Consider the following 115,343-nt stretch of genomic DNA (forward strand, 5'->3'; position numbering starts at 1 on the left):
TTGACTACGGTAAGCATGGGCGTGCCCTCCCAGCCGACGCGCCAACGTCGGCCTACTCAGTGACCTTCGAATCGATCACTCGGGAGGGTACGCCCCCGAGCCGATCCACAGGTTCTGAGCATTGCTCTGTCGGTGGGCTCGGACCTGAATGTACGAAGGGCGTAGGCAAGACGCACAAGATCAAAGCATGAAGTATGGCCCCACTCTCAGCAAGGGCATGTACGGGCACCGAAATCTGGCGAGGCAGCGCCACACCCGCACTTGTCAGAGGAAACGGCCGGACGTTCGCACACTATGCGCTCGATCCGCACCCTTTGGTCTGCGGCTGGTCCAGGAGAACCCGGCGTGGTTACTGGCCCGCGCACAAGCGCCACGCTCGGCAATAACATCAGGGCTCTCAGCACCCTGTTGCCGGTCGTCGAGCCACGGTTGGCCTGAACTCGCTTCATCCACCGCTCCAGGCTGTTACCGGTGAGCCGCATCATCATCTGGGCGAAGGCGCGGACGTGCTCGCGGAGCGCGGCCAGGGCCCGGGCAGGCCGCGGTCAACGTGCGCAGGTGCTGGTGTTCGTCGGTGTCGAGGGTCTCGGGATCGCTCGCGCGGGCGAAGCGGCGGACAGTGTTGCGGGCCAAGTTCAGCTGGCGGGCGATCGCGCGCGGGTCGCGACCTTGCGCGAGCAACTCGTGGACCAGGGTGTGCCGGTGGCGGGTCCGCTCGGCCAGACGCCCGGACCGCCGCTCCGGACGGGCTGCCGGGCTCCGGTTCGCCCAGGAAGACGCAGGGGTCAGGAGCGCTGTCGAAGCGCACCGTCTCATGTCGGAGGGTCATCTCGCCGACCTCGGGGTGACGCAGGTGGACGAACTCCTGGTTTCTGGCGCGTACGTCGTGGCGAGCCCACAGCCGGCCGAAGTCCTCGCTTTCCGTGGACAGCTCTTCGACCATCTCCATCAGGAAAGGGTCACCGCCGAGCGATCCCGCCTCGGCGTGCAGATGGGCCACATCAGACATGGCCTCCTGCTCCCACCTCGGGTAACGCGCCTCGGGGTTGAGGAAGGTGAGGCGGACGAGGTTATCGTGGTGCGGAAGCCACTCGAAGAGAGCGGTGGTCACCTGGTTCATGGCAAGGATGTCCAGCCGGCGGTTCACCACGAAGGCCGGAACGTGCGACGGCGGCCGACCGGCGGCAACCGACCCGTTCGGGAGTCGTGACGTGACGGTGGGCGCGGAAGCGGTACGGCCCGCCGCTGCTGGGCCACGGAGCATGACCGGTCGGCCATCCGTGGGCCGGATGAGGACACGCCGCGGAGAAGACCAATCTCGTTGCGCGCGGTGCCTGATCGGACACGGGTGAGTCGCACGGCGTTCTCCGGAGCACCGGCTGGCCGTCAGTGGGGACTACCGACGGGACGGGTTACGCGATCAAAGGCGAGACCTTCCAGGACACCGTGGTGCGAGAAGCCTGCGGGTGGAGGTGGTCTATGAGGCCGAACTCATCGGCGACACCACCAAGATCGACCCATTCGCAGCCACAGCATGGCCTTCTCCGCCCTTGGCACCGGCTATTTCGACAGCTCCGCATCGCGTGTAGGACCGCTGGCCCGTTCAGGAGTGGCGGCCAGAAGATGATCGCTGATGATTTGATGCCTGAACTGGTAGTACGGGCCGGATCGGCGCAAAATGCCAAGGTCGTAGGCGTACTCCAGAAAGGGCATGAGGCGCAGAGGGGCGCGGCCACGAAAGGCGAACCACAGGCGGGCGGACGCGAAGCGGGCGGATGCGCTGGACGCCTGGGACATCAGGCCAAGGCCGCCACCGGCCGCCAGGGCGCTGACGAAGGCACCAAGCATGGCCTGCTGCCAGGTTGGGAGGCCGAGGCCCCACGCCTGATGGGTCTGGAGTGCCTCCTTCAGGCTGTGGGACAACCTGGTGCCCAGGAACGCGCCGTCGATCCCGCCCACGAGGGCTCCCGCCAGCGCTCCGAGCCCCCAACTGTAGGCCGTCGCCTTCCGGTCGTTGTTGAGAAAACCCTCTGGGGTGCCGGCTTCCTTGGGAATGGCCTCCTCGTGCAGTGAACGGGCTATACCGAAGGTCAGTCCGAAGATGAGAGCGTGGGCCACGACGTACGACATGCCGTCGAACAAGAGGGCGCTGTCGATTCCGCCCATGACGGCGCCGACCAAGCCGAAACCGATACTGCGATAGAGCGCGCGCCGGGGATTCTTCTTGTCGCGGATGCTCGGGGCCGACTGACGTGGGGCGTCGGGGCCGAGGAGAGTAAGCACGAGTCCGGCCGTTGATCCTACGGCGAACCCGAGCGCGAGCCCGACCTGGAGCAGACCGAACAGCCCGAACAAGATCGCACCCAGGACCGCAGAGCCCACACCCCCGCCGATGACGCGAACGATCGGGAAGAAGGCGCGCGTGCGGACAGCGCGGTGCATCTCCCACCACGCCAGATCACCGGAGCCCGAGTTGCGGAGGTACTCGCTGAGGAATCGCAGCGTGGTCTGCGCGACGGCCGGTCTCCACGTAGACGGGTCCGCCCCTGGACCGGTCAGCACGGCGGGGATGAACGCGCTGACCAGGTGGCGCTCGATGCGGAGGCGGCTACCGTCGGCGAGTAGGTCGGCAGGTAGCGGGTGGTTGTTCCGGTACTGCGTGAGAGTCAGAAAAAGCATGAGCGGGGTGCTGAGCGCGGCGGCCACCTCTCCGTCGGGACGGGTGGTCAGCTCGGCGAGAAGCGGTGCGAGGGCCTCGCCTCCGTCGCGGTCGATCAGGTAGCGGGCGGCCGCGTTGGCGTCCAGCGGCTGCAGCGTGGTGACCAACGCCCCATCTATGAGGCGTGCCAGGTCCGGGGTGAACTGCCCGATCCGGCTGGTGATGACGAACGAACGGCTCCACAGGTCGGAGTTCAGGGTCGCCAGGACGGGCGCCCGGCGCTCTTCCGCGAGTTCGTCGAGGCCATCGAAGATCGGAAGCAGCAGGCCACGCTCGAACAGCTCGATCACCGTCGGCGACGGCCCGCCTCGGGAGCCGTTCCCGCCGTCGTCGAGAAAGCCGTAGTCCAGCAGAAGACGGCGGTTGATCCACGCGTGCAGGGTCTCCTCCGGCAACCACGAGGAAAGCGGTAGCGTGACCGGCACCGGCACCGCTGCCGCCGGCTCGGTCATCACGAGTGTGAGAAGCAGCGCGAAGCCGGTTTTCCCCGATCCTGGTTCTCCCGTGACCACCAGTCGTTTGGGCACGCGGCTGCGTGTGAAGCCGGTAATGAGCTCGCCGGAGTCACCCGCGGCGGGTAGCTCGACGGCCAGGCCACCGGCGGCCCGGAGACCGGTCGCCCGCCAGCGGATCACCATGGGCTGGCCTTCCCAGATGCCGCGCGTGGCCGATTCACGGGTCGCCTGCGCACGCACTTTGACGCGTAGCTTCTCGGCACGTTCGGCTGCGCTCCCCCGGGCCGGGCTGGGAGTACGCAGAGAGACCAGCAGCGCGATGGCCGAAACGGCAGCTGAGACCAGTGCCACGGCGGGCTCGACGTCCTTGCCGAGCAGCAGAGCGACGGCGCCCACAACGACGCCGGCGGCGAGCAGGAGCCATAAAAGGGTGATGATCAATCGGCGCACCGGGGACCCGATTCGTGGGGAGAAAGGTTGATGACCCCGTTTCCGCGCCGGGCGAAGACCAGCAGCGGCGTCCGGGCCGATGACCTGCGTGCCGGGCGCCTCGGGTGAGGCAACCGGGAGAGGTAGGCCCAGGCCAGCATGGCGTATAGCGCGCCGGTGTAGGGCCGGCTACCCGGCCGGCTGTACAGGTCGTGCAGTGCCGCACGGGTGGTGCGAAGACGGCGGCGCACGTCCGGAAGGCGTGACCCTCCCCGGGTCGCGGGGGTCGTGATTCCGGCGGCGCGGTCGATGTCGCGGTCGAAGTAGTCGTCGAGCACCTGCAGGGTCACACCGAGATCCTTGAGGACGTCCTGTTCGCGGGCAGTCATATACGGATGCACCAACGCGTGCAGGAGCAGATTGGCCGTAGCGCCCTTTCCACGGGTGATCTCCCAAAGCAGGCCCTCGCGGATAGCGGGGTCCTTCTGTTGGTGAGACGACTTCTGGTAGCCGTGCAGCGCTCTGAGCGTCACGTGCGGCAGAGCGTCCTCGGGCAGGTCGAGGCGTAGAGCCAGTGATTGGTGAAGCTCGTGGAGCAGGACATCGAACTCGGTCAGGGGAGTGAAGGGGCCTCCGCTGAAGAGCGCATCGAGTCCGCCATCGAGGTCGGGCCGGTCGGAATGGTCCATGAGGTCGTCGTAGAGCCGCGCGATGGCGCCGCCGAGGACGAAGAGATCGGGGCGGCCCGGTTTCCTGACCATCATGGCGTACATCGACAGGAGAAAACCGACCTTGAGCGACGTGGCCCGCAGCGCTTCGCGGACATGTTGTCGCTCGCCAGGGTTGACGGCCTTGTCCACGAGCGGCGCGACCACCTCATCGAAGGTCCGGGTGAAGACCTTCAGGTCGCGAAAAACGAACGTGATAACCGAAGTCAGCGCCAGAAAGAGAGCGCCCAACTTCAGTCCATGTCACAAAGGGCGGGGGCCGCGCTTCCTGTCACCATGGCCAGCACGTCGCCCAGCTTAGGTCTCGAGCGTGGCGATCAGCCAGACGATGAACCGGAGCAATCGTCAAGACCTGTGGAGCACGAGTGTGCGAGCAGCTGCCGGTGAGGGCTGATCGTCTGGCGTTCGACGAGTTCGCCGTCGATGCACGTAGCCCCGGCGCGGACCAGGACGACGAGGTGGGTGCGTTGACCGACCTTGGCCACCGCCTTGCCGTGCTTGGCGCCGTAGGCGGCTTGGCCATCCGCCAGGCGTCACGCCTGGCGGCGCATCTCTGTGGAGATGACGCCGCCACACGTCATACGGCCGAGTCCGGCGAACGGGCCGCCTCGTGGAGTGCGGCCCCGCCCCTGCCGGCACGGTCAGTGGCGACCCCCGCCCGGGCCGGGCCGGTGCGGCGCGCCCGCGGCGAGTGCCAGGTCCTGCTGGAGCACGTAGTACTGCGACTTGGGCTGCAGGTTCCCGTCATACAGCAGGGCCGCGCCCTCCTGCGGGTCGTCGAACCATCCGGGGATCCAGGAGTAGGTGTCGCCGAACCCCCACGGGGTGAACGAGATGCACTCGCGCACCGCCAGGCATGCCTTCATGGCGCGGGACCAGTAGCTCTCCTGGGCGTAGGAGGCCAGCGGGTCGGTCGGGGTGTTCACGTTCGGCGCGGCCTCGGTGAACGTGCGGACGTCCACCTCGGTCTCGGCCACCTTAAGGCCGAGGTCCGCGAAGCGCTGCAGGTTGTTCTGCAGGTCCGGGAAGCCGTACTGGGTGTCCAGGTGGCCCTGGAAGCCGACGCCGTCGATGGGCACGCGCTGGGCCTTAAGAGTCTTGACGAAGTCGTACACCGCGTTGCTCTTCGGCCCGGTGAACTCGAGGTTGTAGTCGTTGTAGAACAGCAGGGCCTTGGGGTCGGCCTCGTGCGCCCACCGGAAGGCGTCGGCGATGTAGCCGAGGCCGCCCCACGCCTTGTACCAGACGGTCTCGCGGGGCTTCCCGTCGTCGTCGAACGCCTCGTTGACCACGTCCCACTGCCAGATGTCGCCCTTGAAGTGCTTCACCTGGTCCTGGATGTGCTTCTTGAGCAGGGCCTTCAGCTCGTCGTTCGACAGCGTGGTGGTGTAGCCGTCGGAGGAGAGCCAGGTGGGCAGCTGGCTGTGCCACACCAGTGTGTGCCCGCGGACCAGCTGCTTGTTCTTCTTCGCGAATTCGACCAGCCGGTCGGCGGCAGCCCAGTCGTACGTGCCGCGGGTGGGCTCCACCAGCTGCCACTTCATGACGTTCTCGGGAGTGACGCTGGAGAACTGTTCGGCGGTGATCCGCGTGTAGTCGGCGTTGCTGCCGAGTTCGTCCATGTTCACAGCGGTGCCGATACGCAGTCCGACCCGGTCGCCGAGGGCGCGCAGCGAGTCCGCGGCGGGCCGGTCCTGGGGCGGTGCGGGGACGGGTCCGGCCTGGGCCGGTGTGGCGGCGGGACCGGCTTCGGCCGAGGCCGAGCCGACGAGAGCCACCCCGCTCAGCAGGGCCACGCTCACGAGGCCGATGGCCAGTTTGGGACGATGCAAGGGAAACTCCTCGGGTTGGGGGAACCGGGGTGACCGGTGGTGCGATCAGGCACGTCCGAAAGTTTCTGTGACATTACGAAAGTAATGCGACCATAGAAACGCGCCTGTGGTACGTCAAGGGGTCAGAACCCGCTCGTAAGTTCACGGGAAGCTCGGCACCAGAGGCATTGGACGCGAGAGCCGCCTTCCTTACCACCCAAAATCAACCAACAGAGTTTCCGAAACTTTTCGACCATCGGAGCGGGCGATCACTGGAGGTGGCCTGCGACGGGACCACCGCATCGTCGTGCCGGGCCGGGTGACCGGTCTCGTTGGCCCGAGGCCCGCGTCCACCAGTGGGGACTGGCGCGGCACCCGGCGACGGTTTCGGTCAGGCCTCGGCCGAAGTCGGCGGTCGGCTCAAATCCGAGCGTTTGGCGGATCCCGCCGTCCTCCGGTGCGTGGCGGCCCCGGCTCTCGACACCCGCGCCGACCATCGCGTCACCTGGCGACCGCCCGTGGACACGCCACTGATGTATTCGGGAATCGTTTTCGACCAGTTTCTCGACGGCCGTCCGCGTGGTGCGAGCGCCGCATAGGCGGTGGAACGGCCGATCTTGGCCGCCCATCCCACTTCCCCAGGTCGGGATGTTGCAACGGCCGCTACGGTCTCCAAAGCCGTCCGGACGGGTGCCGGAAGACCGGCGGAGAACAGCGCCGCTGAGGTGGGTGACGAGAGAACTCCTCACCCATTCGATGCGGCATGTCCGTTCAGTCCGGGCGTGCCCGGCGGTCTCGCCCCTCCACCACTGGGCGCCCGAGCAGCTTGTCGATGCTACGGCGCTCGCGTTTGGTGGGACGTCCCGCGCCACGAGCCCGAACGGCCACCATCACGGCCTCCTCGCGCGGAGGGGGCGGAGGGCTCTTGTCTACGTAGCACTCGGCGGCCACGGCGCCGCCGACGCGCTTGGTGATGACGCGGGAGACGACCACGATGCGTTCGCGCCCCTCGTGCCGCAGACGGACCTCATCACCGACCCGGACGACGTGGGCGGGCTTGACCCGCACGCCGTTGACCCGGACGTGACCGCCCCGGCAGGCGTCGGACGCGACCGAACGAGTCCTGGTCAGCCGTACCGACCAGATCCAGACGTCCACCCGCGCGCTCACCTGCTCACCCGACACCCCGCCACTGTACTGAGAGCGGCGCTGCTGGCGGGCAAGCCCGACTGGCGAAGGGCCGGCGACGTGCCGACGACCTCAACACGGACGGCCGCGGGATGAGCGAGGGACCTCGTCATGACGTGCTTCCTTCGTTTTGACCCGGCCCAAGCTAGCGGTGTTCAGCGAAATCGCGCTGGATAGACGGGTCTTTCGCTAACGTCGAGCGAGTGTTCGCCGCCGCTCGTTCACCGGAGTCCGCCGATCGCCTGCGTGCCGACCTGGTCACCGCGCTGAAGGAGCGGGGCTCGATCCGCTCTCCCGAGGTCGCCGAGGCTGTCGCGAAGGTCCCCAGGGAAAGGTTCGCGCCCGAGGCACCGCTCGACGCCGCCTACTCCGTCTGGGATGTCGTCGTCACCAAACGCGACGCCGACGGCAAGGCGACCAGTTCCATCAGCGCGCCCTGGCTGCAAGCCGAGATGCTGGAGGGTGCCCGGCTGACCCGCGGGGCACGGGTCCTGGAGATCGGCTCTGGCGGCTACAACGCCGCGCTCATCGCCGAAATCGTCGGGCCAGACGCCGGTTCCGGGGCCTGGACCCCACGGTGTGCGGGTTCATCCCCATGCAGGGGGCCGGGGCGTACGAGGACCAGGAAGCCGTCCTCGCCGGCGGAGCGGTCAAGCTGACGACCGAAGACAGCCCCGGACTCGACGCCGACGCGCTCGGCCGGGCACTGGTCGAACCTCGCACCGAGCTGTGGACCGGCGTCGAGGTCGGCAGACGGGAGCCGTTCGACACCCTCAACCTCTGGCTGGCCACGGTCGAGGACAGGTTCGGCATGATCTGGCAGGACCCGGACCGCGACCGCGATCTCGTCCAGACCGCCCTGCGCTGGCACTGCCCGGCTCTCATCACCCGCGACAGCTTCGCCTACCTCACCCTGCGCGACGCCCAGCCACATGCGACCGCGGCGGAGCACAACGAGCTCGGGGTACACGGACACGGCCCCGACGGCGCGAAGCTTGCTCGCCGGCTCCGCGAGCAGATCGAGGTCTGGGATCGCGACTGGCGCCACCACCCCGGGCCGGCCTTCAGCCTCTACCCCGTCGGCGTCACGGTGCCGAACCCTACTGCTGGCCGGATATTCCGGAAGCGGCACACCCAACTGGTCATGGCCTGGGCGTTAGCCCCCGCATCCCGCACTATTCGCAGGAGTTGCACATCGGGCCGCAACGCCACGGATGAGGATCCGCTTGTTGAGAAGATGCTTCTGGCACGGGGCCCGTTAGACGAGCAGCAGGGTCTTCCCTACGGCGGTGCGATTCTCGATCGCGGCGTGCGCCTCGGCAGCGCGTTCCAACGGGAAGGTCTGCCCGATCACCGGCCGGACGAGCCCGGCGGCGGCCTTCGACATCATCTGCTCCGCCCACCGCGCCACGTTCGGCCCAAAATCGAAGAGCTGCTCGATGCCGATCACCTCCACCCCCTTGGATCGGGCTTCCGCAGAGTCGATGAGCGTGACCTCGCCGCTGGAGGCTCCGTGCACCGAGAACCGGCCACCGCGAGCTGTCACCTCGAATGCGGCCCGCCCTATCTGTCCGCCGACGCCGTCGAACACCACGTCCGGTCCCGCACCATCGGTCGCTTCGAGTACCCGCCTGGTCCAGGTCGGCTCCGAGTAGTCCACCACGGCATCGGCGCCCAGTTCCCGGAGCAGGTCGAGCTTGCGCGTTCCGCGGGCAGCTCCCACGACCCGAGCGCCGACCGAACGGGCGAGCTGCACCAGCAGGCTGCCGACGCCGCCGGCCGCCGCTTCGACCAGCACCCAATCACCGGGGCCGATGCCCGCTCTCTCGGTGAGGCCCTGCGCGGTGCTGCCGTCGCTGTGCAGGGCGATGGCCTCCGGCAGGCCCAGTCCGTCCGGCACCGGAAACAGTTCCTCGACCTTGGCTACGGCACGCTCGGCGAACCCGCCGGTCTCTCCAGTCCCGGCGATGACCCGGCGCCCAATCCAAGCCGGATCCACCCGCGCCCCGACCGAGCTCACACGACCGGCCACCAGACCGCCCGGCACGTATGGCAACGACGGCCTGGCATGCCACTTGTCGACGCCACGCCGGATCTGCGTCTCGACGAACGTCATGCCCGCGACCGCCACATCGACCACGACCTGGCCCGCCCCAGCCACCGGATCCGGCGCCTCACCGGGCACCAGCACCTCCGGATCCCCGAACCTCAGCGCCTGAACCACCCGCACACCGACCACCCCTAACCGTTCACTGACAGGGAATCCAAGCATGCAACCTCAACCACACTTGAGATCAAGGTGCAGCCCGACCAGGCAGCAGAGCAATCGTCAAGACCTGTGGATCAATAGTTCCTAAGAGGGCGTTTGATCCCATAGGTTCCGTTTGCTTCGGATTATGCGCCCCGCCAGGTGGGGGTGGATTCGTCGGTGAGTCGGCGGGCCATGAGGTCGATCATGGCGAGGTGGACCATGGCTTCGGAGCGGGTGGGCAGGGCTTCGTAGTCGCGGACCAGGCGGCGGTGGAGCATCAGCCAGCCGAAGGTGCGCTCTACCGTCCAGCGGCGTGGCAGAGGAGTGAATCCCCTGGTGGCGGGGTCTTTGCGGACGACTTCCAGGTCGATGCCGAGGGTGGCGCTGTGTTCGATGACGCTGGTGCTGTAGGCGCTGTCGGCCCAGGTCTTGGTGATCGTGGGGTGGGCGGCGGCGACCTGGGCGAGCAGGGTGCGGCCGGCGGCGCCGTCGGAGACGCTGGCTGCGGTGACCAGTACCGCGAGCAGCAGGCCGAGGGTGTCGGTGACGATGCTGCGCTTGCGTCCGACGATCTTCTTGCCCGCGTCGATGCCCTGGGTGGCGGCGGGGACGTTGGTCGAGGTCTTGACGCTCTGGGCGTCGATGACGCAGGCGGTCGGCTCGGGGTCACGGCCTTTGGCCGTGCTGACTAATCGTCGTAGCATGCCGCTGAGCTGGGTGAATACGCCGTCTTTCTGCCAGTGGGCGAAGTAGCTGTACACGGTGGCCCAGGGCGGGTAGTCGTGCGGGAGGTAGCGCCAGGGGATGCCGGTGCGGTCGACGTACAGGATGGCGTTGAAGATGGCGCGCAGGTCGTGCTGGGGAGGGCGACCGATGTCCAGGCCCCTGCCCCGGCGTTCGGCGTGCCAGGCGGTCAGTACGGGTTCGACTAGCTTCCAGCGGGCGTCGGACAGGTCGCTGGGGTACGGTCGCTGTTCGGTCGTGCCTTGGGCGTATCGCGTGAGATGACGACCGCCCAGACCTGTGCGGTGTCCGTCACCAGCAGGTAAGCCACAGACCGCCACATCTTGGGATGAGACAGGATTTTCTGCCACAGAACGGCCCCTGATCGCCCAGGTGATTGCCCCCGACGGCCAGCAGATCGCGTGAAACCCGCCAAAAGCGACATTCGATCAACCAGTCGAATCGGGAGAAACCTGGATTGAACAGGATCAAACGCTCTCTCAGACATTCCTGCGCCTCACTACTCCTGGATCAAGGCGTCGACCTGATCGTCATCAAAGAACTCCTCGGCCATGCTCACATCTCCATCACCGCCGACATCTACACCCACGTCAGGCTCCGCCTCCAACGCGACGCCATCGACCGCATAAATACCGCCCTCGACGACACCAACCCATAGCCGTCAGGAAGAAGACCGCACAGCGCGTAGCCGTCAACGTAGCCGTCAACCACGTCCCGAGATAACGATCAACCATAGATCAGATAAAGCTTCACCAAAACGAGAAGCTCGCGCGACGGCTATCTGATCCCGCTATAGAGAATGACCTCATCGCGCGCCGGACCCACCGATGGAATTCGCTTCCACCACCATTCGCGCCGACGATCCGGGCGGGCGTCGATCTTTTCGACCCGAAGAAGATCATCAGGCTCTGTATAAGAGATGAATTTATTATCAATCTCCGCGAGCACTGCTTCTACCCTTGCCCTTACGTGAGCATCCAGACCATCTAATCCTTCGCTAATGTGATCGCGAAGAATCAGGGCAGCGATCAGATCGTATGCACCCCATGCGGATCGGTCAGACTTAGGCAGAGACAAATCAGCCTCAAATTTATGCACGTGCGCCTGCCAAGAAAACAGCAGTTCAAGAAGGCTGATGCTTTGCTGGTCAGAGAGTTGAGCAACCACAGCTCCCATGGCGCGCAGATCATCAGGCGAAAGACGCTGAGAAATCCAGGAGTCTTCGGGAGAAGTCAAAACAACCCCTACCTTCCAAGCGATCCAGGAAAGTACGAAGTACTCTTCCATGGTAGATCATAATTGATGATGACCCTAACGCCATTGTGGTCGAACTGCGCGGCATTTTGCTCACCGATTCGAACTGGGCCGGCCTGACGCAAGGCGGTTTCGATCTGAGCCCTAGATGGGCGTCCCATGGCCGGATTCCCGTCACCCGTGTGCCCGTTCACGAATTCCACCATCTCGTCAAGCGTGTATTCCTGACCGTGGAAATCCTGCGCACCGAGCTCGTCACCGTTTCTTCCACCAATTGGCCTGCCACAGAATGGCCCACTGTTATGGACCAGGATCGGCGTACTGCCTGCGAGCACATAGTACGTGTGATAGTCGGCGATTGTGAGGTCGTAGACAGTTGGGTGTCCGGCGTGGGAGGTGATTGTGCGGATGTGGGTGGTTGTGCCGTTGGGACGACGGAGGGCGTTGGCGGTGGTGAGTTGGTCAGCGCGGAGCCACGTGTGGTGGGTAGCGTCCCAGAAGAGGTGATGTTCGGTGGCGGTGATGGTGGCGCCGGAGGCGGTGCGCCGGTGTTTGCCGCTGGTTTGCTGTTTGTTGCTGGTGTCGGTGTGGAGCGTGATTTGGATGAGGTTCGTGTAGTTGGTGCCGGATTTCGTTGCTTCGACGGTTTCGGGGGTGGTTGTGCCTGTTGTGGGGTCGGTGGCGAGGACGTGGTCTCCGGGGTGGATGTTTTCGATGGCTTTGTGGGAGTGGTCGGCCATCAGTACGGGAGTGCCGGCGGTGAAGCTGTTGGCGCAGCCTTCGGTTGCCGCGCCAGGACCGCCGATGAAGAACGCCCCTACGTTGGCGCTGGTATCTGCCCCTATGCTCCAGGCGGAGGAGCCTCCGGGGGGATGGTTGATAGCCGGGTCGGATGTGCTCAGGACTGGGGAGAGCGCTCCTCCGGTGGGGGTTTGCCACTGGCACCATTTCCCGTCCCAGCAGGCGATGTTCGGTGTGCCGTTGAACCCGGCGAAGAAGCCGCCGAAGTAGTCCACGGCCGGTGGCAGGGCGGGCGGTGGTGTGTAGGGCTTGGGCTGCGGTCCGTACCGGTTTTTCGCAGCCGCCTTCTTCGCTTCGGCTAACGCTTTTTCCTGGTCCTGCCGCTTCTTGACGTTCTGCTTACAGGTGGCGTTGCAGTAGCCGAATTCGTGACCCTGGACGGCAGGCGGATGATTGTCGTGTTGCTTGATGTGGCGGTGGTGTTTGGCGGCTTGTTTGTCTTCTTCCCATCCGGCTCGGCCGCCGTTTTGGCTGTACGCGTAGTCCTCGGGGATCATGCCGGTGGGGTCGGACATCCCGATGGGGTTGTCGGCGGCGTAGCTGTAGGGGTTGGCCAGTTGCGGGTCGCTCAGGACGAGCAGCGGGTCGGTGGAGACGAACCTGGCGATGGACGGGTCGTAGTAGCGGGCGCCGAGAGAGTCCAGGCCGGTGGAGTCGTCTTCGGTCTTGCCGAGGAAGCCGCGGTCGGTGAAGGGCAGCGCGTCGGTGCCGCGACGCTGACCATAGGGCAGGTACCGCTGGCGGCTGACCTGCCCGGTCGCGTCGTTGACGGCCAGTTGCTGTGACCCCTGCAGGGCGGAGGCGAGCCAGGTGAGCCCGCTCGGGGTTCGCATGGCGACGGTGGCGCCGCCGGCGTCGGTGTAGTAGCGGGTGGCCGTTACCGTGCCGCCGGACAGTTTCAGCTCCATCGAGCCGAGGTAGAGCACCGTCCCGGCCGGATCGCGGCGGATCAGGCGGTCGCCGTCGGCGTCGTAGACCATGGTGGTGCCGGCGCCGCCCACGGTGGCCTGTTCCAGTTGGCCGAGTTCATTCCACTGCAGGTCGCCGCTCGTGCCTCCGGCCTGCCGGGCGGTCAGCTGGCCCGCATCGTCGTAGGAGTAGGTGTCGGTGAGGGCGGGACGGGTGATCGAGGTGACCGCGTCCGGACGCGTCGCATTGCTCCCGGGGGCGGGATAGGTGTAGGTCGCGGTCTGCCCGTGATCGGACAGCGAGGTCAGGCTACCCACCGCGTCATAGGAGTAAGACTGGGCGTAAGGGGTGACACCCTGCTGATCGGCCGACCCCATGTCCGTTCCGCAGGCCGACGCAGTGGTCGTCCACGCCTGCGACAGCCGATGCAGACCGTCGTAGACGAAACACTCCGACTGCCCAGGACTGCTCCCACCCGCCGATACCGCGTCCAGGATCCCCGTGATCTCCCCGGAGATGTCATAGGAATACCAGTCATCCTGGCTCACCACGGGAGCAGCGGTATCAGCCCTGGTCGTCGTGGTGACATTGGTCAGATACCCCCTGGTGTCATCCCAGCCCAGCGTCCGCTTGATTGAGCCCGCGCCGCCGTAGGAACGCTGCGCCAGCTCGCCCGTTCCCCGGTAGCCTGTGGACCCGACGTAAACGAACCCCCCGCCGAGATCAGACGACATCGACTGAGGCAGGCCCAGATCGGTGTAGGCGAAGCTGAGCGTCTCCGCCGGAAAGCCACCCGCAGCCGGCATGCTCGTGCTGGCCACCGCACCGGAAACGGCGTAACCCGTAGTGAAGGTATAGGTGCCGGCCAGCGCCCCCTCCGCGGAGGGAATGGTCAGCATCGAACCGGTCGGGCGGTTCATCGCGTCATAGCCGGTCACCGTCTCGGTGTAGGCGTTGCCTCCGGAGAATCGGGTCGCCGAGGTCAGCTGCCCCTTGGCCACCGTGTCGTAGGCCCATTCAGCGAGCTTGGTGCCGGTCCCGGCCTCTCCGGACCACACGGCGGTCTTCCTGCCGAGGTCGTCGTAGGCGTAGGAGACCTTCTGGCCCTTGCCGTTAGTTGACCACTGGAGTCGGCCGGCGCTGTCGTACGCCTGCTGTGAATCACCCGCGTCAGGGTCATGGGAGGCGATGCGGCGGCCGAGCAGGTCGTAGGTGAAGGTGCGGACGTTGCCGTTGGCGTCGGTCTGCTTGACCAGCTGTCCCTTGGGGTCGTACTCGTAGGTCGTGTCGTAGTGCTGGGCGCTGCTGACCGTGAGGTACTGCCAGGACGCCCAGTCGGAGACGGTGGCGCCGGCGACGGCGCGGGCACGCCAGCGGATCTTCCATCCGTCGGTGAGGGAAGCGGGCGGGACGGTGACGGCGGCCGGGTCGCCGGAGGCGACGCCGTTGACCGAGGTCGTCCAGATGCTCCCGGTGCCGTGTGCGGTGTCGGCGGGATCGTGTTCGACCTGGAACTCCGCCCCGAGCCGGCCGCCTTGGTCCGAGCGCACGGTGGCGATCAGCGCCGGGGTCAGCGACGTGGTCGTGCCGCCGGACGACGGCTGAGCGCGCAGGGCGCCGAAGACGGGCACCTGGGAGCCGTCGGTGACCGTGAGTGGCTGCCATGCCGACCACGGCGACGTCCCGGCGGGAGTGACGGCCCTGACGCGCCAGCGCACCTGCCAGCCGTCGCCGAGCTTGCCGTCGGGGACGGCGGCAGCTGCCTGGGTGCCTGATGTGACGTTGTCGATTCCGGTGGTCCAGATCTGGCCGGTGCCGTGTGCGGTGTCGGCCGGGTCGTGCTCCAGCTCGAACTCCGCCCGCAGGTTGCCCCCGGCAGGGTCGGTGACCTGCGCGAGCAGTTGCGGCCTCAGCGAAGGCGTCACGGTGGTCCCGTCGATGACCTGAGAAGGGGTCACCTGCAGAGAGCCGACAGCCGGATCGGGAGCGATGTTCCCGGTGTCCACGGTCGCGTCCTGCCAGTCCGACCACGCCGAGGTGACCTGGGTGGCGGCGTTGACCGCACGAGCGCGCCAGCGGATACCCCAGCCACTGGTCAGCTTGCCCGAGGGCACGGTGACTGCCACCTGAGTGCCCGAGGCCATATCGTCGACCGCGCCGGCCCAGATCTGGCCGGTGCCGTGTGCGGTGTCGGCAGGATCGTGCTCGACTTCGAACTCCGCCCGCAGGGGGGCGCCGTAGGCGTCGGTCACCACGGCCAGAAGCTGCGGCGTCAGGGATGAGACCACCGTCTGCTGACCGGCCGTATGGGCAGGAGTGATCTGTAGCTGACCGACCGTCGCGGCCGGCAGAGTGACGGCCAACGACTGCCAGGCCGTCCAGGCCGACGTGTTGGATCCCGTACCGACCGAACGGGCCCGCCACTGCACCTTCCATCCGTCGGCCAGCTTGCCCGCCGGAACGGTCACTGTCGTCTGACTTCCGGAGGCGACATCGTCCACGCCGGTGGTCCAGATCGTTCCCGTGCCGTGCGCGGTGTCGGCCGGGTCGTGCTGGACCTCGAACTCGACCCGAGACGCGGCGCCGTCCACAGTGGTCGCCCTCGCCGCCAGGACAGGGGTGAGTGAGGAGGTGGTCTTCGCCCCGCCCACGTCCTGGGACGGGGTGACCTGCAACTGGTCCACCACCGGATCCGGCACCGTGATCGTCACGGTCTGCCAGGCAGACCACGCCGACGACGTCGCCGCTCCGGTGTTGGTCGCCCGCGCGTGCCAGCGGATGTGCCAGCCGTCGGACAGCTTGCCCGACGGGACCGTCGCGGTCGCGTCGGCGCCGGAGGCGACCGTGGCCGAGCTGCCGGTCCAGATTGACCCGCTGCCCTCGCCCGGATAGGCGGGGTCGTGTTCCACCTCGTAGTCGGCGCGCAGGCTGCCGCCCGCCGGGTCGGACACGCCGGCATGCAGAGTCGGCGTGAGAGACGACACATCCGTCCCCGACACCGGTGTGACCGACAGGGCTCCGACGGCGGGAGCGGAAGCGGAACCGCTGGTGCTGGTCACCGTGAGCTTCGGCGGGCTGTTGAACTGATCCGTCTCCTCCGAGGAGGCGAACACCCGGTAGTTGTTGGTGTTGGTTTCCGATGGCGACTGCAATGCCACGCCGTAGTTGGCCGCGCCGGCGGCCCAGTCGGCCACGATTCCCGTGACGGTCCAGTCCAGATACCCCGCCCCGGTGCCGCAGCCGTCTTGGAACGCCTTGGTCGTGGTGACCGCGTCCTCGGTGGTGTCGGTGGGCTTTCCTGCCCAAGTCAGCGTTGACGCGTCCCAGTTGCCGGTCAGTCGGCGCACCTGGATACCGGCCCCCACCGACGTGCCACACGTGGGCGCGTCGATGTTCATCACTTCGAGCTTGGCGCTGCTGATCGTCGCACCCGCCAGTGACGAGGTGCCGAAGCGCAGATACACGCGGGAGCTACCGCTGCCGACCTGGGTGCCCGCCAGCATGAAGGGACTGGCCGGGTCATCCGCGCCGAACACACTGGACAGGTCCACGTCCTGATTGAGTGGAAGGGTGGTCGTGGGGTCGACGCGGAGCGGGTAGACGGTGGACGGGTCGGACAGGAACGCGGGATCGGGCCGCAGCACCAGCACCTGCCGGCCTTTCTCCGTGACGACGCTGGTGTCGATCTTCCCGCGTCTGCCCGCGACCGGCACCCGGCCCTTGTCCGCCTCGGCGTCCAGCATCACTGGCGCAGGCGCGGATGCGGCGACCCTGCCCTTGGTGTCCTTCAGCGTCAGGCCGGTCTTGCTCGCCGTCGCGGACAGCCCGGTGGTGACCAGCGGCAGGCGGAATTCCACCGGCTTCGTCGGACGCTGCCGCATGATCACATCGTGGCGGAATCCTGTCGGTACAGCGGTTACCACCAGCTCGGTGCCGTTTCCCAACTCGTAGGTCGCGGTGTTGCCCTTTACACTGGGCCGGGGCAGAGCCGTTGGCCACTGCACCCCGAAGACCGTGCCGTCGCTTCTCGTCATTGTGGCGAACGCGCTCGTGCCACCGGTGGAGAAACGGACATCCGCAGCCGCCGCCTTCGGGTGCAGCACCCCGCCGTCCTCCACCAGCGTGGTGTCGATCGGCACCCAGGTGTCGCCCTGTTTCACCCGGACCGGTCCGGCGGTGAACTCCGTGGTGAATGTCTTCCCGTCCGGGTTGGCGAACATCACGCTGGACTCGGTCGTCGCCTCGTCGACCTGCACCCGCTTGCCCTGCTCCGCAGCGGTCTTGAGCGCCGCCTTCGCCGCCTTGGCCACCGCGGCATCTACGGCACCGCCGTCAGCCGCGGCACCGGTGGTCGTACTCTGGTCTGGGCCCGTGGCCTTGGCGGCAGCCGTGGACGCCGAAAGCGTGTTCCCCGGCGCCGCCGGCCCCGCGGCCCCCAGCAGGGACTGCGGGGAGACTCCCGAACCCAGCCACTCCTCGATCTTGATGACCTGATCGTCGATGTCGGAGTAGTACACGGTCTTGCCGCCAAGAGGTGGGATCACCTCGCGCTTGTCCGCCCCCAGGTAGTTGGTCGTCGTACGCCGCCGCTCGCTCGCCCCCGACATGTCCACCTGAGCGGTGGCCCGACCCAGACCGTCGTACACGGGTTTCGACCACCGCGGCAGCGTCGTCAGCACAGGGTTCAGCAGCCCCGACCCCGGTGCCGCGGAGTTGTACACCGGCGCCGAGGCGGCCGCGGTGAACCCGCGTGGATCATAGGTGGTCACCTGAACGACGCGACCTCCGGCGGGCGATGCCGCCTGTTGCTCGCGGACACGACCGAGCCCGTCGGAGTAGGAATACGTCGTCACCCACTTCGCCGTCGTGCCGTGACCCGACTGCAAATGGGATGTCGCCGTCCTCGGCGGACCGGTTACCTCCCCGTCCTGACCGGAGGGGATGATGTACGCGGCCTTGGCAGCCGGCGTTCCGCCAGACTTGGGCGCGACGGGCGTCCACGTCTGTAGTGTCCGGCCCAGGACGTCGTAGTCGATGTTGACTTCGTGCCCGTTGGCGTCGCGGACACCCACGGGCTGACCACCGTACGGCGAGGACCACGTGGTCGTGGTCTGGCTGAGAGGATTGGTGACCGACACGCCGCCCGAAGGCCAGCCGGCGGCCGGCGAATACGACGTGGTGGTGGTCTTCCCCGCGGGATCGGTCGAGGTGAGAGGCCGGCCGTACCCGTCGAACGTCGTCTTGGTGGTGGTGTACGTGGTGGAGGTGTCGTAGTCTCTCGACTCGGTGACGTTGCCGCGGGTGGGGAGATTGTTCGAGGTACTTGTGGCGCCGTCGTACAACGTGACCGAGCGGCTCAGCAGCCGACCGGCGGTGCAGTCGTCACCCGCGTGGGTCTCCTCTGAGTCGACGGCGTCGAGCATCCACGTGGCAGTGTTACGCGCGTAGGAGGTGGCGAGGCAGGTGTTGTCGGCGGACGTACTCCTGTCTCCGTAATCGTTCACCTTGGTCGGCAAGCCGTCGGAGTTGTACGCGCTCTTGACCTCGCTGTAGCGCCAACCGGAGGTCGTCTTCTCCCGGGTCACCTCGCGGACCTGCTTGACCATGTGGGGATTGACCGGGCCAGGGCCGGTGGCTGTGTCGGTGACCTCGTATTCGTAGCGGGTGGCGTCATTCTCGGTCAGTCCACCGGGCATCGGCAGGTCGGGCGGGCAGGGGCCCAGGTCCAGCCAGCCGCTCGACCCCGCCGATCCGGGCGCGCCGTTGCCCGTCTCGTAGATGACCTCCCAGTTGCGGTTCCCGTATGAGACATGGTCGCCTCGGATGTAGGTTCCGCCGGCCAACCACTGGCGGTACTCACAGGCATACTGGGCCGTCACCGTCGTGGCCTGCCACGTCTGCTCCTGCAGAGTCTGGCCCTCCATGGTCTTCGTGTCGCTGAACCGGCCGCCGTCGAAGTCGGTGACCGTGTCCCCTGCGATGCCGCGGAAGAACTTGGCCGAGGTGATGCTGTATGTGTCGGGGGTACTGCCGCTCCCTACGATCGTCCGCACCTCGCCGTATCCACGGAACTCGGTGTAGTCGTCCCGCGTCCTCCAGTTGTGCAGGACGAAGGGGTTGTCGGGTATCGCCCAGCGAGGACTGCCCACGTACTGGTATCGGGTGACCTTGTCGGGTGATCCGCTGACCAGGTCCATGTCGGTCACCCGCATGACCAGCAGCTTGCCGTACACCTCGCCGGTGTAATGAAGCTGGTCGTCGTCACCTATGTAGCTGCCTGTGGTGACGAAGTAGCAGTCGTACGGATCCTCGTCCCAGCCCGTGGTAGGCGGCGAGACCCACGGGGTCGGACACGGATTGGCCTGACCGTAGCTGACCTCCGTACGGCCGCCGATCCCGTTGTTGACCGCACCGATCCGGGGAAATTCGACCGGGAAACCGCCGTCCGTGGAGTTGTCGGCCGCGTATCCGTCGAAGGTCGTCGGCGGCAGCGTGATCGAAGCGCCACCACCCGCCATGCCGGTCCTCTGGATGGAGTTCAGCCACAGCATCGGGTATTCACCCAGGAAGTCCGACATCCACTGGTAGGACAGATCCCATTGGGAGACGTCCTCCCAACTGGACGCCCCGGCGTCCCCCGTCTGGGTTCGGATCGAGGTCAGCTTGACGCCGGTGTAGAACGTCGGTCCGGTGTTGAACCAGCACTCGGAAGGGTCCCTGTCGCACACGGGCGCGTCGTTCGGGTCTCCCTCCGCCTCCGCTCGCGGAGCGGTGTCGAACACGATCCGGTCCGTCGCCGTCGATCCGGGGACGTTCACGTTGGAGCCGTAGGTGACCGTCGCCAGGTTGCCGGCGCGGTCGTACTCGGGGTTGCAACTGTCGTCGTACGGCAGGGCGAGCGTGCAGTAGAAATCGTTCTCGACGTTGTAGGAGTAGTCGATCACGTTGCCCTTGGGGTCGATCTCCTCGTCCAGTTCCCAGCGCCAGGGCGCGACACACAGAGCCGTTACTGCGTCGTCGCTGCTCGACGTCGGGTACTTGTCGTGGCACGGCTCGCCGGCGTTGTCACCGATATAGGGCACCTGCCAGGAAGAGTCCCGGTGATAGCCGAACCGGTAGACGGTCCCGCTCTGCGTCGTGATGCGCCACCAGGGCTGACCGGCCTGACCCCCGGAGGAAATCTTCTCGATCTTCCAGCCGAAGTCGTCGACCGTCCGCCACGTTCCTGTCGAATCCTTCACGATGTCGGAGGACCGCCCGCCCACGGACAGTGTCAGCTTCGAGGCGGAGGGATCGGAATACGGAGACTCCCAGCATCGGTCGTCCCAGCCCCGCTGGTAGGGATTGCCGCCGCCGAGACCCTCGTTCGCGTACTCCTCGCATGACACGAACGACTGCTCGATGAATCCCGGATTGATGTCCCAACCCATGCCGGCCACACCGGACTGGTTGTTCGTCACCGCGGTCAGCGCGTCTACCGTGGCCGATGAATACTCCAGCGCGAGATCCGGCCCGGGACCAGACGGCGCCGGCGGCGCAATGATCGGATACCTGTAAGTGAAGGCACCACCCGACGCCCCCACCTGCCAACTGCCCGACGGGCTCAGACTCGAGGCGGAGAAGTCACCGACGGCGGAGCCCGCCGCGGTTGCGGCGGCCGAGGCGGCCACCATGTAGACGAAGCCCTCGGGCACCGTGGTCCCGCTGACCGCGGACGGCACCGCACCAGTAGCCGAAGGGGACGTCACCTCGACTTCCGCCGTCAAACGGTTGTTCTTCACGTCGTTTACGACAGGAAGCTGGGCTCGCTGCGCGGCCCTTTCCCTGGCACACCGCGGTGTGAGCGGAAGCGTGAGCGCACACGCGGGGAGCTTTAGACTCCCACCGCCAAATCCCGGCAAAACGGACAGCTTCCTGGGACGGCGAGGAAGTTCATTTGAACACAGCCACCAGGAGTACTCTCGTTGACCGTGGATCCGCTGGTCAGCTCCGGTATTGAGGGGCACCGGTCGGGAGCGGTCGGCACGTTCAGCTTCACGGTCAAACGACGGTCAGACAACAAAAAAGCCTGATCACTTGGAGAGTGATCAGGCCTCTGACCTGCTAGAACAGTGTCGGGACGGCGGGATTTGAACCCACGACCCCTTGACCCCCAGTCAAGTGCGCTGCCAAACTGCGCTACGTCCCGGTGCCAGGTCTCCCTGGCGACTCCCCAACCTTAGCGCAGTTTCCGGCCACGTGCGTACAGCAGGGACCTGCCGCGGCCTAGGCTTTGGATCATGGGTAGGAAGCCTCGCATCGACCACGAAGAGCTCGGCCGTCTCGTCGCCGAGGGGTGGTCGAACGCCCGGCTCGCCGAGCACTTCGGCGTGACGGAGTCTGGAGTGCTCCAGGCCAAGCGGGCGGCCGGTCTGTCCAAGCCCATGACCGACCACAGCGGCGCCCTGCCCTGGAAGATCAGGCGCGAACACAACCAGAGCGGGCCGGCCACCAACCTCCGCAACCTCTCGTCCGTCGCCCAGGGCAGGTCCGTACCCAAGGAGAAGGTGAACACGGCCCTGCGCTGGGCGTCCCGGCTGGTCGACAACGATCTCGACATCGCCTACGACCCCGAGCACGGCTTCCGGGAGGTCCCCGCCGGGGAACGGTCACACGTCGCGGCGATGCTCGCGGCGGCCCGTACGGCGATTGATGAGGAAGCCGGCGTAACCGGAAGCCCGCCGGAGGCCACTACCCAGATGTGAACCCCACAGACGGCGAGCTGGTCACTCGCGCCCGGTCCGGCGACGCGGCCGCGTTCCACGAGCTCGTACGCAGGCACCGGCCGATGGCCCGTCCCGGTCCTGGGACCTGCGCGGCAGCTTCCTCCACGACACGAGCGGGGCACACTGGCACGACTACGCGTGCGGAGCCGGGAGCGGCCGGGCCTGGCGGGCGGCACATCCGACCGCCGGCTCCCGGAGGGGAATGGGAGCCGGCGGAGATCGAGGCCGACGTGCCGGACGACGCGGTGTTCCTCCTGTTCGGGGCCACGCTGCGCGGTCCGGGGCCGGTCGAGATGCGGGATGTCAGGCTCGACGCGCTGTGACCGTCACATCGGGGGCCTATACGCCGTCGCGGTGCTGCGACGTGGTCTCCTCCGTGACCCGCACGTGGCGCTCGCCCGGGTGGACGACGGTGTGCGGCTCGGCCCCCGGGGTGTGGACGTGCGTCTCGGCCGCCGGGTCGACGGTGAACAGGGTGTCCGGCTCGACGGTCTCGACGGTTTCGACGACGTCCTCGGCGTGCGGGCGACGGGTGTAGAGCCCGGTGAGCAGCGCCCCCGCGACGCCGACGCCCATGAGGATCCAGCCGATCATCTGCAGGTCGATGCCCGGCACGTCCCATTTGACGGCGAAGGCCAGAACGGCGCCCACCGCCAGGAAGGCGAGGCTGGCTCCGAAGCCCATGGCGTACCTCCTCTGCTGGTAGGCCCGCCTCTACCCGGGAAATCGCCGATTACGCAAGGCGTGAAGGCCGCTTTCCCGGGCAGTGCGGAGCTACAACGCACACACCCTGGAGGCAGAGATGAGCACTGTTGCATGGGTGGCCGTCGTCATAATCGCGGTACTGGCGATCCTGGCTGTCGGTTTCCTCATGTCCCAGCAGAACCGGCGCCGCCGTCTGCGCGACCGCTTCGGCCCGGAGTACGACCGCACGGTGCGGGAGAGCGACAGCCGCAAGGAGGCCGAGCAGGAGTTGCTCGCCCGGGAGCAGCGGCACGCCCGGCTGGACATCCGGCCGCTGAACCGTGAGACGCGGGACTCGTACGCGCGGAAGTGGGCCGAAGTGCAGGAGCGCTTCGTCGACGCCCCCGGGTTCGCCGTGACGGAGGCTGACGCGCTGGTCACAGCCGTGATGACCGAACGCGGATATCCGACAGACGACTTCGAGCAGCGGCTGAACGACCTCTCGGTGGCGCACGCCGCCACCCTGGACCGTTACCGCGCCGCCCACGACATCAGCGGCCGCGCCGCCCGGCAGGAGGCGACCACCGAGGAGCTCCGCCAGGCCATGGTCCACTATCGCGCGCTGTTCCAGGAGCTTCTCGGCGCCGACAACTACCAGGACGACGGTACGGACAGTCACGACGTCAACAGCGGCCACCGCCGCGGCGACCTGACTGACAGCCCGGCGAACGGCCGCGACGCCGCTCGCCCCTATGTTCGGGAGGCCAGACGATGATCGAGTTCAACCAGCGGAACGGGCGGACCGAGCAGCCCACCCCCGAGAACCCCGAGCCCCTCGTGGAGGAGGCGCGCCGGGAGGAGGCCCTGGAGGCCGGCCGCACAGAAACCGAGACCCCTGACGGCACCACGAGCGCCGGCTACGCGGAGACGCTCGACGGCACGCGCGCGGCTGACGTCGACGCCGCCGACCGGGATGCGGACGAGCGGCACGACCCGCACCAGGGACCGGGACCCGTCTTCTCCCCCGCCGTCGCCCGAGAAGTGGACACCCGGGAAGAGGACGCCGACCCGGCGCCGGTGTCCGAGCCGGTTTCCGAGGCGCTGGACGCCGACCGGCGCTGGCACGAGATCAAGGCCGGGTTCGTCGACGACCCGCGACGGTCCGTGGAAAGGGCCGACGAGCTCGTGGACGAGGCCCTCTCGGCCGTCGCCACGCGCCGCCGGTCGCTGCTCGACCACTGGAAGGACGGCGGCACCGGGGACGCCACCGCGGACACGGAGGCGCTGCGGGTCGCGCTCCACGAGTATCACGCCCTGCTGGTTCAGCTGACCGGAAAGTGAGAGGCCCATGCTCGCCATCGTCGCCGCGATCGTCTTCGGGATCGCCTTCCTTCTCGACCTGCTGAACGCGAGCATCGGCATCGGCCTGACGGCGCTGCTCGCCCTGGGCCTGTGCCTGCTCGCGCTGCACCAGGGAGGCGTGGGCACGGCCGGGGCCGGCTCCTGGCGCGGCGGCTGGCGCCGGGCCCGGCGTTGACCCTGCCCGTCGTCCCCACCACGTCGACCTCCCACCGCCGGCACGGCCGGGGCCGTCCACACGGCGCCCGCCGTGCCGGCGCCGTCCCGGCCGGATCGGAACGGGGATCAGGTGCGGGCGGCGAGGGTGAACTCCTCGCGCGGATGCTGGATGGCGCCGAGCGAGATGATCTCCCTGGGGAAGAACAGCCCGAGCGTCCAGTCCATCAGGATGCGGGTCCGCTTGTTGATCGTGGGCATGCGGCTGAGGTGATAGGTGCGGTGCATGAACCAGGCCGGATAGCCGCGGATCTCGTGGCCGTAGATCTGCGCGACGCCCTGGTAGAGGCCGAGGCTCGCCACCGACCCCGCGTCCTTGTGCACGTACGGCCGGCACCGCCCGCCCCTGAGGGTGGCCACGATGTTGTCGGCCAGCCGCCGGGCCTGCCGTACGGCGTGCTGGGCGTTGGGCGGGCACATCTGGCCGGGACGGGTGAGGTCGGGCACGGCGGCCGAGTCGCCGGCGGCGAAGGCGAAGGCGGTGCCCCGCACGCGCAGGAACTCGTCGGCCCGCACCCGTCCCCGCTCGTCGACCGGCAGGTCACCGGCGCCGATGAGCGGGTTGGGCTTGACCCCCGCCGTCCAGACGAGGGTGTCGGCGTCGAACTCGTCGCCGTCGTCGAGGACGATGTGACCGTCCTCGGCGGACTTCAGCAGCGTGCGGGTGCGGATGTCGACCCCCCGGCGGCGCAGCTGGTCCACGGTCCAGCGGCCCATGTCGGGCCCGACCTCGGGCAGGATGCGGTCGGTCGCCTCGACGAGGATCCATCGCATGTCGCCGCGGCGCAGCCCCTCGAAGTAGCGGCAGGCGTCGCTCGCCATGTCCTCCAGCTCGGCCAGGGCCTCGACCCCGGCGTACCCGCCGCCGACGAAGACGAAGGTGAGCGCCCGCCTGCGGATCTCCTCGTCCGGTGTCGAGGCGGCGATGTCCATCCGTCCGAGGACGTGGTTGCGCAGGTGGATGGCCTCTTCGACGGTCTTGAAGCCGATGCCGTGCCGGGCGAGCCCGGGGATCGGCAGCAGCCGTGATATGGAGCCTGGGGCGATCACCACGTAGTCGTAGTCGAGCGTGAGGTCCGGCCCCTCGTGCGGGCTGAACTCGGCCGTGCGGTCCGCGAGCCGGACCGACGTGATCCGGCCGCTCAGGATCCGGCAGGACGGCAGCACCCGGCGGAGGGGCACGACGACGTGCCGCGGCTCGATGCTGCCGGCCGCGGCCTCGGGCAGGAAGGGCTGGTAGGTCATGTAGGAGTCGAGGTCGGCCACGGTGACGCGCGCCTCACCCTGGCGGAGCCTGCGCTGCAGGCGGAGGGCCGTGTACATGCCGACGTATCCGCCGCCGACGATCAGAATTCGTGGGACAGCCATGCGGGTCCCCTACCCGGCGCTACAGGAGGAAACGCATCGTCACGTTCGTCCCGTCCTGCCCGGTTGTCACCCGGATATCCGCGGCGAGCAGGCGGGCGACCCACAGCCCCATGCCGCTGGTCGCGTTGTGCGGCGGCGGCGTCACGCCGGGCTCGGTGTCCGGCCGCCAGTCACGGCCGTCGTCGTGCACCGTGACCACGAGCTGCCCCCCGTCCACGCGCATGCGCAGCCGGGCCTTGGTGGAGCCGTGGGTGACGGCGTTGGTCGCGACCTCGTTCAGCGCGACCAGGAAGTCGTCGAGCGCCCCCTCCGCCATCCCCCGGCGGCGTGCCTCGGCCGCGGCGAACTCCCGCACGTCGGGGAGGTCCGCCAGGGAGAAGGTCCGTTCCCTGATCCTCCCTGTGACGTGCGCCGGGGCACCGTCGTCGTTCACCCGGTACACGCCTCCCCCCCCGGATGCAATCCGGTCGAACCCGGCCGTGGCAGGGACGAAGATACCCTGGGACGCCGCCCGGTCGCAGGCGGCGTCCGAGGGCGTCCCCCCGGCCGTCATCCAGCGACGAGTTCCAGACGGAGCTGGTCGAGCGTCTTGCGGAGGATCCGCGAGACGTGCATCTGGGAGATCCCGAACTCCGCGGCGATCTCGGCCTGGGTCATGTTGCCGTAGAAGCGCAGCAGGAGGATCTTCTTCTCCCGCTCGGGGAGCAGGTCGACGAGAGGCTTGAGCGCCTCCCGGTCCACCAGGGTGTCGAGGCTGTCGTCCTCCTGGGGGATCACGTCGCCCAGCGCGGCGGCGTCGTCGTCCGCGCCGATCGGCGCGTCCAGGGAGAGGGTGCTGTACGCCGCGGAGGCGTCCATCGTGAGAAGCATGTCCTCTTCGGAGATGCCCATCTTCTCCGCCAGCTCGGCGACGGTGGGGAACCTGCCGAGCTCCTGGGTCATGTCGGCGACGTGCCGGTTCAGCTCGGCGCGCCGTTCCTGGTAGAGGCGCGGCACGCGGACGGCCCAGGTGCGGTCGCGGAAGTGGCGCTTGACCTCGCCGGTCATCGTGACCATGGCGTAGCCCCGGAAGCTGTGGCCGAGGCTGGGGTCGAAGCCGTTGATGGCCTTCATGAGGCCGACGTAGGCCGCCTGGAGGAGGTCCTCCAGCGGCTCGCCGCGGTTCAGGTACCGCCGGGCGATGTCCCTCGCCATCGAACGGTGCATCTCGACGATCTTCTCACGGAGGCGTTCCCGCCGCTCCTGGCTCAGCCCCTCCCGGGCCAGCTCGGCCAGAAGCTCCTCGGCGGTCGGATTGCTGACGGTCTCCACTCGGACCTCGGCAGCCATCTGCGTAGTCCCCTCGTATGGTTTACCGCGAGGGCGCCGACGCCGGGGATCACCGCGCAGAAGGCACGCCTCACTACAGAATCGAGACGAGGCCCTCTGCTGGACCTCTGGTGAAGTATATTGCCGCAAATTCGGGAGTATCACCACCCCTTGGGCGCCAGTAATGTTGCCGCAGAGGAGGCGCGAGGTGTCTAACAACGGGCTACTGTCCCTGTCTTCGACCATGGCGGGGGACATCGTGGTGATCCATGTGAACGGCGTCCTCGACGCCACCACCCGGGAGCAGTTCTCCGACTACCTGGACGCCGCGGCGGACGACCACGGTCCCCACATGGTCCTCGACCTGGGCGGGGTGACCTTCATGGACTCGCGGGCGCTGGGGCTGATCGTGCACCACTGGCAGCGGTCCACCACGGCGGGCGGCCACTTCGCCCTGGTGGCGGTGCAGTACCCCAACTCCAAGGTCATGTGGGTCACCGGTCTCTCGGAGCGGCTGCCCCTGTTCGACACGCTGGACGACGCCCTGGCCGCCTTCGCCGCCTGACACCCGTCCCGGCAACCCGTCCCGGCGATCCCCGCCCGGCGAGCCGGCCCTCAGGGGACCGCTCCTCCGTGCTTGCGCTGGTGCTCGGTGACCAGCAGCTTGGCCAGGTCGGCGACCTTGACCTGATGGTGCTGCGACACCCGCCGCAGTTCCTCGAACGCCTCCTCGGCCGAGCAGCCGCTCTTCGACATGATGATGCCCTTGGCCTGGTCGATCACCGACCGGCCCGCCAGCGCCTCCTGCATCTGGGCCGCGCCGGTGAGCACGTCGTCGAACTGCCAGATGTTGGCCAGCGCCACGGTCACCTGTTCGCGCAGCAGCGGCAGGAGCGCGCCGCCGTCCCCGGCGAGGGCGCCGGGACGCACGCCGTAGAGGCCGACGATCACGACCGCGCCGTCGGCCTTCACCGGCAGCACGAGCACGGAGCGGACGCCGTGCCGGACGGCGGTGGCGGCGTAGCGGGGCCAGCGGGGCTCGCGCATCACGTCGGCGACGGCGACCGGGCGGCCGGTCGACAGCGCCTCCCTGGACGGCCCTTCGCGCAGCTCGCGCTCCCGGTCGATGAGGGCGGTGAGCTCGCTGTGGGACGCGGCCAGCAGGACCCGCCCCTCCGTCCACAGCTCGGCGGTGCCGCCGGCGCAGCCGGGAACGCCGTGCGCGACCGCCTCGGTGATTCCTCGAAGGACGCTTTCGCACGACGCGCCCTCGGTCACCCGCCCGATGGCGGCCAGGTCACGCGCGAGGATGGACGTCGTCTCCATGGTAAAAAGACCATTCCCCTGGGTCGCGGGTTAATCCGGGCCGGATCGATTAGATCGGGCCTTTGGCGTAGCGTCTACATCGAGAGAGGGGGCAGCTTGCCCGACATCGCCGAGCTCGAGCGCGCACTGAACGGGCTCTCCGAGCGTATCGCCACTCTGCGGGACGATCCCGAGACGGGTGCCGCACTTCGCGAGCTGGACACCGCGGAGGAGCTGGTCCGGACGGCGCTGGCCGAGCTGTCCCGCCTCCGCAGGCGCCGGGACGGCGGCAGCCAGCGTGAGCAGAAGCTGCTGCGTCAGGTCTTCCGCGCCCTGCCCGTACCGGTGATCATCATGGACACCGGCGGCACGGTGCGCCGGATCAACAACGAGACCACGCGGCTGCTCGGCAGCCCCTCCGGCTACCTGATCGGGCGGCCGTTCCCGCTGCTGGTCGACGTCACCGGCCGCGCGGCGTTCCGTTCGCACTACGCCGCGGTGTTACGCGGCGAGGAGAGCGTGTCGTTCATGACGCGGCTCGCCCACCAGGGACGCGCCCACAACGTCCGGCTGGTGCTGAGCAGACTCCACATGCCGGGCGAACCGCAGGAGATGATCGCGGCCGTCGTGCTGCCCACCGAGGTGCGGCTCGCCGAGCCCTCGGGGCCCGCCGAGCCGTCCGGGCCGGAGAACGACCCGGAGGACAGCGCGATCATGGCCGCCGCCCGGCGGCACGAACTGCTGTCGCGGCTCACCCGGCTGCTGCTCGATGAGGAGAGCCTCCGCGAGCCGGTGGCGCTGCTGCGCACCGCCCGCCTGCTGGCCGCCGAGACGGCCGACTGGATCGTCGCCGACGTGATCAGAGACGGGGAGCCGCGGCGGTCCGCCGTCGTCGGGCCGAGCGACGAGCCGGTCGGCCGGCTCCAGCGGACCGTGGAGGAGACCTCACCCGTCCTGGCCCCGATCGTCGATCAGGTGCTGACCACGCAGAGCGGCATCGTCCACGAGATGCTGACCGACGAGTCGCTGCTCGGCGGCGACCTCCTGCAGCGGATGGGGGCGGGTTCGCTGCTGAGCGTGCCGATCAGGACCGACGACGAGGTCAGGGGCGTGCTCACGCTGGTGCGGCTGCGCGACCGCCCGCCGTTCGAGCTGTCCGACCTCGGCCTCCTTGAGGAGGCCGGGCTCCACCTGGGCCTGGCGATGCGGGCGCAGGACGGCTTCCAGCGGCGCGCTCAGGCGGCCGACGCGCTGCAGACCGGCGTGCTGCCGCGCACGCTGCCCGATGTGCCCGGCTTCGAACTCGGCGCGGTCTACCATCCCGGGTCGGGGCCGCGGGCCATCGGCGGCGAGTTCTACGACGTCTTCCCGGTGCGGAACGGCTGGGGCTTCGTGATCGGCAGCACGGCCGGCCGCGGCGAGGAGGCCGCGTCCGTCACCGCGATCGTGCGCAACGGCCTGCGGGTGCTGAGCGTGTGGGAGGACGACCCGGGCGAGGCCCTGCGCAAGGTCAACGACGCGCTGGTCGCCCAGCGCACCGGCCTGTTCGTGATGGCCGCCGCGGGCTTCGTCCGGGGCCGCAAGGTGCGGCTGGCGTCCGCCGGGCATCATCCCGCGGCGCTGGTGCAGGCAGGTGGCGGGGTGCGCTTCTCGGACGGCGGCGGTGTCCCGCTCGGCTTCGAGGAGGGCGCGGTCCCGGCCACCGAGGAGCTGACCCTGACGACGGGCGAGGCGCTGGTGCTCTACTCCGACGGCCTGGTCGGCTCCCAGAGCGCCGCCGGCGAGACCTACGGGGAGGGGCGCCTGACCGAGGTGCTCGCCCGGTGCGGGGGCCAGCCGCCGGCGGCCCTCGTGAAGGCGATCGAGGAGGACCACCAGGCGTTCTGCGGAACCCATCCCGTCGACGAGGTCACCGTCCTCACGCTGCGCAGATCTCGTTGAACGGGGATTTGCCCCTCGTACGCCCGAGTGGTGGACTTGACACTGTGCGTATCCAGCCGGGAGATCACCACGTCCTGGCGTTCTCCGACGAGGCCGACCTCGAGCCCGTGCTCGCTCCCTTCATCTCCGAGGGGCTCGCGGGCGCGGACAAGGTCGTCTACCTGACGGACGTCACCCATCCGGCGGTCGTCACCGGGCTGCTGCGCGGATGGGGCGTCCCCACCGGCGAGCACCTCGCCGCCGGCAGGCTCGACATCCGGCGGCTGGAGACGCGCGACCCGGAACAGGTGATCACGCAGCTCGCCGACGCGGCACGACTGGCCCTTGGCGAGGGCTATCGCGCGCTGCGCGTCACCGCGGAGATGAGCTGGGGACTGCACGAGGACGCCGACCGGCTCGCCGCGTTCGAGACCAGGGCGAGCGACCTGTTCGCGTCCGGCTCCGCGATGGCGATCTGCCAGTACGACAGGCGGCTGTTCGATCCGGCCGTTCTCGGGCAGATGCAGCGGATACACCACGAGCAGGACACCGACCTGGAGTACGAGGGGGCGCTGCTGCGGATCCGCCGCACCGGCGAGCCTCCCGGGGTCCGGGTGGAGGGCGAGGTGGACGCGAACACGCTGCACGAGCTGACGCGGTCGCTGCGCGCCGCCGCCGGGCGTACCGCCGGCGACGTCCACGCCGACCTCGCCGGCGTCTCCTTCATCGACCTGGCGGCACTGCGGGCCCTGATGGAGTCGGCCCGCACGATCGGCCGGGGGCGCTTCCTGGTGCTCGACGAGGTTCCCGAGCACGTACGGAACCTGATCGAGCTCATCGGCTGGGCCGGCACGCCCGGCCTGCGGCTGCGCGGGCGGGAACGCGCCTGAGCCGGGTGGCAGTTCTGCTCGGAGACCCGCCCGGTGGGCGGCCGATTTTTCCCGATTTGGCGTTTAGCGGGACTCGGGTAAGGTAAACAACATCTCATCGATCGTGCCTAGGACGCAGGCACACCTTTTCAAGTGCCTTCCTGTCTTGAGGTGTGCCATGGATATCGCGATCGTCTCCGCTCACGAGCTCACTCCCGACACTCCGGCCATCGCCCGCGAGCTGGGCCGGGGCCACCGGGTGACGGTCTACACGCGTTCGAAGGCCAAGGGAGCCGGCGTCGAGCACGTCCCGGCCGGTCCCGACGTGGAGCTGTCGGAGAACGACCTGCTGCCGTACATCTCCGACTTCAGCGCGGGGCTGCGCCTCCGCTGGCGGGAGCACCGCCCGGACATCATCCACGCCTACTCCTGGTCGAGCGGCCTGGCCGCCATCGCCGGGTCGGAGGGGCTCGGTGTGCCCGTGACCCAGACCTTCCAGGTGCACGGCGACGCCGGCGCGCCCGTACGGCGGCTGGAGTGCGCGATCGGCCGCCGCGCGCGGGCGGTCATCGCGGCCTGCGCCGACGAGGAGTCGGAGCTCATCCGCATGGGGGTGCCGCGCCGGAACATCTCCGTCGTCCCGCACGGGGTCGACGTCGAGCGCTTCCGCCGACAGGGACCGGCGTTCCCCAGGGGCGAGCGGCCGCGCCTGCTGCACGTCGGCCTCCCGGGGGCCGCGAGTGCGGTGAACGCGCTCCACGCGGTGCCCGAGGCCGAGCTGGTGATCGCGGGTGGCGACGACCCGGGCATCGAGCGGCTGCGGGCCCTGGCCGAGGACCGCGGCGTGGCCGACCGGGTGGAGACGCTCGGCCTGATTCCGCACACCGCGATGCCGAAGCTCATGCGCAGCGCCGACCTGGTCCTCTCGCTGCCGGCGTCGGTGCCGTACGGCACGGTCGCCCTGGAGGCCATGGCGTGCGGGATCCCGGTCATCGCGTCCGCCGCCGGGGCGCACCTCGACGCCGTCGTGGACGGCGTGACCGGTTTCCTGATCCGCCCGGAGCGCCCGCTGGAGATCGCGTCGCGGATCCGCCGGCTACTCGACGACACCACGCTGCGCACGGCCATCGGATACGCCGCCGCGGACCGGGCCCGCTCCCGCTACTCCGTCGAGCGGATCAGCATGGAGCTCCTGCGCGTCTATGAGAAGACGTGCGCCTGAGCCGATTGCGTATTCGACTTCTTTCCGTTGTGAACCAGAAACCGTGTGATTAGATGTAAATATGACGGTCAATGGACCTGGTTTAGCGGTGGCGGCGGCGATACTCATCGCCGCCGCCGCGTGTTCCAGCCCAGACTCCACCAAGGTGTTCACCGTCGCCGGCGAGGCCGCCGCACAGGCGCCCACCGGCTCCTCCCCCGGCACCGGGGCGGGCGCGGCCGCCGCCGTCGCGGAGGACAGGCCGGCCGGCGCGGGCGCGAAGTCGGCCCGCGCGACCCCCGGCTCCGCGAGCGGTCGCAATACCGCCGGTACGGCGGGAACCGGCCATGAGGGCACACGTTCGGACGGCCGCACGGACGGCTTCGAGCGGGCGGACGGCGACGCCGCGGCGCGCATCGCCGACGCGGTGGCGACCGTCGTCCCGGTCACCCCGAGCCCCTCTGCCACCCCGAACCCCGCAGCCTCTCCCCCTGCGTCCGAGCCGCCGGTGGCTGAGGCGCCCGTGGCTGAGGCGCCCGTGGCTGAGGCGCCCGCGTCCGAACCGCCGATGGTCCTGGCCGCCCCGGCCGGCACCTCGGCCCCCCGCCGCGTCGTCGAGCCGGAGGCGGCGCCCAGCGCCACGCCTGCATCCGGCGGACGGCCCGCCGACGGGATCGAGGTGGTGCCCGTCCCGTCGGGCGCCACGGCCCAGCCGGCGACCCGGCCCGGCTCGACGGCTCAGCCCCAGGCCCAGGGCGGCTCCGCGTCCGCTCCGGTCACGGGGCCGGTCACGGGGTGGGGCCGGCCCGTCCTGACCGAGGACTTCCCGGGGAGCGCGGTCGGTTCCACGTGGACCGCCCTCGGCGGCACCGGGAGCGGCCCGGCCGCCTCGGTGAGCGGAGGCGTGCTCCACCTCGCGGGCGATCTGGCGAGCCCGGTCGCCCAGGTGTACGGCCGGTGGGAGGTGCGGCTGCGCGCCGCCCCGGGCTCCGGGTCGCCCGCCGCGCTGCTGCTGCTCGACCCGCCCGGCCGTAACCCGTCAGGCGATCCGTCCGTACGGCGGCACGACGCGGGGGCCGGGGACGGCTCCTACACCGGACGGCAGGACGGCGCCGCCGACGCGGAGATCGCGCTGGCGCGCATGGACGACCCCGGCAGGCGCAGCGCGACCGTCTCCGTCCTGGACGGGTATTCGGGCGGGGACGTCCACCGGGTGCGGGCCGACTTCACCGGATGGCACACGGTCGCGGTCGACCGGCTCCCCACGGGGACGACGTTCTGGCTGGACGGGCGGCGGGTGTGGAGCTCCCGTGAGGTGGGCTCGGCGGGCCGGTCGATGCGGCTCGTCCTGCGCGGCGACGCCGGGTGCGGCGCCGGGACCTGCGACGGGGCCGTCACCCTGGACGTCGACTGGGTCCGGATCTACCGGGCTCCCCGGTAGCCGCCGCGGCGGTGAGGGCCGCCGCCTTGAGGGAGAGGTGGAGCAGCAGCCGGTCGTCGCCGTCGCCGAGGTCGAGGCCGGTGAGGCGCTCCGCCTTCTCCAGCCGGTAGTAGAGCGTCTGCCGGTGCACGCCCAGGGCCGCGGCGGTCCGCTGGACGTGTCCCGCGCGGTCCAGGTACGCCTCCACGGTGCCGGCCAGGGACGGCCCGGCCGCCGACAGCGCCGCCGACTCGGCCGCAAGATCGGCCAGCTCGCGGGGCGACAGCCGGGCCAGCAGCCGGTAGACGCCGAGGTCAGGCCAGCTCGCGACCGGCGCGTGCCGCTCGACGTGCTCGGCCACCGATAGTGCGAGCAGCGCCTCGCGCCAGCTCTGCCACGCCTCATCGGGGTCCTCCCGCGGCCCCCCGACGCCCGCCGCCGCGCCGTACACGCCGGACAGGCGGCGGGCGACCTCGCCCGCCTGGGCCGCGGGGGCCAGCACCGCGACCAGCGGCTCGTCCAGCCCGGGGTCGGTCAGCACGCCGCGCGGCAGTGACCAGGGCGCGCCGGCGCGGCCCGATCCCCGGCCGGCCGGCGGACCGGACGGCTCGCCGGGCCGTTCCGGCGGGGTCCGCACGGCCACGGCGGTGACCGGGCCGTCGACGTCCACTCCGGCGGCGGCCCGGGTGGACGGGTCCGCGGAGAAGAACTCGCGCAGCGGGGCGTGCCTGGCGCGGGCCTCCATCGCGAGCAGGGCCGCCGCGCGGGACACGAGCGGCGCCACGGAGGCCAGCCGCTCGTCCGTCAGGGCGCCCGAGTCGATCAGCCACAGGTAGCCGTAGGTCACGCCGCCGTGCCGCAGCGGCACGCAGACCCGGCCCAGCATGCCGGGCAGTCCGGGGATCCGGACGGGGCCGGTGGCCGCGGCGATGCCGTACGCCTCGAAATGGGCGCGGACGTCGGCGGAGGCCCGTCTGCGGAGGATGGACTCCTGCCGGACCCGGTCGACGTCGCCGATCTGCGCGCCGTACGCCAGGAGGGTGAACGAGCGGTCCTCCAGCGTCACCGAGGCGTCGAGCACCCGGGAGATCTCATCGACGATGTCCTGCACGTCAGCCATTCTTGTGCATTTGTCGGAAAACCCTGTGGCGGATGTCCGTGGACCCGCCGTGACGTGCCGATTTAGCCTGAGGCCATGCTCGGTTCCCTGCTCCTCGCGGGCTCCCGGAGCCCGCTGGCCCGCCGGGCCGTGTCGGGTTTCCCCGTCACCCGGAAGGTGGTCGACCGCTTCGTCTCCGGGGTGGATCCCGGCGACGCGGTCGAGACGACTCGCCGCCTGACCGGCGCGGGGCTCGCGGTCACGATCGACCACCTCGGCGAGGAGGTGCGGGACGTCGAGACCGCGGTCGGCGCGGCCAAGGCGTACGTCTCCCTGCTGGAGGCGCTCGCTCCGCTGGAGCTCGGCGGGCGAGCCGAGGTCTCGGTGAAGCTGTCGGCCGTCGGCCAGGCCCTCGACGAGTCGATGGCGCTCGACCACGCGCGGCGGATCTGCGCCGCCGCCCGCGACTGCGGCTCCACCGTCACGCTCGACATGGAGGACCACACCACCGTCGACTCCACGCTCGGCGTGCTGCGCGCCCTGCGGGAGGACTTCCCGGACACCGGCGTCGCCGTCCAGGCCTACCTGTACCGCAGCGAGGCCGACTGCCGCGACCTGGCCGGATCCCGGGTGCGCCTGGTGAAGGGCGCCTACCGCGAGCCCGCGTCGGTGGCGTACCAGAGCAGGCACGAGGTCGACCTGGCGTACGTCAGGTGCCTGCGGGTGCTCATGGCGGGCACGGGCTACCCGATGGTGGCCACGCACGACGACCGGCTCATCGCCATCGCGGAGCTGCTGGCCGACCAGCAGGGCCGCGACCGCGACCGGTACGAGTTCCAGATGCTGTACGGCGTGCGCGCCGACCGGCAGCTGGCGCTGGCCGAGGCCGGATCCCGGGTGCGGGTCTACGTTCCCTACGGCGACGACTGGTACGGATACTTCATGCGCCGCCTCGCCGAGCGCCCGGCCAACGTCGCCTTCTTCCTGCGCGCTCTGAGGGGTAAGTGATGGATGCGATCAGCGACGTCCCGGTGCCGGTCAACGAGCCGGTGCACGGCTACGCGCCCGGCAGCGCCGAGCGCGCCGCCCTGGAGAGCCGGATCAAGGAGCTCGCCGGGGCCCGGGCGGACCTCACGATGACGATCGGCGGCGACCGGCGCATGGCGGGCGGCGACCCGATCGACGTGGTCCAGCCCCACCACCACGCGTCCGTGCTCGGCCGCACCGCTGAGGCGACGGCTGCCGACGTCCGGGCCGCCGTCGACGCCGCCCTGGCCGCCGCCCGGCAGTGGCGCGAGCTGTCGTTCGAGGACCGCGCCGCGATCTTCCTGCGCGCCGCCGACCTGCTCAGCGGGCCGTGGCGGGCGACGCTCAACGCGGCGACCATGCTCGGCCAGTCGAAGTCGGCGCAGCAGGCGGAGATCGACGCCGCCTGCGAGCTGATCGACTTCTTCCGGTTCAACGTGTCGTACGCGCGCCGGCTGCTGGCCGAGCAGCCGCAGTCGTCGCCCGGCGCGTGGAACCGGATGGACTATCGGCCGCTGGAGGGCTTCGTCCTCGCGGTGACGCCGTTCAACTTCACCTCGATCGCGGCCAACCTGCCGTGCGCGCCCGCGCTCATGGGCAACGTCGTGGTGTGGAAGCCGTCGCCGACCCAGCAGTTCGCGGCCCACTTCACCATGCGGCTGCTGGAGGCCGCCGGGCTGCCGCCCGGCGTGATCAACATGGTGACGGGCAACGGGCGGGGCGTCTCCGAGGTCGCCCTCCCCCACCCCGAGCTGGCCGGCATCCACTTCACCGGCTCGACGGCGACCTTCCAGCACCTGTGGCGGACCATCGGCGAGAACATCGCGGGCTACCGGGGCTACCCGAGGCTCGTCGGCGAGACGGGCGGGAAGGACTTCGTCCTCGCCCACCCGTCGGCCTCCCCCGATGTCCTGTCGACCGCTCTGCTCAGGGGCGCGTTCGAGTACCAGGGTCAGAAGTGCTCGGCCGCCTCCCGGGCGTACGTGCCGCGGTCGCTGTGGTCGCGGATGCGGGACGACCTCGTCTCCGCCGCCGAGTCGCTCACGGTCGGGGACGTCTCGGCCGACCTGTCCACGTTCATGGGCGCCGTCATCGACGGCCGGGCCTTCGCCAAGCACAAGGAGGCGATCGACCGGGCCCGGGCGTCCGGCCACATCGACCTGCTGACCGGCTCGTACGACGACACGACCGGATATTTCGTGAAACCGACCGTGCTGGAGTGCTCCGACCCCACCGATGAGGTGTTCGTGAAGGAGTACTTCGGCCCCATCCTGGCCGTCCACGTGTACGACGACGCGTCGTACGACACGGTCGTCGACCAGATGGAGAGCGTGACGCCGTACGCGCTGACCGGGTCGATCATCGCCCGGGACAGGTACGCCGTCGCGGCGGCGACCGAGCGCCTCAGGTTCGCGGCCGGCAACTTCTACGTCAACGACAAGCCGACCGGGGCCGTGGTGGGCCAGCAGCCGTTCGGCGGTGCCCGCGCCTCCGGCACCAACGACAAGGCCGGATCGATCTTCAACCTGATCCGCTGGGTCAACGTCCGCACGATCAAGGAGACCTTCGTGCCGCCGGTGGTCCAGCCGCCCTACCGGGGCGACATCCCGCAGTCCGGCTGGGCGCAGCCCGGCCTGGAGGATCTCGGTTACTGACCGTTCCCGTCCGGGCGGATCACGCTCGTTCGGGGGCCACGGCCGGGCCCGCTCCCGCGGCCCGGCCGTATCGGTGTGCCCCGGATCAGCCGGTCACTTCTCCGCCGGCTGGTAGATGAGGGAGAGCACACCCGTCTCGAAGGTCTCCGAGGAGACGAGCTTCAGCGGGAGCTGGTCGAAGCCCTCGAACAGCCGGGCCCCACTGCCCACGACGATGGGGTGGACCAGCAGCCGGAGCTCGTCGATCAGACCCTGCTTCAGCAGCGAACGGGCGAGCGTCGTGCTGCCGCTCATGCAGATGCCCTTGCCGGGCTGCGCCTTCAGCTTGGCCATCTCCTCGGCGAGGTCGCCGCGGATCAGCGTGCTGTTCTGCCACTCGGCCTTCTCCAGCGTGGTCGAGACGACGTACTTCGGGATGGCGTTGATGTGCTCGGCGAACGGGTCCTCGCTGGTGGGCCAGTAGGCGGCCCACTGCTCGTAGTTGGTCCGGCCCATCAGCAGCGAGTCCGAGTCTGTGGTCATCAGCGCGCTGACGGCGGCGCCCATCTCGTCGTTGAAGTACGGCAGGTGCCAGTCGGCCGGCGACTCGACGACGCCGTCCAGCGAAATGAAGAATCCAGCGATGATCTTGCGCATGTCCCTCTCCTCTGTCTCTGGCCCCTACGATCGCACGGACAAGATCTTTTGTCAAGACGATTTCAGTTTTCGGTGCTCGTAACGGCCGGCCCCGCTTCGTCCAAGTAGGGGTGTTTTCCGACCCACGACAAAGGAGCGCTGGTGCGCCGTGAACAGAAAGGGCTGGCGGACACCGTCCGCGATCCCGTGGCATTCGAGGCCTTCTACCGCCGTCATGTCGGCGACGTGACCCGCTTCCTGGCGCGGCGGGTGACCGACCCGCACACGGTGGCCGATCTGACGGCCGAGGTCTTCCTCGCCGTGCTGGACTCCGCGCACACCTACCGGCCGGGCCGGGGAAGCGAGACCGCCTGGCTGTACGGCGTGGCGCGCAACACCCTGCACGCCGAGTGGCGGCGCGCCACCAGGCTGGCGCACGCCACGAGCCGGCTGGCCGGGCGGCGCCTGCTCGAGCCCGACGACGTGACCCGCCTGGAGGACCGGATCGACGCCGAGGCCCCGGCCCGCCGCGCGCTCGCGGCGATGGCGGGGCTGCCCGAGGGCGAACGGGCGCTGCTCGAGCTGGTGGCCGTCGACGGCCTCAGCCCGGCGGAGGCCGCCGCCGCGCTGGGCATCCGGCAGGGCACCGCGCGGGTGCGGCTGCACCGGGCCCGGCGCTCGATCCAGCAGGCCCCAGGCGTCGTGCCCGCGATGAGAGGAGCGAAGTGAACGAGACCTTCGAAGACCGGCTGCTCGCCCAGCTCAAGGCCGAGATCGCCGAGCGGGCGGCGCGCAAGCGCGCCCTGCCCTCGCGGCGGTTCACCGGGCGGCGGCTCCTGGCCTGCGCCGCGGTCGTCGGCGTCGTGGCGGCGGCCGCCGCGGCGGTTCCGCTGGTCGTCGAGTCGCGGCATCCGGCCTACGCCCTGACCAGGCATCCGGACGGCTCGATCACCCTGCGGATCTCCGAGTTCAGGGACCCAGGAAAGGTGGAGGACGACCTCGCCCGGATGGGGGTGCGCGCCGACATCACCTACCTTCCGCTGGGCAAGCAGTGCGCGTTCGGGCGTGCCCCGGCCGTGGCGGGCGACCACGTCAGCACGACCGCCGAAGAGGCGCGGAGCGACGATCCGGCCGTCCAGGCCCGCCTCCTGAAGAGGGCCGAGAACACCGCCTCGGCCAGAGCCATCCGCCCACGGAACGGCATCACGATCTATCCCCGGTACATCGAGCCGGGGCAGATCGTCCTGATCGAGATCAATGAGAATCCGGCCGAGGTGTCCGCGCGGCACCCCGGGGTCGCCTACCAGTTCAGCGGGCGTCTCACGGACGGGCCGGTGCGGCCGTGCCGGGTCGTCGACGATCCGTCGGCCTTCGACATCGGGGACGGCACCCCGCCTCCCGGAAGCTGACAGGCCTCCGGAAGCCGGCGGAACCGCCCCGCTCCCGGGCCGGCGTCCGGCCCGGGAGCGGCGGACGTCACCCGCGCCCGGGTACGGCCATCTCGCCCAGCTCGGACCAGTCGTCCTGATCGATCACGGCGTTCACGATGCGCGGCGTCTCGGCAAGGTGGGGCGGCAGCGTCCGCTGCGCCTGCTTGAAGTGGTCAGAACCGACGTGGGCGGCCCCCGCGTCGCCGTCCCTGAACGCCTCCACCAGGACGTACTCGGCCGGGTCGGCCACGCTGCGGGACCAGTCGAACCACAGGCAGCCCGGCTCCGCCCGGGTCGCCTGGGTGAACTCCTCGGTGATCCGCGGCCACTCGTCCGCGTACTGCGGCAGCACCCGGAACTTCGCGGTAATGAAGATCATGCTCTCCCCTTCGGCGTCGCGGCGCCGCCCGCGCGTTCCCGCGGTCGCGGCGCCGATCACGACATTAGCGCCGGTCCGGCGGGAGACGCCGCCCGCTCCGGTGATCACGTGGGCGCGGTAGGGGCGTCGTGATCCGGGGTACGACCTGGCGCACGGGAGGGTGCGGGACGAGCGAGTCGAGGTCGGCATGCGCGCAAGCCTCACAGCACGTAATCTCACAGCACGTAATCTCACGGCACTTAACCTCACAGCGCTCAATATCACGGCGCTGATCCTCGCCGGCGTGGTCGCGGCGGCCGGGTGCACGTCGCAGCCGCGCATGAAGTGGGACAGCCCGGGGATGGCCACCAACGACGGCGGCAACGCGGGCGTGGCGGGGATCCTGCTCCGGAACGCCTTCCTGATCGGCGAGCCCGCGGGCCGGCCGATGGAAGCCGGGGCGGGGATGCCGCTCTACCTGGTCCTGATCAACCAGAGCGGCGTCGCGGACCGGCTTATATCGGTGTCCGCGCCGGGAGTGTTCGAGGGGTCGCGACTGCCCGAGGGCGGCCTGGAGATCCCCGCCGGGGGATCCGCCGGCGGGACGGCCACCCCGCAGGCGCAGCTGACCGGGCTGATCCGCCCGTTCCGCAGCGGCGGCACCATCCCGGTGACGTTCCACTTCGAGCACGCCGGGGCGGTCGTCGTCCCGGTGCCCGTGCTGCCGCCCGATCAGTGGCGCACGACGTACTCGCCCTGGCCGTCGCCCGCGCCGTCTCCGGTCGTGCCGTTCTCCGCGGCGCCTTCCGCGACACGGTCCCCGGCGAGCGTCAGTGGCCGCGGAACGCCTCCTCCAGCCACCACGCGGGGGCATCGGACGTGACCTTGGCGTGGACGACGATCGGCCGGTCCCGGGGCCCCTTCAGCCACTCGGCCACCGCGCCCATGTCCTGCCTGCGCCGCACCGTGACCGCCTCGCAGCCGAAGCCGCGGGCGACCGCCGCGATGTCCACCGGCGGGAAGCGCACGGTGTCGAGGGGGAACCCGTGCGGGCCGAAGTGGTGCACCTCCGCGCCGTAGGCCTCGTCGTCGTAGACGACGACCACCATCGGCAGGCCGAGCCGGACGACCGTCTCGAGCTCGGCGACGCTCATGAGCGCTCCCCCGTCGCCGAGCGCCGCCACGGGCAACCGGTCGGGCTGGGCCAGCGCCGTCCCGATCGCGGTGGCGAGGCCGAGGCCGATCGACTGGAACGCCTGGGTGAAGCAGAACGCGCTCCCGTCCGGCACCGACAGGAACATCGCGGGATAGCCCATGAAGTTGCCGGAGTCGACGGCCACGACACGTTCTTCGGGCAGCAGGTCGTCCAGTTCGATCGTCAGGGTCCGCGGGTCGATCCGCCCGTTCACGCCGGTGTCCCGGTACGGCACGTCACGCCAGCGCCCCTCGCGGGCGATACGCCGGGCCAGTTCGGGGCTCCGGTAGCCGATCCGCTCCTCCGTGCCGCCCCGGCCCGCCGGCCGGAGGTCCTCGACGAGGGCGAGCACCCCGCGGGCCGTCTCGCGGACGTCCCCCACCACGCCGAGGTCGACGGCGCGGTTGACGCCCAGGGCGTCGGAGTCGAGGTCGACCTGGACGACCGTCGTGTCCGGCGCGATCAGCGTGCCGTGCGCGGTGGTCCACATCGACAGGGTGCATCCCCAGGCGACGACCAGGTCGGCGCCGCGGATCAGCTCGGCCGCGAGGGGGGACGCGAAGCCGCCGCTGACGTCGAGATCCCAGGGGCTGCCGTGGAAGTGTCCCTTCGCCACGGCGGAGGTGGCGTAGAGCGCGCCCACCCGCTCGCCCAGCGCCTCCAGCTCGGGCCTGGAACCGCGCGCGCCGCGCCCGGCGATGAAGACCGGCCGCTCCGCCCGCGCGAGCAGTTCCGCGAGCCGGCCGACGGCGACGGCCGCGCCGGAGGCGTCCGGCTCCCGCTCGCCGGGACCCTGCAGGGCGGGGAAGGTGAGCCCCCACGGCCCGGCGACCCGGCTGGCCGCGTCCTGATGGGGGCCGCCGCGGCCCGCCCGCAGCTCCTCCACCGCGTGCGCGACCTCGTCGGGCAGCGTCTGGGTCTGCACGTCGAGCGGCAGGTTGAGCAGCACGGTGCGGCGGCCGAGCAGCGCGGCGAGGTAGGCCATCACGGTGTCGTCGACCACCGTCTCCGCCGAGGAGACCCGGGCGCCGTGCGCGCCCACGGCGTTCGCGAGGCCGGCCTGGTCGACCCGGAAGTTGGACCTCGGCGAGGTGGCCTCGGGAGCCAGCACGAGCAGCGGCGTCCGGCTCTTGGCGGCCTCCGTGATGCCGGTCAGCGCGTTGGTGACGCCCGGCCCCTGGTGGACCGTGAGGACGGCGACGGTGCCGCTCATCCGGGCGTACGCGTCGGCCATGGTGGCGGCCCCGCCCTCGTGGCGGGCCGCGACGTAGCGCACTCCGTGCTCGACGAGCGCGTTGGTGACGTGGAAGTTGCCGCTGCCGACGACCCCGAACGCGATGCGGACCCCGAGGGAGGCGAGTACGGCGCCGACCGCCTCGGAGACGTTCACCGCTCCACCAGGGCGAGGACGCGGACGGGGCTGCCGGAGCCGCCGACGATCGGGAGGGGGCCCGCGACGATCACGGCTCCCGTGGGTGGCAGCCGGTCGAGGTTGCGCAACTGGGTGAGGCCGTACTTCCCGGCGCCGAGGAGGAAGGAGTGGCAGGGGAAGGCGGGGTCGAACGAGTGCGCCGCTCCGGCGTCGGTGCCCACGGTCTCCACGCCCAGGCCGGCGATCGGAGTCCCCTCGGCGAGATGACGGGCGCACTCAACCGAGATGCCCGGAGTGTGCGGCCCGGTCTCGTCGGCGTTGAGGAACCGGGCCTGGTCGTGCGCCCGCGCGTCCCATCCGGTGCGGTAGAGGAGCCAGCCGCCGTCGGGGAGGGGGCCGTGCTCGGCCTCCCACTCCTTGACGTGGTCGATTTCCAGGAGGAAGTCGGGGTCGTCCGCCGACCGGGCGCTGAAGTCGAGCACCACGGCGGGGGCGAGGAGGCGGGCCGGGGGCACCTGCGACACGTCCTCGCCGTCCCTGGCCGTGACCCAGTGGACGGGGGCGTCGAAGTGCGTCCCGGTGTGTTCACCGGTCGTGAAGTTGTTCCAGTACCAGGCGGGACCGCGGTCGTCGTACCGGCTGATCTCCCGCAGCGTGAACGGCTCGGTCTGCCCGAACGGCTCGGGCAGCGACAGGATCGGCGTGGTCTCGCTCAGAGGGGCGGTGAGGTCGATCACCTCGATGCTCCCGCCGCGGATGCCCTCCACCAGATCCCGTAACACCGACATGCCGCCTCCCAATCGTCCAGGACCCCTGAGATCTTCCTACACCGCGCGTCGCCGCGCCATAAGAAAGGCCACAGGACGGGGCCGTGAGCAGGCGTGCCCCGGCCGCCGGCCCTTGACGGGACCGGCGCACGGACTTAATTTCGATGAAATCTGTTCGACATCGTCGAACGATGTTCAAGCGACGGCGCGGGGCAGGACGCGAACGGCACGTCACAGTGAGGACGGCACCATGAAGAAGCTCATCAACAGTGTCGACACGGTCGTCACGGACGCGCTGCGCGGCCTGGCCGCGGCGCACCCCTCGCTCCGGGTGAACGTCGCCGACAAGGTGGTCTTCCGCGCGGACGCGCCGCGCCCGGGCAAGGTCGGCCTGGTCTCCGGAGGCGGCTCGGGACACGAGCCTTTGCACGCCGGATTCGTCGGATACGGCATGCTCGACGCCGCCTGCCCCGGCGAGGTCTTCACCTCCCCGGTGCCGGACCAGCTCATCGAGGCCACCAACGGCGTGGACGGCGGCGCGGGCGTGCTCCACATCGTCAAGAACTACACCGGCGACGTGCTGAACTTCCAGATGGCCGCCGAACTCAGCGGCGACGAGGGCGTCGAGGTGGCCACCGTGCTGGTCAACGACGACGTCGCCGTTCAGGACTCCCTCTACACCGCTGGCCGCCGCGGCACCGGAGCGACGCTGTTCGTCGAGAAGATCGCCGGGGCCCTCGCCGAGACCGGCGCGCCGCTGGCCGACGTGGCCCGGGTCGCGCGGGAGGTCAACGACCGCAGCCGGTCCTTCGGCGTCGCCCTCAGCTCCGTCACCGTCCCCGCCGCGGGCAAGCCCACCTTCGAGCTGGGCGAGGGCGAGATCGAGCTCGGCATCGGCATCCACGGCGAGCCCGGCCGCACCCGCGCGCCGCTCCGGGAGGCCAGGGAGATCGTCCGGACCGCCATGGACGCCGTGAACGACGACCTGCCCCTGTCGGGCGACACGCTCGTGCTGGTCAACGGCATGGGCGGCACCCCGCTGCTGGAGCTCTACATCGTCTTCGCGGAGGTGGCCGCGTACCTGGAGGAGAAGGGCGCCACGCTCTCCCGGCGCCTGGTCGGCAACTACGTGACGAGCCTGGACATGCAAGGCTTCTCGGTGACGACCTGCTCGCTCACGGACGAGCTGACCAGGCTCTGGGACGCCCCGGTGGAGACGCCCGCGCTGCGCTGGGGCCGCTGAACCGCTACCGAACGTCTGGAGTGCCCTGGTGAACACCCAGTTCTTCGCCGCCTGGATAGAGGAGATCGCCGCCGTGGTCAGCGCGCAGCGCGATCACCTCACCCAGCTCGACGCCGCCATCGGCGACGCCGACCACGGAGCCAACCTCGACCGGGGGTTCGCGGCGGCCCGCGAGGCGCTGGCCGCCGCGAGCCCGGCGACGCCGGGCGCGCTCCTCGTCCTGGTCGGTTCCACGCTGATCCGCAAGGTCGGCGGCGCGTCCGGCCCCCTCTACGGCACGGCCTTCCGGGAGATGGGCAAGCAGTTCGGCGACCGGCCGGAGGTGGACCTCGCCGAGCTCGGCACCGCCCTCGACGCGGCGCTCGCGGGCGTACGGCGGCTGGGGGCGGCCGCCGAGGGCGACAAGACCATGGTCGACGCGCTAGCGCCGGCGGCCCGGGCGCTGGCCCAGGCCGTGCGGGACGGGCTGGCGGCCGGGGAGGCGCTCGGGGCGGCCGCCGCCGCGGCCGAGGAGGGCGCCAAGGCGACGGTCCCGCTGCAGGCGCGCAAGGGCAGAGCCAGCTACCTCGGCCCGCGCAGTGTGGGCCATGAGGATCCGGGCGCCGCGTCGTCGGCGCTCATCATCGGCGCGCTGAAGGCCGCCGGGTCCCGATGACCCGCCGAGCGGGGCGCGCCCAGGTCGCGCGAGACGGCGCGGGCGGTCTCCCGCACGGCCCGCGCGACGTCTTCGCGCCGTTCGCGGTCCAGCAGCCGTTCGGCCGGACCGATCGCCCCGACAGCGCCCGCGACCGACCCGTCCCGGCCGAAGACGGGCGCGGCGATCCCCGCGTCGCCGAGCGCGGCCTCCTGGTCCTCGATCGCGTATCCGTCCTCCCTCACCGCGGCGAGGGCCCGTTCGAGGTCGGGGCGAGAGGTCCTGGTGAGCCCGGTGAGCGGGACGAGCTCCCCGGCCAGCAGTTCCTCCCGGCGTGGGTCGTGCGCCACGATGGCGTGCCCGAGCGCGCAGGCGTGCCACGGGATCGCCGCACCCACCTCCAGGATCTGGACGACGTCGTCGGGCCGGAACACGTGGTGCAGGACGATCACCCGGCTGCCGGAGAGCGTGCCGACCCAGACCGCCTCGTTGACGCGCTCGGCGAGCGACCCGGCCCACAGCAGGCTTCTCGCGCGCAGCTCGGACCCGTCGAGGTAGGCGTTGCCGAGCTGCAGCACGGCAGGGCCGAGCGCGTACTTACCGGTGTCGGCGTCCTGAACCACCAGTTCACAGGCGGCGAGCGTGCGCAGCAGCCCGTGCACGGTGGGCTTGGCGAGCCCGACCCGCTCGGCGATCTCGGTGACGCCGAGCCGGGGGGCGCCTGACCCGAGGGCCCGCAGGATGAGCGCGGCGCGCTCCACCGACTGGATCACTATTCGATTATGCCGAACGAGCTTCAGGAAGACCGAATGGTTGGGATCGTACTCATCTCACACAGTGCCGGGCTCGCCGCCGAGGCGGCGGCACTGGCCCGGCAGATCGGCGGCGCCCAGGTGCCGCTCGCGGCGGCGGGCGGCACCGACGACGGCGGCCTCGGCACCAGCTCCGACCGCATCGCGGCGGCCATCAAGGAGGTGGACCGTGGCGACGGCGTCGTGCTCATCCCGGATCTCGGCAGCTCGGTGCTGACCGCCCGGCTGATGGAGACGCCGGGGTCGGTGGTGATCGCGGATGTGCCGTTCCTCGAAGGCGCCATCTCGGCCGTGGTCGCGGCGGGCGGCGGCGCCTCGCTCGACGGCGTGATCGCGGCGGCCGAGGAGGCCCGCGGCTACCGCAAGCTCTGAGCGGTCTTCATCCCGCCGTCCCGCTCACGGCGACGGGCGCTCGATTCCGGAAACGGCTGCTATTTCGCCGATATTTCACGGAGGCGGCTCCCAGCAGCACTAACAAAGGGATATGCGGAAGGAAAAACGCGTCGATCGCCGCTTGTCGCACCGGCTGGCGAAAGCAACCCCCGGAAGGATGAACCGCCGGACGTTCTCGTACGGCACTCACTCGATTCCGCCGAATGGCGCGATTTCGGGACAGCGGTGCATTCCATGGGGGAGAAAATGGCCAAACGCCCTATTGTTGTCGGGTTCGTCGCGCTCAGCGCCGCGCTGACCGGTGGTGCCATACCCGTGGAGACCCCCGCCGTCGCCGCGTCCGCCGGAGACGCCGTGGTGACCGGCCACGGCGGCGATCACCCGGGCCGTCGGCATCACGCCGGGCACCGCGGCAGGCACCGCGCCGGGCAGCGGGAGCTGGCTCGTGAGCGGCAGCGCGAACTTCAGCACCTGCTGCGCAACGTCACGCTTGTCCTCACGCCGGGGCAGAAGGGCGGAACGGATTCACGCGCCCTGCCGTACGACTCGCAGCAGACGAGCGCGACCGCGAATCCCCACAACGATCAGAGCGCCCTGACGCGGACGAAGGCCGATCCGCACAGTCACCAGGGCCTGCCGCCGGGGCGGCGCGATCAGATCTCCGCGGCGATGCGGGCGTACCTCCAGGACCTGGCCGCGAAGAACAAGTTCACCGGCTCGGTGCTGGCCGTACGCGACGGTGAGGTGCTGGTGCGTTTCGCCGCCGGCGAGGCCGACGAGGCGAGGCACATCCCCAACCGGCCCGGCACGGTCTACCGGCTCGCCTCGGTCACCAAACAGTTCACCTCCATGCTCGTGCTCAAACTGCGCGACCGGGGGCTGCTCGAACTGGACGACCCGATCTGCCCTTACCTCGTCCCGGAATACATCTCCAGTTGCCCGGCCGACTGGGAGCCCATCACGATCCGGGAGATCGTCAACCACACCTCCGGCATCCCCGATATCCAGGGATTTCCGGATTTCTACGCCAGGCTCTCGGAACCGACCACCACTCGGAGGCTCATCGCGCGATTCGTGGACAAGCCGCTGGACTTCCCGCCCGGCACCAGCTGGAAATACAGCAACTCGGGCTACATCCTGGCCGGGGCGATCATCCAGTCCGTGACGGACGACCCGTACGGCACCGTGCTGTGCGACCTGATCACCTGCCCGCTGGGCCTCGAGGACACCGGCTACAGCAGGTGGTATCCGCCCAAGGGGTACGCGAAGGGCTATTTCAAGGTCGGATCGCCGGCCCCGCCGTTCGTCGGATCCGAGGCGTTCTCCGCGACCGGCATCTACTCCACCACCGACGACCTCGTCACCTGGGACCAGGCGTTCGGCGACTTCGACGTCGCGCCGCCGGCCACCGTCAAGCAGGCGTTCACACCGCAGGCGCCGTGCCCGCCCAAGGGCTGCCTCAACCTGCCGTCCAGCGCGTACTCCTTCGGCTGGCTCGACGACCGGCTCCAGGGACACCTGCTCCGGTATCACCCCGGTCTTCTCCCGGGCTACGCGGCCAGCAACATGTACCTGCCCCACGACGACATCCAGGTGGTCGTGCTCAGCAACGTGGAGGCCACCGACACCAACGCCATCGCCCGCCACCTCGCCACGATGGCGCTCGATCTCTAGGAGGCGATCAGCCGCGGTGGCTATACGGGCGCCGGATCGTCCCTTGACAGGTGCAGGCCGAGCTGGGTGTACAACTCCAGCTGGTCGAAGTACTCCCGGTGCGTGGCGATCTTTCCGTTCTCGACGAACGAGGCGCAGGTGCCGCGCAGAGCGATGCGGCGGCCGGTCGCCTCCAACACCTGGCCGTCGGGCAGGAGGAACGGCCCGGTGTGCGTACCGGTGCCCGTCCATTCGACCACCAGGGGATTGTCGGTGCCGGTGGCCTCGTACCACACCGTCAGGCGGAGGTCCGGAAATCCCTTGAAGAACTGCTCAAAGATCCACACGATCTCGTCGCGCCCCTCCGCCAGTCCCACGGGAGAGACGAAGACGGCGTTCTCGGTAAAGAGATCGAGCATCCGATGCACGTCGTGGTCGTTGATCGCGTCGGCCAGCTCGCGCTTGACTTCCCAATTGTCGACCATGGCCGCGGCCCCTCCGTGGTCGAGACATCAACCCTTAGGTCACACTACCCAGGCCTAGGTCGATCACGGACCATGAGATCGTCGCGGACACGGCAGGGAAACGTCGATAAATCCCGCAACGGGGTAAATGCGGTAGACGATCGCCGGACCGGCCCTGGCCCGGCGGGCCGCCGAGCCGGCCCCGATCTGATGAGAGCTTCACAACTCCCAGCCCCGACCAGCCACCTAAACACCACTTTTCAGACACCCTCTATTCCAAATAGGGAGCCTGAATCCACAGGATCGATTCGAGAAGGTTGACGGGCCGCAAACCGCCGCGGATCCTGTTCTCTCCACCATCATCGACGCGTGCGTTCACCGAATCGGACGGATCGAACCCCACGCGGGGATCGGCATAGAAGCCGATGGACGAGATCGGGAAGTATCGGACATGATCTCGATGGAAGAATTCCCGTATCGCCAGCGCCAGGAGTTCTCCGCCATGATCGCGCGACCGTTGACACAGCTCGTTGAAGTAGTTCTCCGCCGCCTTCGGAGACATCGATTCGGGGACTTGCCCAAGACGTGGCCGCGGCACGAGGTATCCCCCTTGAACCGCGATATCGAACAATGACTGGTCGTCGAAGATGCTGACGCATACGGACAGCCGATGCGGCAGCTTTCCGCGCTTTCCCGTGCGCACCTGTAGTTCCCTGAGTGGGTGTTTGAGAACGGCTAATTCGCCGGCTGGGCCGATGACATACCGCTGTCGGCGCCCTTAACGCTCTGGGAGCCGGTGATCCCCATGGCTTCCCGGCTCGCCCCCGCGCCACCCGGAGACGGCGCCGCAGCGCGGTGAGCATCTGCTCGGTTACTTCGGCTTCTTCCCAGCGGACGAAGTACCAGTACATGGTCTGCCAGGGCGGGAAGTGGAACGGCAGTTGCCACCAGGCACAGCCCGTCCGCGCCACGTACAAGATGGCGTCCACGATGTCCCGGCGCGCATGCTTCTCCGGCCGTCCTCCCGTGTTCGGTGCGGGGAGCAGCGGCTCGACCAGCGCCCATTGGGCGTCGGTCAGGTCGGAGGGATAGCGGCGTTCGCGGGGCACCCAGTCATGATCGCGACCTGACGGTGGTCACGGCGGCGAGATGCGCAGACCGATATCGACCCTTCTCGAACACACTCTTACTTCCACTGGAAGTAGACGAACAGGCGGCCGTGGTTCTTGGCGTCCTTGTCGATCCGGTGGTAGAGCGCTTTGATCTCCTTCTGCTCCAGGAAGCGCAGCACCTTCTTCTTGAGCTGGCCGGAGCCCTTGCCGGGGATGATCTCAACCTGGGTCGCCTTGACGCGTACGGCCTCCTTGATGATGCCGTGCAGCGCCCGGTCGATCTCGCTGCCCTTGTTGTAGATGTCGTGGAGATCCAGCTTGAGCTTCACGCCACCGAGTCTAGGACGGCCCCGGCCGCCTGTCGCGGGTCATCCGTGCAGGTAGCCGACCAGGGCCTCCTTCTCGGTCTCGAGCTCCTCGATGGTGCTCTTCACCACGTCGCCGATGCTGACGATGCCGGCCAGGTGGCCGTCGCGCATGACGGGGACGTGCCGCACCCGGTGGTTGGTCATCGTCCGGCGCAGCTCCTCCACGTTCGCGTCCGTGGTGCAGGTCCGCACATCCGAGGTCATGATGGAGGAAACGGGCTCGGTGAGGATTCCGGCCCCTCGCACGTGCAGACTCCGCACGACGTCGCGTTCCGACACGATGCCGGCGATGGTCAGCCCGTCGTCCGACACCACCACCGCGCCGATGTTGAGCTCGGCGAGCCGGGCGAGCAGTTCCGCGACCGTCGCCTGGGGCGGAACGGTCGCCACGGCCGTTCCCTTACTCTGCAAGATCGTCCCTATCAGCATGGACACCGCCTTCCAGGGGCTTCCGGCTTGGAGGTCCCGTCTTCCACCCGGCCCTGACCGGCCGGGCGCGAAGCCTGTTTCCCCAGGCAACAGCGGTCGTGACACGTCGTCAAGGGTTCTCATGCCATCGATGGGATTTCCGTGCCGACTTTCGTCCGGCCTTCGCCCCGCGTGGAACGATCCTCCCGCGCGACGACCGGCGACCCCCAGTTCACTTGATCGTCACATCGGTCTCCTAGAGTCGGGGGCGTGCGCCCCCCACTGGCCGTGGCCGGCTACACCGACGAGGTGCTCGACGTGGTCGGCGGCACGCTGACGGCGGAGGAGCGGGAGCGCGCCGGCCGCTTCACCCGGGACCTCGACCGGCTCGACTTCGTGGCGGCGCACCTGCTCGTCCGGCACTGCGCCGCCGAACTGCTCGGTGCCGACGCCCGGGACCTGACCGTCGTGCAGCGCTGCGGCCAGTGCGGCGGGGCCCACGGGCGGCCCCGGCTCGCCGAGGTGCCCGGCCTGTCGATCAGCCTGGCCCACACGTCGGGGTACGTGTGCGCGGTCGCGGGCGAGGGACGGGTGGGGGTGGACGCCGAGCACGCCACCGGCGGACCGGCTGACAGGCACCTGATGACGCTCTCGCTGACCAGCGCGGAGGCGGAGATCGTGGGCCGCGACAACCGCGGGCTCATCCGGCAGTGGGTACGCAAGGAGGCACTGGTCAAGCGGGGAGAGCTGTCGCTGGACCGGCTGCGCGAGGTGGACCTGTCCGAGCTGCCGCTCGACCAGGCGGGCCCGCTCGAATGGAAGGGGCGTCACCTCACCGAGTGGGCCACCGGGACGGTCGTCGGCACGGCCATCACCGACGAGCCGGCCAAGCTACACCTCCTTGGCGGCTGACCGGCCGGGGGTGGGGTCGAGGAACACCTGGGTGATCTCAGGGAAGCGCTCGGTCAGGCGGCGCTCGACCTGGTCGGACGCGATCTCCAGCCGCTCCCCGGTGGTCTCGTCGAGAAAATCGATCTTCGCGGCGACCATGATCTGCCCCGGTCCCATCAGGACGGTGACGAGGTCGACCACTCCCTCGACCTCCGGCTGATCGTTCAGCTCCGCCAGGATCGCCTCCTCCATCGCCGCGGGCGCCGACTGGCCGATCAGCAGGGAGGCGTTCGTACGGATCAGGGTGAGCGCCACCCAGAGCAGCAGCAGCCCGATCACGATGGAGGCCGCGCCGTCCCAGACGGCCGTACCGGTGAGCTCGGACAGGGCGAGCCCGGCGCCCGCCGTCACGATGCCGGCCAGGGCCGCCACATCCTCCATCACCACGGCCTTCAGCATGGTGTCCGAGGTGCGGGCCAGCATGCGGTGCGGGCTGACGTCCCAGCGCCGCGCCTCCTGGCGTAACTGTGTCAGGCCCCGCCACAGGGAGACCGACTCGATCGCGAAGGACACCCCGAGGACGACGTACGACACGAGGACGTCGCCCAGCTCCTCGCCGTGCGCGATGGTCTGCCAGCCGTGGGTGAGCGAGAAGCCGGCGCCCACGACGAGGGTGCAGCAGGCCGCGACGATGGCCCACAGGTAGCTGGCCCGCCCGTGGCCCAGGGGATGGCGCCGGTCGGCCGGCCGCTCACCGTGCCGGATCGCGGTGAACAGCAGCACCTCGGTGACGGTGTCGGCGGCCGAGTGCGCGGCCTCCGACAGCATCGACGACGACGAGCTCAGGAGGCCGGCGACCAGCTTGGCCAGCGCGATCAGCAGGTTCGCCGCACCGGCGACGACGACGGTGCCGAGGCTCTCTCCCCCGTTCCCGCCGTTCCCGCCGTTCCGGTCGCCTCCGCTACCGTCCATCACCGCTCCCGTTCGCTCCGCGCAGCCAGTGCGATCTTATGCTGGTCACCATGGACGACCCCCGCTGGCTGAGCCCGCAGGAGCAGCGTGCCTGGCGAGCGCATCTCGCCGCGCACCGGCTGCTCTCCCACCAACTCGATCGCGACCTGCAGGATTCCGGGCTGTCGCTGAACGACTACGAGATCCTGGTCAATCTCTCCGAGAGCCCCGACCATCGCATGCGGATGAGCGAGCTGGCCGACGCCACCATCCAGTCCCGCAGCAGGCTGTCCCACCAGATCTCCCGCATGGAGGCCGCGGGCCTGGTGACCAGGATGAACTGCGAGGACGACAGGCGTGGGACGTTCGCCGTGCTCACCGACCACGGGTGGACGACGATACAGAAGGTGGCGCCCGGTCACGTTTTCAGCGTGCGCAGTCACTTCATCGAGCTGATGACCCCCGAGCAGGTGACGGCGCTGGAGGAGATCTACAAGCCGATCATCGCGCACCTCCAGGCCATCCGCCCCGCCCGGTAGGCACGCCCCGCCTGGGAGTGCCGGGCAACGCGGATTCGCCCGGTTCCGCCTGCGCCGGCGGCCCCCTCGCTACGATCCGGCTGTGAAGACATTCGCCTGGCTGGTCACGGCCGCCCTGCTGCTCGTGACGGCGTGCGGCTCGACCGGCGGGGACCTGCCCGCGGGTCCCGACCTGCTGAGGAAATCCGCCGAGGCGATGCGGACGGTCAAGACCGTCGCCTTCACCCTCGACGCGAAGGACCGCCCGGCCGTCCCGGTGCGGCACGCCGAGGGGAGCCTGACCCGGCAGGGCGACGCCAAGGGAAGGCTCCAGGTGGAGCTGATGGGCCTTCAGGAGTTCGAGTTCGTCGTCGTCGGCGACACGGTGCGCTTCAAGGGCCCGACCGGCGGCTTCCAGACCATGAGCCGGGCGCAGCTCACCGCGCTCTACGACCCGTCCGCCGTGCTCACCGGAGTGCCCGGGCTGCTGTCGGCCGCCCAGGACGCCCGTACGGAGGCGGTGGAGCAGGTGGGCGGCGGCGACGCGTACCGGGTCGCGGTGACCCTGCCCCAGCGCTCGCTGGCCACGCTCGTTCCGGGCGTCGGGCAGAGCGTGCGGGGCACTGTCTGGATCGACCGGGCCACCGCCCGCGTGGCCCGCATCGACCTGCCGCTCACCGGAGGCTCGGTCCTGGCGAACCTGCGCGACTACGACGCGCCCGTGACGATCACTCCTCCGGCCTCGTGACCGGGACGCCCGCGAGGAGGGTGGCGCTGGGCGTCGGCGGCGCCGCCGTCCTGCTCGCCGCGCTCGACGCGTACGTCGTCGTGACCGTGCTCGTGGATGTGGCCCGTGACGTGGCGGTGCCGGTCAACCATCTGGAGCGCGCGACGCCCGTCGTCACCGGGTTCCTGCTCGGCTACGTCGCGGCCATGCCGCTGCTCGGCCGGCTGTCCGACCGGTACGGCCGGAGGGCGCTGATCCTGGCCTGCCTGGCCGGCTTCGCCGCGGGCTCGCTCGTCACCGCGCTGGCCGGGGACGTGCCCACGCTGGTCGCCGGGCGGGCCCTGCAGGGAGTGGCGGGCGGCGCGCTGCTGCCCGTCACGATGGCCCTCGTGGGCGACCTGTGGGACGAGCGGGCCCGGCCGGTGGCGCTGGGGGCGGTGGGCGCCGCCCAGGAGCTCGGCAGCGTGCTCGGCCCCCTGTACGGCGCGGGGGTGGCGGCCCTGGCGGGATGGCGGTGGATCTTCTGGATCAATCTCCCGCTCGCGCTCGCCGCGGCGGTGGCCGTCCGGCTCGCGGTCCCCGGCGGGCGGCCGGAAGCTGCGGCCCGGGACGGTGCGCCAGGCACGCCGGGCGGGACGGACACCGCGCGCGAAACGGGCGAGACGGCTGAGCGTGCCGGGATCGACGTCGCGGGCGGGGCGCTGCTCGCGGTGACCCTCGGCCTGCTGGTGGCCGGACTGTACAACCCGGCGCCCGACCGGTCGGTGCTCCCGCCGTGGGGGCCGCCGTGCCTGATCGCGGGAGTGGCGGCCGGCGTGCTGTTCACCGTCCGGGAGATCCGCTCCCCCGTGCGGCTGCTCGACCTGACCGGTGTGGCCCGGCGGCCGTTGCTGGCCGCGCTGGCGGTCAGCCTGCTCGCCGGGACGGCCCTGCTGGTCACGCTGGTCGACGTGCAGCTCCTCGCGCAGACGCTGATGGGCAGGGACGCCCTGGGCGGCGCGCTGGTCCTCACCCGGTTCCTCGCGGCGCTGGCCGTGGCGGCGTTCGCCGGCGGAGTGGCGGCCCGCCGGTTCGGCGATCGGCCGGTGGCGGTGGGGGGCATGGCCGTCGCCGCCGTGGGCTACCTGGTGATCTCGCGGTTGCCCGCCGACCCGGCGGGCCCTCTCATGGACGCCGGTCTGGTGACGGCCGGGCTCGGCCTGGGCGCGGTGATCGCCCCCGTCTCGTCGGCCGCCCTGCGCGTGGTGCCGCCCGGCCGGCACGGAGTGGTGTCGGCGTCGGTCGTGGTGACCCGGACGATGGGCATGCTGCTCGGCGTGGCGGCGCTGTCCGCCTGGGGCTTCCACCGGTTCCAGTCGCTCACCGCGACCCTCGACACTCCCCTGCCGTTCGGCGTGGACGCCGTGGAGTACGCGCGCAGGCTGGCGGCGTACGCCGGCCGGGTCACCGAGGCGCTGCACACCGAGTACAGCGAGATCTTCCTGATCACGGCGGGGCTGTGCCTGCTGGGCGCCGCCGCGGCCGCCGCCCTGCCCGGCGCCTCCCGGACCTCCGGCGCGGCGGCCCCCGCCGCGCGTCCCGCCCGGGTTCAGGAGCGCAGGTAGGCCAGTACGGCGAGCACCCTGCGGTGCTGGTCGGCGTCGTCGGCGTAGAGCCCCAGCTTGGCGAAGATGGCGCGGATGTGCTTTTCCACCGCGCCCTCCGTGACGACGAGGCGGCGGCCGATGGCGGGGTTGGACTTCCCCTCGGCCATCAGCGCGAGCACCTCCCGCTCCCTCGGCGTCAGCGACGCGAGGGGGTCGTCGCGGCGGCGGCGCACCATGAGCTGCGCGACGACCTGGGGGTCGAAGACGGTCCCCCCGGCCCGCACCCGGCGCAGGCCGTCCATGAACTCCTCGACGTCCACCACGCGGTCCTTCAGCAGGTAGCCGACCGCGCCCCGGGCGTCGGCCAGCAGGTCGTCGGCGTAGGAGACCTCGACGTACTGCGAGAGGATCATCACTGGCGCGCCGGGGACCCGGCGCCTGATTTCCACCGCCGCCCGCAGTCCCTCGTCGGTGAAGCTGGGCGGCATGCGCACGTCGACGACGGACACGTCGGGCCGGTGGGCGAGGACGGCCTCCACCAGCTCCTCTCCGGTACCGGCCGTCGCCACCACCTCGCAGCCGAACTCCTCCAGGAGGCGGACCAGGCCCTCCCTGATCAGGACGGCGTCGTCGGCCACCACTACCCGCACGGAACCTCCGCTGTGATCATCGTGGGGCCTCCGGCGGGCGAGCTCACCGTCAGCTCCCCCTCGACGACCCTCAGCCGGTCGGCCAGGCCGGACAGGCCGTGTCCCTTGGCGACGTGCGCGCCGCCGACCCCGTCGTCGCCGATCATCAGGAGCAGCGTGTCGCCGATCCTGGTGAGCGTGACCCGGCACGAGGTGGCCCTGCTGTGCTTGGCCACGTTGGTCAGCGCCTCCGCCGTGACGAAGTACACCGTGTTCTCGACCAGGGCGGGGTAGCGCTCGAGGGTCTGCACGTCGAGCTCCACCGGGACGGTGCAGCGGCTCACGAGCGCGGCCAGCGCGGACGGGAGGCCGCGGTCGGCCAGGATGGGCGGGGCGATGCCGCGCGACAGCGCCCGCAGCTCGTCGAGCGTCTCCCGGGTGGCGGTGATGGCCTGTCCGATCGTCTCGCGCGCCGCCGCGGCGTCGCGGCCCAGCTCGCGCTGGGCCCGGGACAGCTCCATCGCGAGGTGCACCAGCCGCTGCTGCGGCCCGTCGTGGATGTCGCGCTCAAGCCGGCGCAGGGCGTTCGCCTCGGCGTGGGCGGCGGCGTCGCGGCCCTCGGTGAGGTCGTCGATCCGCTCCTGGAGCTGGGCGACGCCGGTCAGCAGAGCCCTGGCCAGGGACGCCTGCAGCACCGCGCAGGCCCGTACGGCCGGGTAGAGCGTCAGCGCGGCCACCGCGCCAAGCAGGACGTAGAAGACGCTGTCGATCGCGTATCCCCGGCCGAGCCCCAGCAGTTCCGGCAGCCCGTGGTTGTCCGGTATCTCGGAGAAGAACCACCCGTACACGGGGTAGGTCAGGCCGGAGATCGCGACGGCCCACCAGACGAGGCTCAGGCAGAAGGTGGCGGTCGCGACCGGGAAGGCGACCAGGGCGTGCAGGGTGTCCAGCCACGGCTGCCCGCCGGCCAGCGGGGTCAGCATGCGGCGGAACCAGCCCGCGCCGGACGGCGACCGGGGGTAGCGCGGCCGCACAAGGTCGACGCCGAGGACGCCGCGGAGGCGGGCCCGCTCGACGTCGCCCATGCCGCGGGCCACGAGCACGGTGAGCGCGAGGACGGGCACCCCCACCCAGACGACCAGAAGCCCGGCACCGGCCGACAGGCCCGTCACGACGAGGCAGAACGCGATGACGGCCAGGGGGAACCCGACGAGCAGGTAGACCGTGTCGCCGGTCAGTCGCCGGAGGATGCGTCTCATGGCGTCCACGCTATTGAGCGGCCCTTCGCCGATCGATCCCGTGACCGGCAGTCTCCATGGTAGGGCGGGCCCTACCACGGAGCCTCCGGCCGCGCGTCCCCGAGCCCCCGGCTACTTCTTCTTCCGCTTCTCCCGGATCTTCATGGTGACCTCGATCGGCGACCCGGCGAAGCCGAACTCCTCGCGGATCCGCCGCTCCAGGAAGCGCCGGTAGGTCTCCTCCAGGAAGCCGGAGGTGAACAGCACGAACTTCGGCGGCTCGGTCGACGCCTGCGTGGCGAAAAGGATCTTCGGCTGCTTGCCGCCGCGCACCGGCGGCGGGGTGGCGTGCACCAGATCGGTGAGGAACTGGTTGAGCCGCGCCGTCGGCACCCGGGTGCCCCACGACTCCAGGGCCCGCTCGATGGCGGGGGTCAGCTTCTCGACGTGCCGCCCGGTCTTGGCCGAGATGTTCACCCGCAGGGCCCACGGCGTGCGGACGAGCTGCCGGTCGATCTCCTTCTCCAGGTAGTAGCGCCGGTCCTCGTCGACCATGTCCCACTTGTTGAACGCGACGACCATGGCCCGGCCCGACTCGATGACCAGCCCGATGATCCGCAGGTCCTGCTCGGTCAGCACCTCGGAGGCGTCGATCAGCACGACCGCCACCTCCGAGCGCTCCAGGGCGGCCCGGGTGCGCATGGCCGCGTAGAAGTCTGCGCCCTTGAGCTCGCGGTCCCGCCTGCGGATGCCGGCCGTGTCGATGAAGCGGTAGGTGCGCCCGCCCAGCTCGACCAGCTCGTCGACCGGGTCGCGGGTGGTGCCCGCCATCGGGTCGACGAGCACCCGCTCCTCGCCCGCCACGCGGTTGAGCAGCGACGACTTGCCGACGTTGGGCCTGCCGAGAAGGGCGACCCGGCGCGGGCCGCCCTGCCCCCCGAACGTCTGCGGCGGCGTCGAGGGCAGCGCGTCCAGCACGATGTCGAGCAGGTCGCCGCTCGCCCGGCCGTGCAGGGCCGAGACAGGGTAGGGCTCACCGAGGCCGAGCGACCAGAGCCCGGCGGCCTCCAGCTCCATCTGCTGGTTGTCGACCTTGTTGGCGGCGAGCACGACCGGCTTGCCCGAGCGCCGCAGGACCGCGCCGACCGCCTCGTCGGAGTCGGTCACGCCGACGCTCGCGTCCACCACGAAGAGGATCACGTCGGCCAGCTCTGCGGCGATCTGCGCCTGCTCGGCGATGCGCAGCGCCATCCCGCTCGCGTCCGGATCCCATCCGCCGGTGTCGACCAGCGTGAACCTGCGGCCCCGCCAGGTCGCCTCGTAGGTGACCCGGTCGCGGGTGACGCCCGGAACGTCCTCGACGACCGCCTCGCGGCGGCCGATGATCCGGTTGACCAGCGTCGACTTGCCGACGTTGGGGCGGCCGACCACCGCGACGACCGGCAGCGGCCCGGAATCCGGCCCCTCGCCGGGCTCCGCCTCGGCCCCCTCACCGGTCAGCCCGGAGAGCTCGGCCTCGATCCAGCCGTCGTCGTCCGCGTAGTCGTCGTACTCCCCCGCCACGTCCATACCCTGCCTCATCGGCTACTTCCTCTTTCCCGGTCCCGGCGGACCGGGCTCGAACCGTGCCGGCCACCCCGGGGCCGGAGAACGGGACGCGGAGGCCGCGTCAGCTCCGCTCCTTGACGAGCCGCAGCACCTCGGCGATCACCTCGTCGAGGTCCAGTGGCGTGGTGTCCAGCTCCACCGCGTCCGCGGCCTTCGCCAGCGGGTCGGTCGCCCGGGTGGAGTCGAGCGTGTCACGCCGGGCCATCGCCGCCCGCTGCGCCTCCACGCTCGTCCCGGTCAGCTCCGCCGTACGGCGGTGGGCCCGGGCCTCCGCGCTCGCGGTGAGGAAGACCTTGACCGGGGCGTCCGGAGCCACCACCGTGCCGATGTCGCGGCCCTCGACCACGATGCCGCCGCCGGGGAGGGACTCGGCGATGATCTGCCGCTGCAGGTCGACCAGGCGCGTGCGGACCTCGGGGACCGCGCTGACCGCGGAGACGGAGCCGGTGACCTCGGCGCCCCTGATGGGCCCCGACACGTCCACGCCGTCCACGGTGATCCCGGGGGCGTCGGGGTCGGTGCTCAGGGCCAGCACGGGCTCGCCCGCCAGGGCCGCGACGGCGGCCGCGTCGGCGACGTCGACGTCCCGCCGCAGCATCCACCAGGTCACCGCGCGGTACATGGCACCGGTGTCGAGGTATCGCAGGCCGAGCGCGCGGGCGACGCCGCGAGAGGCGCTCGACTTGCCCGACCCCGAAGGACCGTCCATGGCGACGACCAGACCTGACACCGATGTCTCCTTTGCCCGCGACCCCGTCTTCATGTTGTCGTCCACGAGGCTACCGGGAGTCGGTGCGCGGACGCGCATCGGAACGAGCCGCGAACGGGCCTTCCTGACCGGCCCGCCACGCGCGGGGGCCGCGTGGGGCCGCTCAGAAGGCTCCGAACACGCGGGTGGCCTCGGCCTCCTCGGCCAGCAGCCGCAGCGAGGCCAGGACCGTCTCCCCCAGCGCCGTCCACACGACCAGGCCCTCCAGCACGCCCTCCAGATCGCCGCGGCGCATCAGCAGCTTCACCTCGTCGGCGGCGAGGCGCTCGGCCGCCTCCGCGTACGGCCCGAGGATCTCGAAGAAGTCGTCGTGGCCGAGCCGGCGCAGCGTGGCCAGCGCGTCGATCAGCGTGCCACGGGCGGGATTGGACTCCCGCACCTGCCAGCCGCGCTCGCTGACGATCGCGTCCACCTCGGCCGCGGCCCGCCGCCACGTCTCGTCCTCGGTGCGCTCCTTGCGCGGCGTCAGGGCGTACTGCGCCTTGCCCAGGGTCTCCAGCGTGGACAGGCCGGGCCCGGACATCAGCGTGAGCACCTCCCGGGCCGAGGCGATCGACAGCCCGCCGACCTCGACGAGGGCCCGCGCGAGCTTCAGCCGACGCACGTGCGTCTCGTCGTACCGCGCCTGGTTGGGACCGGTCCGCTCGCCGGGCGGGACCAGGCCCTCGCGCGTGTAGTACTTGATCGTCGGGATCGGCACGCCCGTACGCCTGCTCAGCTCCGCGATCCGCATCGTGCCTCTCCCTGTCGCCCCGTTCAAGGATAGATCCCCCTCCCCGCCCGGGCCCTTGCCCCCTACTCCCATCTATAGATAGCATCACTGTCCACTTATAGATAGCAGCACTTTCCACTATCGGAGGATCCGATGTTCCGCACCCTCGGCGACCTCGCCATCCGCGGCGGCCGCTGGATCCTGCTGGGAACCGCCCTGTTCGCCGTGGCCGCCGCCCTGTGGGGCACGGGCGTGTTCGGCCGGCTCGGCGGCGGCGCCGGGTTCGACGACCCCGGCAGCACCTCGGCCCACGCCGACCGCGTCCTCGCCGGTCCCCTCGGCCGGTACGCCAACGACGTCGTGGTCCTCTACGAGAGCGATCGCCTGACCGTGGACGACCCCGCCTTCGCCGGCCCCGTACGGCGGACCCTGGAGGCCGTGCCCCGCGCGAACGTCACGCGGCTGGAGTCGTACTGGTCCACCGGCTCGGCCGCGTTCGTGTCCCGCGACCGGCACGCCACCTATGTCGCGATCCAGCTCGCGTCCTCCGACGACCAGGAACGGGTCCGGCAGCTCCGGGAGATCCAGGACGCCTTCCCCGTCCAGGGGCTGACCTTGAGATTCGGCGGCACCACGGCCATGACCGACCAGGTGAACCGGCTGACGGTGCGCGACCTCGCCGTCGCCGAGGCCGTGTCGATCCCCGTCCTCCTCGTCCTGCTCGTCGTGGTGTTCCGCAGCGTCCTGGCCGCCACGCTGCCGCTGATCGTGGGCTTCACGGCCGCGCTCGGATCCCTCGCGCTGCTCCGCCTCGTCACCCTCTTCGCCGACGTGTCGACGTTCGCGATCCAGGTGATCACCATCCTGGGTCTGGGCCTCGCGATCGACTACGCCCTGCTCGCCCTCACCCGCTTCCGCGAGGAGCTGGCGTCGGGGGCCGGAGTCGACGACGCGGTCCGGCGGACGACGGCCACGGCGGGACGCACGATCCTGTTCTCCGGCGTCGTCGTCGCCCTGTCGTTCGCGGGCCTGACGCTGTTCCCCTCGCGCTTCCTGCTCTCCATGGGATACGCGGGCGCGGGGACGGTCGTCGTCGCCGTGGCGGCCTCCCTGACCGTCCTCCCGGCGCTGCTGAAGGTCATGGGGACGCGGCTCGCCCCGGCGCGCGTGAAGACGGCCGATCCCACCACCGGCTGGTGGTACCGCGTCGCCCACGCCGTCATGCGCCGCCCGCTCGCGAGCACCGCCGGCATCGTCGTCGTCCTGGTCGCCCTCGGCCTGCCGTTCCTCGGCGTGAACTGGGCCCGGCCCGGCGACTGGGTGCTCCCGGCGGACGCCGACGCACGGGTCGTCACCCAGGAGACGGGCCGCCGGTTCGCCGCCGACCCCGGCAAGCTGCTCACCGCCGTGGTCGAGCCGTCCAGGCCCCCCGGCGGCGGCCCTCTCGGCACCGGCGCCCTGAACGCCTACGCCGCGCGGCTCGGCGCCGTCCCGGGGGTGAACGGCGCCAGGGTCACCGGCGTCGACGGAGACCGGGCCCGCGTCACCCTGGCGTACGCCATGGACCCCATGTCCCGCGACGCCCGGCGCATGGTGGAGGAACTGCGCGCCGTCCCGCCGCCCGCCGGCACCACGAGCGCGCTCACCGGCATGCCCGCCTCGCGGGTCGACATCGTCGACATGGTGACCTCACGGTTGCCGTGGATGGCGCTCTTCGTCGCCGTCGTGTCGTTCGCCGTGCTGTTCGTGGCCTTCGGCTCGGTCGTGCTGCCGCTGAAGTCGGTGCTGCTCAACCTGCTGTCGCTGTCGGCGTCCTTCGGCGCGATCAAACTGATCTTCCAGGACGGCCACCTCGACGGCCTGCTCGGCTTCGTGCCGGTCGGCGCGGTCGACGTCAACTTCCCCGTGCTGATCGTGGCGATCGCCTTCGGCCTGGCCATGGACTACGAGGTGTTCCTGTTGTCGCGGGTCCGCGAGGAGTACGCGCGCACCGGCGACGTCGCCGAGTCCGTGGCCGTCGGCCTGCAGCGGACCGCCCGCGTCATCACGAGCGCGGCCCTGCTGGTGGCCGTGGTCGTCGGCGGTTTCATCCTGTCGGGGATCACGTTCATGAAGATGGCCGGCGTCGGCCTGGTGATCGCGGTCGCGGTGGACGCCACCGTCGTGCGCGGCCTGCTCGTGCCGGCGACGATGCGCCTGCTCGGGCGGTGGGCCTGGTGGGCCCCGCCGCCGCTGGCGCGGTGGTGGCGCCGCCGCGATCAGGGCGTGGACACCTGCCAGCCGCGCTCGCGCAGGCCCTCGGTGAGCGCGGCGGACGCCTCCGGCTTGACGTAGAGCTCGGCCACGCCGAGGGGCAGGCCGGGGGCGTGCTCCAGCCTGATGTCCTCGATGTTGACCCCGGTCTCGCCGGCCGCCTGGATGAGACGGGCGAGCTCGCCGGGGCGGTCGCCGATGACCACCTGCACCACGGCGTAGGTGCGGGCCGGGCCGCCGTGCTTGCCGGGGATCCGGCCGGTCCCGACGACGCCTCGGGACAGCAGGCCGGTGACGTCGTCGAGCGCGGCGGGGTCGCCCGCGAGGGCGCGCAGCGCCCCGGCGACCGCGGACAGGTCGGCCACGAGCGCCTCCAGCACGTCGGCGACCGGTCCGGCGTTGCCCGACAGGATTCCCGTCCACAGCGCCGGATCGCTCGCCGCGATGCGCGTCACGTCGCGCACGCCCTGCCCGGAGAGCCCGAGCGCCGTGTCGGACGCGTCCGCCAGCCGCGCCGCGACGGCGGCGGCGGTCACGTGAGGCGCGTGCGAGACCACCGCGACCGCCCGGTCGTGCTCGGCGGGATCCACCTGGACGGCGTTGCCCCCGCACAGGCCGATCAGCTCCCGGATCACCGCCACGGCGTGACCGGCGGCCTCGGGGGCCGGGCAGTACGCCCAGGGGCGGCCGAGGAACAGGTCCGCCCGGGCGGCCGCCGGGCCGGACCGCTCACGGCCGGCCAGCGGATGCCCCGCGACATACCTCGACAGGTCGCAGCCGAGCTCCGCCGCCTGCCGCAGGGGCTGCACCTTGACGCTCGCGACATCGGTGTAGACCGCGGCCGCCTCGCCCTTCTGCAGGTCGAGCAGCTGCTGCGCCACGAACTGCGGCGGCACCGCGATGACCGCGACGTCCACCGGCCCGCCGCCCGTCCAGTCCTCCCCCGCGCCCAGCTCCCGGGCGAGCCGCACGGCGGCGGGGTCGCGGTCGGCCAGGAAGACGCGGACGCCGTGCTCCCGCAGGGCCAGCGCGACGGAGGTGCCTATCAGGCCCGTTCCCACAACGAGCGCGCTGCCGATGGCGGACCTCTCGACGGGAGTCATCGTGATCTTCCTACCGTGCCGTCTCTCGTCCCGTCCGGCCGGGACGCCGGGCGGGTCATGCTGGTGATCGCGCTGCCGACCGTATCGCGGCCCGATGTCGCGTGCGATATCCCGCCGTCCGGCGCGCTACTGGGCGATGTCGACGCGGAGCGCCGTGGCGCCCCGCAGGTAGACGTGCTGGATCTCCTGCCGGGGCCGGTCCGTCGCGACGTGGGCCATCAGACGGACCACGCGCGGCAGCGCTCCCGGCACATCGATCTCGGACGCGCACAGCAGCGGGACGTCGTGGAAGCCCAGCTTGCGCGCCGCCAGAGCGGGGAACTCGGCGGTGAGGTCCGGCGTGGCCGTGAAGATGACGCTGATGACGTCGTCGGTGGTGAGGTTGTTCCGCTCCATCACCTCGCTCATCAGCTCGGTCGTACCGGCGAGGACCGCGTCTCGATCGTTGCCGTCGACCTGGATCGCCCCACGAATCGCCCTCACCATGTCGCTCTCCTTACTTCCCGTACGAGGGGCGGGCGGCCGTTATGCCCACCTCTGTGGCATTTCAGCCAGTATGCCCGACCCTCATACTTTACGTGGATCAAGGTCAGAGACCGACCGCGGCGTACAGCTCCCCGACCTCCTGCACCGTGAGCGTGCGCGCCGTGCCCGGCTTGAGCCTGCCGAGCTTGACCGGTCCGAACTCGATCCGGGCCAGGTCGATCACCCGGTGGCCGACGGCCTCCATCAGCCGCCTGACGATGTGCTTGCGCCCCTCGTGCAGCACGATCTCGACCAGCGCCTGCTGGCCGTGCTCCTGGACGACGCGGAACTCGTCGACCTTGGCCAGGCCGTCCTCCAGCTCGATCCCCTTGCGCAGCACCCGGTGCAGGTCGCGCGGGATCGGTCCGGGCACCTTGGCCCAGTATTTCTTCTGGACGCCGTAGCTCGGGTGGGTCAGCCGGTGGGCCAGCTCGCCGTCGTTGGTGAACAGCAGGAGTCCCTCGGTCTCGGTGTCCAGCCGTCCGACGTGGAACAGCCGCGGCGCGAGATCCTGGACGTAGTCGTGCAGGGAGGGACGGCCCTCCGGGTCGTCCATCGTGCTCACCACGCCGATCGGCTTGTTCAGCGCGAAGTAAACGGTCTCCGGCGACGTCGGGATCCGCCGGTCGTCCACCCGGATGACCTGCTTGACCGGGTCGACCCGGGCCCCGAACCGGCGGACCACCTGGCCGTCGACGCTGACGCGGCCGGCGCCGATCATCTCCTCGCAGGCCCGGCGGCTGGCGATGCCCGCGTGCGCGAGGACCTTCTGCAGCCGCTCGCCGTCCGGCACCTCGGTGGTGTCGCGCTCGTCGGTGTAGTTCTCGTCGTAGAAGTCCGGGTCGCGGAGGGGCTGGCGGGACGTCTTGAACGGGTTCTCCGCCGGGGCGCCCGAGTCGCGCCGGGGGCCGGAGTCGCGGGCCACCGGAGCGCGCCGCGCGCCGGTGTCGCGGGCACCCGCCGCGCCGCCGGGCCCGCGCCGCGCGCCGTCCCGGCCGAAGCGGGACCGGGCGCCGCCGCGCTCAGCGCGCATACCGCCGCGCTCCGGGTAGTCGCGGTCGCCGCCGCCGATGCGGCCGATCGTGCGCACCTCGTCGCGGCCGTCTCCCTGCCTCGCGCCGCCGCGAGCTCCGCCGCCGTAGCCGCCGGGAGAGCGGCGGTCGCCGCGGTCCGCCCGGTAGTCGCGCCGGTCGCCGTCACGGCCGGAGTCGCGCCCGAAGCCACGGCCGGAGTCACGACCCGAGTCGCGGCCGGAATCACGGTCACGGCTGGGGCCCCGGCCGAAGTCACGGCTGGAGTCACGGCCGGCGCCACGGCCGGAATCACGGCCGAAATCACGGTCCCGGCCGGGCTCGCCCCCGCGACCGGAGTCGCGTGCGGCGTCTCGGCCGGACGCGCGGCTCTCCTCGGGCCGCCCGTATCGGCCGCGGGAACCCGCGCGATCGGCCCGGAAGGCGGCGCGGTCGTCGTCGCGCCCGAAGGAACCGAAGCCGCGCCCGGAACCGGAGCCGGGCCGCGAGCCCGAGTCGCGCCGGGGACCGGAGTCGCGGCCGGAGCCGAAGTCACGCCGGGGACCGGAGTCGCGGCCGAACGAGCCGGCGGAGCCACGGGACGGCCGTTCGTCGCCGCCGCGGCGCGCGGGGCCCCGGTCGGCGTCGCGGCCGCGGTCGCGACTGCGGTCGGGACCGCGCTCAGGACCCCTGTCGGGGCCACGGTCGGGCCCGCGGTCACGGCCGCGGGGGGCCGCGCCGTCATCGTCCCGGTATCCCCGGGACGGCCGTGAGTCGGCCCGGAAGGACCTGCCCTCTCCGTACCCGGACCGGGATCCCGCATCGCGGGAGCCGTCCCGCCGGTCGCTCTGGAAACGCCGGCCGCCGCCCGATCCCCCACGGGATCCTCGGGGGCCCGCGCCCTGCTGACCGGTGCTCCGGCTCCGACCGCGTCCCTCACCGGACGGGGTGCCACGCCTGCTGTTCACTGCTTCTCCTCAAGGTTTTCCACGTCATCCGGGAGGAAGGGGGCGAGCTCGGGGAGCTCGTCTACGCTCCGCAGCCCCAGTCTCTCCAGGAAGTAACTCGTCGTCCGGTAGAGCAACGCCTGGCTCTCCGGGTCGGTGCCGGCCTCCTCGACCAGCCCTCGCGCGAGCAGCGTCCGCATGACGCCGTCGCTGTTCACTCCACGTACCGCCGCCACCCGGGCCCGGCTGACCGGCTGCCGGTAGGCGACCACCGCCAGGGTCTCCAGCGCGGCCTGGGTGAGCCGTGCCTGCTGGCCGTCCCGGACGAAACGCTCCACGAGTGGAGCGCACTCCGCCCTGGTGTAGAAACGCCAGCCACCTGCCACCTCTCGCAGGTCGAAACCCCGCCCCGCGAGGGTGTATTCCTGCGCCAGCTCGCGGAGGACGGCCGCGACCTCCGCCGTGGGCCGTTCCAGGACCTGGGCGAGAGTGATCTCGGCCACCGGTTCGTCCACGATCATCAAAATGGCCTCGATCGCGGCGGAGAGCGACGGCGACGCCTCCTCCGGCCCGGCGTCCTCCAGCACAGGAGGCTCCGGCACGCGGGCTTCCGGCACAGAGGTCTCCGGCCCGAGGGTCTCGGGCACAGGGGTCTTCAGCACAGGGGTCTTCAGCACAGGGCTCTCCGGCACGCGGGGTTCCGGCACGGCCATGTCCGGCCCGTCGCTGCGTTCCATCGCTCCTCGCTCGTCCTGTCGGCCGTCCGGCTCCCGGCGGGACGACGTCAGCCGGCGGTCCCGGCCACGCGCCCGGTCGTTCCGGTGCCGCCGCCGTCATCGGGCCCGGTGCCGCCGGTGCCGTCCCTGGGTGCCCGGCTCTCCGCCGCGCCGGCGTCGTAGTCGTCTCCAACGTTCACGTCGCCGTCCGCCGCGCCCGTCCAGGTGACGTACAGGTCGCCCAGCGGCTCGATCTGCTCGAAGGTGACCGCGGACTCCCGGAACAGCTCCAGAACGGCCAGGAACCGGGCCACGATCTCGAACGTGCCCGCGCAGTCGGCGGTCAGCGTCCGGAAGGTCGCCGTGTGAAGCCGCCTCAGCCGCTCCACAAGGATAGCGGCTTGCTCGCGGACGCTGGCGAGCGGTTGATAGATGTGGGAGACCGAGACGGACGGCGGCGCCTTGGGAGTGAAGGCCCTGGCGGCGATCTTCGCGAGCTGCTCGGGGCCGATGCCGAGCACCAGCTCGGGCAGCAGGTCCGCGAACCGCTTCTCCATCGGCACCGATCGGGGGAAACGCCGGGCCTCCTCGGCCATCCGCCCGGAGAAGATCTTCGCGACCTCCTTGTACGCCCGATACTGGAGCAACCGGGCGAAGAGCAGATCACGCGCCTCCAGGAGGGCCAGATCCTCCTCGTCCTCCACCTCGCCGGTCGGCAGCAGCCGGGCCGCCTTGAGGTCGAGCAGCGTCGCCGCGACCAGCAGGAAGTGGCTCGTCTGGTCGAGGTCCCACTCCGGGCCGCGGGCGCGGATGTAGGCGATGAACTCGTCGGTGACCTTGTGCAGGGACACCTCGGTGATGTCCAGCTTGTGCTTGGAGATCAGACCGAGGAGCAGGTCGAAGGGGCCCTCGAAGACGTCCAGGTGGACCTGGAAGCCGCCCCGGGCGCCCTGATCCTGCTCGGCCGTCTGCTCCGTCACGCCTGCCATTGTCCTCCACCCGCGGGCACGCCGCCCGGCCCGCGACAAACGCGGGGCATATCGGTCAGACCCGGGAAGGCCACCTGGCGAGCAGTTCGCGCGCCAGCTCGCGGTAGGCGGTGGCGCCCATCGAAGCCGGGTCGAACTGAGTGATCGGCTCTCCGGCGAGCGTGGCGTCGGGGAAACGCACGGTCCGGTTGATGACGGTGTGGAAGACCTTGTCGCCGAAGCCCTGCATGATCGTCTGGAGCACTTCCCGGGCGTGCAGCGTGCGTGGGTCGTACATCGTGGCGAGCAGCCCGTCGATCTCCAGGCCCTTGTTGAGCCGCTCCTGGACCTTGCCGATCGACTCCATGAGCAGCGCCACGCCGCGCAGCGCGAAGAACTCGCACTCCAGCGGGATGATCACGCTCTCCGCGCAGGTCAGCGCGTTGACCGTGAGCAGGCCGAGCGACGGCTGGCAGTCGATCAGGCAGATGTCGTAGTGCGGCAGCAGGGGCTCAAGCGCCCGCTGCAGCGCGTACTCCCTGGCCACCTCGTTGACGAGCCTGATCTCCGCACCGGACAGGAAGATGTTGCTCGGCAGCAGGTCCATGCCCTCGACGGTGGTGTCGAGCAGGACGTCCTCGACGGTGACGTCGGGCTCCTCCATGAGAAGCTCGTAGACGGTGGACTCAAGCGGCCGGGGGTCGATGCCGAGGCCGACGGACAGCGCACCTTGAGGGTCGAAGTCGACGAGCAGGACCTTCTGCCCCACCTCGGCCAGCGCCGCGCCCAGGTTGATCGTGGTCGTCGTCTTGCCGACGCCGCCCTTCTGGTTGACCATGGCGACGACGCGGGCGGGCCCGTGCGTCGAGGGTGGCGTGGGCTCGGGGAACACCGGACGGGGACGGCCCGTGGGCCCGATCGCACCGGCGGGGGTGCCCCCGGTCCACGTCGTCCCCTCTGTGGTGGCAGTCACCTTGTTGGTCCTCCCTGACGCCTCGAACCTGATCGAATGTAAAGGTTAGGCACCTGTGCGGCAAGGCGGCACGCCCAAACCCCACGAGTTCCGGCCTCCCGGGAGTGGGCGCGGGGGGCCGTCGCCACCCCCGGGGCGGGTCTCTCGGCGTCCCCGTCAGTGGAGGGCACGGGGATGGGCCGCCGCGTAGACCTCGCGGAGCCTGTCGACCGTCACCAGGGTGTACACCTGCGTGGTGGTCACCGAGGCATGGCCGAGCAACTCCTGGACAACCCTAACGTCGGCGCCTCCGTCCAGGAGGTGGGTTGCGAACGAATGCCGCAACATATGCGGTGAAACACCGGAAAGTCCGGCGCGTTCCGCGGCGGCCTGCAGGACCTCCCACGCGCCCTGACGGGTCAGCCGGCCGCCCCTGGCGTTGAGGAACAGCGCGGGCGTCCCGCGTCCGTGCGCGGCGAGCTGTGGCCTCGCCCGGACGAGGTACGCGTCGAGGGCGTCGTGGGCGAACCGGCCGAGCGGGACGACGCGGGTCCGGCCGCCCTTGCCGCGTAGCCGTACCTGGTCGTGGGCCGGTCCGGGACCGTGTCCGAGCCCCTGACCGTGATTAGGACTGGAACCGGGCTCGTGACCGTGACCGGGCCCGGCGGACGACGCGCCGGTGGGGACGTCGTCGACGGCCAGCCCGACGGCCTCCGAGATGCGGGCCCCCGTGCCGTAGAGGACCTCGAGCAGCGCCCGGTTACGCAGGGCGAGCGGGGAGTCCTCAGGCCCGCAGGCGGCGATCAGCCGTTCCACCTCGGCGACGGTGATCGCCTTGGGCAGCCGCCGCAGGTGGCGCGGCGGCCGGACCTCGTGGGCCGGGTCGTGCCCGGCGACGCCCTCACGCAGGGCGAACCGGTGCAGCCCGCGGACGGCCGACACGGCCCGCGCGGCCGAGCTCGCGACCAGCGCCGGGTGCTCCTCGTCGCCCTCACGCAGGGCGGCCAGGAAGGCGACGACGTCCGACTCCCCCACCTGCGCGAGCGTGCTGAGACCACGCCCGCGCAGATGCTGCATGTATCGGCGCAGGTCACGCCGGTAGGAGGCGAGCGTGTTGGCAGACAGCCCCCGCTCCACCGCCAGATGGGCGAGGTAGCTGGACAGCACCGCCTCGGGCTCGCTCAGGACGTCCCCCTACGGAATCATGCCTCCGGCGCTCCGGCGGGGCGCAGGCCCTTGAAACCGTCGGCGGAAGCGGCGTACGCGGCGAGGATACCGGCGACGGCCGGAGAATTGTGGATCATTCCGCTCAGCACCCTGTCGACCGCGTCCGCGAGGGGAATCCAGACAACCGGCATGTCGGCCTCCTCATGGTGGCGGACGTAACCGTTCTCCTCGTCCGGGATGGGCTCCACGTCGCGGGCCAGGAAGATCCTGATCCGTTCGTCGGACATGCCGGGAGAGGTGTAGACGTCCAGCAGGGTGTGCCAGGTGCGGGCCCGGTAGGCCGCCTCCTCGGCCAGCTCGCGGGCGGCGCAGTCGACGAGCGGCTCCTCCGGCACGTCGCGGAGGCCGGCGGGGAGCTCCCACAGCAGCCGCCGCACCGGGTGGCGGTACTGCCGCAGCAGCAGCACCTTGTCGTCCTCGCTCAGCGCGAGAACGGCCACCGAGCCGGGGTGGATCACATAGTCGCGGTCGGCCGTCTCACCGTCCGGCATCCGGACGGTGTCGGTCCGCGCGGAGATGACCCGCGCGGAGAACCGCTCCGCTGACGCGTCGACCGGCCAGCTCGCCGCCACGTCCACGACGTCCAGGTCCGGAGTCGCCGCGGAATCCGTCGCCGAACCTGTCGCGGAACCTGCCACTGAATCTGTCACTGGGTGCGTGTCTCCCGTCGGGTGTGGGTCGCCGGAGTGGTCACCGGCCCTGCCGGTCGTGCTGCCGGCGGTGCTGCCGGCGGTGCTGTCGCCTGTGCCGGCGGCCGGCCCGGCGGTGCCACCCCGGGCCGGCCGCCGCACGGTCACTGGGTGCGGCCCGCCTTCGCCGCGGCCTCACGCTCGCCGGCGTAGACGAGGGCCGCCTGAACCAGCCCCTTGAAAAGCGGGTGGGACCGGGTCGGGCGGGAGCGGAACTCGGGGTGCGCCTGGGTGCCGATGAAGAACGGGTGCAGGTCGGCGGCCAGCTCGGCGTACTCCACCAGGCGGCCGTCCGGCGACAGACCGGAGAACACCATGCCCGCCTTCTCCAGCCGCTCCCGGTAGGTGTTGTTCACCTCGTAGCGGTGGCGGTGCCGCTCGTCGATCCTGGCCTTCCCGTACAGCTGGCGGGCGAGGGTGCCCTCGCCCAGCTTGGCCGGGTAGAGGCCCAGCCGCATGGTGCCGCCCATGTCGCGCTCGCCCGCGACGACGTCCTCCTGGTCGGCCATCGTCGAGATGACCGGGTGCGCGGTCTCCGGGTCGAACTCGGTGCTGTCCGCGTCGGGAATGCCGGCGAGGTCGCGGGCGGCCTCGATCACCATGCACTGCATGCCGAGGCAGATGCCGAGCAGCGGGACCTTCTGCTCCCGGGCGTGCCGGATCGCGCCGAGCTTGCCCTCGATGCCCCGCACGCCGAAGCCGCCGGGGATCAGCACGCCGTCGACGCCGTCCAGCTCGCGGGCCGCGCCCTCGGCCGTCTCGCAGTCGTCGCTCTTGACCCAGCGGATGTTGACCCGCGCGTCGTTGGCGAAGCCGCCCGCGCGCAGCGCCTCGGTGACCGACAGGTAGGCGTCGGGCAGGTCGATGTACTTTCCGACCAGCGCGATCGTCACCTCCCTGGCGGGGCGGTGCACCCGGCGCAGGAGCTGCTCCCACTCGGTCCAGTCGACGTCGCGGAACGGCAGGCCGAGCCTCCTGACCACGTACGCGTCGAGGCCCTCGGCGTGCAGCACCTTCGGGATGTCGTAGATCGACGCGGCGTCCACGGCGGACACGACGGCGTCCTCGTCCACGTCGCACATCAGGCTGACCTTGCGCTTGAGCGAGGTGGTGATCGGCCGGTCGGACCTGCAGACGATCGCGTCGGGCTGGATGCCGATGCTGCGCAGCGCGGCCACGGAGTGCTGGGTCGGCTTGGTCTTCAGCTCGCCGCTCGGCCCGATGTAGGGAAGCAGCGACACGTGCAGGAAGAACACGTTGTCGCGGCCCACCTCGTGGCGGACCTGCCGCACGGCCTCCAGGAACGGCAGCGACTCGATGTCGCCCACGGTGCCGCCGACCTCGGTGATGACCACGTCGACGTCCGGGCCGGCCATGCCGCGGATGCGGTCCTTGATCTCGTTGGTGATGTGCGGGATCACCTGCACGGTGTCGCCCAGGTACTCCCCGCGGCGCTCCTTGGCGATCACGTTGGAGTAGACCTGGCCGGTGGTGACGTTCGCCGAGCCGTGCAGCTCGGTGTCGAGGAAGCGCTCGTAGTGGCCCACGTCGAGGTCGGTCTCCGCGCCGTCGTCGGTGACGAACACCTCGCCATGCTGGAACGGGTTCATCGTCCCCGGGTCGACATTGAGGTAGGGGTCGAGCTTCTGCATCGTGACCCGCAGGCCCCTGAGCTTGAGGAGCCGCCCAAGGCTGGAGGCCGTGAGCCCCTTGCCCAGACTGGAGGCGACGCCGCCGGTGACGAACAGATGCTTGGTTTGAGCGGCGCTGCGCAAGAAAGGCTCCCGTGGTCGTCGCTGATCCGGCCGCCCCGGATCGGGGGCCGCATGTCCACGGGCTCTCAGAATATCAAAGGATAGGCAACATCGGGCCCCCCACGTGCGCGAACCTGCCATGGCGGGCAAGCCGACCGCGGAGTAACTTGTCCCGGTATGTCAATTGTGAAGCGGGCCGTGGGCCGCCTGGTCCACCGCGCGTGGGCCCACCTCAGGGATGCGGCCGCGATCAGCCCCGGCTCGACCGGCGGCTACCGCTTCCGCGGCCTCGGCGAGGGCGCGTGCATCGCCTTCCCGCCGGGGGCCATCTTCGGCGAGGCGTGGATCGAGATCGGCCCCTACACGCTGATCGGCGAGCGGGTCTCCCTCTCCGCCGGCATGGGCCCAGGCGTCGACCTCGGGCCCAACTCGATCGTCCGCATCGGCCGCGGCTGCGCCATCGGCCGGGGCAGCCACATCGTCGGCCACCAGTCGATCGACATCGGCGACGACGTCTTCACCGGCCCCTACGTGTACATCACCGACCAGAACCACGTCTACGACGACCCGGAGACGCCGATCGGCCGGCAGTGGCCGCGCAATCTGCCCGTGTCCATCGGGGCCGGCTCGTGGATCGGCACCGGGGCGATCATCCTGCCGGGCACGCGGATCGGCCGTCAGTCGGTCGTCGCGGGCGGAGCCGTCGTACGGGGCGAGTTCCCCGACCACAGCGTCATCGCCGGTGTGCCGGCGCAGGTCGTCCGGCGCCACTCCCCCGACCTCGGCTGGCACCGCCCCTCCGGCATCCGCCGCACCGCCCCCCTGCCCACCGAACCCCTGCCCACCGAAAACCTGCGCACCGAGTCCCTGGCGCGCACCGAACGCGGGTCGCGTACGGCTTAGCGGTCGCGGTCGTGAGTTCCTCGGGGACTCGCGCCGCTCCATCCAGTGGGACCGGCTTCGATCGCGATCAGGGTGCCGACGGAGGTTGGGTGCATGGCGTCGCGGAGGGCAGGCGGCCCGCCCGGTAGGCGGCCGGCGATACTCCCATGAGCGTGTGGAAGTCGGCCGTCATGTGGGATTGGTCGTAGTAGCCGGCTTCCGAGGCGACTTCCGCCCATTTCGCGGTGCCCGCCCCGGCCAGCACGGTGCGAACGCGCTGGATGCGGGCGAAGTGCTTGGGCGGCAGGCCGACCCGGTCGGTGAACACGTCCCGGAGGTGGCGTTCGCTGACCGACAATCGTCTGGCGAGCGTGGCGACCCGTTCGCCGGTGGTGGACATCAGCTCGACGGCCTGGCGGAGCAGCAGGTCGCGTGCGTCCGCGCCGTCACGCAGGCTTTCGAGCAGCACGTCCTCGATGCCGTGAAGGATCCGGTCGGGTCTGGTCAGCTCGCCCAGCCGGTGTTCGAGGCGGGCGGCGCGATCGCCCCACAGGTCGGTGAGTGGGACGGCTTGGTCCCGCAGCTCGCTGACCGGGATCCCGAACACCGGCCTGGCCGCACCGGGACGCAGCCGGACCCTGATGCACATCCGCAGTTCCTTGCCGGGATGGTAGGAGGCACGGCTACGCGGGCCAACCACGCGTAGGTCGCCGTTCCTCGTCCCGGTCCTGCGATAGACCAGTGCCGTGGCGGCGTCGGGCAGGCGCACCAGTGGCAGAGCGCTGTCGGGCCGCATCAGCGTCACATCCGCGACCCACGGCCGGAGAGCGGGCATCGGGATCACCGCGTCCACGCCGTCACTCTACGAGCTTGCCGGTTTTTCCTATATCCGCAGGGCAGCGGGGTAGCAGAGTGCTCGGCATGATTCTTGTCACTGGTGCGACAGGCACCGTCGGCACTGAAGTGGTCCGGTTGCTGGCCAGGCGCGGTGAGCGGGTCAGGGCGATGACGCGCAACCCGCGAGGCGTGAGTCTGCCCGCGGAGGTCGTACGGGGAGATTTCGACGACCGTGAGTCTCTCGACAGCGCGGTGGCCGGGGTCGGCGCCGTCTTCCTGCTGGACGCGCCGGGCCCCTGGCTCGAGCGGCACGACCTGGCGATGCTCGACGCCGTGCGGTCCCACGGTGTCGGGAAGGTGGTGAAGTTGTCCGCCATCGGCACCGGCGAGGAGACCGAGCCGAGGGTCGGCGGCTGGCACCTCCCCGGCGAGCGAGCGCTGCGCGCGGGCAAGGCGGCCTGGACGATCCTGCGGCCCAGCAGCTTTGCCACCAACACCCTGCACTGGGCCTCCAGGATCAAGGCGGGGCAGCCGATCTCCAACCTGACCGGGAACGGCGCCCAAGGCGTGATCGATCCACGCGACGTCGCCGAGGTCGCAGTCGTGGCGCTGACCACGCCGGACCACGCGGGCAGGACCTACACGCTGACCGGTCCCGAACTGCTGAGCACACCCGACCAGGTGGAGATCCTGCGGAATGTGCTCGGCCGGTCCATCGAGATCACCGACGTGCCGCTGGAGGTGGCGAGGAAACAGATGATCGCTGCCGGCCGGGACCCGGACTTCGCCGACGGAGCGATGCGCGGCCAGCGGTTCATCGCCGAGGGGGGAAACGCCCGGCTGACCGACGACGTGGCACGCGTGCTCGGACGTACGGCGCGCACCTACGCGACCTGGGCCGACGACCACCGGGCCGCATTCGACTAGGTGGTCGAATGCCTGGTTTGGCACGGCCGAGCAGCTCCGCATGGTGGACGTCGTACGCGGCCGGATAGGCAAGGCCACCGCCGCGACCGTAGGCGAAGCGCCTCGCGACCTACGTCGGCTTCGACGTGGACATCGACCTGGACCCGAGCCGGTTCATCGGCTGAGCCGCACCATCGCCGATTCGGGAACGCAGACCGCGGGCACCTGGGAGCGAGGCGGTCCGTTGTCGTCTGGTGGGGCGCCCGTCGTGCCCCGCTTCCGAGGAGGGGTGCTCATGTTCGCGGCGCTGACCGGGCTCGGCCTGTCCACCGCGGCCGGGCTCAACGCGTACATCCCGCTGATGGTCGTGGGGCTGCTGGCCCGCTTCACCGACGCGGTGCGGCTGCCGGACGGCTACGCGTGGCTGACGAACGGATGGGTGCTGGCGATCGTCGCGATGCTCCTGGCCGCCGAGTTCGTGCTCGACAAGGTGCCCGTGGTCGACCACGTCAACGACATGATCCAGACCGCCGTACGGCCCGCCGCCGGCGGCGTGGTCTTCAGCGCGACGGCCGCGGCGGCCAAACTCGACAACTCGGCCTGGATGGCGGAGCACCCGGCGGTGGGATGGGTCCTGGGCATCGTCGTGGCGCTGATCGTGCATCTGGTCAAGGCGAGCGCGCGGCCGGTGGTGAACACGGCCACAGTGGGCGCCGGGGCGCCGGTCGTCAGCACGATCGAGGACGCGAGCTCGCTCGGCATGAGCCTGATCGCCGTCTTCCTGCCGGCGCTCGTCGTCGTCGCGCTCGCCCTGCTCGGCTTCGTCGCCTGGCGCCTCGTCCGCCGCATCCGGCGCCACCGCCAGGCACGCCGGGCCCGCGCCGCGGCCGCCCCGCCGGACCGGAGGAACGAGCCGTGGTAGCCCCGCGTCCGGCGGCGGCCTCACTGCCCGGGCTTTACTTCACGGGGCTCACTTCACCCCGGCCTCCCGCATGTCGCGGACCTCGCGCTTCAGCTCCTTGATCTCGTCGCGCAGCCGGGCGGCCACCTCGAACTGCAGCTCGGCGGCGGCGGTGTGCATCTGCTCGGTGAGCGACTCGATCAGCGACTCCAGCTGGGCCCGCGGCATCTCCCCCGCGATGGTCTTGGCGTGCTGACCGGCCGTGCGGGACGCGACGCCCGGCACGGGCGCCTTACCCCGGGACTGCTGCCGCCCGGCCCCGCCGAGGAGCTGAGCCGTGTCGGCGTCCTCCCTGGCGAGGCTGTCGAGGATGTCGGCGATCCGCTTGCGCAGCGGCTGCGGGTCGATGCCGTTGGCCTCGTTGTAGGCCATCTGCTTGGCCCGGCGCCGGTTGGTCTCCTCGATCGCCCGCTCCATGCTCGGGGTGATCTTGTCGGCGTACATGTGCACCTGGCCCGACACGTTGCGGGCGGCACGGCCGATGGTCTGGATGAGTGAGGTCTCCGAGCGGAGGAAGCCCTCCTTGTCGGCGTCGAGGATCGACACCAGCGACACCTCGGGGAGGTCGAGGCCCTCCCGGAGGAGGTTGATGCCGACCAGCACGTCGAACTCGCCCATCCGCAGCTCGCGCAGCAGCTCGATGCGGCGCAGCGTGTCGACCTCGCTGTGCAGGTAGCGGACCCGGATGCCGTTCTCCAGCAGATAGTCGGTGAGATCCTCGGCCATCTTCTTGGTCAGGGTGGTGACCAGGACCCGCTCGTCCCGCTCGGCCCGCGCGCGGATCTCCTCCATGAGGTCGTCGATCTGCCCCTTGGTGGGCTTGACCACGACCTCGGGGTCGATCAGGCCGGTGGGGCGGATGACCTGCTCGACCACGTCTCCCTTGGCGCGGCCCAGCTCGTACGGCCCGGGCGTCGCCGACAGGTAGACGGTCTGGCCGATCCGCTCCAGGAACTCCTCCCACTTCAGCGGACGGTTGTCCATCGCCGACGGCAGCCGGAAGCCGTGCTCGACCAGGGTGCGCTTGCGGGACGCGTCGCCCTCGTACATGGCGCCGATCTGCGGCACGGTCTGGTGTGACTCGTCCAGGACGAGCAGGAAGTCGTCCGGGAAGAAGTCGAGCAGCGTGTGCGGCGCGGTGCCCGGCTCGCGGCCGTCGATGTGGCGCGAGTAGTTCTCGATGCCGGCGCAGGTGCCGATCTGCCGCATCATCTCGATGTCGTAGGTCGTGCGCATCCGCAGCCGCTGGGCCTCCAGCAGCTTGCCCTGCCGCTCCAGCTCGGCCAGCCGGTCGGCGAGCTCGGCCTCGATGCCGCTGATCGCCCGCTCCATCCGCTCCGGGCCGGCGACGTAGTGGGACGCGGGGAAGATGTGCAGCTCGTCGTCCTCGCCGACGACCTCGCCGGTCAGCGGGTGGAGGGTGGCCAGCTTCTCGATCTCGTCGCCGAACATCTCGATCCGCACGGCGAGCTCCTGGTAGACCGGGATGACCTCGATCGTGTCGCCGCGCACCCGGAAGGTGCCCCGGGTGAAGGCCAGGTCGTTGCGGGTGTACTGCATGTCGACCAGACGGCGCAGGAGCTGGTCGCGCTCGATCTGCTGGCCCACCTTCAGCCCGACCATCCGGTCGACGTACTCCTGCGGGGTGCCCAGGCCGTAGATGCAGGAGACCGAGGCGACCACGACGACGTCGCGCCGCGAGACGAGCGACCAGGTCGCCGAGTGGCGCAGCCGCTCGACCTCCTCGTTGATCGAGGAGTCCTTCTCGATGTAGGTGTCGCTCTGCGGGACGTACGCCTCGGGCTGGTAGTAGTCGTAGTAGGACACGAAGTACTCGACGGCGTTGTTGGGCAGCATCTCGCGCAGCTCGTTGGCGAACTGCGCGGCCAGGGTCTTGTTGGGCTGCATGACCAGGGTCGGCCGCTGCACCCGCTCGATCAGCCACGCCACGGACGCCGTCTTGCCGGTGCCGGTAGCGCCCAGCAGGACCGTGTCCTTCTGGCCGTCCTTGACCCGGCGCTCCAGCTCCGCGATGGCGGCCGGCTGGTCACCTGAGGGCCTCATCTCGGTGACGACCTCGAACGGCGCCACCCTGCGCTGCAAATCGGCGATCGATGTCATCGGCCCCTCACCACTCCTCGCTCGTTCCGCGGACGCCGCCCCCGGTGGGCCCAGCCGCCGCCCCGCCGCCGCCGCGCCCGGGCCGCTCCACCCGCGACACTGTCCAACCTATGCGTACCCACCGACATTTCCGGTCGCGTCCGGCCGCCTCCAGCGGCATGCGGCCGCCACGGTGCCGCCACGGTGCCGCCACGGTGCCGCCACTGTGCCGCCACTGTGCCGCCACTGTGCCGCCACTGTGCCGCCACTGTGCCGCCACTGTGCCGGTGCGGCTCAGTCGTCGAGGCCGCGGGCCGCGAGCGCCTCGCCCAGCGCGTCCGCGTGCCGCAGGGCGCTCACCACGAGCGGCACGGCGAAGGCCCGCGGGCTCCGCTCGACGCCCCTGGCCAGCTGGGCCTCCCGGACCCGGGTGACGAGCCCGGCGACGACAGGCACGCTGCGCAGCGTGAGGGAGAGCAGCAGCGCCAGGCGGAACGGGTCGAGGCCCACCAGCGCCGCCGGGGCGAGACAACGTTCCAGGCAGGCCATCAGGTCGGCCGTACGGGTGGTCAGGGTGACGAGGCCGGCCAGGGCGACGGCGAGCACGACGCGCAGCGACGAGGAGACCGCGCCGGCCGCGTCCGCCAGCAGCAGCTGCAGGAGGAAAAGGGACACGACGAACCAGCGGACCGGCCGGATCTGCGCCCAGGCGGCCGCCGCGCCCACCCCGGAGATCGCGTACAGCGCCGCCACGACGGCCGCGGCGCCCGCGAGGCTCGCGGGCGACCGCAGCAGCACGAGCGCCGTGCACGACGCGGCGAGCCCCGCGAGCTTGGCCCCGGCGGGGAGCCGGTGCAGCGGTGATCCGCCCCGGACGTAGGCGCCGGTGAGCCCGTTCACGACATCATCGCCTCGTAGTGGGCGAGGGCGGTCCGGGGGTCGGCGTCGGCGACGACGCGCCCCTGGTCGATCACCAGCACGCGGTCGAAGTCCCGCAGCAGCGCCAGGTCGTGGGTGACCACGACGACCTGCTGCGGAAGACCGCGCAGCACGGCGGCCACCTGCCGGGAGTGGCGCAGGTCGAGCAGGGTCGTCGGCTCGTCCATGACCAGGACGTCGGGCTCGAGCACCAGGACCGAGCACAGGGCGAGCAGCTGCTTCTGGCCACCGGACAGATGGTGCGCCGGGTGATCTCCGTACTCGGCGAGGCCGTGCCCGGCCAGCACCTCGCGCACCCGGCGCTCGACCTCCGCCCGCGGCAGCCCCTTGCGCCGCAGCGAGAAGGCCACGTCCTCGGCGACCGTCGGCATCACGATCTGTGCGTCGGGGTCGGTGAACAGGAACCCCACGCGGCGTCTGATCCGCGCCGCCTGGCGGCGGGTGTCGAGCCCGTGCACGGTGACGCTGCCCGAGGTCGGCAGCACCAGGCCGTTGAGGAGGCGGGCGAGCGTGCTCTTGCCGGAGCCGTTGGCCCCCACCACGCCGACGCGGCGCTCGGCGAGCGTGGCGGTCACGCCGCGCAGCACGTCCCGCTGCCCGAGCCGTACGTGGACGTCGGTCAGCTCGATCACTCAGACCACCTCGGCACTCAGACCACCTCGAAGAGGGCCGCGAGCCCCTGGCCGCCGCCGACCGCGACCGCCGCGAGGCCCAGTGTCCCCGGCGGCGCCCCCGCGGCGGCCAGCCGGCCGAACAGCCGGGCGACGACCACCGCCCCACTGGCGCCCCAGGGATGACCGAGGGCGAGCGCGCCGCCGTCGGCGCACACCCGGTCGGCGTCGGCGCCCAGGGGGTCGAGCCCCAGCTCGTCGGTCACCGCGAGCACCTGCGCCGCGAACGCCTCCACGATCTCCACCGCCGCCACTCGATCCAGTTCCACTCCGGCCCGCCGCAGGACGCGCCGGACGGCGGGCACCGGCCCCCACCCGGGAAGCGCCGGGTCGCAGCCGACGACGGCCCCCGCCACGAGCCGCAGCCCGGGCAGGCCGGCCCGCAGCCGTCCGGGGACGACGGCGACGGCCGCCGCTCCGTCGCTCACCGGGGAGGAGTTGCCCGCCGTCACCGTACCGCCGGGGACGAACGCCGCAGGCAGGCGGGCCAGCGATGCCGCCCGCAGGGAACGCGGGCGCTGGTCGGCCGTCCGGCCCTCGATCGGCACGATCTCCCGGTCGAAGCGGCCCGCGTCCCTGGCCGCGAGCGCCCGGGTGTGGCTGCGGAGCGCGTAAGCGTCCTGCCGCTCCCGGGTCACGCCGCGCGCGGCGGCCAGCGCCTCGGCGGCCGGGCCCATGTCCGGGTCCGGGTATCCCTCCGGCGCGAAGGGCGCCCGGTCGTACGGCACCGCCTCGCCTCCCGGACGGCGGTGCGCCCTGGCGGGCGCCGTGGAGGCGCTCTCCACGCCTCCGGCGATGACAAGGGCCGCCTCCCCCGCCCGGACGGCCTGCGCGGCCAGCAGGACCGCGGCGAGCCCGCTGCCGCACTGGCGGTCGACGGTCACGCCCGGGACGTCGTGGCCGAGGCCCGCGGCGAGCGCGGCGATCCGGGCGACGTCTCCCCCGGGCCCGGTGCAGTTGCCCAGCACCACGTCGTCGACGGGCAGGCCCAGGTCCGCGACGTCGCGGGCGACCGCCGCGACGACCGGCGCGGCCAGCCCGTCGACCGGCACCGCGCGGAAGGCGTGACCGGCCGTGCCGATGGGGGTACGGCGGGCCGCCACGATGATCGGTTCGTCCCTCATGTCAGGAGAGCCGTGGGAATCGCGCGTCCCCGTCGGCCAGCCGGGCCGCGATGAGGCCCCTGGCCGGCTTCCCTGCGGGCGTGCGGGGCAGGCTGCGGACCGCGTACCAGCGCCGGGGCCGCTGCGCCACGTCGAGCTCGCCGCGCGCCGCCGACTCCAGCGCCGCCCGCGACGCGTCCCCCTCGACGACCGCGGTGACCACCGCGCCCAGGTAGGCGTGCGGTGAGCCGACCACGACCACGTCGCCCACTCCCGGCACCCTCCTGAGCACCTCTTCGACGTCCTCGGGGACGACGGTGGCGCCGCCCGTCTGGATCGCGCCGTCTCCGCGGCCGCGCAGCCGCAGCACCTCGCCGGGCCGGTACGGCTCCGCGAGGTCGCCGACGGTGAACCAGCCGCCGTCCCGGCGCAGCGGGCCCGTCGCGTCGCCCAGGTAGCCCTCCGCCGTCCACGGAGAGCGCACCCAGACCTCGCCGAGCTCCTGCCCGGGCACCTCCCTGACGTCGATCTCGACGCCGGGGAACGGCCGCAGGCCCGCGCCGTCGGCGTCCAGGGCGACGAACGACAGCTCGGTGGCGCCGTAGTAGGACACGACGCGCACCCCGGCCCGCGCCGCCAGGTCACGGGTCTCGGGGGGCAGCGACGCCCCGCCGACCACGGCCGTCCGCAACGGTCCTCCCGTCTCGCGCAGGGCGTCGAGCACGGCGGGGAGCCGGTGCGGCACCACGTGGACGGCGGTGGCCCGGCGCAGGTACGGGGCCGGTGACCCGGCCGGCCACCGGCCGGGGACGACCGCCGTCGCTCCGGCCGAAAGGGTGTGCGCCGCCGCGAAGCCGTACAGGGAGGAGACGAGCGGGCCGGGGATCAGCACGACGTCGTCCTGGCCGATCCCGGTCAGCTCGTCGACGTGCGGGAACGACGCGGTCCACGACGCGCGGGTCCGCACCACCGCGCGCGGCCTGCCGGTGCTGCCGGAGCTGAAGCAGGCCCAGGTGAGGTCGCCCGGCGCGGGACGGTGATCCGGGAGCGCCGCCTCCGTCACAGCCGCCGTGGACGGCCCTCCGGCGGGCGCGGGCGGCGTGTCGAGCAGGGCGTCGGCGGGCACGGCCCGCATGACCCGGGCCCGCCGGTCCCGGTCCCACCCGGGGTCGCACAGCAGGGGTGTGACCCCGGCCAGGTCGGCGGCGAGCACGGTGACGAGGAGATCGGCGGGGTCGGCCAGGCTGACGGCGGCCGACGTGCCGGGGCCGAGCCCGCGGCCGAGCAGGCCGCGGGCGGCGCCGCGGACCATCTCGGCGAGCGCGGCGTAGGTGAGGTCTCCTCCCGGGCCGCTCACCGCGACGCGGTCAGGGCGTTCGGAGGCGTGCCGGAGGACGAGCGCGGCGACGGGCACGGGATCATCGCCCCCCGGCGCGGAGTCGCTCCCTGTGGACGGCGGGGACCGCGTCGGGGTAGGCCCGTTGCGTGCCCCGCGCCACGACGGACGTGAGGATCGCCTTCGCCACGTCGCCGGGCAGGAAGGCCGCGCTCAGGAGCGCGGTCTTGCCCAGGGAGAGGCCGGTGACCGCGGCCTGCACCGGGACGCCGAGGAGGTAGACGACGCCCACGCCGCCCAGCAGGCAGGCGACCAGCAGCCGGACGGTGCCCGGCGCGCGGCCGCCGCGTTCCACGATCCATCCCGTCACGGCCGCGCCGGGGAGCCATCCGATCAGGAAGCCCGCGGACGGGCCGGTGAACACGCCGAGCCCACCCCGGCCGCCCGCGAGCAGGGGCAGCCCTGCGGCGACGAGCACGAGCAGCACCGCGACGGCGAGCGCGCCGCGCCAGGTGCCGAGGATCGCCCCGGTGAGCATGACCCCCAGCGTCTGCAGGGTGATCGGCACGGCGTCGCCGAAGACGTTCAGTGTGCCCGGCAGCCCGAGCACGGCGATCAGCGCGGCGAAGACGGCGACCCTCGCCAGGTCTCCGGCCGGGAACCGGCGCCCCGCGGGGACGGCCGCCTCTTCCTCGGATCCCGTCGATGCCTTGCCTTCATCTGTCATGGGTCGATCCCATACCCCGGCATTCCAGTCGGCGCATGCGGGTTCCCACAACGTTTCCGCCTCATGTTCTGGTCGGCGTCTACATACGGGAGCGGTCAGGCCCGCAACAGGGTCTCGGCGTACCCGCGCACCGACCGCCTGAGCCGATCCACTCCGCCCGCTTCCACGACGTGGCGTACCAGGTCGCCGTCGAAGAGCGCGAGCAGGGCGTGGGCGGCGAACTCCGGATCGGTTCCCGGGGGGAGCAGCTCGATGAGCAGCCCGGTCAGGTGCCGGTGCCAGCGGACGTACGTGGGATCGGCGTAGCGGTCCTGGGCGCACACCCGTTCGTGCGCCGTGAACAGGGCCACGTTGCGTCCCGCGAGGTCGCTCAGCTCGTCGAGGAACCCGAGCAGCCGCCGTCGCGGCGGCGCCCCCGGGCCGAGCTCCGTGCCCGGCGAGGCGACCGCCTCCGCGAGCCGGGCCGCCCTCTCGGCGAGCAGCGCCTGGAACAGCCCGCTCCTGTTCCCGAACCGGCGGAACACCGTGCCCTTGCCCACCCCGGCCCTGGCCGCCACCTGATCGAGCGAGAACAGCTCGGGACCACTCTGCGCGAGCAGTTCTTCGGTCGCCCGCAGCACGGCCAGGCGGTTGCGGGCGGCGTCCGCGCGCTCCCCGGACAATCGACCCCCTTGAAAGCGGACCACTGGTCCCGCTATTCTCGCACCCATCAAAGCGGACCGATGGTCCGGATCTCGGCACGAAAGGAGCGACGATGCGCGCCTTGATCGCGACAGCGGAGGGGCCCAGGATGTCGGCCGTCGCCGATCCGGTACCCGGACCGGATGCGGCCCTCGTGGAGGTGCGGCACGCCTCGGCGAACCACGGCGAGGTCAGGCACACTGCGGTCCTGCCCGCAGGTTCGGTCATGGGCTACGACGCGGCCGGCGTGGTGGTCGGGCAGGCGGCCGACGGCAGTGGCCCTCCGGTGGGCACACGGGTGGTCGCGTTCGGCATGGGCGCGTGGGCCGAGCGGGCCGCCTTCCCCACCGGCTCGCTGGCCGCCGTCCCGCCCGGGGCCGACCTGGCCGAGGCCGCGACGCTGCCCCTGGCGGGGCTCACCGCGCTGCGAACGGTCCGCGCCGCCGGGCCGCTCCTCGGCAGGCGGCTGCTGATCACCGGCGCGTCCGGCGGAGTCGGGCACTTCGCCGTACAGCTGGCGCGTCGCGCGGGAGCGTACGTGATCGCCTCGGTGGGCGCGCCGGGACGCGCCGAAGGGCTGCGCGAACTGGGTGCCGACGAGGTCGTGGTCGGCCTGGACGGCGTCCGGCCGGTCGACGCGGTGCTCGAACTCGTCGGAGGGCCCCATCTCGTCCGCTGCTGGGAACTGCTGCGGCCGGGAGGGGGCCTGCAGAGCATCGGATGGGCCTCCGGCGAGCCCGCCGTCCTCTCTCCCGGCTGGAGCTTCTCGCTGGGGCCCGCCCGGTCGCTGCATTCGTTCGGCAACGTCTCCACGCCCGGCCCGGACCTGGAGCTCCTCGTGGGGATGCTCGTGGCCGGGACGCTGTCCACGCGAGTGGCGTGGCGGGGATCGTGGGAGCGGATCGGCGAGGCCGCGGACGCCCTCCTCGGCCGCCGCCTCTCCGGGAAGATCGTGATGGACATCGTGCCGGACGTGGACGGCGACGCCCCGTCACGCTGACCGGCGGTTCCCGCCGCCTCCCGATCAGCAGCGACAGCAGGCGCGTGTGGCCGGTCGCCGGGATCACCTGCTCGTTGGAGACCGGCAGCAGCAGGCTGGCGGTGCTGGCCAGCCAGACCGTCGTCATCGCGAGCGGCAGCGGCGCGATCTTGGCGCGGGGGGCGAGGACCAGCATGACCGGGGGTCAGCAGGCCGTGGTGTCGAGGTTCAGCAGCAGGGGCGCGATGCGGCCGAGGCTCTCCCGCGCGGTGTCCTCCGGCAGAAGTCCGGTCAGCACGAAGACGATCCCCGCGCCGAACAGGCCGATCCGGACCCAGTCGAGTGCGCTCAGCCGCCGCAGCACGCCTGCACCTACTCTTGCACCTGCTCCTCGGCATGTGCCTGCGCCGGAAGACGGGAGAGCAGGGTCTCCCACACCTCGCCCACCCGGGCGTCCAGGTCGCCGATGGAGCCCTCGTTGGCGATGACGATGTCCGCGATCCGCAGCCGGTCCTCCCGGGACGCCTGGGCGGCGATCCTGGCCCTGGCGTCGCGCTCCGTCATCCCCCGGGACTCCGTGAGCCGCCGGACGCGCACCTCGCCGGGGGCGTCCACCACGATCACCAGGTCGTACCGGGGTGCGAGGCCGTTCTCCGCGAGCAACGGCACGTCGTGGACGACGACGGCGTCCCGCGGCGCCGATCGCTCGAGCTCCGCCGCTCGCGCCCCGACCTTGGGGTGGACGATGGCGTTGAGAGTCTCGCGCCGCTCCGGGTCGGCGAACACGATGGAGCCGAGCGTCTCGCGGTCGAGCCGGCCGTCGGGGCGCAGCACCCCGTCGCCGAAGGCGGTGACGATCTCCGCCAGCCCGGGGGTGCCCGGCTCCACGACTTCGCGGGCGATCGCGTCGGCGTCGATGACGACGGCGCCACGAGCCGCGAGCCGCCGCGACACCTCGCTCTTGCCGGACCCTATGCCGCCCGTGAGACCTACCCTCAGCACGCCCGCAGCCTACTCGGGGCCGCGGCGGAGGTGAACGAGGGTCAGGTGGTCCTGCAGCCGCTCCCGGTGGGTCTCCCGGTAGCCGAGCCGCCGGTAGAGCCGCAGGTTGCCGCCGGACAAGTGGCCGGTGAACAGGTCGAACGCGACGGCGTCGGGCAACGACTCGTGCAGGGCGGCGAGCAGCGCGGTCCCGATGCCCTGGCCCTGCCGGTCGGGGGCGACCACCAGACGGCCGACCAGGCAGGTCGAGCCGGACATCCGTCCCCGCACCGCGCCGACGACGCGCGGGCCGTCCATCGCCTTGAGCACGGTGCCTGTCTCCACCGCCGCGACGACCTGGTCGAACGACTCGACGAGCGGCGGGATGAACGGGTCGCCGTAGAGCTGGGCCTCCGACACGTACGCGGCCCGCTGGAGGGTCAGGATCTCCCCGGCGTCCTCGGGCCGTGCCCGCGCGATGTCCACCACGCGATCACCCTATCGGCGGGCCGCCGCCGGAGGTCCGGCCCGGCGGAACCTGTGGACGGCGACGGCCCGCAACGAGGAAAGGCCCCGCCGTAGCGGGGCCTTTCTCCGGTACTCAGAAGAGCGGTGATCAGCTCTGGCCGCCGGCCAGCTTCTCCCGCAGCGCGGCCAGGGCCTCGTCGGAGGCGAGGGCACCGCCACCGCCGCTCTGCTGGGTGGTGGACTCACCGCTGTAGGACGAGGGAGCGGCCTCGCTGGCCGCCGCCTCCTCCTGGCGGGCCTTCTCGATCTGCGACCGGTGCGCCTCGAAGCGGGCCTGGGCCTCGGCGTACTGCCGCTCCCACTCCTCGCGCTGCTTGTCGAAGCCCTCGAGCCACTCGCCGGTCTCGGCGTCGAAGCCCTCGGGGTAGATGTAGTTGCCCGCGTCGTCGTAGGTGGCCGCCATGCCGTACAGCGTGGGGTCGAACTCGACCTCGGCGCCGACGCCCTCGTTGGCCTGCTTCAGCGACAGCGAGATCCGGCGGCGGTCCAGGTCGATGTCGATGATCTTCACGAAGATCTCGTCGCCCACCTGCACGACCTGCTCCGGGATCTCCACGTGGCGCTCGGCCAGCTCGGAGATGTGGACCAGGCCCTCGATGCCCTCCTCGACCCGGACGAACGCACCGAACGGCACCAGCTTGGTGACCCGGCCGGGGACGACCTGGCCGATCTGGTGGGTCCGCGCGAACTGCTGCCACGGGTCCTCCTGCGTCGCCTTGAGCGACAGCGAGACCCGCTCGCGCTCCATGTCGACGTCGAGAACCTCGACCGTGACCTCCTGGCCGACCTCGACGACCTCGGAGGGGTGATCGATGTGCTTCCAGGACAGCTCGGAGACGTGCACCAGTCCGTCGACGCCGCCGAGGTCCACGAACGCGCCGAAGTTGACGATCGAGGAGACGACGCCCTTGCGGACCTGACCCTTCTGCAGGGTGTTGAGGAACGTCTGACGCACCTCGGACTGGGTCTGCTCAAGCCAGGCGCGGCGGGACAGGACCACGTTGTTACGGTTCTTGTCCAGCTCTATGATCTTGGCCTCGAGCTCACGGCCGACGTACGGCTGGAGGTCGCGGACGCGGCGCATCTCGACCAGGGACGCCGGAAGGAAGCCGCGGAGACCGATGTCGAGGATCAGGCCGCCCTTGACGACCTCGATGACGGTGCCGGTGACGATGCCGTCCTCGTCCTTGATCTTCTCGATCGTGCCCCAGGCGCGCTCGTACTGCGCGCGCTTCTTGGAGAGGATCAGACGCCCCTCCTTGTCCTCCTTCTGGAGGACCAGGGCCTCGACGTGCTCTCCGACCTCGACGACCTCGGCCGGGTCGACATCGTGCTTGATAGACAGCTCACGCGAGGGGATGACGCCCTCGGTCTTGTAGCCGATGTCGAGCAAGACCTCGTCTCGATCGACCTTGACAACGGTGCCTTCAACGATGTCGCCGTCGTTGAAGTACTTGATGGTCTCGTCGATCGCGGCGAGGAAGGCCTCCTCGGAACCGATGTCGTTGACCGCTACCTGCGGGGTGCTCGAGGTGGCCTCAGTGCTGCTCGTCATGTGTGGAATTGCTCCGAACCGGACAGATGTCGTTGTGACCGAAGCGCGGCGGGCCTATTTCGTTCACCGGCGGCTACATCATTTCCGAGAGCGACGGATGACCGAGCGCGAGCCGCTCCGTCCGAGACGCGCGCGAGCCCACAACGCAGCGATCAGCATATGAGACCAGACGTGCGGGGTCAATCCGGTAGGACCACCGTGAGCCACTGGCGTTCCGTCAGTAGGCGATGACCGCTTTGGCCTTGCTTGGCGCCACCCTGCCCTTCAGTTTCCCGGGAACGGACACATGGGCGGGGTCACCATCGGACGTATACCTCTCTTGGGGGTGTTCGTCCAGCCAGTCGAGCCAGTACGTCGTGCACCAGCGCCGGCATTCGCCGTGTTTTCCGTTGGACTGGATCCTCGGGATCGCGTATCGCGGGAAATTTTTCGCGTTGGGCGAAACGGTCGGCTCGGCTCCGGCGAGGAAAACCCCACGGAAACGATAACCGGTCCCGTCCCAGCTACCCTCCCGGGCCGTCTTCGCCTTCCTGGGCCGGGAGCCGTACGGCAGCGCGAAGGTGGTCGAGGAGGTCACCCCGAGCTTCTTGAGCAGCCGCTCCTGCCGGACGATCTCCTCCCGGGCCCGCTTCGGCGGCAGGCGGCGCAGGTCGGGATGCGTGTAGGTGTGGTTGGCCACCTCGAACCCGTGATCCCGCAGCCAGCCGACCGCCGCCTTCTGCCGGGCCTGGTCCGTGAGGCCGAAGGGCCGCCGGTTGATCCAGAACGTGGCCACCGGCCGGAAACCCGGGTGGCGGGAGGCGACGTCGTAGAGGACTCCCACGGCCGTGTCGGCGCGGGGCCGGCCAGCGGCGTCCGTCGCGAAGTGGGACGGATGCCCGTCGTCGAACGTCAGCACCACCGGGTGAGTGCCCGCGGGGATGTCGATCCGCCCGGCCACGAAGTCGGCCGCCGTGACGGGCACGTAGTGGTCCTTGGCCAGCCGCTCCAATTCACGGCGCAGCTGGGCGGGGGTCCGGTCGATCGAGGCGGACCGGTGGCGCAGCACCCTGTGGTACATGATCACCGGAACGAGGCCGACCTCGTTGGCCTTCACCTTCCTGGCCGACTCCACGGTGGCCGTGGCGGGGGGCGGCGTCCGGACGACGGGCGGCGCGACCTGGTGGCGGGGCACCACCTGGGTGCGCGCCGCCCGGTGGGGCGTGGGCAGCAGAACCAGCGCCGTCAGGCCCACCGTGACGACGAAGACATTCGCGACGGCAGTCATCCGGGCAAGGCTCCGCACAGTCATTTGACCTTAGTGCCCTCACCTATCCCGATTCACGTGTGTTGCAATTCTTGTGTGGACTGGAGTCTGCGGGCCTGCGGGCGGCGGGGACACGTGACGTACGCGCCGGACGAGGAGGCGCTGCGCTCCCGCCTGCGCGTGCGGACCCCGGCCGGGGAGGCGTGGCGCTGCCTGCGCTGCGGAGACTTCGCCGTCGGCCCGCCACGGGCGTCGGGGCCCGCCGCGGACGCCCCGGTGGTACTGCGCGGGGAGGCGCTCCGCGACGCCACGGTCCTGCGGGCGATCGCGGTGCTGCGCTGGCTCAAGGCCGTGCTCGTGTTCGCCGGCGCGTACGGCGTGTGGCGGTTCCGGGCCGAGCACGACGCGGTGCGGCGGGCCTTCGACCAGGACCTGCCCCTGATCAGGCCGCTGACCGAGAAGCTCGGCTGGAACGTCGACGAGTCGGGGGTGGTGCACACGCTGCGGACCGTGCTGGCCACCCGGAGCGGCACCCTCGCGTGGATCTGCCTGGCCCTGCTGGGCCTGGGCGCGCTGCTGACCGTCGAGGGCGCGGGCCTGTGGCTGCTGCGGCGGTGGGGCGAGTACTTCTCGGTGATCGTCACCTCAGCCTTCGTCCCAATCGAGATCCACGAGCTGACCGTGAAGATCACCGGCCTGCGGATCGCCCTCCTCCTGATCAACATCGCCGCGGTCCTCTACATCGCACTGAGCAAGCGCCTGTTCGGGCTGCGGGGCGGGCGCGCCGCCGCCGAGTCGGCGCGGCACGCCGCGAGCCTCCTGGAGGTGGAGGCCGCCGCCGCGGACCTCTCCCCCACCTGTCCCGGCCCCGCGCCCGGAAGCCGCGCGGAGAGCCGTTCAGGGGGCCGTACGAGGGGCGCGGCGGGCGGTCAGTGACCGGCGTCCTCCCATGTGGCGCCGACCCCGACGCTCACCTCAAGAGGCACCCTCAGCTCGTAGGCGTCGCACATCTGCTGCCGCACCACCCGGGTGAGCTCGTCCAGCTCGCCCGGCGCCACCTCGAACACGAGCTCGTCGTGGACCTGGAGCAGCATCCGGGACCCCATCGGCTCGACGGCCTTCTGGACGTTGAGCATGGCGACCTTGATGATGTCGGCCGCCGAACCCTGGATCGGGGCGTTGAGGGCCATCCGTTCGGCCATCTCGCGCCGCTGCCGGTTGTCGCTGGTGAGGTCGGGCAGGTAGCGGCGGCGGCCGAGGATGGTCTCGGTGTACCCGTCCGTGCGGGCCTGCGCGACGATCGCGTCGAGGTAGTCGCGGACGCCGCCGAACTCCTCGAAGTACTCCTCCTTGAGCGCCCGCGCCTCGGCCACCGAGATGTTGAGCTGGCCGGAGAGCCCGAAGTCGGACAGCCCGTAGGCGAGACCGTAGTTCATCGCCTTGATCCGGGCCCGCAGCTCGCCGTCCACCTGCTCCGGCGGCAGGTCGAACACCCGTGACGCGGTGGCCTTGTGGAAGTCGTGGCCGGACTCGAACGCGGCGATGAGCGACGCGTCCTGCGAGAGGTGCGCCATGATCCGCAGCTCGATCTGGCTGTAGTCGGCCGTGAGCAGCGTCTCGTAGCCCTCCCCCACGACGAAGCCCTTCCGGATGCGGCGGCCCTCGACGGTGCGGATCGGGATGTTCTGCAGGTTCGGCTTCTCACTCGACAGCCGGCCGGTCGCGGCGACGATCTGGTTGAACGTGGTGTGGATGCGCCCGTCGTCGCCGACCTCCTTGATCAGGCCCTCGACCGTCGTCCGGAGCTTGGTCTGATCGCGGTGCCGCAGGAGGATCGTCGGCAGCTCGTGCTCGGTCTGCTGGGCCAGCCAGGCCAGGGCGTCGGCGTCGGTCGTGTAGCCCGTCTTGATCTTCTTCGTCTTGGGCAGGGCCAGCTTGACGAACAGGATCTCCTGAAGCTGCTTGGGCGAGCCGAGGTTGAACTGGTCTCCCACCGCCTGGTGGGCCGCCTCCACCGCCTGTTTGACGGACGCGCCGAACTCGGCCTCCAAGGCCGCGAAGTATTGCCGGTCGGCGCCGATGCCGGCCCGCTCCATCTCGGCGAGCACCCGCACCAGCGGCAGCTCGACGTCGGTGACCAGGCGGGTGCCGCCGCGCTTGGACAGGTGCTCCTCCAGCGCGTCGGCCAGGTCGCGGACCGCCTGCGCGCGCAGAGCCAGGTCGCGGGCGGCCGTGGCGTCGCCGTCGTCGAACAGTGAGGCCTGGCCGTTCGGCTCGGCCTCGGCCCGCAGCTCCCGGTGCAGGTAACGCAGCACGAGGTCGTCGAGCGGGAACGACCGCTGCCCCGGCATGGCGAGATAGGCGGCCAGCGCGGTGTCGCAGGTCAGCCCGCGCAGGTCGTGCCCGTGGGCCCACAGGGCGAGCAGCGGCCCCTTGGCGTCGTGGACGGCCTTCGGCCGGGTCTCGTCGGCCAGCCACGCCGCCAGGGCGGCCTCGTCCTCCTGGGTGAGCCTGGCCGGGTCGAGGTGCGCGGCGCCGGCCGGCCCGGCGATGGCGATCCCGTCGAGCCGGCCGGTGCCGCTGCCGTACACCCCCTGGAACGCCAGCCCCGCCCTGTCTTCGGGCAGAGTGGCGAGCCAGCCGGCGACCTGGCCCGGCTCCAGCACGGTGACCTCGATGTCGAAGCCCGACTCCGCCTCGGGCTCGGTGGTGCCGAGGGTCTTGAAGAGACGCTCGCGCAGCTCGCCGCGGATCTGCAGTGAGTCGAGGAGCTTGTTGACCTCCTCGCGGTCCCACTGGCCCATGTGGAGGGCGTCGATGTCGGCGTCGACCGCGACGTCCCGCCTGAGCTCCGTGAGCATGCGGTTGTGGATCACCTGGCCGAGGTGCTCGCGCAGCTTGTCGCCGACCTTGCCCTTGACCTCGTCGGCCCGCCGCACCAGCTCGTCGAGCGAGCCGTACTCGGAGATCCACTTGGTGGCGGTCTTCTCGCCCACGCTCGGGATGCCGGGCAGGTTGTCGCTGGGGTCGCCGCGCAGGGCCGCGAAATCGGGATACTGCGCGGGCGTCAGCCCGTACTTCTCCGCCACGGCCTCCGGGGTGAACCGCGTCATGTCGCTGATGCCGCGGCGGGTCATGAGGACGGTGATCCGCTCGTCGACGAGCTGGAGGGCGTCGCGGTCGCCGGTGACGATCAGGACGCTCATGTCATCGCCCGCGGCCCGCGTTGCCAGCGTCGCGATCAGGTCGTCGGCCTCGAAGCCCGCCAGCGACAGCCGGGGGACGCGCAGCGCGTCGAGCAGCTCGAAGATCAGCTGCATCTGGCCACGGAAGTCCTCCGGGGTCTCCGACCTGTTCGCCTTGTAGCCGTCGAACGCCTCGTGCCTGAAGGTCGGCTCACTGCGGTCGAAGCAGACCGCGATGTGGCTCGGCTGCTCGTCCCTCAGGATGTTGGTCAACATCGAGGTGAAGCCGTAGACCGCCTCGGTGTGCTGCCCGTCGGTCGTCATCAGGTTCGCGTCCTTCAGGGCGTAGAAGGCGCGGTAGGCAAGGGAATGCCCGTCCAGCAGGAGCAGACACGGACGGGTGGGGGTCGCTTCGCTCTTCGGCACACTCGCAGCCTAGTCTCCCCCTACGACATGAATCCGAGGCTCTTCCCACTGGAGGCGTCCCCTTGACCTTGACGAACCCCGACGACGTCGTGGCCCTCATGAACGACTCCGCGCGGGGCCACCTGCCGGAGCGCATGGGGATCGAGATAGTGGAGGCGACCGCGGAACGCGTCGTCGCCCGGATGCCCGTAGAGGGCAACACCCAGCCGTACGGCCTGCTCCACGGCGGGGCCTCGTGTGTGCTCGCGGAGACGGCCGGGTCGATGGGCGCGACCCTGCACGCCGGCCCCGGCCGGATCGCGGTCGGCATCGAGATCAACGCGACGCACCACCGGTCGGCCACGGCCGGAGACGTCACAGCCGTGGCGACCCGCGTCCACGGCGGCCGCACCCTGGCGACGTACGCCATCGAGATCACGGACGGGAGCGACCGGACGATCTGCACCGCCCGGCTGACCTGCATGATCAGGGACGCGGGCTGACCGAGGCACCGCCAAATCGGCTAAAACCCACCTCCGATTACATTCACCCATATATCGGAACGGCTTACGACTCTCTTTGCACGACGGCCGCAACGCTCGCTACCGTTGTGGCTCCAGAGTCCGTGGGGGACCGAGTAGACAACGTGCGGAGCCGGGGAAGCTGTGTACGGTCCCAAAGGTCCTCCACGGGCTCCCGCGGACTCTGCCCGCCTGCCGCCCGGCCTGGTCACCGGAGAGAGCCGGATCACCGGAAAGATACGAACGCGCAACACCTGACCCGGCCCTCACGACGACCCCGCGGCTCGGGCTTAGAGTTCGGACGTGCGTGGGACGACTGTTCTGCTCCTCGGTCTGGTGTCCGCCTCCTGTCTGATCGGCTGCTCCGGCGACCCCGGGAAGGCGGCCCCGAGCCCCTCGCCGACCCCATCGCGGACGTACGTGATCCCCCCGGAGGCCGCGCGGGCGGACGAGACCGTGGTCACGGCGGAGCCGGTGATCGACGGTCAGATGCGGTTCCGCGTCCTGGGTTACAGCCACGGCATGCCGAGCCTCTTCGGCAGCCACGCGGAGTGGAACGCCAAGGGCGCCTACGCCCGGGTCCGGGTGCTGATCGAGAGCACCGACCGGACCAGCCAGAAGTTCGACGCCAAGCAGCAGCTCCTGACGGCCTCCGACGGGCGCACCTTCTCCATCGACTTCCAGGCGCAGACCATCAAGCGGCAGCCCTTCGAGCTGTTCGTCGGCAGCTTCGTGCGGATGGAGTTCGATCTCTGGTACGACGTGCCGAAGGACGCGAAGATAACGGGCATCCGGTTCTTCGCCGATCCGCCCCTCGGCGCCATCGGCCCCTCCAAGGGCGTGCCCGTCCCACTGCCGTGACGTGGGCCCGGGTGCCGGGCCGGGACCGCTCGGCGGCCCGGCCCGGTGTTCGGCTCAGCGCTCGGTTCTGCGTTCGCCTCGGTTCTGCGTTCGCCTCGGTGGCGGCGCCGGCGCTCAGTGCGCGCCGAGCTCCCCGCCGAGATAGGCCGCCCGCACCTGCGGGTCGTCCAGCAGGTCGGCCGCGGGAGCCGACTTGACCACCCGGCCCGTCTCCAGGACGTACGCCCTGTGCGCCAGCTGGAGCGCCTGCTGGGCGTTCTGCTCGACCAGCAGGACGGTGGTGCCGCGGTTGTTGATCTCCTTGATGATCGTGAAGATCTGGGCCACCAGCATCGGGGCGAGACCCATCGACGGCTCGTCGAGCAGCAGCACCTTCGGCTTGCTCATCAGGGCCCGGCCGATGGCCACCATCTGCTGCTCGCCGCCGGACATGGTGCCGCCCGCCTGGTTGCGCCGCTCGGCGAGCCGCGGGAAAAGCTCGAAGACCTCGTCGAGGTCCTTGCTGAGATCTCCCTTGCGCGTGTAGGCGCCCATCATGAGGTTCTCGGTCACGGTCATGCCGGGGAACACCCCGCGGCCCTCGGGAGACTGCCCGATGCCCACCATCACCCGCCGGTGCCCCGCGAGGCGGCTGATGTCCTGGCCGTCGAACCGGACACGGCCGGACGTCAGCGGCCGCAGCCCCGAGATCGTCTTCAGCGTCGTGGTCTTGCCCGCGCCGTTCGCGCCGATGAGAGTGACGATCTCACCGGCGTCGACCTGGAGCGACACGCCCTTGATGGCCTCGATCTTGCCGTAGTGGACGTGGATGTCGTCGACTTCAAGAAGCATCTGCCGGAGCCCCCAGGTACGCCTCGATGACCCTCGGGTCGCTCTGGACCTCGGCGGGCAGGCCGTCTGCGATCTTCTGCCCGAAGTCCAGGACGGCCACGCGGTCGCTGATGCCCATCACCAGCGCCATGTCGTGCTCGATCAGCAACACCGTGCGGCCCGCGTCCCTGATCTTGCGGATGAGCCCCTGGAGCGACTCCTTCTCCGCGGGGTTCATGCCGGCGGCGGGCTCGTCCAGGAGCAGCAGCTTGGGCTCGGTGGCGAGCGCGCGGGCGATCTCCAGGCGCCGCTGGTCTCCGTACGGCAGGTTCCTCGCCGTCTCCTCGGCACGGTGGCCGATGCCGACGAACTCCAGCAACTCCTGGGCGAGCGCCCGGCCCTCGCGCTCCTCGCGCCGGTGGCGGGGCAGGCCGAGCGCCACGCTCACCATGCCCGCCCGGTGGTGCGCGTCCGCGCCGACCATCACGTTCTCCAGCGCCGACATGTTGTGGAACAGCCGGATGTTCTGGAACGTGCGGGCGATGCCGCGCTTGGTCACCTTGAACCGCTTGAGGCCGCTGATGCGGTCGCCGTCGAACAGGACCTGCCCGGAGGTGGGCCGGTAGACGCCGGTCACCACGTTGAAGACCGTCGTCTTGCCGGCGCCGTTCGGCCCGATGAGCGCGAAGATCTCGCCCTCGTTGATCGTCAGCTCGACCTCGCGCAGCGCGACGACACCGCCGAACTGCATGACGATCTTGTCCAGCCGCAGCAGCGGGCGCTTGTCGCTCACTTGGATGCCCCCTCGGATACGGGCTGGGCCTCGGTGCCGGGCACCTCTGCGCCCATGCTGCCCATACCGCCGGTCCCCTCCTCCAGCTCCGCCTTCCGTCGCCGGGACGGCAGGATGCCCTCCGGCCGGAAGATCATCAGCACCACGAGCGCCGCGCCGAAGGCCAGGATCCGGTAGTCGGACAGGCCGCGGAACCGCTCCGGCAGCCATGCGACGAGGAACGCGCCCAGGATCACGCCCGGGATGTTGCCCGAGCCGCCGAGCACGACCGCCGCGAGGATGGTCGCGGACAGCATGAAGAGGAAGTCGTTCGGGTTGATGGAGATCGTCTTGCCGGCCCAGACGACGCCCATGGCGCCGCCGATGGACGCGCCGATGGCGAAGGCCAGCAACTTGAACTTGAACGTCGGCACGCCCATGACCTCGGCCGCGTCCTCGTCCTCGCGGATCGCCGCCCAGGCCCGGCCCACCCTGCTCTTCTCCCACCGCTTCACCAGGATGATGATCGCGGTGGCGACGACGACCAGGAGGTAGTAGTACGGCCGGGGGTCGAGCACGCCGTAGTGGAAGATCTGGACGCCGAAGATCTCGACGCCGTCGATGCTCGGCGGGTGGGGGATGCCGGCGATGCCGCGGGGCCCGCCGATCGCGTCGGTGTTCTCGGCCGTCTGCCGCACGATCTCACCGAAACCGAGGGTGACGATCGCGAGGTAGTCGCCGCGTAGCCGCAGCGTCGGTGCGCCCAGCACGACACCCGAGACCGCCGACAGGATGACGCCGGCGATCAGGATCTCCCAGAAGTTCAGGCCGAGCTTCGTGCCGAGGAGCGCCATCGAGTATCCGCCGATTGCGAAGAACGCGACGTACCCGAGGTCGAGCAGGCCGGCCTGCCCGACGACGACGTTGAGGCCGATCGCGAGCACCACGAAGGTGCCGATGGGGAAGAACAGGACGCTGGCCCAGTCGCTGTAGGGCGACATGATCGGGGCGAGCGAGTCGGACGGCAGCAGCAGCGCCAGGACGAACAGCACCGCGTAGACGATCCACCGCTGCCAGCCGGGGGCCGCCGCCCACCGGTCGCGGACGCCGCTCGTCGCGGCCCGCAGGGGGTTCCTACCTTTGATCATCGAGGTCGTCTCACTCATGCGCGCGCCTGCTGGAGGGATTCGCCGAGGATGCCGGTCGGCCGGAACATCAGAACAAGGACGAGGACGGTGAAGGCGATGACGTCCTTCCACCCGGAGCCGAAGATCCCGGCGCCGTAGTTCTCGATCAGGCCGAGGAACATGCCGCCGACCAGCGCTCCCCGGATGTTGCCGATCCCGCCGAGCACCGCGGCCGTGAACGCCTTGATGCCCAGGAGGAATCCGATGGAGAACTTGGTGACCTCGAACTGGAGCACGAACAGGGCGCCCGCGACGCCGGCCATGAGGCCGCCGATGAGGAACGTCGCGCGGACGACCTTGTCGATGTCCACGCCCATCAGCACCGCGGTCTCCGGGTCCTGCGAGGTGGCCCGGATGGCCCGGCCGATTTTGGTGCGGTTCACCAGGAGGTCGAGCAGGATCATCATCAGGATGGACGCCGCGAAGATGATGACCTGGTCGATCCTGATCTGCGCGCCGCCGATCGTGAACAGCACGTCCTTCTGCATGATGCGGGCCACACCCATCTGGTTGCGGCCCTGCTGCGGGCGGTTGAAGACGTGCGGGATGATCACCAGGGCGAACAGTTCCTGGAGGAACAGGGACGCGCCGATCGCCGAGATGAGGGCCGCGAGGCGGGACGCTCCCCGCTTGCGCAGCGGCCGATAGGCGATGCGTTCCAGGAGCGCCGCGGAGCCCGCGGAGGCCAGGCCCCCGGCGAGCACCATGAGCAGCAGGCCGCCCACCAGGGCGAACCCGGTCAGCGGCTGGGTGATCCCCATCGTCATCACGACGAAGGCCGCCGCCATGGTTCCGATCATGAAGACTTCGGAGTGGGCGAAGTTGATCAGGCGGAGAACGCCGTAGACCATCGTGTAGCCCAGGGCGACGAGGCCGTAGATCGCGCCCAGGATGAGGCCGTCAATCGTGTACGGCCAGAACGAGCCGAGAAGGTTATCGAACACGCGCTCTGCTTTCCGGGTGACTTACACGCGACGAAGGGGGCGGAGGCCCTGTGACGTGTCCCCGCCCCCTACTGACTGCTCTTGGCGCTGGTCCTTCCGTCAGCCCAGCTTCGCCGTCATCGTGTCACCCAGCAGGCCGATCTGACCGGCCTTCACCTGGTAGATGTAGATCGACTTGGCGGCCGGCTCACCGTTGGGGTCGAACTTGATGTGCTTGGAGATGCCGTCGAAGTCCGACTTGCCGACCGCCTCGTTGATCGCGTCCGAGGTGGTCGCGCCGCTCTGGATCGCCTTGAGGAAGGCCGTCATGGCGTCGTAGCCCTCGGTGGCGTAGATCAGCGGGTCGGCGCCGAACTTGGCCTTGTAGTCGTCGGCGAACTTCTTGACGTTCGCGTCGGTCTCGCCGGCGGTCGGGATGCGGCACGGGCAGCCGATGAGGGCGCCCTCGGCCTGCTGCTCGCCCGCGCCCTCGATGAGGCCCTTGTCCAGCGAGCCGTCCGCCGAGAAGAACTTCGCGGTGACGCCCTTGTCGCGGAGCTGCTTGAGCAGCTTGCCGGCCGCGGCGTAGTAACCGCCGAAGAAGAGCGCGTCCGGCTTCGCGGCGGCGACCTTGTTGACCGTCGAGGAGTAGTCGGTGGCGTTGGGGTCGAGCGAGTCGTCGGTGACGGTGGCACCCTTCGTCTTCAGCTCGCCGCGGACGGCGTCACCGAGACCCTTGCCGTACTCGGACTTGTCGTCGACCACGAAGACGTTCTTCGCCGCGGCGGCGCCCACGATGAAGTCGGCGATGGCCGGGCCCTGCACGCCGTCGTTCGGAACCACGCGGTGCCAGTACTTCCAGCCGTTCTTCGCCAGATCGACGTTGGTCGCGGAGGCGGAGATGTTCGGGATCTTCGCCTCCTCCAGGACCGGAACGGCCTGCTTCGACTCACCCGAGAAGGCGGGACCCACCAAAGCGACGATCTTGTCCGTCTTGATCGCCTGCTGCGCAAGAGAGACGGCGGTGGTCGCGTCGGCCCGGCTGTCGTAGGGAATCAGCTCGACCTTCACCTTGGGATTGGTGGCGTTGTACTGGTCGACGGCAAGCTGGGCACCGTTCCTCGGCGGAATGACAATGCCGGAGTTCTCTCCGGAGAGGTCACCCATGAACCCGATCTTCAAAGTGGTCGGGGCGGCGGATGTGTCGCCGTCGGAGGACGAACCAGAACCACCACAGGCCGTCAGGGCGAGTCCGGCCGCCGCGACGACGGCCAGCGCGCGCCCAAGGGGGGCAAAGCGGATCACGAGCTATCTCCTTCATCCAGACCCGGGAACGGCGGGGTCGCCGGCCGGTCCCGATCGATTGGCGCAAAGGTACATAGCCGATGTGGCCTACGACCAGGCATGCATCAGAACTGTCCACACTTGGATGCGGAGTCGTAATAACTCCTCAACACACCCGGCCACCCGTCCTGACCAGCGCATCTCAGGTCTCACGGCTTCACCGCGAGCCCGTGCGGGGAGCTTCCGGAAATCTTGGACGGGGTGGCCGGGAGGCCGGCCGGCGTCACGCGGGGGGCCGCGCCTCGCCGGTGCTCTCGTTGACCACGATCTGGGCCACCTGCCGCATGCTCATCCGCCGGTCCATCGACGCCTTCTGGATCCACCGGAACGCCTGCGGCTCGGTCCAGCCGTGCTGGGTCATGAGCAGGCCCTTGGCCCGCTCGACGAGCTTGCGGGTCTCCAGCCGCTCGGAGAGGGTGGAGACCTCCTTCTCCAGGGCCGCGATCTCCTCGTGCCGGCTCACGGCCATCTCGATGGCCGGGACCAGGTCGCCCTTCGTGAAGGGCTTGACGAGATAGGCCATCGCCCCGGCGTCCCTGGCCCGCTCGACCAGGTCGCGTTGCGAGAACGCGGTGAGGATGAGACAGGGCGCGATCCGCTCCGAGACGATGCGCTCGGCCGCGGAGATGCCGTCGAGCACGGGCATCTTCACGTCCAGAATCACCAGATCCGGCCGGAGCTCGGCGGCCATCTTCACCGCGGTCTCCCCGTCGCCGGCCTCGCCCACCACGGCGTAGCCGTCCTCTTCGAGCATCTCCTTCAGGTCGAGGCGGATCAGTGCCTCGTCTTCCGCGATCACCACTCGCCGCTGAGTACTCACGCACAAGAGGTTACCGACGTCCGCTACATTGGAACCACGCCAGGGCGGCCAAAGTGATCTCCGGAATCCATGGCGACGCTACAATGGGGATATATCCCCAAAAGCCCCGATAGACCAATCGGCAGAGTCGATGGCCTCAAAATCCATTCAGTGTGGGTTCGAATCCCACTCGGGGCACTTCGCGGCGGCCCGGCTCTCCGCACCGCTCACCCGGCGGGCGTGAGACTCCGATGGAGGAAGGCGGCCGTCTCCTCGCAGGCCCGGCCGACGTACGGCTCCACGTCGTAGAGGTCGATGTGTTCCCGGCAGTCCAGCCAGACCGCCCGCTTCGGCCCGGGCGTCCGGTCGACGAGCGCGGCGGCCAGTTCGGGCGAGCAGTAGGCGTCGGTCTTCCCGTGCACCACCAGCAGGGGTGTGCGGCCGAGCAGCGGCGCGGCCCCGAGCGCGTCGAAGGTCATCAGGCTGTGCAGCGATCCCCGGGTCACCCGGTTCTCCCAGTTGGGGGCGGCGGAGCGGAACGTGCCGTAGTAGGCGTACGGCTCCTCCCCCGGCATCGCCGCCTCGCCGCCGGCGGGGGCCACGGCCGGCACCTCCTCGTCGTACCGGTCGGCGAATCCCGCCAGCGCCGCGCGGTAGGCGTCGATGCCCATCCCCTCGGCGAAGCGCGCCGGGCTGTTGTACGCTCCGGCGATCCCGGCGACCGCCCGCACCCGGGGGTCGGCCGCCGCCGCCCGCACCGCGTAGCCACCGCCGAGACAGATCCCGACCAGGCCGATCGCCCCGGGGTCGACGCCCGGCAGGCGCGTGAGCAGGGTGACGGCGGCCCGCAGGTCGTCGAGCTTGCCCTGGCTGTCCTCGTGTCCCCGGCGGCCGCCGCTCTCGCCGAAGCCACGGTGGTCGAAGGCCAGCGTGGCCAGGCCGGCCTCGGCGAGCCGCTCGGCGTACCGGCCCGTGACCTGTTCCTTCACCCCGGTGAACGGCCCCGTCAGGGCGACGGCGGGGACCGGTCCGGACGCCCGCGGCAGCCGGAGCACGCCCACCAGTTCGATCTCTCCGGCGGAGAAGACCACCCGCTCCGTTCGCGTCTCCTCCCGCCTACCCTCCCGCTCAGCCCCCGGGCCGGCATCCGTGACCGGCGACCGGTCTCCGGTCCGCACCCCTGTGTGAATGGTCGAATCTCCCATGAGTGAGACCCCTGTCCCCTGCGTCGTGTCTAGTGTCGGATCTGTCGATATGCCGATCATGCGGCCGAGCACGAGGCTAGGCGCGCCGTGCCGCCCCGGCCAGAAGGCACTTTCCGGTGCCCTCCGGGCGGGACCGGGAAGGGAGGCCCGATGGACCCGGTGATCCCGGACGTGCTGGAAGAGACCTGCGCGACCCGGCAGGCGCTGGAGCGGTTCGCGGCCAAGTGGCGGGTGCTGCTTCTCTACGCGCTGCTGGCCGGTCCGCAGCGCCACGCGGAGCTGCGCCGCCGCCTGCCGGGGATCACGCAGAAGGTGCTGACCGAGACGCTCCGGGGGATGGAGGCGGACGGCATGGTCGAGCGGCGGGTGGTGAAGGACTCGCCGCCCCGTCACGTCGAGTACGCCCTGACCGACCTCGGCCGCACGCTGCGAGAGCCGCTGGCGGCCATCTGCGCCTGGGCGGCGCGGTCAGGCCAGGCTCTCCATCCAGGCGCGGTGCAGCCGGGCGAACCGCCCGGAGAGTGACAGGAGGCGATCCGGCGGGCCGTCCTCGACGATGCGCCCCGCGTCCATGACGAGCACCCGGTCGGCGATCTCCACGGTCGACAGGCGGTGCGCGATGATCAGCGCCGTGCGGTCGGCCAGGACGGTACGCAGCGCCCGCTGGACGAGGCGCTCGGTCGGCACGTCGAGGCTGGAGGTGGCCTCGTCCAGGATCAGCACGGCCGGGTCGGCGAGGAACGCGCGGGCGAAGGCGACGAGCTGCCGCTGCCCCGCCGACATGCGGCCACCGCGTTTGCCCACCTCCGTCCGGTAACCGGCCGGCAGGCTGGAGATGTACCCGTGGGCGCCGATGGCCTGGGCGGCCTCCACGACGGCCTCCATCGGCGCGTCGGGCCGGCCGAACCGCACGTTGTCCTCGATCGTCCCGCTGAACAGGAAGTTCTCCTGGGTGACCATGACCACGTGGCGGCGCAGGGTGGCCTCGTCGAGCTCACGAAGGTCGACGCCGTCGAGCAGGACGCGGCCGGCCACCGGGTCGTAGAACCGGGCGATCAGCTTGGCCAGGGTCGTCTTGCCCGCGCCCGTGGCGCCGACGACGGCGACGGTCTGCCCGGGCGGTATCTCCAGGTCCAGCATCGGCAGCACCGGCGGCCCGCCGTCGTAGGCGAACTCGACGGCGTCGAACCGCACGCGGCCCGCTGCCCGTGGAAGAGGGGCGGGACGCGACGGCTCGGGGACGTCGGGTGTCTCCTCCAGCACCCCCGACAGCTTCTCCAGCGCCGCGCCGGCCGACTGCAGCGTGTTGTAGAACTGGCTGATCTCCTGCATGGGCTCGTAGAACTGGCGCAGGTAGAGCAGGAACGCGGCCAGCACCCCGACCGTGACCCTGCCGTCGAGGGCGAGCCATCCGCCGTACAGCAGGACGGCGGCCACCGTGACGTTGCCGATCAGCTTGATGCCGGGCATGAACACGGCGACCAGACGCCACCCGCGGGAGTTGGCCTCCAGATAGTCGGCGTTGAGCCGCTCGAAGATCTCCTGGTTGCGCGGCTCCCGGCGGAACGCCTGCACGGCCCTGATCCCCGTCATCGACTCCACGAAGTGGACGATGACCAAGGCCACGGCCTCCCTGGTCCGCCGGTAGGCGGCGCCCGACCGGCGCCGGAACCAGCGGGTGAACAGCATGAGCACCGGCAGCGGCACCAGCGCGACCAGCCCGAGGTGGACGTCGAGCACCAGCAGCATGACCGCGGTGCCGCCCATGGTGAGCACCGCGGTCACCAGACCGTCGAAGCCCGCTTCCAGCAGTTCTGAGATCGCCTCGACGTCCGAGGTGAGCCGGGATATCACCCGCCCCGAGGTGTATCTCTCGTGGAACGACAGCGACAGCCGCTGGAAATGGCCGAAGACCCGGCGGCGCAGTTCGAGCAGGACGTCCTGGCCGATCCGGCCGGACATCCGCAGGAACGCCTGCCGGGTGACCGCCTGGGTCAGCGCCGCCAGCAGGACCAGGGCGACGACGGCGATCAGCGTGCCCGGCCCGCCGCCGCGCGTCAGCGGCGGGATGCCGCTGTCGATACCCGTTTTCACCAGGTACGGCAGGGCGAGCTGGGCGCCGTTGGAGATCACGATGACGACGGTCAGCACGGCGATCGCCCGCCGGTGCGGCCGGAGCAGATCGCCGAGCAGGCGCCGGGAGCGGGCCCGCAGCAGCAGTGAGACGCTCTCCGTGATGTCGTCGCGGTTCTCCGCGGCCACGCCCCGCCAGTCGCCGCTCACCGCAGCGCCTCCTCGGGATCGAGGTCGGCGTCCTGGGCGAGCAGGGCCCGATACTCGGGCACCGAGGCCAGCAGCTCCGTGTGCCGCCCGACGTGGGCGATCGTGCCGTCCCGCAGCATCGCCACCCGGTCGGCGAGCAGCACCGTCGAGGCCCGGTGGGCCACCACCAGCCCGGTCGCGTCGGCCAGCACCGCCCGCAGCGCCTCCTCCACCAGCGCCTCGGTCTCGACGTCGAGGGCCGACAGGGTGTCGTCGAGCACGAGGACGCGCGGCCGGCCGAGGATCGCGCGGGCGAGCGCGAGCCGCTGCCGCTGGCCGCCGGACAGCGACATGCCCTGCTCTCCGATGCGGGTGTCGAGCCCCCATGGCAGGTCGTACGCGAAGGTCGCCTGAGCGATCTCCAGGGCCTCCCGCACGTCCTGGTCGGTGGCGTCGTGGTGGCCGAGGGTGACGTTCTCCCTGACGCTCATGGAGAACAGCGTGGGCTCCTCGAACGCCGTGGCCACGACGGACCGCAGCGACTCCAGCGACAGGTCGCGCACGTCGTGCCCGTCGATCGTGACCCGGCCACCGGTGGCGTCGCACAGCCGCGGCACCAGGGCGGCCAGCGTCGTCTTGCCGGATCCGGTCGCCCCGACGAGGGCCACCGTCTCCCCCGGCCGGATGTCGAGCCAGACGTCGCGCAGGACCGGGCGGTCCGTCCCGGGAAAGCGGAACTCCACTCCCTCGAAGCGGACGTGGCCGCGGGGCCGCTCGACGATCTCGGGGCCGCCGACGATCTCCGGTGTGGTGTCGAGCACCTCGACCACCCGGTCGGCCGCGGTCATCGCCTCCTGGCCCATCGCCAGGATGTAGCCCAGTGAGGCGACCGGCCAGACGAGCTGCAGGACGAGCGTGGTGAACGCGACGAGCATGCCGACGGTGAGCGCGCCCGCGCCGACCGCCGCGGCGCCGAGCAGCAGCACCAGGGCGAGGGTGATGTTGGGCACGACCTCGAGAAAGGTGAAGAACCGGGAGGAGAGCAGCACCTTCCGCAGGGAGGTCGCGTGGACGCGGGTCGCGCCCCGGTCGAACCCGGCGTACACATGCGCGCTCCGCCCGAACGCCTTGACGGTGCGGACGCCGACCGCCGCCTCCTCCACGAGCGTCGCGAGATCGCCCTGCTGGTCCTGGACCTGCCGGGAGATGAGGATGTAGCGCCGCTCGAACCGCAGCGACAGGAGCACGACCGGCACGGAGGAGCCCGCGACGAGCAGCCCGAGCGGCCAGTACATCCGCAGGAGCACCACGGTCACGGCGGAGAGCTGCAGGATGTTCATTATCAGGAACAGCACGCCGAACCCGAGGAACCGCCGGATCGCCGACAGGTCGGTGGTCACGCGGGACAGGAGCTGGCCCGACTGCCACTCCCCGTGGAAGCTCATGGGCAGCCGTTGCAGGTGGCGGTAGAGATCGTCGCGGATCGCGGCCTCCAGCCCGAGCACCGGCCCCGCCTGCGCCCACCGGCGCACGAAGGTCAGCAGGGCCTCCGCGACGCCGAGGCCGAGGGCGAGCAGGCCGAGCGGCAGCAGCGCGGCCCGGTCGCCGTGGGTCACCGGGCCGTCGATGATGTCCTTGCCGACCAGCGGGAGGACGGTGCCCGCCGCGATGCCGAGCAGCGCGGCCGACCAGGAGACGACCATGTGCGGGACGTAGGCCCGCAGGTAGGACCTCAGCCGCCACAACGAGCGCCACGAGGACGCGCCGGGAACGGTGCCGGGGCCGTCGCCGGAGGGCCCTGAGGACACCGTGTCAGCGGGCATGGTCGGGGAGCACTCCTCGCCGGGCGTCGGACAGAATCGGACGACTCGCTGATGTCATGCTCTGTCAGACCTGGCGCCGTGGGCAACCCGTTTTCCGCCGCCGCCGGGTGCCCCAGGCTCGCCGGAGGCGACCCGGCCGGGCTCGCCCCGCTTCCCGGTACGGGACCGCCGGAGGCCTGTCACGCGGACGGCCCGCACGGCCGGCGGGGACGCCGGGCCGTACGGGCCGGGAAAGCGGGAACAGCCGGAGAAGGGGCGGTCAGCCCGAATGCGCCACCGCTGAGCCGATGGTGTGGACCCGCAGCGCGTTGGTCGACCCCATGTTCCCGGGCGGGGAGCCCGCGACGATGACGACCTTGTCGCCCTTCTCGCACACGCCGAGCGACAGCAGCGAGGCCTCCACCTGGCGGACCATGTCGTCGGTGTGGTGCACGAAGGGCACCTCGAACGTCTCGACGCCCCAGGTGAGCGCGAGCTGGCCGCGGACCTTGGGGTTGGAGGTGAAGGCCAGCAGCGGGATCGGCGAACGGTAGCGGGCCAGCCGGCGGGCGGTCTCCCCCGACATGGTGAACGCGATCAGGGCCTTGGCCTTGACGATGGCGCCGACCTCGGCGGCGGCGCGGGCGATCGCGCCGCCCGTCGTCTCCGGCAGGCGGTCGAGGTTGTGCTTCGCCCGCAGGGTGTCGCCTTCGGCGGCGACGGCGATGCGGTGCATCGTGGACACCGACTCGATGGGGTAGTCGCCCACCGACGTCTCGCCCGACAGCATCACCGCGTCGGCGCCGTCCATGACGGCGTAGGCGACGTCAGAGGCCTCTGCCCGGGTGGGCCGGGGGGCGCTCATCATCGAGTCGAGCATCTGGGTGGCCACGATCACCGGGTGCGCCTTCTCGCGGCACAGCTCGATGATCCGCCGCTGGACGATCGGGACCTGCTCCAGCGGGAGCTCCACGCCCAGGTCGCCGCGGGCGACCATGACGCCGTCGAAGGCGTCGACGATCTCCTCGAGGCAGTCGACCGCCTGCGGCTTCTCGATCTTCGCGAGGAGCGGCAGGTGGACGCCCTCCTCGTCCATGATGGCGCGGACGATGCCGGCGTCCTCCGCCGAGCGCACGAACGACAGGGCGATCATGTCGAAGCCGGTGCGCAGGGCCCAGCGGAGGTCGGCCTCGTCCTTGTCGGTGAGCGCGGGGGCGCTGACGGCGACACCGGGCAGGTTCAGGCCCTTGTTGTCGGAGATCATGCCGCCGATGACGACGCGGGTGACGACCCGGGGGCCCTCGACGGCGGTCACCTCGAGGTTGAGGCGGCCGTCGTCGACCAGGATGGTGTCGCCCGGCTTCACGTCTCCGGGGAGGCCCGCGTACGTCGTGGAGACGAGGTCGCGGTCTCCGGGGGCGTCCTCGGTGGTGATCGTGAAGACGTCACCGAAGGCCAGCCGGACCGGCCCGGACGCGAAACGGCCGACGCGGATCTTCGGGCCCTGCAGGTCGGCGAGGACGCCGACGGCGGCGCCCAGTTCGTCGGCGGCGGCCCTGACCCGGTCGAGGATCTCCTTGTGGAGCTCGTGGCTACCGTGCGAGAGGTTGAAGCGGGCCACGTTCATCCCGGCCCCGATCAACTCGCGGAGACGCTCCGGCGAGGATGTGGCGGGTCCGAGGGTACAGACGATCTTTGCTCGACGACTCACATGCCCTACCCTAATTGGTACAGACCACTTCGTGTGACGGCGCACACAGCTGTCGCTGAATGTTCAGACTTCTCACGCCTTCCGGGGCTCCGGCCGTACCGGCCGGAACGCGCGCCCGGGGTCGGGGCGCCGGCGGCCCGAGGGCGAACGACGACGCTGATCGGCGGCCGGACGCATCCGTAAGGTTACCAACCTCTGAGCCCCCGGGTCGGCCCGCGTCCCCGATCGTGCGATCGTCCGATCGCCAGGCTGCCCGCCGTGCCACCCGCCGTGCCACCCACCGCGCCGACCATCCCGCTGCCGCCCCGCCGCCGCCCCGCCGCCGCCCGCGCAGCGCGTCCCGCCGCTAACCGCGCCGGGACGGGCCGGGACGGGCCGGGGAGGCGGCCCGCGGCGGAGAACGGCGCCGCACTATCCTTGCCACCATCCTTGCCAACCAAAAGGTCAAATATCAGGAATCGGTCGTGCGAGATCTGGAAGGGTGATCGCATGGTCACGGGGTGCCCCCATCGGACGCCGCCCGGTCGGCCATCGGCACACCCTGCCCAGGCCGTGCGGACCGCGCGGTGAGATTCCAGGTCATCGGCGCGGTCTCGATCAGCGACGGGGACGTGGCGGTGCCGCTGACCTCGCCCCGGCAGGAGCAGCTGCTGTGCCTGCTCGTCTGCTCACGCGGCCGGACCATGCCCGCCGAGGCGCTGACCGACGCCCTGTGGGGCGGCAGGCGCGCGGGGCGGCCCGGTAAGAATCTTCAGGTCCTGGTGCACCGGCTGCGCCGGACCCTCGGCGACCCCGGCCGGATCAGGCACGACCGCTCCGGATACTCCCTCGTGGCCACGGCCGACGAGGTGGACGCCTGGCTGTTCGACGACCTGGCCGAGCGGGGACGGCGCGCGCTGGACCGGGGCGACCTGGAGGTCGCCGCCACACTGCTCGCCGAGGCGCTGGCCCTCGGCGACGGCCCCGCATACCCGGGTCTGCACGACATCCCGCAGCTCGCGCACGCGGCCGAGCGCATCGAACAGGAGCGGCGGCAGGTGCTCGCCGCCCGGCTCGACGCCGAGCTCGCTCTGGGCCGGCACATCCAGATGATCCCCGAGCTGGTCGCGCTGCTCGCCGCGGATCCGCTGGTGGAGTCGTCGGCGGCCCGCCTGATGACAGCCCTGCACCGGGCCGGGCGCCGTGCGGAGGCGCTCGACGTCTATCAGCGCACCCGCGCCGTCCTCGCCGGCGAGCTGGGCGTGGAGCCGGGCCCGTCGCTGCGGGCGCTGCACGCGGCCCTGCTGCGGGGCGAGGAGATCCCGTCCCCCGCCGCGGCGTCCCCCGGCGGCGAGCCCGCGGAGGCCGGAGAGGTCCCGGAGGCCGGGAAGGCGCGGGAGGCTGAGCGAGAGGCTGGGAACGCCGGGGAGGCGAGGCCCACCGACGATCGGGCGCCGGAGGAACCGGCCCAGGCCCCCGCCCTCCTCCCCCCGCCGATCGGCGACATGACCGGGCGGGACGCCGAGCTCGGCGAGGTGATCGCGGCGCTGGCCCGGCCGCCCGTCGTGTGCGTGCTCTCCGGCATGGCGGGCGTCGGCAAGACGGCCCTCGCCGTCCAGGCGGCGCACGCGCTGCGCGACTCCTTCCCCGGCGGGCAGCTCTTCGTGAACCTCCAGGGCGCGGGAGGGGAGCCGGTGACGCCGCACCAGGCGCTCGGGCGCTTCCTGCGGGCGCTCGGCGTGGCCGGCCCGGCCGTGCCCGAGGGCGTGGACGAGCGGGCCGAGGTCTTCCGGGGCCTGCTGTCCCACCGGCGCGTGCTCGTCGTGCTCGACGACGCCGCCGACGAGGAGCAGGTCCAGCCGCTGCTGCCGGCGGGCGACGGCTGCGCCGTACTGATCACCAGCCGCGGCAGACTCACGGCGCTCCCCGCCGCGCGCGGCGTCCCGCTCGGCCTGCTCGACTCCGGCGCGGCGGTCGAGCTGCTGCGCGCCGTGAGCGGCCGGGCGGAGTTCCGGCGGGGGCACCCGCCCGCCGAGGAGCTGGCCGCGCTGTGCGGGCGGCTCCCGCTGGCGCTGCGCATCGCGGGGGCCCGGCTCGCGGCCCGGCCGCACTGGAGCGTGCCGCGTCTGGTCTCCCGGCTGGCCGCGGAACACGACCGGCTGGACGAGCTGACGCACGGCCCGCTGTCCGTACGGGCCGGTCTCGCCCTGGGCTACTCCGGGCTGGCCGAGGTCCCGCGGACGCTGTTCCGGCGGCTTGGGCTGATCGAGACCCCCGACTTCGCCGGCTGGGTCGCCGCCGCTCTGCTCGACAGCGGCACGCGCCCGGCCGAGGACGCGCTGGAGAGCCTGGTCGAGGCGCAGCTCGTGGGCTACGCGGGCGTCGACGGCGTCGGCGAGCCGCGCTACCGCATGCACGACCTGGTGCGGCTGCACGCCAAGGAGCGGGCCGCGGCCGACGACCCGCCCGGCGCGGCGGAGGCGGCGCTGGGCCGGCTGGCGGGGGCCTACCTGGCCCTGGCCGAGGAGGCCCACCGCCGGGAGTACGGCGGCGACTACACCGTCCTGCACGGTCCCGGCCGCCGCTGGCGGCCCGACCCCGCCACCGCCGACCGCCTGCTCGCCGACCCCGGGGGCTGGCTGCGCGGCGAACGGCTCGGCCTGGTCGCGGCGGTCGGCCAGGCGGCGGCCGCCGGCCTGCACGAGGTGGCCTGGGATCTCGCGATGTCGGCGGTGACGCTGTTCGAGGCCCAGGGGCACTTCGACGACTGGGCGCGCACCGCCAGGACCGCGCTCGACGCGGCCAGGCGGGCGGGCGACCTGAGGGGGGTGGCCGCGATGCGCTACTCGCAGGGCACCCTGGAGATCTTCCGGCAGCGCTACGCCGCGGCCCGGCCGCACTTCGAGGCGGCGCTGCAGGGGTTCACGTCCGTGGGCGACCGGCACGGCCAGGCGCTCACCCTGCGCAACTCCGCACTGATCGAACGGGTGGAGGGACGGCTGGAGAGCGCGCTCGCCGCCTACCGCCGCGCCCTCGGCATGCTCCGCGAGGTGGGCGACCGGCACGCCGAGGCCCACGTGCTGGGCAGCATCGCCCAGATCCACGTCGAGAGGGGCGACGGCGGCGAGGCAGAGCCGCTGTTGCGGACCGCGCTGCGCGTCTACCGCGAGCTCGGCGACCCGCGCGGCACGGCGCAGATCCTCAACCGGCTCGGCGGGCTGCATCTGGCGGAGGGCAGGCCCGCGGACGCCGGGCGGGCCTTTCAGGAGGTCCTCACCACGGCCAGGGCGGTCGGCGACCGCATCGGCGAGGCGTACGGGCTGCTCGGGCTGGGCGAGGCGGCCCTTCTCGACGGCGGGCTCGACCAGGCGGCCGCCCACCTCGACGCGGCGACGGCGCTGGCCGTCGGGCTCGGGGAGCCGTTCGTGGCCGCGCGGGCGTGCCTGGCGCGCGGCCGGCTCGCGGCCGAAAGCGGCGAGCACGAGCGGGCGGCGGCCCTGCTCGGCCAGGCCGCCGCCCGGTTCGACGAGATCGGCCTCCCGGCCTGGCACGCGAGGGCGGTCGAGGCCAGGCGGGCGGCCGAGGGCCTGGCCTCCCGGCCGTAGGAAGCGGCCCGCGACCAGCGCCGGGGAACAGGCCGATCCCAAGCCGATCTCGCTCGAGGCCCGGTCAGTCCTCGCCCGGGTCCATCCAGTGGCTGTCACAGTCGGGCTGAGAAGTGCCGGGGAGATCCGCCGCCGCTGTGCCGCACGGCGCCTCCACCCCGGACGCTGGCTGCGCGGCGGCCGGCTGCGTGGCCACTCCCGCCACGCCCCCCACGACACCCGCCACGACCAGCGTGATCAGCGCCGATCTCAGCTTGCCCATCCGTCCTCCCGTCCCTGTCGCCCTGTCCCCTGTCTTTCTGTACTCGCTCGTGCTGTAGCCCTGTGGTTCTGTAGCCCTGTGGTTCTGTAGCCCTGTCGCTCTGGGCCTGTGGCGCCGTCGGACGCGCGTCCCGTCGCGGGGCGCGCGTCCTCCTGGATCGGCCCCCGTGCCACCCAGGACGGCGCGAGCCGGCGCAACGCTCCCGGACGCGTCCATGGAACGACCCAGAGACACAGACCCCGAGACACAGACCCACAGACGCATCGGGAAACGACGCCGACCTGACAGCACCCTAGGTGGGAGCGGTTTCACACTGGTTTCACCCGGGCCGGCGACCGCCGGGGCCGGCGGACCCAGCGGTGGAGCCCAGAGGTGGAGGCCAGAGGTGGAGGCCAGAGGCGGCCGTCAGGGAGCGACGGTCGCCGCGCGGGCCGCGTTCACGACGCCGTGGCCGTAGAAGCCGTTCTTGGCCGTGCCGCCCTCGCAGAGGTGCCCGGCGTCCCCGCCGCCGTACTTGTACAGCCGGGGGTTCGGGCAGGCCTTCTCCACGGCCGTGCCGTACAGGAGCTGCTCGACCCGGGCGGGATCCATGTAGAGGCCGCCCTTCCCCGGCTTGCCGAACCGGCCGATGATGATCGCCGCGACGCCGGTGACGTGCGGAGCCGCCATCGACGTGCCCTCCATGTACTGGTAGTAGGCGCAGCGGCCGCCGTGGCAGTCGCGTACGACGGACGCGGTCTTCGGCTTGCCGTCCCGGTCGAGCAGCCCCTGGGCCCGCAGGGCGCCAGCGGGGGCGGCGGCCAGCACCTCACGGCCGTCGTCCTTCAGGGAACTGCCGGTGTCGAACACGTCGCCTCCGGGCGCCGCGATGTCGGTCTGCTCGACGCCGTAGTCGGAGTAGACGGCCTTGCGCCCGCTGGGCCCCACCGAGGAGACCGAGATGACGCCGGGGAGCTCGGCGGGCACGTTCAGGCAGGTGTTGTCGATGGCCCGGCTCCGCTCGGCGCCCACGGGATAGTCGGGGCTCGCCGTGTCCTTCTTCGGCTTGCCGAGGTCGTTGCCGCTGTTGCCGATCGCCGTGATCATCGTGACGCCGCGCTTGTGCGCGTAGCCGACCGCCCTGCGCATGCCTTCGAGGATGCCCCGCTGCTCAAGGCGGGCCGCCGCGGAGTCGTGCGGGTTATTCGGGCAGTTGTACGTCCACGGATCGACGTAGAAGCTCATGTTCACCACGTCGATCCCCACGTCCGCCGCGTACGCCAGGGCGTCCATGGTGGGCTTGAGGAAGAAGAAGCCGGAGTCGGTGCCCGCCCGGAGGTTGACCAGGGACACGTCGGGCGCCACACCGGCGATCCCGAGGCCGTTGATCGGAGATCCGATGGTGCTGGCGACGTGGGTGCCGTGACCGTCGTCGTCCTCGTCGACGGGGTCCTTGCAGCCGCGGTGCTCGCACGGGCCGTCGAACTTCTTGCCGTTCGAGTCCTTGGGCAGGTCGGTGACGAAGTTGCGGCTCAGGGCGCGGTTGAAGTTGGGCGCGATGTCCGGGTGGTCGCCGTCGACGCCGGTGTCGATGATGCCCACCAGCACCTTGTGGCTGCCCCGCGCCTTCGCGTACGAGCCGCCGGGGGTGGCGCCGATCATCTTCATGTCCCACTGGCGGCCGGAGAGCGGCTCACCCGGAGAGGCGGCCCGCACGCCGGCCAGGTCGGCCGACGGCGCCCCGGCGCGGGCGGGCGCGGCACGATCGGCCGAACCACGGCCGAGCGAACCACGGCCGAGCGAGACACGGGCGGGCGCCGCGGGTACGGCCGGCACGTCGAGGGCGCGGCCGATCTCCTGGTCGGGCGTCACCCCCACCACGGCCCGGTCGGTCCCGAGACGCTCCGCCGAGGATGCCCGGACGATCAGGTAGCCGAGCCGGTCGTCGCGCCCCCGCACGACGCCGCCGGCCGCCGTCACCGCGCGCAGCGCGGCCTCACGCGCCCCGTCGGCGTAGAAGACCAGGTAGTCGCGGGCCGGACCGCGCTCCTGCTGTACTCCGGTCGCCGCGGCGCCCATGCTGCCCACCAGCGCCGTCGTCATGAATACGGCCATGGCCGCGGTCATGAATCCCCCGGCAAGCCGCCCCCGTGTGTTCAAGAATTCCTCCTCGGTCCGGCCCCAGCATCTTTCAGGGCGGCCGGACGCTCACGCAACCCTGCCCCCCAAGCTGGCATATTCCCGATTTATGCCGCTATTGGCCGATACAGGGTCCCCCTTCCGTATCGACCTCGGCACAGGGCGCCGGAGGCTCCCCTCGCCCCCGGCGCGCCCTGTTCACGCGCTGTCCCGCGCGTCCTCGCGCTCCGCGCTCTCGGCGCGGCGTCCCGCGGAGTTCCCAGGCTCCGCGGGACGACGCGCCCGCGAATCAGACCAGCGGCCGCGCGGTGGGCGGAATCGGCACCGGCAGTGCCGTCCGCCCGGACAGGTAGCGGTCCACCGCCGCCGCGGCCGAACGGCCCTCGGCGATGGCCCAGACGATCAGCGACTGGCCGCGGCCCATGTCGCCCGCGGCGAAGACACCGTCGACCGCCGTCTCGTACGAGGCGCCGCGGGCCACGTTGCCCCGGGCGTCGAAGAACGCCCCGGGGTCGTCGGCCAGCGCCGCCAGGTCCCGCAGCAGCGGGCCCTTCTCCGGGCCCAGGAAGCCCATGGCGAGAGTGACGAGCTCCGCGGGGATCTCGCGCTCGGTGCCGGGGATCGGCCGGAAGCCGGTGGCCGGTCCCTCCACCTGAACCAGGCGCAGCGCCCTCACGTTGCCGTTCTCGTCACCGGCGAACTCGGTGGTGTTGACCGCGTAGACGCGGTCGCCGGCCCCGGCCTCCAGCTCCTCGTGGGCGCTCTCCATCTTGAACAGCATGGGATACGTCGGCCACGGCTGGACGTCCGGCCGCTCGGCCGGGGGCCGCGGCATGATCTCCAGCTGGGTGACCGACAGCGCGCCCTGACGGATCGCCGTCCCGATGCAGTCGGCGCCGGTGTCGCCGCCGCCGATCACGACGACGTGCTTGCCCTTCGCCGACACGGGCGACTCCGCGTAGTCGCCCTCCTGCACCTTGTTGGCCGGAGGGAGATACTCCATGGCCTGGTAGACACCCTTGAGCTCGCGTCCGGGCACCGGAAGGTCACGCCAGGCGGTGGCGCCGCCCGCGAGCACCACGGCGTCGAACTCCTCGCGCAGCTGGGCGGCCGTGACATCCACGCCCACGTCGACCGAGACGCGGAACTCGGTGCCCTCGGCCTCCATCTGCGCGATGCGGCGGTCGACGTGCCGCTTCTCCATCTTGAACTCGGGGATGCCGTACCGCAGCAGACCGCCGATCCGGTCGGCTCGCTCGAACACGACCACGTCGTGCCCGGCCCGGGTGAGCTGCTGGGCGGCGGCGAGACCGGCCGGTCCCGAGCCGACGACGGCGACCCGGCGGCCCGTCCTGACGGCCGGCGGCCGGGGCTCGACCCAGCCCTCGGCGAAGGCCCGGTCGATGATCTCGACCTCGACCCGCTTGATCGCGACGGGGTCGGAGTTGATGCCGAGCACGCAGGCCGACTCGCACGGCGCGGGGCAGAGGCGGCCGGTGAACTCGGGGAAGTTGTTCGTGGCGTGCAGCCGCTCGATCGCCTCGCGCCAGTCGTCCCGGTAGACGAGGTCGTTCCACTCGGGGATGAGGTTCCCGAGCGGGCAGCCGTTGTGGCAGAACGGGATGCCGCAGTCCATGCAGCGGGCCGCCTGCTTGGTCAGGGCCGGCCGCGGGAAGTCCTCGTAGACCTCCCGCCAGTCGCTGATGCGCACGTCGACCGGGCGGCGCGCCGGCAGCTCACGCCCGTGTGTCAGAAAACCCTTCGGGTCAGCCATCGGTGTACCCCCCTCTTAGCCCTGCGCGGAGACAACGGAGACAACGGAAACGGTGATGCCGGCGGCACGGGCGCCGGTGACCTGCTGTGCGGTCATCGGCGTCACCCGTGCGAGGCGGCCATGACGGCCTCGTCGATGTCACGGCCCTCCGCCTCGGCGGCGGCGCGGGCCAGCAGGACCCGCTTGTAGTCCTTCGGCATGACCTTGGCGATCCTGGTCAGGGCGGAGTCCCAGTCGGCGAGCAGCGTCTTGGCCACCGTGGAGCCGGTCTCGGTCAGGTGCCGGTCGACGATCTCCCGGAGGAACTCGGTGTCCTCCTCGGTGAGCGCCTCGACCTCGACCATCTCGCGGTTCACCCGCTCGCTCCTCAGGTCGAGCACGTACGCGACGCCGCCGGACATGCCGGCCGCGAAGTTGCGGCCGGTGGGGCCGAGCACCACGGCCCGCCCGCCGGTCATGTATTCGCAGCCGTGGTCGCCCACGCCCTCGACGACCGCCGTGGCGCCGGAGTTGCGGACGCAGAACCGCTCACCCACGACGCCCCGGACGAACACCTCGCCGGAGGTCGCGCCGTACAGGCCGACGTTGCCGGAGATCACCTGCGTCTCCGCGGCGAACGGCGCGTCGGGGTGCGGGCGGACGACCAGCCGGCCGCCGGACAGGCCCTTGCCGAGGTAGTCGTTGGCGTCGCCGGTCAGCCGCAGGGTGATCCCGCGAGGCACGAACGCGCCGAACGAGTTGCCCGCCGATCCGGTGAACGACACGTCGATGGTGTCGTCGGGGAGCCCGGCCCCGCCGTACCGCTTGGTCACCTCGTGGCCGAGCATGGTGCCGACCGTGCGGTTGACGTTGCGGATCGGCAGCTCCAGCGTCACCGGCTCGCCGAGCGCCAGCGCCCCCTCCGCGAGCTGGATGAGGGTGTTGTCCAGGGCCTTGTCGAGCCCGTGGTCCTGCTCGACGACCCGGTGGCGCGGGGTGCCCTCGGGCAGCTCCGGCTGGTACAGGATCGGCGACAGGTCGAGCCCGGCCGCCTTCCAGTGGTCGACCGCACGGGAGGTGTCGAGCAGGTCGGCGCGGCCGATGATCTCGTCGAGCGACCGGTAGCCGAGCTCGGCCAGATACTCGCGGACCTCCTGCGCGACGAACTCGAAGAAGTTCACCACGAACTCGGGCTTGCCGCTGAAGCGCCTGCGCAGCTCGGGGTTCTGGGTGGCCACGCCGACCGGGCAGGTGTCGAGGTGACACACGCGCATCATGACGCACCCCGACACCACCAGCGGGGCGGTCGCGAAGCCGTACTCCTCG

The 115,343-nt window shown here is 71.1% G+C and carries 102 protein-coding genes, 2 tRNA genes and 1 pseudogene (1 of these 105 running past the window's edge); 36 read left to right on the top strand and 69 right to left on the bottom strand.

What is annotated here, in order from left to right:
* Positions 1–484: 484 nt before the first annotated feature.
* The 5 genes from JOL79_RS35720 to JOL79_RS00025 form a co-directional block, all read right to left on the bottom strand.
* Entirely contained in the window at positions 485–1,264 is a 780-nt protein-coding gene (locus JOL79_RS35720) for an MmyB family transcriptional regulator (protein WP_372446695.1), read from the bottom strand.
* A gap of 296 nt (positions 1,265–1,560) precedes the next feature.
* Positions 1,561–3,615 carry an NACHT domain-containing protein gene (locus JOL79_RS00010; RefSeq protein WP_210153510.1) on the bottom strand — a complete coding sequence of 685 codons (2,055 nt, stop codon included), beginning with the start codon at positions 3,613–3,615 and terminating at the stop codon, positions 1,561–1,563.
* On the bottom strand, positions 3,612–4,562 hold the full coding sequence (locus JOL79_RS00015; RefSeq protein ID WP_210153511.1) for a hypothetical protein: 951 nt from the start codon (positions 4,560–4,562) through the stop codon (positions 3,612–3,614). The genes JOL79_RS00010 and JOL79_RS00015 overlap by 4 nt, the downstream gene beginning before the upstream one ends.
* 410 nt (positions 4,563–4,972) lie before the next feature.
* On the bottom strand, positions 4,973–6,163 hold the full coding sequence (locus JOL79_RS00020; protein ID WP_210153512.1) for an endo-1,4-beta-xylanase: 1,191 nt from the start codon (positions 6,161–6,163) through the stop codon (positions 4,973–4,975).
* Between the two features lie 750 nt (positions 6,164–6,913).
* Complete coding sequence (locus JOL79_RS00025; protein WP_307848188.1) at positions 6,914–7,327, bottom strand: RNA-binding S4 domain-containing protein; 414 nt, start codon at positions 7,325–7,327, stop codon at positions 6,914–6,916.
* Positions 7,328–7,533: 206 nt separating this feature from the next.
* Here JOL79_RS00025 and JOL79_RS00030 point away from each other — a divergent pair, with 206 nt between their 5' ends.
* On the top strand, positions 7,534–7,989 hold the full coding sequence (locus JOL79_RS00030; RefSeq protein ID WP_210153513.1) for a class I SAM-dependent methyltransferase: 456 nt from the start codon (positions 7,534–7,536) through the stop codon (positions 7,987–7,989).
* A 599-nt stretch (positions 7,990–8,588) separates the two neighbouring features.
* Here JOL79_RS00030 and JOL79_RS00035 read toward each other — a convergent pair.
* Positions 8,589–9,521 (bottom strand): zinc-binding dehydrogenase, encoded by a 933-nt coding sequence (locus JOL79_RS00035; RefSeq protein ID WP_307848189.1) that lies wholly within the window; start codon positions 9,519–9,521, stop codon positions 8,589–8,591.
* Between the two features lie 203 nt (positions 9,522–9,724).
* Positions 9,725–10,600 (bottom strand): IS5 family transposase, encoded by an 876-nt coding sequence (locus tag JOL79_RS00040; protein ID WP_210154129.1) that lies wholly within the window; start codon positions 10,598–10,600, stop codon positions 9,725–9,727.
* 182 nt (positions 10,601–10,782) lie between these two features.
* On the opposite strand from JOL79_RS00040, the gene JOL79_RS35725 reads away from it, so the two are divergent.
* Positions 10,783–10,983 carry a tyrosine-type recombinase/integrase gene (locus JOL79_RS35725; RefSeq protein ID WP_210153515.1) on the top strand — a complete coding sequence of 67 codons (201 nt, stop codon included), beginning with the start codon at positions 10,783–10,785 and terminating at the stop codon, positions 10,981–10,983.
* Positions 10,984–11,102: 119 nt separating this feature from the next.
* On the opposite strand, the gene JOL79_RS00050 is transcribed toward JOL79_RS35725, so the two are convergent.
* The 3 genes from JOL79_RS00050 to JOL79_RS00060 all read right to left on the bottom strand — a co-directional run bounded on the left by JOL79_RS00050 (position 11,103) and on the right by JOL79_RS00060 (position 21,477).
* Positions 11,103–11,612, bottom strand: coding sequence for a hypothetical protein (locus tag JOL79_RS00050; RefSeq protein ID WP_210153516.1), 510 nt, complete (start codon positions 11,610–11,612; stop codon positions 11,103–11,105).
* Positions 11,570–21,190: a DNRLRE domain-containing protein gene (locus JOL79_RS00055; protein WP_210153517.1), complete on the bottom strand. Its 9,621-nt coding sequence runs from the start codon at positions 21,188–21,190 to the stop codon at positions 11,570–11,572. The genes JOL79_RS00050 and JOL79_RS00055 overlap by 43 nt, the downstream gene beginning before the upstream one ends.
* Before the next feature lie 213 nt (positions 21,191–21,403).
* A tRNA-Pro gene (locus JOL79_RS00060) sits at positions 21,404–21,477 on the bottom strand.
* A gap of 91 nt (positions 21,478–21,568) precedes the next feature.
* On the opposite strand from JOL79_RS00060, the gene JOL79_RS00065 reads away from it, so the two are divergent.
* Both JOL79_RS00065 and JOL79_RS00070 read left to right on the top strand, forming a co-directional pair.
* Positions 21,569–22,033 carry a hypothetical protein gene (locus tag JOL79_RS00065; protein ID WP_210153518.1) on the top strand — a complete coding sequence of 155 codons (465 nt, stop codon included), beginning with the start codon at positions 21,569–21,571 and terminating at the stop codon, positions 22,031–22,033.
* A complete protein-coding gene (locus JOL79_RS00070) occupies positions 22,030–22,377 on the top strand; it encodes a hypothetical protein (RefSeq protein WP_210153519.1) in 348 nt (115 codons plus the stop codon). Before JOL79_RS00065 ends, JOL79_RS00070 begins: the two co-directional genes overlap by 4 nt.
* A gap of 16 nt (positions 22,378–22,393) precedes the next feature.
* On the opposite strand, the gene JOL79_RS00075 is transcribed toward JOL79_RS00070, so the two are convergent.
* Positions 22,394–22,738 (bottom strand): DUF6458 family protein, encoded by a 345-nt coding sequence (locus tag JOL79_RS00075; protein WP_210153520.1) that lies wholly within the window; start codon positions 22,736–22,738, stop codon positions 22,394–22,396.
* Between the two features lie 118 nt (positions 22,739–22,856).
* On the opposite strand from JOL79_RS00075, the gene JOL79_RS00080 reads away from it, so the two are divergent.
* The 3 genes from JOL79_RS00080 to JOL79_RS00090 are packed head-to-tail and all read left to right on the top strand — an operon-like array spanning position 22,857 to position 24,275.
* Positions 22,857–23,513, top strand: coding sequence for a hypothetical protein (locus JOL79_RS00080; protein ID WP_230983990.1), 657 nt, complete (start codon positions 22,857–22,859; stop codon positions 23,511–23,513).
* Positions 23,510–24,079, top strand: a complete 570-nt coding sequence (locus JOL79_RS00085) for a hypothetical protein (RefSeq protein ID WP_210153521.1) — start codon at positions 23,510–23,512, stop codon at positions 24,077–24,079. The genes JOL79_RS00080 and JOL79_RS00085 overlap by 4 nt, the downstream gene beginning before the upstream one ends.
* Positions 24,080–24,086: 7 nt before the next feature.
* Complete coding sequence (locus JOL79_RS00090) at positions 24,087–24,275, top strand: hypothetical protein (RefSeq protein WP_210153522.1); 189 nt, start codon at positions 24,087–24,089, stop codon at positions 24,273–24,275.
* A gap of 107 nt (positions 24,276–24,382) precedes the next feature.
* Here JOL79_RS00090 and JOL79_RS00095 read toward each other — a convergent pair whose 3' ends face one another.
* From JOL79_RS00095 to JOL79_RS00105, 3 genes are all read right to left on the bottom strand, one after another.
* The gene (locus tag JOL79_RS00095; protein ID WP_210153523.1) at positions 24,383–25,681 is read right to left on the bottom strand and encodes an NAD(P)/FAD-dependent oxidoreductase; all 1,299 of its coding nucleotides are present in this window, start codon (positions 25,679–25,681) and stop codon (positions 24,383–24,385) included.
* A gap of 19 nt (positions 25,682–25,700) precedes the next feature.
* On the bottom strand, positions 25,701–26,114 hold the full coding sequence (locus JOL79_RS34800; RefSeq protein ID WP_210153524.1) for an ATP-binding protein: 414 nt from the start codon (positions 26,112–26,114) through the stop codon (positions 25,701–25,703).
* Between the two features lie 116 nt (positions 26,115–26,230).
* Positions 26,231–27,010, bottom strand: a complete 780-nt coding sequence (locus JOL79_RS00105) for a SigB/SigF/SigG family RNA polymerase sigma factor (RefSeq protein ID WP_210153525.1) — start codon at positions 27,008–27,010, stop codon at positions 26,231–26,233.
* Positions 27,011–27,197: 187 nt separating this feature from the next.
* On the opposite strand from JOL79_RS00105, the gene JOL79_RS00110 reads away from it, so the two are divergent.
* Complete coding sequence (locus tag JOL79_RS00110) at positions 27,198–27,554, top strand: STAS domain-containing protein (RefSeq protein ID WP_307848190.1); 357 nt, start codon at positions 27,198–27,200, stop codon at positions 27,552–27,554.
* A gap of 50 nt (positions 27,555–27,604) precedes the next feature.
* Here the strand turns inward: JOL79_RS00110 and JOL79_RS00115 are convergent, their stop codons facing one another.
* The gene (locus JOL79_RS00115; RefSeq protein ID WP_210153527.1) at positions 27,605–28,315 is read right to left on the bottom strand and encodes a GAF and ANTAR domain-containing protein; all 711 of its coding nucleotides are present in this window, start codon (positions 28,313–28,315) and stop codon (positions 27,605–27,607) included.
* A 96-nt stretch (positions 28,316–28,411) separates the two neighbouring features.
* Between JOL79_RS00115 and JOL79_RS00120 the strand changes: the two genes are divergently transcribed.
* From JOL79_RS00120 to JOL79_RS00135, 4 genes are all read left to right on the top strand, one after another.
* Complete coding sequence (locus JOL79_RS00120; RefSeq protein WP_210153528.1) at positions 28,412–30,235, top strand: SpoIIE family protein phosphatase; 1,824 nt, start codon at positions 28,412–28,414, stop codon at positions 30,233–30,235.
* Between the two features lie 44 nt (positions 30,236–30,279).
* Positions 30,280–31,104 carry an MEDS domain-containing protein gene (locus JOL79_RS00125; RefSeq protein WP_210153529.1) on the top strand — a complete coding sequence of 275 codons (825 nt, stop codon included), beginning with the start codon at positions 30,280–30,282 and terminating at the stop codon, positions 31,102–31,104.
* Positions 31,105–31,261: 157 nt separating this feature from the next.
* Positions 31,262–32,305 (top strand): glycosyltransferase, encoded by a 1,044-nt coding sequence (locus JOL79_RS00130; RefSeq protein WP_210153530.1) that lies wholly within the window; start codon positions 31,262–31,264, stop codon positions 32,303–32,305.
* 88 nt (positions 32,306–32,393) lie between these two features.
* Positions 32,394–33,725, top strand: coding sequence for a glycoside hydrolase family 16 protein (locus JOL79_RS00135; RefSeq protein ID WP_210153531.1), 1,332 nt, complete (start codon positions 32,394–32,396; stop codon positions 33,723–33,725).
* Here the strand turns inward: JOL79_RS00135 and JOL79_RS00140 are convergent.
* Positions 33,679–34,815: a PucR family transcriptional regulator gene (locus JOL79_RS00140; protein ID WP_372446696.1), complete on the bottom strand. Its 1,137-nt coding sequence runs from the start codon at positions 34,813–34,815 to the stop codon at positions 33,679–33,681. The genes JOL79_RS00135 and JOL79_RS00140 overlap by 47 nt on opposite strands.
* Before the next feature lie 84 nt (positions 34,816–34,899).
* Here JOL79_RS00140 and JOL79_RS00145 point away from each other — a divergent pair, with 84 nt between their 5' ends.
* Together JOL79_RS00145 and pruA are read left to right on the top strand one after the other, a co-directional pair.
* On the top strand, positions 34,900–35,811 hold the full coding sequence (locus JOL79_RS00145) for a proline dehydrogenase family protein (protein ID WP_210153533.1): 912 nt from the start codon (positions 34,900–34,902) through the stop codon (positions 35,809–35,811).
* The gene (pruA, locus tag JOL79_RS00150; protein WP_210153534.1) at positions 35,811–37,484 is read left to right on the top strand and encodes an L-glutamate gamma-semialdehyde dehydrogenase; all 1,674 of its coding nucleotides are present in this window, start codon (positions 35,811–35,813) and stop codon (positions 37,482–37,484) included. Before JOL79_RS00145 ends, pruA begins: the two co-directional genes overlap by 1 nt.
* A gap of 93 nt (positions 37,485–37,577) precedes the next feature.
* Here pruA and JOL79_RS00155 read toward each other — a convergent pair whose 3' ends face one another.
* On the bottom strand, positions 37,578–38,120 hold the full coding sequence (locus tag JOL79_RS00155; RefSeq protein WP_210153535.1) for a dihydrofolate reductase family protein: 543 nt from the start codon (positions 38,118–38,120) through the stop codon (positions 37,578–37,580).
* Positions 38,121–38,261: 141 nt separating this feature from the next.
* Here JOL79_RS00155 and JOL79_RS00160 point away from each other — a divergent pair, with 141 nt between their 5' ends.
* Both JOL79_RS00160 and JOL79_RS00165 read left to right on the top strand, forming a co-directional pair.
* A complete protein-coding gene (locus JOL79_RS00160) occupies positions 38,262–38,828 on the top strand; it encodes an RNA polymerase sigma factor (RefSeq protein WP_307848192.1) in 567 nt (188 codons plus the stop codon).
* Positions 38,825–39,508 carry a hypothetical protein gene (locus JOL79_RS00165; RefSeq protein WP_210153536.1) on the top strand — a complete coding sequence of 228 codons (684 nt, stop codon included), beginning with the start codon at positions 38,825–38,827 and terminating at the stop codon, positions 39,506–39,508. The genes JOL79_RS00160 and JOL79_RS00165 overlap by 4 nt, the downstream gene beginning before the upstream one ends.
* A 67-nt stretch (positions 39,509–39,575) precedes the next feature.
* Here the strand turns inward: JOL79_RS00165 and JOL79_RS35265 are convergent, their stop codons facing one another.
* Entirely contained in the window at positions 39,576–40,097 is a 522-nt protein-coding gene (locus tag JOL79_RS35265; RefSeq protein ID WP_307848193.1) for a putative quinol monooxygenase, read from the bottom strand.
* 94 nt (positions 40,098–40,191) lie between these two features.
* Here JOL79_RS35265 and JOL79_RS00175 point away from each other — a divergent pair, with 94 nt between their 5' ends.
* Complete coding sequence (locus JOL79_RS00175) at positions 40,192–40,770, top strand: copper chaperone PCu(A)C domain-containing protein (RefSeq protein WP_210153537.1); 579 nt, start codon at positions 40,192–40,194, stop codon at positions 40,768–40,770.
* On the opposite strand, the gene JOL79_RS35270 is transcribed toward JOL79_RS00175, so the two are convergent.
* Both JOL79_RS35270 and JOL79_RS00185 read right to left on the bottom strand, forming a co-directional pair.
* Positions 40,718–42,472: a thiamine pyrophosphate-binding protein gene (locus tag JOL79_RS35270; RefSeq protein ID WP_210153538.1), complete on the bottom strand. Its 1,755-nt coding sequence runs from the start codon at positions 42,470–42,472 to the stop codon at positions 40,718–40,720. The genes JOL79_RS00175 and JOL79_RS35270 overlap by 53 nt on opposite strands.
* The gene (locus JOL79_RS00185; protein WP_210153539.1) at positions 42,469–43,242 is read right to left on the bottom strand and encodes a cyclase family protein; all 774 of its coding nucleotides are present in this window, start codon (positions 43,240–43,242) and stop codon (positions 42,469–42,471) included. The genes JOL79_RS35270 and JOL79_RS00185 overlap by 4 nt, the downstream gene beginning before the upstream one ends.
* Positions 43,243–43,471: 229 nt before the next feature.
* Here JOL79_RS00185 and dhaK point away from each other — a divergent pair, with 229 nt between their 5' ends.
* Positions 43,472–44,464 (top strand): dihydroxyacetone kinase subunit DhaK, encoded by a 993-nt coding sequence (gene dhaK / locus JOL79_RS00190; protein ID WP_210153540.1) that lies wholly within the window; start codon positions 43,472–43,474, stop codon positions 44,462–44,464.
* 28 nt (positions 44,465–44,492) lie between these two features.
* Positions 44,493–45,119, top strand: coding sequence for a dihydroxyacetone kinase subunit DhaL (dhaL, locus tag JOL79_RS00195; RefSeq protein ID WP_307848196.1), 627 nt, complete (start codon positions 44,493–44,495; stop codon positions 45,117–45,119).
* On the opposite strand, the gene JOL79_RS00200 is transcribed toward dhaL, so the two are convergent.
* Positions 45,026–45,871, bottom strand: a complete 846-nt coding sequence (locus JOL79_RS00200; protein WP_307848198.1) for an IclR family transcriptional regulator — start codon at positions 45,869–45,871, stop codon at positions 45,026–45,028. The genes dhaL and JOL79_RS00200 overlap by 94 nt on opposite strands.
* Positions 45,872–45,907: 36 nt before the next feature.
* Between JOL79_RS00200 and JOL79_RS00205 the strand changes: the two genes are divergently transcribed.
* The gene (locus JOL79_RS00205; protein ID WP_210153541.1) at positions 45,908–46,282 is read left to right on the top strand and encodes a PTS-dependent dihydroxyacetone kinase phosphotransferase subunit DhaM; all 375 of its coding nucleotides are present in this window, start codon (positions 45,908–45,910) and stop codon (positions 46,280–46,282) included.
* 267 nt (positions 46,283–46,549) lie between these two features.
* Positions 46,550–47,977, top strand: coding sequence for a serine hydrolase domain-containing protein (locus tag JOL79_RS00210; RefSeq protein ID WP_210153542.1), 1,428 nt, complete (start codon positions 46,550–46,552; stop codon positions 47,975–47,977).
* Positions 47,978–47,997: 20 nt separating this feature from the next.
* On the opposite strand, the gene JOL79_RS00215 is transcribed toward JOL79_RS00210, so the two are convergent.
* From JOL79_RS00215 to JOL79_RS00230, 5 genes and pseudogenes are all read right to left on the bottom strand, one after another.
* Positions 47,998–48,441, bottom strand: a complete 444-nt coding sequence (locus tag JOL79_RS00215; RefSeq protein WP_210153543.1) for an ester cyclase — start codon at positions 48,439–48,441, stop codon at positions 47,998–48,000.
* Between the two features lie 250 nt (positions 48,442–48,691).
* Positions 48,692–49,123 (bottom strand): hypothetical protein, encoded by a 432-nt coding sequence (locus JOL79_RS33580; RefSeq protein ID WP_230983992.1) that lies wholly within the window; start codon positions 49,121–49,123, stop codon positions 48,692–48,694.
* A gap of 169 nt (positions 49,124–49,292) precedes the next feature.
* Positions 49,293–49,529 (bottom strand): annotated as a pseudogene (locus JOL79_RS35730) (transposase); the annotation flags it as partial.
* 77 nt (positions 49,530–49,606) lie between these two features.
* Positions 49,607–49,861 (bottom strand): Smr/MutS family protein, encoded by a 255-nt coding sequence (locus JOL79_RS00225; RefSeq protein ID WP_210153545.1) that lies wholly within the window; start codon positions 49,859–49,861, stop codon positions 49,607–49,609.
* A 39-nt stretch (positions 49,862–49,900) separates the two neighbouring features.
* Entirely contained in the window at positions 49,901–50,329 is a 429-nt protein-coding gene (locus JOL79_RS00230; protein WP_210153546.1) for a CBS domain-containing protein, read from the bottom strand.
* A gap of 249 nt (positions 50,330–50,578) precedes the next feature.
* Here JOL79_RS00230 and JOL79_RS00235 point away from each other — a divergent pair, with 249 nt between their 5' ends.
* A complete protein-coding gene (locus JOL79_RS00235; protein WP_210153547.1) occupies positions 50,579–51,220 on the top strand; it encodes a 4'-phosphopantetheinyl transferase family protein in 642 nt (213 codons plus the stop codon).
* On the opposite strand, the gene JOL79_RS00240 is transcribed toward JOL79_RS00235, so the two are convergent.
* A complete protein-coding gene (locus tag JOL79_RS00240; protein ID WP_210153548.1) occupies positions 51,200–52,171 on the bottom strand; it encodes a cation diffusion facilitator family transporter in 972 nt (323 codons plus the stop codon). The genes JOL79_RS00235 and JOL79_RS00240 overlap by 21 nt on opposite strands.
* Positions 52,172–52,221: 50 nt before the next feature.
* Here JOL79_RS00240 and JOL79_RS00245 point away from each other — a divergent pair, with 50 nt between their 5' ends.
* The 3 genes from JOL79_RS00245 to JOL79_RS00255 all read left to right on the top strand — a co-directional run bounded on the left by JOL79_RS00245 (position 52,222) and on the right by JOL79_RS00255 (position 54,999).
* A complete protein-coding gene (locus tag JOL79_RS00245; RefSeq protein WP_210153549.1) occupies positions 52,222–52,689 on the top strand; it encodes a MarR family winged helix-turn-helix transcriptional regulator in 468 nt (155 codons plus the stop codon).
* Between the two features lie 82 nt (positions 52,690–52,771).
* Positions 52,772–53,416: an LppX_LprAFG lipoprotein gene (locus tag JOL79_RS00250; RefSeq protein WP_210153550.1), complete on the top strand. Its 645-nt coding sequence runs from the start codon at positions 52,772–52,774 to the stop codon at positions 53,414–53,416.
* A complete protein-coding gene (locus JOL79_RS00255; RefSeq protein ID WP_210153551.1) occupies positions 53,413–54,999 on the top strand; it encodes an MFS transporter in 1,587 nt (528 codons plus the stop codon). Before JOL79_RS00250 ends, JOL79_RS00255 begins: the two co-directional genes overlap by 4 nt.
* On the opposite strand, the gene JOL79_RS00260 is transcribed toward JOL79_RS00255, so the two are convergent.
* From JOL79_RS00260 to JOL79_RS00280, 5 genes are all read right to left on the bottom strand, one after another.
* Positions 54,984–55,631, bottom strand: a complete 648-nt coding sequence (locus JOL79_RS00260) for a response regulator transcription factor (RefSeq protein ID WP_210153552.1) — start codon at positions 55,629–55,631, stop codon at positions 54,984–54,986. The genes JOL79_RS00255 and JOL79_RS00260 overlap by 16 nt on opposite strands.
* On the bottom strand, positions 55,622–56,869 hold the full coding sequence (locus tag JOL79_RS00265; RefSeq protein ID WP_210153553.1) for a sensor histidine kinase: 1,248 nt from the start codon (positions 56,867–56,869) through the stop codon (positions 55,622–55,624). Before JOL79_RS00265 ends, JOL79_RS00260 begins: the two co-directional genes overlap by 10 nt.
* Positions 56,870–56,980: 111 nt before the next feature.
* Positions 56,981–58,429: a ribosome biogenesis GTPase Der gene (gene der, locus JOL79_RS00270; protein WP_210153554.1), complete on the bottom strand. Its 1,449-nt coding sequence runs from the start codon at positions 58,427–58,429 to the stop codon at positions 56,981–56,983.
* A gap of 88 nt (positions 58,430–58,517) precedes the next feature.
* Positions 58,518–59,219 (bottom strand): (d)CMP kinase, encoded by a 702-nt coding sequence (cmk, locus tag JOL79_RS00275; protein ID WP_210154134.1) that lies wholly within the window; start codon positions 59,217–59,219, stop codon positions 58,518–58,520.
* Between the two features lie 109 nt (positions 59,220–59,328).
* A complete protein-coding gene (locus tag JOL79_RS00280) occupies positions 59,329–59,958 on the bottom strand; it encodes a MerR family transcriptional regulator (RefSeq protein WP_210153555.1) in 630 nt (209 codons plus the stop codon).
* 132 nt (positions 59,959–60,090) lie between these two features.
* Between JOL79_RS00280 and JOL79_RS00285 the strand changes: the two genes are divergently transcribed.
* Positions 60,091–62,271: an MMPL family transporter gene (locus JOL79_RS00285; RefSeq protein WP_210153556.1), complete on the top strand. Its 2,181-nt coding sequence runs from the start codon at positions 60,091–60,093 to the stop codon at positions 62,269–62,271.
* Here JOL79_RS00285 and JOL79_RS00290 read toward each other — a convergent pair.
* The 9 genes from JOL79_RS00290 to pyrG form a co-directional block, all read right to left on the bottom strand.
* Entirely contained in the window at positions 62,196–63,293 is a 1,098-nt protein-coding gene (locus JOL79_RS00290) for a prephenate dehydrogenase (RefSeq protein ID WP_210153557.1), read from the bottom strand. The genes JOL79_RS00285 and JOL79_RS00290 overlap by 76 nt on opposite strands.
* Before the next feature lie 126 nt (positions 63,294–63,419).
* Entirely contained in the window at positions 63,420–63,779 is a 360-nt protein-coding gene (gene aroH, locus JOL79_RS00295) for a chorismate mutase (protein WP_210153558.1), read from the bottom strand.
* 103 nt (positions 63,780–63,882) lie between these two features.
* Positions 63,883–65,796, bottom strand: coding sequence for a pseudouridine synthase (locus JOL79_RS35275; protein ID WP_210153559.1), 1,914 nt, complete (start codon positions 65,794–65,796; stop codon positions 63,883–63,885).
* Positions 65,793–66,512, bottom strand: coding sequence for an SMC-Scp complex subunit ScpB (scpB, locus tag JOL79_RS00305; RefSeq protein WP_230983993.1), 720 nt, complete (start codon positions 66,510–66,512; stop codon positions 65,793–65,795). Before scpB ends, JOL79_RS35275 begins: the two co-directional genes overlap by 4 nt.
* Before the next feature lie 47 nt (positions 66,513–66,559).
* Positions 66,560–67,480: a segregation and condensation protein A gene (locus tag JOL79_RS00310; protein ID WP_210153560.1), complete on the bottom strand. Its 921-nt coding sequence runs from the start codon at positions 67,478–67,480 to the stop codon at positions 66,560–66,562.
* 55 nt (positions 67,481–67,535) lie between these two features.
* Positions 67,536–68,432 carry a ParA family protein gene (locus JOL79_RS00315; RefSeq protein ID WP_372446697.1) on the bottom strand — a complete coding sequence of 299 codons (897 nt, stop codon included), beginning with the start codon at positions 68,430–68,432 and terminating at the stop codon, positions 67,536–67,538.
* A 156-nt stretch (positions 68,433–68,588) separates the two neighbouring features.
* A complete protein-coding gene (locus JOL79_RS00320) occupies positions 68,589–69,578 on the bottom strand; it encodes a site-specific tyrosine recombinase XerD (protein WP_307848203.1) in 990 nt (329 codons plus the stop codon).
* Between the two features lie 35 nt (positions 69,579–69,613).
* Positions 69,614–70,225 carry an NUDIX domain-containing protein gene (locus JOL79_RS00325; protein ID WP_230984051.1) on the bottom strand — a complete coding sequence of 204 codons (612 nt, stop codon included), beginning with the start codon at positions 70,223–70,225 and terminating at the stop codon, positions 69,614–69,616.
* Between the two features lie 206 nt (positions 70,226–70,431).
* Positions 70,432–72,102: a CTP synthase gene (pyrG, locus tag JOL79_RS00330; protein WP_210153561.1), complete on the bottom strand. Its 1,671-nt coding sequence runs from the start codon at positions 72,100–72,102 to the stop codon at positions 70,432–70,434.
* Positions 72,103–72,258: 156 nt separating this feature from the next.
* On the opposite strand from pyrG, the gene JOL79_RS00335 reads away from it, so the two are divergent.
* Positions 72,259–72,984, top strand: a complete 726-nt coding sequence (locus tag JOL79_RS00335; protein ID WP_210153562.1) for a DapH/DapD/GlmU-related protein — start codon at positions 72,259–72,261, stop codon at positions 72,982–72,984.
* Between the two features lie 67 nt (positions 72,985–73,051).
* On the opposite strand, the gene JOL79_RS35280 is transcribed toward JOL79_RS00335, so the two are convergent.
* Positions 73,052–73,816, bottom strand: a complete 765-nt coding sequence (locus JOL79_RS35280; protein ID WP_210153563.1) for a helix-turn-helix domain-containing protein — start codon at positions 73,814–73,816, stop codon at positions 73,052–73,054.
* Positions 73,817–73,884: 68 nt separating this feature from the next.
* Between JOL79_RS35280 and JOL79_RS00345 the strand changes: the two genes are divergently transcribed.
* A complete protein-coding gene (locus tag JOL79_RS00345) occupies positions 73,885–74,727 on the top strand; it encodes an NAD(P)H-binding protein (protein WP_210153564.1) in 843 nt (280 codons plus the stop codon).
* Positions 74,728–75,001: 274 nt separating this feature from the next.
* Positions 75,002–75,628, top strand: coding sequence for a DUF4126 domain-containing protein (locus JOL79_RS00350; protein WP_210153565.1), 627 nt, complete (start codon positions 75,002–75,004; stop codon positions 75,626–75,628).
* A 48-nt stretch (positions 75,629–75,676) separates the two neighbouring features.
* On the opposite strand, the gene uvrB is transcribed toward JOL79_RS00350, so the two are convergent.
* From uvrB to JOL79_RS00385, 7 genes are all read right to left on the bottom strand, one after another.
* The gene (uvrB, locus tag JOL79_RS00355) at positions 75,677–77,788 is read right to left on the bottom strand and encodes an excinuclease ABC subunit UvrB (protein ID WP_210153566.1); all 2,112 of its coding nucleotides are present in this window, start codon (positions 77,786–77,788) and stop codon (positions 75,677–75,679) included.
* Between the two features lie 273 nt (positions 77,789–78,061).
* Complete coding sequence (locus tag JOL79_RS00360; RefSeq protein ID WP_210153567.1) at positions 78,062–78,667, bottom strand: CbiQ family ECF transporter T component; 606 nt, start codon at positions 78,665–78,667, stop codon at positions 78,062–78,064.
* Entirely contained in the window at positions 78,664–79,338 is a 675-nt protein-coding gene (locus JOL79_RS00365; RefSeq protein ID WP_210153568.1) for an energy-coupling factor ABC transporter ATP-binding protein, read from the bottom strand. The genes JOL79_RS00360 and JOL79_RS00365 overlap by 4 nt, the downstream gene beginning before the upstream one ends.
* A gap of 17 nt (positions 79,339–79,355) precedes the next feature.
* A complete protein-coding gene (locus JOL79_RS00370; protein WP_210153569.1) occupies positions 79,356–80,501 on the bottom strand; it encodes a thiolase family protein in 1,146 nt (381 codons plus the stop codon).
* 1 nt (position 80,502) lies between these two features.
* On the bottom strand, positions 80,503–81,894 hold the full coding sequence (locus tag JOL79_RS00375; protein ID WP_210153570.1) for a class I adenylate-forming enzyme family protein: 1,392 nt from the start codon (positions 81,892–81,894) through the stop codon (positions 80,503–80,505).
* 4 nt (positions 81,895–81,898) lie between these two features.
* Positions 81,899–82,543 carry a biotin transporter BioY gene (locus JOL79_RS00380; protein ID WP_210153571.1) on the bottom strand — a complete coding sequence of 215 codons (645 nt, stop codon included), beginning with the start codon at positions 82,541–82,543 and terminating at the stop codon, positions 81,899–81,901.
* Between the two features lie 95 nt (positions 82,544–82,638).
* Positions 82,639–83,205 carry a TetR/AcrR family transcriptional regulator gene (locus JOL79_RS00385; protein WP_230983994.1) on the bottom strand — a complete coding sequence of 189 codons (567 nt, stop codon included), beginning with the start codon at positions 83,203–83,205 and terminating at the stop codon, positions 82,639–82,641.
* 92 nt (positions 83,206–83,297) lie between these two features.
* On the opposite strand from JOL79_RS00385, the gene JOL79_RS00390 reads away from it, so the two are divergent.
* Positions 83,298–84,224 carry a zinc-binding dehydrogenase gene (locus JOL79_RS00390; protein ID WP_210153573.1) on the top strand — a complete coding sequence of 309 codons (927 nt, stop codon included), beginning with the start codon at positions 83,298–83,300 and terminating at the stop codon, positions 84,222–84,224.
* Between the two features lie 184 nt (positions 84,225–84,408).
* Here JOL79_RS00390 and JOL79_RS33600 read toward each other — a convergent pair whose 3' ends face one another.
* The 5 genes from JOL79_RS33600 to JOL79_RS00415 all read right to left on the bottom strand — a co-directional run bounded on the left by JOL79_RS33600 (position 84,409) and on the right by JOL79_RS00415 (position 88,534).
* Positions 84,409–84,567: a hypothetical protein gene (locus tag JOL79_RS33600; protein WP_230983995.1), complete on the bottom strand. Its 159-nt coding sequence runs from the start codon at positions 84,565–84,567 to the stop codon at positions 84,409–84,411.
* Positions 84,568–84,575: 8 nt separating this feature from the next.
* The gene (gene coaE / locus JOL79_RS00400) at positions 84,576–85,205 is read right to left on the bottom strand and encodes a dephospho-CoA kinase (RefSeq protein WP_210153574.1); all 630 of its coding nucleotides are present in this window, start codon (positions 85,203–85,205) and stop codon (positions 84,576–84,578) included.
* Positions 85,206–85,214: 9 nt separating this feature from the next.
* A complete protein-coding gene (locus JOL79_RS00405; RefSeq protein ID WP_210153575.1) occupies positions 85,215–85,673 on the bottom strand; it encodes a GNAT family N-acetyltransferase in 459 nt (152 codons plus the stop codon).
* Positions 85,674–85,800: 127 nt separating this feature from the next.
* Positions 85,801–87,267: a 30S ribosomal protein S1 gene (rpsA, locus tag JOL79_RS00410; RefSeq protein WP_210153576.1), complete on the bottom strand. Its 1,467-nt coding sequence runs from the start codon at positions 87,265–87,267 to the stop codon at positions 85,801–85,803.
* Between the two features lie 217 nt (positions 87,268–87,484).
* Complete coding sequence (locus JOL79_RS00415; RefSeq protein ID WP_230983996.1) at positions 87,485–88,534, bottom strand: polysaccharide deacetylase family protein; 1,050 nt, start codon at positions 88,532–88,534, stop codon at positions 87,485–87,487.
* Between the two features lie 75 nt (positions 88,535–88,609).
* On the opposite strand from JOL79_RS00415, the gene JOL79_RS00420 reads away from it, so the two are divergent.
* A complete protein-coding gene (locus JOL79_RS00420; protein ID WP_210153578.1) occupies positions 88,610–89,449 on the top strand; it encodes a DUF2127 domain-containing protein in 840 nt (279 codons plus the stop codon).
* On the opposite strand, the gene polA is transcribed toward JOL79_RS00420, so the two are convergent.
* Positions 89,443–92,124 carry a DNA polymerase I gene (gene polA / locus JOL79_RS00425; RefSeq protein WP_210153579.1) on the bottom strand — a complete coding sequence of 894 codons (2,682 nt, stop codon included), beginning with the start codon at positions 92,122–92,124 and terminating at the stop codon, positions 89,443–89,445. The genes JOL79_RS00420 and polA overlap by 7 nt on opposite strands.
* A 98-nt stretch (positions 92,125–92,222) precedes the next feature.
* On the opposite strand from polA, the gene JOL79_RS00430 reads away from it, so the two are divergent.
* Together JOL79_RS00430 and JOL79_RS00435 are read left to right on the top strand one after the other, a co-directional pair.
* The gene (locus JOL79_RS00430; protein WP_210154139.1) at positions 92,223–92,606 is read left to right on the top strand and encodes a PaaI family thioesterase; all 384 of its coding nucleotides are present in this window, start codon (positions 92,223–92,225) and stop codon (positions 92,604–92,606) included.
* A 321-nt stretch (positions 92,607–92,927) separates the two neighbouring features.
* On the top strand, positions 92,928–93,485 hold the full coding sequence (locus tag JOL79_RS00435; RefSeq protein WP_210153580.1) for a DUF4352 domain-containing protein: 558 nt from the start codon (positions 92,928–92,930) through the stop codon (positions 93,483–93,485).
* A gap of 114 nt (positions 93,486–93,599) precedes the next feature.
* On the opposite strand, the gene JOL79_RS00440 is transcribed toward JOL79_RS00435, so the two are convergent.
* The 6 genes from JOL79_RS00440 to JOL79_RS00465 all read right to left on the bottom strand — a co-directional run bounded on the left by JOL79_RS00440 (position 93,600) and on the right by JOL79_RS00465 (position 99,341).
* On the bottom strand, positions 93,600–94,316 hold the full coding sequence (locus JOL79_RS00440) for an ABC transporter ATP-binding protein (protein WP_210153581.1): 717 nt from the start codon (positions 94,314–94,316) through the stop codon (positions 93,600–93,602).
* Complete coding sequence (locus tag JOL79_RS00445; protein ID WP_210154140.1) at positions 94,306–95,046, bottom strand: ABC transporter ATP-binding protein; 741 nt, start codon at positions 95,044–95,046, stop codon at positions 94,306–94,308. The genes JOL79_RS00440 and JOL79_RS00445 overlap by 11 nt, the downstream gene beginning before the upstream one ends.
* Positions 95,047–95,084: 38 nt before the next feature.
* On the bottom strand, positions 95,085–96,233 hold the full coding sequence (locus JOL79_RS00450; RefSeq protein WP_210153582.1) for a branched-chain amino acid ABC transporter permease: 1,149 nt from the start codon (positions 96,231–96,233) through the stop codon (positions 95,085–95,087).
* Complete coding sequence (locus JOL79_RS00455) at positions 96,230–97,198, bottom strand: branched-chain amino acid ABC transporter permease (RefSeq protein WP_210153583.1); 969 nt, start codon at positions 97,196–97,198, stop codon at positions 96,230–96,232. Before JOL79_RS00455 ends, JOL79_RS00450 begins: the two co-directional genes overlap by 4 nt.
* Positions 97,199–97,297: 99 nt before the next feature.
* On the bottom strand, positions 97,298–98,482 hold the full coding sequence (locus tag JOL79_RS00460; RefSeq protein ID WP_307848207.1) for a branched-chain amino acid ABC transporter substrate-binding protein: 1,185 nt from the start codon (positions 98,480–98,482) through the stop codon (positions 97,298–97,300).
* Between the two features lie 262 nt (positions 98,483–98,744).
* Positions 98,745–99,341, bottom strand: a complete 597-nt coding sequence (locus JOL79_RS00465; protein ID WP_307848208.1) for an ANTAR domain-containing response regulator — start codon at positions 99,339–99,341, stop codon at positions 98,745–98,747.
* Between the two features lie 103 nt (positions 99,342–99,444).
* On the opposite strand from JOL79_RS00465, the gene JOL79_RS00470 reads away from it, so the two are divergent.
* Positions 99,445–99,518, top strand: a tRNA-Leu gene (locus tag JOL79_RS00470).
* Positions 99,519–99,547: 29 nt separating this feature from the next.
* On the opposite strand, the gene JOL79_RS00475 is transcribed toward JOL79_RS00470, so the two are convergent.
* Positions 99,548–100,525 carry an alpha/beta hydrolase gene (locus tag JOL79_RS00475; RefSeq protein WP_210153584.1) on the bottom strand — a complete coding sequence of 326 codons (978 nt, stop codon included), beginning with the start codon at positions 100,523–100,525 and terminating at the stop codon, positions 99,548–99,550.
* A gap of 150 nt (positions 100,526–100,675) precedes the next feature.
* Between JOL79_RS00475 and JOL79_RS00480 the strand changes: the two genes are divergently transcribed.
* Positions 100,676–101,050: a winged helix-turn-helix transcriptional regulator gene (locus JOL79_RS00480; protein WP_210153585.1), complete on the top strand. Its 375-nt coding sequence runs from the start codon at positions 100,676–100,678 to the stop codon at positions 101,048–101,050.
* Here the strand turns inward: JOL79_RS00480 and JOL79_RS00485 are convergent.
* The 3 genes from JOL79_RS00485 to pyk form a co-directional block, all read right to left on the bottom strand.
* Complete coding sequence (locus JOL79_RS00485; protein ID WP_210153586.1) at positions 100,994–102,808, bottom strand: ABC transporter ATP-binding protein; 1,815 nt, start codon at positions 102,806–102,808, stop codon at positions 100,994–100,996. The two genes, JOL79_RS00480 and JOL79_RS00485, sit on opposite strands and share 57 nt — an antisense overlap.
* Entirely contained in the window at positions 102,805–104,610 is a 1,806-nt protein-coding gene (locus JOL79_RS00490) for an ABC transporter ATP-binding protein (protein WP_210153587.1), read from the bottom strand. The genes JOL79_RS00485 and JOL79_RS00490 overlap by 4 nt, the downstream gene beginning before the upstream one ends.
* A 259-nt stretch (positions 104,611–104,869) precedes the next feature.
* Complete coding sequence (gene pyk / locus JOL79_RS00495) at positions 104,870–106,300, bottom strand: pyruvate kinase (RefSeq protein ID WP_210153588.1); 1,431 nt, start codon at positions 106,298–106,300, stop codon at positions 104,870–104,872.
* Between the two features lie 566 nt (positions 106,301–106,866).
* On the opposite strand from pyk, the gene JOL79_RS00500 reads away from it, so the two are divergent.
* Complete coding sequence (locus tag JOL79_RS00500) at positions 106,867–109,884, top strand: AfsR/SARP family transcriptional regulator (protein ID WP_210153589.1); 3,018 nt, start codon at positions 106,867–106,869, stop codon at positions 109,882–109,884.
* Positions 109,885–109,948: 64 nt separating this feature from the next.
* Here the strand turns inward: JOL79_RS00500 and JOL79_RS00505 are convergent, their stop codons facing one another.
* The 4 genes from JOL79_RS00505 to gltB all read right to left on the bottom strand — a co-directional run.
* The gene (locus JOL79_RS00505) at positions 109,949–110,146 is read right to left on the bottom strand and encodes a hypothetical protein (RefSeq protein ID WP_210153590.1); all 198 of its coding nucleotides are present in this window, start codon (positions 110,144–110,146) and stop codon (positions 109,949–109,951) included.
* A 405-nt stretch (positions 110,147–110,551) separates the two neighbouring features.
* Positions 110,552–112,285 (bottom strand): S8 family peptidase, encoded by a 1,734-nt coding sequence (locus JOL79_RS00510; protein WP_230983999.1) that lies wholly within the window; start codon positions 112,283–112,285, stop codon positions 110,552–110,554.
* Between the two features lie 268 nt (positions 112,286–112,553).
* On the bottom strand, positions 112,554–114,038 hold the full coding sequence (locus tag JOL79_RS00515) for a glutamate synthase subunit beta (RefSeq protein ID WP_210153591.1): 1,485 nt from the start codon (positions 114,036–114,038) through the stop codon (positions 112,554–112,556).
* Positions 114,039–114,139: 101 nt separating this feature from the next.
* Positions 114,140–115,343: the final stretch of a glutamate synthase large subunit gene (gene gltB / locus JOL79_RS00520; protein ID WP_210153592.1), read on the bottom strand. The gene runs 3,323 nt beyond the window's last position; 1,204 of the gene's 4,527 nt are visible here — the last part of the coding sequence; its start codon lies off the right edge, out of view; it ends in the stop codon at positions 114,140–114,142.

The sequence above is a fragment of the Microbispora oryzae genome, from assembly GCF_017896165.1.
GTDB lineage: Bacteria > Actinomycetota > Actinomycetes > Streptosporangiales > Streptosporangiaceae > Microbispora > Microbispora oryzae.

Bases quoted from the DNA above. Each gene is read 5' to 3' on its own strand.
- JOL79_RS35720 (WP_372446695.1), bottom strand. From the start codon at position 1,264: ATGCTCCGTGGCCCAGCAGCGGCGGGCCGTACCGCTTCCGCGCCCACC.
- JOL79_RS00050 (WP_210153516.1), bottom strand. From the start codon at position 11,612: ATGGAAGAGTACTTCGTACTTTCCTGGATCGCTTGGAAGGTAGGGGTT.
- JOL79_RS00065 (WP_210153518.1), top strand. From the start codon at position 21,569: ATGGGTAGGAAGCCTCGCATCGACCACGAAGAGCTCGGCCGTCTCGTC.
- JOL79_RS00075 (WP_210153520.1), bottom strand. From the start codon at position 22,738: ATGGGCTTCGGAGCCAGCCTCGCCTTCCTGGCGGTGGGCGCCGTTCTG.
- JOL79_RS00080 (WP_230983990.1), top strand. From the start codon at position 22,857: ATGAGCACTGTTGCATGGGTGGCCGTCGTCATAATCGCGGTACTGGCG.
- JOL79_RS00085 (WP_210153521.1), top strand. From the start codon at position 23,510: ATGATCGAGTTCAACCAGCGGAACGGGCGGACCGAGCAGCCCACCCCC.
- JOL79_RS00090 (WP_210153522.1), top strand. From the start codon at position 24,087: ATGCTCGCCATCGTCGCCGCGATCGTCTTCGGGATCGCCTTCCTTCTC.
- JOL79_RS00095 (WP_210153523.1), bottom strand. From the start codon at position 25,681: ATGGCTGTCCCACGAATTCTGATCGTCGGCGGCGGATACGTCGGCATG.
- JOL79_RS00105 (WP_210153525.1), bottom strand. From the start codon at position 27,010: ATGGCTGCCGAGGTCCGAGTGGAGACCGTCAGCAATCCGACCGCCGAG.
- JOL79_RS00115 (WP_210153527.1), bottom strand. From the start codon at position 28,315: ATGGAGACGACGTCCATCCTCGCGCGTGACCTGGCCGCCATCGGGCGG.
- JOL79_RS00130 (WP_210153530.1), top strand. From the start codon at position 31,262: ATGGATATCGCGATCGTCTCCGCTCACGAGCTCACTCCCGACACTCCG.
- JOL79_RS00145 (WP_210153533.1), top strand. From the start codon at position 34,900: ATGCTCGGTTCCCTGCTCCTCGCGGGCTCCCGGAGCCCGCTGGCCCGC.
- pruA (WP_210153534.1), top strand. From the start codon at position 35,811: ATGGATGCGATCAGCGACGTCCCGGTGCCGGTCAACGAGCCGGTGCAC.
- JOL79_RS00155 (WP_210153535.1), bottom strand. From the start codon at position 38,120: ATGCGCAAGATCATCGCTGGATTCTTCATTTCGCTGGACGGCGTCGTC.
- JOL79_RS35265 (WP_307848193.1), bottom strand. From the start codon at position 40,097: ATGCCGACCTCGACTCGCTCGTCCCGCACCCTCCCGTGCGCCAGGTCG.
- JOL79_RS00185 (WP_210153539.1), bottom strand. From the start codon at position 43,242: ATGTCGGTGTTACGGGATCTGGTGGAGGGCATCCGCGGCGGGAGCATC.
- dhaK (WP_210153540.1), top strand. From the start codon at position 43,472: ATGAAGAAGCTCATCAACAGTGTCGACACGGTCGTCACGGACGCGCTG.
- JOL79_RS00205 (WP_210153541.1), top strand. From the start codon at position 45,908: ATGGTTGGGATCGTACTCATCTCACACAGTGCCGGGCTCGCCGCCGAG.
- JOL79_RS00210 (WP_210153542.1), top strand. From the start codon at position 46,550: ATGGCCAAACGCCCTATTGTTGTCGGGTTCGTCGCGCTCAGCGCCGCG.
- JOL79_RS00215 (WP_210153543.1), bottom strand. From the start codon at position 48,441: ATGGTCGACAATTGGGAAGTCAAGCGCGAGCTGGCCGACGCGATCAAC.
- JOL79_RS00230 (WP_210153546.1), bottom strand. From the start codon at position 50,329: ATGCTGATAGGGACGATCTTGCAGAGTAAGGGAACGGCCGTGGCGACC.
- JOL79_RS00240 (WP_210153548.1), bottom strand. From the start codon at position 52,171: ATGGACGGTAGCGGAGGCGACCGGAACGGCGGGAACGGCGGGAACGGG.
- JOL79_RS00245 (WP_210153549.1), top strand. From the start codon at position 52,222: ATGGACGACCCCCGCTGGCTGAGCCCGCAGGAGCAGCGTGCCTGGCGA.
- JOL79_RS00265 (WP_210153553.1), bottom strand. From the start codon at position 56,869: ATGAGACGCATCCTCCGGCGACTGACCGGCGACACGGTCTACCTGCTC.
- der (WP_210153554.1), bottom strand. From the start codon at position 58,429: ATGAGGCAGGGTATGGACGTGGCGGGGGAGTACGACGACTACGCGGAC.
- cmk (WP_210154134.1), bottom strand. From the start codon at position 59,219: ATGAAGACGGGGTCGCGGGCAAAGGAGACATCGGTGTCAGGTCTGGTC.
- JOL79_RS00280 (WP_210153555.1), bottom strand. From the start codon at position 59,958: ATGCGGATCGCGGAGCTGAGCAGGCGTACGGGCGTGCCGATCCCGACG.
- JOL79_RS00285 (WP_210153556.1), top strand. From the start codon at position 60,091: ATGTTCCGCACCCTCGGCGACCTCGCCATCCGCGGCGGCCGCTGGATC.
- JOL79_RS00290 (WP_210153557.1), bottom strand. From the start codon at position 63,293: ATGACTCCCGTCGAGAGGTCCGCCATCGGCAGCGCGCTCGTTGTGGGA.
- aroH (WP_210153558.1), bottom strand. From the start codon at position 63,779: ATGGTGAGGGCGATTCGTGGGGCGATCCAGGTCGACGGCAACGATCGA.
- scpB (WP_230983993.1), bottom strand. From the start codon at position 66,512: ATGGAACGCAGCGACGGGCCGGACATGGCCGTGCCGGAACCCCGCGTG.
- JOL79_RS00310 (WP_210153560.1), bottom strand. From the start codon at position 67,480: ATGGCAGGCGTGACGGAGCAGACGGCCGAGCAGGATCAGGGCGCCCGG.
- JOL79_RS00335 (WP_210153562.1), top strand. From the start codon at position 72,259: ATGTCAATTGTGAAGCGGGCCGTGGGCCGCCTGGTCCACCGCGCGTGG.
- JOL79_RS00345 (WP_210153564.1), top strand. From the start codon at position 73,885: ATGATTCTTGTCACTGGTGCGACAGGCACCGTCGGCACTGAAGTGGTC.
- JOL79_RS00350 (WP_210153565.1), top strand. From the start codon at position 75,002: ATGTTCGCGGCGCTGACCGGGCTCGGCCTGTCCACCGCGGCCGGGCTC.
- uvrB (WP_210153566.1), bottom strand. From the start codon at position 77,788: ATGACATCGATCGCCGATTTGCAGCGCAGGGTGGCGCCGTTCGAGGTC.
- JOL79_RS00370 (WP_210153569.1), bottom strand. From the start codon at position 80,501: ATGAGGGACGAACCGATCATCGTGGCGGCCCGCCGTACCCCCATCGGC.
- JOL79_RS00380 (WP_210153571.1), bottom strand. From the start codon at position 82,543: ATGACAGATGAAGGCAAGGCATCGACGGGATCCGAGGAAGAGGCGGCC.
- JOL79_RS00390 (WP_210153573.1), top strand. From the start codon at position 83,298: ATGCGCGCCTTGATCGCGACAGCGGAGGGGCCCAGGATGTCGGCCGTC.
- rpsA (WP_210153576.1), bottom strand. From the start codon at position 87,267: ATGACGAGCAGCACTGAGGCCACCTCGAGCACCCCGCAGGTAGCGGTC.
- JOL79_RS00415 (WP_230983996.1), bottom strand. From the start codon at position 88,534: ATGACTGCCGTCGCGAATGTCTTCGTCGTCACGGTGGGCCTGACGGCG.
- JOL79_RS00430 (WP_210154139.1), top strand. From the start codon at position 92,223: ATGAACGACTCCGCGCGGGGCCACCTGCCGGAGCGCATGGGGATCGAG.
- JOL79_RS00440 (WP_210153581.1), bottom strand. From the start codon at position 94,316: ATGCTTCTTGAAGTCGACGACATCCACGTCCACTACGGCAAGATCGAG.
- JOL79_RS00445 (WP_210154140.1), bottom strand. From the start codon at position 95,046: ATGCAGTTCGGCGGTGTCGTCGCGCTGCGCGAGGTCGAGCTGACGATC.
- JOL79_RS00450 (WP_210153582.1), bottom strand. From the start codon at position 96,233: ATGAGTGAGACGACCTCGATGATCAAAGGTAGGAACCCCCTGCGGGCC.
- JOL79_RS00475 (WP_210153584.1), bottom strand. From the start codon at position 100,525: ATGGGAGATTCGACCATTCACACAGGGGTGCGGACCGGAGACCGGTCG.
- JOL79_RS00480 (WP_210153585.1), top strand. From the start codon at position 100,676: ATGGACCCGGTGATCCCGGACGTGCTGGAAGAGACCTGCGCGACCCGG.
- JOL79_RS00490 (WP_210153587.1), bottom strand. From the start codon at position 104,610: ATGCCCGCTGACACGGTGTCCTCAGGGCCCTCCGGCGACGGCCCCGGC.
- JOL79_RS00505 (WP_210153590.1), bottom strand. From the start codon at position 110,146: ATGGGCAAGCTGAGATCGGCGCTGATCACGCTGGTCGTGGCGGGTGTC.
- JOL79_RS00515 (WP_210153591.1), bottom strand. From the start codon at position 114,038: ATGGCTGACCCGAAGGGTTTTCTGACACACGGGCGTGAGCTGCCGGCG.